Annotated in this window: 94 protein-coding genes, 4 tRNA genes and 1 pseudogene (1 of these 99 running past the window's edge); 51 read left to right on the forward strand and 48 right to left on the reverse strand. The window is 39.1% G+C overall.

The window, feature by feature from the left end:
- Nucleotides 1–17: 17 nt before the first annotated feature.
- From yegQ to abeS, 3 genes and pseudogenes are all read left to right on the forward strand, one after another.
- Nucleotides 18–1,292 (forward strand): annotated as a pseudogene (gene yegQ, locus RFX69_RS10795) (tRNA 5-hydroxyuridine modification protein YegQ); the annotation flags it as partial.
- A gap of 2 nt (nt 1,293–1,294) precedes the next feature.
- Nucleotides 1,295–1,558, forward strand: coding sequence for a YfhL family 4Fe-4S dicluster ferredoxin (locus tag RFX69_RS10800; protein WP_005131224.1), 264 nt, complete (start codon nt 1,295–1,297; stop codon nt 1,556–1,558).
- Nucleotides 1,559–1,794: 236 nt separating this feature from the next.
- Nucleotides 1,795–2,124, forward strand: coding sequence for a multidrug efflux SMR transporter AbeS (gene abeS / locus RFX69_RS10805; protein ID WP_000121131.1), 330 nt, complete (start codon nt 1,795–1,797; stop codon nt 2,122–2,124).
- A 71-nt stretch (nt 2,125–2,195) separates the two neighbouring features.
- Here the strand turns inward: abeS and RFX69_RS10810 are convergent, their stop codons facing one another.
- The 5 genes from RFX69_RS10810 to adeL all read right to left on the reverse strand — a co-directional run bounded on the left by RFX69_RS10810 (nt 2,196) and on the right by adeL (nt 6,464).
- Nucleotides 2,196–2,972, reverse strand: coding sequence for an ABC transporter ATP-binding protein (locus RFX69_RS10810; protein ID WP_000438618.1), 777 nt, complete (start codon nt 2,970–2,972; stop codon nt 2,196–2,198).
- A 9-nt stretch (nt 2,973–2,981) separates the two neighbouring features.
- Complete coding sequence (locus RFX69_RS10815; protein ID WP_032033322.1) at nt 2,982–3,695, reverse strand: ABC transporter permease; 714 nt, start codon at nt 3,693–3,695, stop codon at nt 2,982–2,984.
- The gene (locus tag RFX69_RS10820; RefSeq protein WP_000010368.1) at nt 3,692–4,381 is read right to left on the reverse strand and encodes an ABC transporter permease; all 690 of its coding nucleotides are present in this window, start codon (nt 4,379–4,381) and stop codon (nt 3,692–3,694) included. The genes RFX69_RS10815 and RFX69_RS10820 overlap by 4 nt, the downstream gene beginning before the upstream one ends.
- Before the next feature lie 91 nt (nt 4,382–4,472).
- Nucleotides 4,473–5,258 (reverse strand): ABC transporter substrate-binding protein, encoded by a 786-nt coding sequence (locus RFX69_RS10825; protein WP_271055790.1) that lies wholly within the window; start codon nt 5,256–5,258, stop codon nt 4,473–4,475.
- A 174-nt stretch (nt 5,259–5,432) separates the two neighbouring features.
- Nucleotides 5,433–6,464, reverse strand: a complete 1,032-nt coding sequence (gene adeL / locus RFX69_RS10830; RefSeq protein ID WP_002000718.1) for a multidrug efflux transcriptional repressor AdeL — start codon at nt 6,462–6,464, stop codon at nt 5,433–5,435.
- A gap of 197 nt (nt 6,465–6,661) precedes the next feature.
- On the opposite strand from adeL, the gene adeF reads away from it, so the two are divergent.
- Genes adeF through adeH form a run of 3 tightly spaced genes read left to right on the forward strand, consistent with a single transcriptional unit; the run spans nt 6,662 to nt 12,529 of the window.
- Nucleotides 6,662–7,882, forward strand: a complete 1,221-nt coding sequence (gene adeF / locus RFX69_RS10835; RefSeq protein ID WP_032050923.1) for a multidrug efflux RND transporter periplasmic adaptor subunit AdeF — start codon at nt 6,662–6,664, stop codon at nt 7,880–7,882.
- Between the two features lie 6 nt (nt 7,883–7,888).
- On the forward strand, nt 7,889–11,068 hold the full coding sequence (adeG, locus tag RFX69_RS10840) for a multidrug efflux RND transporter permease subunit AdeG (RefSeq protein WP_289332500.1): 3,180 nt from the start codon (nt 7,889–7,891) through the stop codon (nt 11,066–11,068).
- A 12-nt stretch (nt 11,069–11,080) separates the two neighbouring features.
- Nucleotides 11,081–12,529: a multidrug efflux RND transporter outer membrane subunit AdeH gene (gene adeH / locus RFX69_RS10845; protein ID WP_000633128.1), complete on the forward strand. Its 1,449-nt coding sequence runs from the start codon at nt 11,081–11,083 to the stop codon at nt 12,527–12,529.
- A gap of 39 nt (nt 12,530–12,568) precedes the next feature.
- On the opposite strand, the gene glyA is transcribed toward adeH, so the two are convergent.
- The gene (gene glyA, locus RFX69_RS10850; RefSeq protein WP_000457893.1) at nt 12,569–13,822 is read right to left on the reverse strand and encodes a serine hydroxymethyltransferase; all 1,254 of its coding nucleotides are present in this window, start codon (nt 13,820–13,822) and stop codon (nt 12,569–12,571) included.
- A 60-nt stretch (nt 13,823–13,882) separates the two neighbouring features.
- On the opposite strand from glyA, the gene RFX69_RS10855 reads away from it, so the two are divergent.
- A complete protein-coding gene (locus tag RFX69_RS10855) occupies nt 13,883–14,038 on the forward strand; it encodes a hypothetical protein (RefSeq protein ID WP_002010476.1) in 156 nt (51 codons plus the stop codon).
- Between the two features lie 29 nt (nt 14,039–14,067).
- Here RFX69_RS10855 and RFX69_RS10860 read toward each other — a convergent pair whose 3' ends face one another.
- The gene (locus RFX69_RS10860; protein WP_000782587.1) at nt 14,068–15,297 is read right to left on the reverse strand and encodes an alpha/beta fold hydrolase; all 1,230 of its coding nucleotides are present in this window, start codon (nt 15,295–15,297) and stop codon (nt 14,068–14,070) included.
- Nucleotides 15,298–15,546: 249 nt separating this feature from the next.
- On the opposite strand from RFX69_RS10860, the gene RFX69_RS10865 reads away from it, so the two are divergent.
- From RFX69_RS10865 to RFX69_RS10915, 11 genes are all read left to right on the forward strand, one after another.
- On the forward strand, nt 15,547–16,233 hold the full coding sequence (locus tag RFX69_RS10865; protein WP_001147935.1) for a putative quorum-sensing-regulated virulence factor: 687 nt from the start codon (nt 15,547–15,549) through the stop codon (nt 16,231–16,233).
- Between the two features lie 144 nt (nt 16,234–16,377).
- Nucleotides 16,378–17,013, forward strand: coding sequence for a hypothetical protein (locus RFX69_RS10870; protein WP_289332555.1), 636 nt, complete (start codon nt 16,378–16,380; stop codon nt 17,011–17,013).
- 99 nt (nt 17,014–17,112) lie between these two features.
- Nucleotides 17,113–17,189, forward strand: a tRNA-Arg gene (locus RFX69_RS10875).
- 117 nt (nt 17,190–17,306) lie between these two features.
- Nucleotides 17,307–18,242, forward strand: a complete 936-nt coding sequence (locus RFX69_RS10880) for an ABC transporter ATP-binding protein (RefSeq protein ID WP_000128669.1) — start codon at nt 17,307–17,309, stop codon at nt 18,240–18,242.
- On the forward strand, nt 18,239–19,012 hold the full coding sequence (locus RFX69_RS10885; protein ID WP_309169338.1) for an ABC transporter permease: 774 nt from the start codon (nt 18,239–18,241) through the stop codon (nt 19,010–19,012). Before RFX69_RS10880 ends, RFX69_RS10885 begins: the two co-directional genes overlap by 4 nt.
- A complete protein-coding gene (queF, locus tag RFX69_RS10890) occupies nt 19,009–19,821 on the forward strand; it encodes an NADPH-dependent 7-cyano-7-deazaguanine reductase QueF (protein ID WP_005128247.1) in 813 nt (270 codons plus the stop codon). Before RFX69_RS10885 ends, queF begins: the two co-directional genes overlap by 4 nt.
- 23 nt (nt 19,822–19,844) lie before the next feature.
- The gene (locus RFX69_RS10895) at nt 19,845–20,495 is read left to right on the forward strand and encodes a hypothetical protein (RefSeq protein WP_001115740.1); all 651 of its coding nucleotides are present in this window, start codon (nt 19,845–19,847) and stop codon (nt 20,493–20,495) included.
- 128 nt (nt 20,496–20,623) lie between these two features.
- Nucleotides 20,624–21,766, forward strand: a complete 1,143-nt coding sequence (gene rodA / locus RFX69_RS10900; RefSeq protein WP_000075224.1) for a rod shape-determining protein RodA — start codon at nt 20,624–20,626, stop codon at nt 21,764–21,766.
- 19 nt (nt 21,767–21,785) lie between these two features.
- On the forward strand, nt 21,786–22,787 hold the full coding sequence (gene mltB, locus RFX69_RS10905; protein WP_000951088.1) for a lytic murein transglycosylase B: 1,002 nt from the start codon (nt 21,786–21,788) through the stop codon (nt 22,785–22,787).
- A 290-nt stretch (nt 22,788–23,077) separates the two neighbouring features.
- Nucleotides 23,078–23,695, forward strand: coding sequence for a septal ring lytic transglycosylase RlpA family protein (locus RFX69_RS10910; protein ID WP_001177236.1), 618 nt, complete (start codon nt 23,078–23,080; stop codon nt 23,693–23,695).
- A gap of 555 nt (nt 23,696–24,250) precedes the next feature.
- Nucleotides 24,251–24,703: a DUF962 domain-containing protein gene (locus tag RFX69_RS10915; RefSeq protein WP_289332501.1), complete on the forward strand. Its 453-nt coding sequence runs from the start codon at nt 24,251–24,253 to the stop codon at nt 24,701–24,703.
- Nucleotides 24,704–24,743: 40 nt separating this feature from the next.
- On the opposite strand, the gene RFX69_RS10920 is transcribed toward RFX69_RS10915, so the two are convergent.
- The 6 genes from RFX69_RS10920 to rpsB all read right to left on the reverse strand — a co-directional run bounded on the left by RFX69_RS10920 (nt 24,744) and on the right by rpsB (nt 29,113).
- Entirely contained in the window at nt 24,744–25,061 is a 318-nt protein-coding gene (locus tag RFX69_RS10920) for an AzlD domain-containing protein (RefSeq protein WP_000118659.1), read from the reverse strand.
- Nucleotide 25,062: 1 nt separating this feature from the next.
- Nucleotides 25,063–25,779, reverse strand: a complete 717-nt coding sequence (locus tag RFX69_RS10925; RefSeq protein WP_079745773.1) for an AzlC family ABC transporter permease — start codon at nt 25,777–25,779, stop codon at nt 25,063–25,065.
- A 94-nt stretch (nt 25,780–25,873) separates the two neighbouring features.
- Complete coding sequence (locus RFX69_RS10930) at nt 25,874–26,698, reverse strand: AraC family transcriptional regulator (RefSeq protein WP_000554500.1); 825 nt, start codon at nt 26,696–26,698, stop codon at nt 25,874–25,876.
- 98 nt (nt 26,699–26,796) lie between these two features.
- Nucleotides 26,797–27,282 carry a DUF3465 domain-containing protein gene (locus RFX69_RS10935; protein WP_000182512.1) on the reverse strand — a complete coding sequence of 162 codons (486 nt, stop codon included), beginning with the start codon at nt 27,280–27,282 and terminating at the stop codon, nt 26,797–26,799.
- A 65-nt stretch (nt 27,283–27,347) separates the two neighbouring features.
- On the reverse strand, nt 27,348–28,223 hold the full coding sequence (gene tsf, locus RFX69_RS10940; RefSeq protein WP_289332502.1) for a translation elongation factor Ts: 876 nt from the start codon (nt 28,221–28,223) through the stop codon (nt 27,348–27,350).
- Between the two features lie 137 nt (nt 28,224–28,360).
- Entirely contained in the window at nt 28,361–29,113 is a 753-nt protein-coding gene (gene rpsB, locus RFX69_RS10945; protein ID WP_001982118.1) for a 30S ribosomal protein S2, read from the reverse strand.
- A gap of 210 nt (nt 29,114–29,323) precedes the next feature.
- Here rpsB and map point away from each other — a divergent pair, with 210 nt between their 5' ends.
- The 4 genes from map (at nt 29,324) to RFX69_RS10965 (ending at nt 34,619) form a co-directional block, all read left to right on the forward strand.
- Entirely contained in the window at nt 29,324–30,151 is an 828-nt protein-coding gene (gene map, locus RFX69_RS10950; RefSeq protein WP_001089491.1) for a type I methionyl aminopeptidase, read from the forward strand.
- A 204-nt stretch (nt 30,152–30,355) separates the two neighbouring features.
- Nucleotides 30,356–31,474, forward strand: coding sequence for an OmpW family protein (locus tag RFX69_RS10955; protein ID WP_000976525.1), 1,119 nt, complete (start codon nt 30,356–30,358; stop codon nt 31,472–31,474).
- Nucleotides 31,475–31,883: 409 nt separating this feature from the next.
- Complete coding sequence (locus tag RFX69_RS10960; RefSeq protein WP_000097618.1) at nt 31,884–33,230, forward strand: MFS transporter; 1,347 nt, start codon at nt 31,884–31,886, stop codon at nt 33,228–33,230.
- A gap of 174 nt (nt 33,231–33,404) precedes the next feature.
- Entirely contained in the window at nt 33,405–34,619 is a 1,215-nt protein-coding gene (locus RFX69_RS10965; protein ID WP_002045839.1) for an MFS transporter, read from the forward strand.
- A 243-nt stretch (nt 34,620–34,862) separates the two neighbouring features.
- On the opposite strand, the gene sthA is transcribed toward RFX69_RS10965, so the two are convergent.
- On the reverse strand, nt 34,863–36,275 hold the full coding sequence (sthA, locus tag RFX69_RS10970; RefSeq protein ID WP_001137505.1) for a Si-specific NAD(P)(+) transhydrogenase: 1,413 nt from the start codon (nt 36,273–36,275) through the stop codon (nt 34,863–34,865).
- Between the two features lie 196 nt (nt 36,276–36,471).
- Here sthA and lipA point away from each other — a divergent pair, with 196 nt between their 5' ends.
- From lipA to RFX69_RS10985, 3 genes are all read left to right on the forward strand, one after another.
- On the forward strand, nt 36,472–37,485 hold the full coding sequence (gene lipA, locus RFX69_RS10975) for a lipoyl synthase (RefSeq protein WP_001289259.1): 1,014 nt from the start codon (nt 36,472–36,474) through the stop codon (nt 37,483–37,485).
- A 283-nt stretch (nt 37,486–37,768) separates the two neighbouring features.
- A complete protein-coding gene (locus RFX69_RS10980) occupies nt 37,769–40,234 on the forward strand; it encodes an acyl-CoA dehydrogenase (RefSeq protein WP_289332503.1) in 2,466 nt (821 codons plus the stop codon).
- 103 nt (nt 40,235–40,337) lie between these two features.
- Nucleotides 40,338–40,721 carry a carboxymuconolactone decarboxylase family protein gene (locus RFX69_RS10985; RefSeq protein ID WP_289332504.1) on the forward strand — a complete coding sequence of 128 codons (384 nt, stop codon included), beginning with the start codon at nt 40,338–40,340 and terminating at the stop codon, nt 40,719–40,721.
- Nucleotides 40,722–40,759: 38 nt separating this feature from the next.
- Here the strand turns inward: RFX69_RS10985 and RFX69_RS10990 are convergent, their stop codons facing one another.
- The gene (locus RFX69_RS10990) at nt 40,760–41,296 is read right to left on the reverse strand and encodes a cysteine peptidase family C39 domain-containing protein (protein WP_289332505.1); all 537 of its coding nucleotides are present in this window, start codon (nt 41,294–41,296) and stop codon (nt 40,760–40,762) included.
- Between the two features lie 221 nt (nt 41,297–41,517).
- On the opposite strand from RFX69_RS10990, the gene ahcY reads away from it, so the two are divergent.
- The 6 genes from ahcY to RFX69_RS11020 all read left to right on the forward strand — a co-directional run bounded on the left by ahcY (nt 41,518) and on the right by RFX69_RS11020 (nt 51,370).
- Complete coding sequence (ahcY, locus tag RFX69_RS10995; RefSeq protein WP_000994845.1) at nt 41,518–42,900, forward strand: adenosylhomocysteinase; 1,383 nt, start codon at nt 41,518–41,520, stop codon at nt 42,898–42,900.
- A gap of 71 nt (nt 42,901–42,971) precedes the next feature.
- Entirely contained in the window at nt 42,972–43,808 is an 837-nt protein-coding gene (gene metF / locus RFX69_RS11000; RefSeq protein ID WP_000167014.1) for a methylenetetrahydrofolate reductase [NAD(P)H], read from the forward strand.
- 18 nt (nt 43,809–43,826) lie between these two features.
- Nucleotides 43,827–44,549 (forward strand): 16S rRNA (uracil(1498)-N(3))-methyltransferase, encoded by a 723-nt coding sequence (locus tag RFX69_RS11005; protein WP_001078577.1) that lies wholly within the window; start codon nt 43,827–43,829, stop codon nt 44,547–44,549.
- Between the two features lie 134 nt (nt 44,550–44,683).
- Nucleotides 44,684–47,533 carry a bifunctional diguanylate cyclase/phosphodiesterase gene (locus RFX69_RS11010; RefSeq protein ID WP_000016038.1) on the forward strand — a complete coding sequence of 950 codons (2,850 nt, stop codon included), beginning with the start codon at nt 44,684–44,686 and terminating at the stop codon, nt 47,531–47,533.
- A 236-nt stretch (nt 47,534–47,769) separates the two neighbouring features.
- Entirely contained in the window at nt 47,770–50,040 is a 2,271-nt protein-coding gene (locus RFX69_RS11015) for an NADP-dependent malic enzyme (RefSeq protein WP_000342684.1), read from the forward strand.
- A 91-nt stretch (nt 50,041–50,131) separates the two neighbouring features.
- Complete coding sequence (locus tag RFX69_RS11020; protein WP_001198539.1) at nt 50,132–51,370, forward strand: multifunctional CCA addition/repair protein; 1,239 nt, start codon at nt 50,132–50,134, stop codon at nt 51,368–51,370.
- A 49-nt stretch (nt 51,371–51,419) separates the two neighbouring features.
- Here RFX69_RS11020 and RFX69_RS11025 read toward each other — a convergent pair whose 3' ends face one another.
- The gene (locus RFX69_RS11025) at nt 51,420–52,595 is read right to left on the reverse strand and encodes a S1C family serine protease (protein WP_001254962.1); all 1,176 of its coding nucleotides are present in this window, start codon (nt 52,593–52,595) and stop codon (nt 51,420–51,422) included.
- A 193-nt stretch (nt 52,596–52,788) separates the two neighbouring features.
- On the opposite strand from RFX69_RS11025, the gene RFX69_RS11030 reads away from it, so the two are divergent.
- The 6 genes from RFX69_RS11030 (at nt 52,789) to RFX69_RS11055 (ending at nt 55,382) form a co-directional block, all read left to right on the forward strand.
- A complete protein-coding gene (locus RFX69_RS11030; RefSeq protein WP_023896409.1) occupies nt 52,789–53,547 on the forward strand; it encodes a Nif3-like dinuclear metal center hexameric protein in 759 nt (252 codons plus the stop codon).
- A 145-nt stretch (nt 53,548–53,692) separates the two neighbouring features.
- Nucleotides 53,693–54,319 (forward strand): superoxide dismutase, encoded by a 627-nt coding sequence (locus tag RFX69_RS11035; RefSeq protein WP_000208082.1) that lies wholly within the window; start codon nt 53,693–53,695, stop codon nt 54,317–54,319.
- Nucleotides 54,320–54,465: 146 nt separating this feature from the next.
- Nucleotides 54,466–54,541: transfer RNA gene (locus RFX69_RS11040), tRNA-Asn, on the forward strand.
- Between the two features lie 8 nt (nt 54,542–54,549).
- A tRNA-Asn gene (locus RFX69_RS11045) sits at nt 54,550–54,625 on the forward strand.
- A 181-nt stretch (nt 54,626–54,806) separates the two neighbouring features.
- Nucleotides 54,807–54,882, forward strand: a tRNA-Asn gene (locus RFX69_RS11050).
- Between the two features lie 56 nt (nt 54,883–54,938).
- Nucleotides 54,939–55,382 (forward strand): DUF2726 domain-containing protein, encoded by a 444-nt coding sequence (locus RFX69_RS11055; protein WP_000464149.1) that lies wholly within the window; start codon nt 54,939–54,941, stop codon nt 55,380–55,382.
- Nucleotides 55,383–55,391: 9 nt separating this feature from the next.
- Here the strand turns inward: RFX69_RS11055 and RFX69_RS11060 are convergent, their stop codons facing one another.
- The 5 genes from RFX69_RS11060 to glnA all read right to left on the reverse strand — a co-directional run bounded on the left by RFX69_RS11060 (nt 55,392) and on the right by glnA (nt 60,041).
- Complete coding sequence (locus RFX69_RS11060) at nt 55,392–55,592, reverse strand: hypothetical protein (protein ID WP_045543898.1); 201 nt, start codon at nt 55,590–55,592, stop codon at nt 55,392–55,394.
- A 105-nt stretch (nt 55,593–55,697) separates the two neighbouring features.
- Nucleotides 55,698–57,005: a lipase family protein gene (locus RFX69_RS11065; RefSeq protein ID WP_289332506.1), complete on the reverse strand. Its 1,308-nt coding sequence runs from the start codon at nt 57,003–57,005 to the stop codon at nt 55,698–55,700.
- 110 nt (nt 57,006–57,115) lie between these two features.
- A complete protein-coding gene (ubiA, locus tag RFX69_RS11070) occupies nt 57,116–57,994 on the reverse strand; it encodes a 4-hydroxybenzoate octaprenyltransferase (protein WP_000205472.1) in 879 nt (292 codons plus the stop codon).
- Complete coding sequence (locus RFX69_RS11075; RefSeq protein ID WP_001231792.1) at nt 57,991–58,500, reverse strand: chorismate lyase; 510 nt, start codon at nt 58,498–58,500, stop codon at nt 57,991–57,993. Before RFX69_RS11075 ends, ubiA begins: the two co-directional genes overlap by 4 nt.
- Nucleotides 58,501–58,625: 125 nt before the next feature.
- Nucleotides 58,626–60,041, reverse strand: a complete 1,416-nt coding sequence (glnA, locus tag RFX69_RS11080) for a type I glutamate--ammonia ligase (protein WP_000061267.1) — start codon at nt 60,039–60,041, stop codon at nt 58,626–58,628.
- 734 nt (nt 60,042–60,775) lie between these two features.
- Here glnA and RFX69_RS11085 point away from each other — a divergent pair.
- Together RFX69_RS11085 and RFX69_RS11090 are read left to right on the forward strand one after the other, a co-directional pair.
- A complete protein-coding gene (locus tag RFX69_RS11085) occupies nt 60,776–62,317 on the forward strand; it encodes a peptide MFS transporter (RefSeq protein ID WP_289332507.1) in 1,542 nt (513 codons plus the stop codon).
- Complete coding sequence (locus RFX69_RS11090) at nt 62,314–64,116, forward strand: aminopeptidase P family protein (protein ID WP_271055797.1); 1,803 nt, start codon at nt 62,314–62,316, stop codon at nt 64,114–64,116. Before RFX69_RS11085 ends, RFX69_RS11090 begins: the two co-directional genes overlap by 4 nt.
- Before the next feature lie 129 nt (nt 64,117–64,245).
- Here RFX69_RS11090 and RFX69_RS11095 read toward each other — a convergent pair whose 3' ends face one another.
- Nucleotides 64,246–64,728, reverse strand: a complete 483-nt coding sequence (locus tag RFX69_RS11095; RefSeq protein WP_228277499.1) for a hypothetical protein — start codon at nt 64,726–64,728, stop codon at nt 64,246–64,248.
- Nucleotides 64,729–65,058: 330 nt separating this feature from the next.
- Between RFX69_RS11095 and RFX69_RS11100 the strand changes: the two genes are divergently transcribed.
- Complete coding sequence (locus tag RFX69_RS11100) at nt 65,059–65,643, forward strand: aminodeoxychorismate/anthranilate synthase component II (RefSeq protein WP_000925673.1); 585 nt, start codon at nt 65,059–65,061, stop codon at nt 65,641–65,643.
- Between the two features lie 96 nt (nt 65,644–65,739).
- On the opposite strand, the gene RFX69_RS11105 is transcribed toward RFX69_RS11100, so the two are convergent.
- Nucleotides 65,740–68,511, reverse strand: coding sequence for a M1 family metallopeptidase (locus RFX69_RS11105; protein WP_289332508.1), 2,772 nt, complete (start codon nt 68,509–68,511; stop codon nt 65,740–65,742).
- Between the two features lie 7 nt (nt 68,512–68,518).
- Complete coding sequence (locus RFX69_RS11110) at nt 68,519–71,251, reverse strand: TonB-dependent siderophore receptor (RefSeq protein WP_250176361.1); 2,733 nt, start codon at nt 71,249–71,251, stop codon at nt 68,519–68,521.
- 355 nt (nt 71,252–71,606) lie between these two features.
- Between RFX69_RS11110 and trpD the strand changes: the two genes are divergently transcribed.
- From trpD to RFX69_RS11125, 3 genes are read left to right on the forward strand one after another with little or no spacing between them, the layout of a single operon-like run.
- Entirely contained in the window at nt 71,607–72,656 is a 1,050-nt protein-coding gene (gene trpD / locus RFX69_RS11115) for an anthranilate phosphoribosyltransferase (RefSeq protein WP_001982145.1), read from the forward strand.
- A 9-nt stretch (nt 72,657–72,665) separates the two neighbouring features.
- Nucleotides 72,666–73,472 (forward strand): indole-3-glycerol phosphate synthase TrpC, encoded by an 807-nt coding sequence (trpC, locus tag RFX69_RS11120; RefSeq protein ID WP_000608308.1) that lies wholly within the window; start codon nt 72,666–72,668, stop codon nt 73,470–73,472.
- Nucleotides 73,473–73,481: 9 nt separating this feature from the next.
- A complete protein-coding gene (locus tag RFX69_RS11125; RefSeq protein WP_000066132.1) occupies nt 73,482–74,177 on the forward strand; it encodes a Smr/MutS family protein in 696 nt (231 codons plus the stop codon).
- 10 nt (nt 74,178–74,187) lie between these two features.
- Here the strand turns inward: RFX69_RS11125 and xdhC are convergent, their stop codons facing one another.
- From xdhC to xdhA, 3 genes are read right to left on the reverse strand one after another with little or no spacing between them, the layout of a single operon-like run.
- Entirely contained in the window at nt 74,188–75,171 is a 984-nt protein-coding gene (xdhC, locus tag RFX69_RS11130; RefSeq protein WP_289332509.1) for a xanthine dehydrogenase accessory protein XdhC, read from the reverse strand.
- A 6-nt stretch (nt 75,172–75,177) separates the two neighbouring features.
- Nucleotides 75,178–77,553: a xanthine dehydrogenase molybdopterin binding subunit gene (gene xdhB, locus RFX69_RS11135; protein ID WP_289332510.1), complete on the reverse strand. Its 2,376-nt coding sequence runs from the start codon at nt 77,551–77,553 to the stop codon at nt 75,178–75,180.
- A gap of 1 nt (nt 77,554) precedes the next feature.
- Nucleotides 77,555–79,054 (reverse strand): xanthine dehydrogenase small subunit, encoded by a 1,500-nt coding sequence (gene xdhA / locus RFX69_RS11140; protein WP_289332511.1) that lies wholly within the window; start codon nt 79,052–79,054, stop codon nt 77,555–77,557.
- Nucleotides 79,055–79,316: 262 nt separating this feature from the next.
- On the opposite strand from xdhA, the gene folE reads away from it, so the two are divergent.
- Together folE and RFX69_RS11150 are read left to right on the forward strand one after the other, a co-directional pair.
- Nucleotides 79,317–79,865 (forward strand): GTP cyclohydrolase I FolE, encoded by a 549-nt coding sequence (gene folE, locus RFX69_RS11145; RefSeq protein ID WP_001187844.1) that lies wholly within the window; start codon nt 79,317–79,319, stop codon nt 79,863–79,865.
- 160 nt (nt 79,866–80,025) lie between these two features.
- Nucleotides 80,026–81,177, forward strand: coding sequence for an extended-spectrum class C beta-lactamase ADC-290 (locus RFX69_RS11150; RefSeq protein WP_268871846.1), 1,152 nt, complete (start codon nt 80,026–80,028; stop codon nt 81,175–81,177).
- A 67-nt stretch (nt 81,178–81,244) separates the two neighbouring features.
- Here RFX69_RS11150 and RFX69_RS11155 read toward each other — a convergent pair whose 3' ends face one another.
- From RFX69_RS11155 to hemE, 4 genes are all read right to left on the reverse strand, one after another.
- Nucleotides 81,245–83,137 (reverse strand): DUF4105 domain-containing protein, encoded by a 1,893-nt coding sequence (locus RFX69_RS11155; RefSeq protein ID WP_289332512.1) that lies wholly within the window; start codon nt 83,135–83,137, stop codon nt 81,245–81,247.
- A 61-nt stretch (nt 83,138–83,198) separates the two neighbouring features.
- On the reverse strand, nt 83,199–83,669 hold the full coding sequence (locus RFX69_RS11160; RefSeq protein ID WP_000914200.1) for a DUF3015 family protein: 471 nt from the start codon (nt 83,667–83,669) through the stop codon (nt 83,199–83,201).
- Between the two features lie 145 nt (nt 83,670–83,814).
- Nucleotides 83,815–84,609 (reverse strand): DUF817 family protein, encoded by a 795-nt coding sequence (locus RFX69_RS11165; protein ID WP_289332513.1) that lies wholly within the window; start codon nt 84,607–84,609, stop codon nt 83,815–83,817.
- Between the two features lie 6 nt (nt 84,610–84,615).
- Nucleotides 84,616–85,689 (reverse strand): uroporphyrinogen decarboxylase, encoded by a 1,074-nt coding sequence (hemE, locus tag RFX69_RS11170; protein ID WP_289332514.1) that lies wholly within the window; start codon nt 85,687–85,689, stop codon nt 84,616–84,618.
- Nucleotides 85,690–85,988: 299 nt separating this feature from the next.
- Here hemE and RFX69_RS11175 point away from each other — a divergent pair, with 299 nt between their 5' ends.
- Complete coding sequence (locus RFX69_RS11175) at nt 85,989–87,236, forward strand: L,D-transpeptidase (protein ID WP_000498089.1); 1,248 nt, start codon at nt 85,989–85,991, stop codon at nt 87,234–87,236.
- A 118-nt stretch (nt 87,237–87,354) separates the two neighbouring features.
- Here the strand turns inward: RFX69_RS11175 and basJ are convergent, their stop codons facing one another.
- The 9 genes from basJ to basE form a co-directional block, all read right to left on the reverse strand.
- Nucleotides 87,355–88,524, reverse strand: coding sequence for an acinetobactin biosynthesis isochorismate synthase BasJ (basJ, locus tag RFX69_RS11180; RefSeq protein ID WP_289332556.1), 1,170 nt, complete (start codon nt 88,522–88,524; stop codon nt 87,355–87,357).
- Between the two features lie 123 nt (nt 88,525–88,647).
- Nucleotides 88,648–89,403 carry an acinetobactin biosynthesis phosphopantetheinyl transferase BasI gene (basI, locus tag RFX69_RS11185; protein WP_289332515.1) on the reverse strand — a complete coding sequence of 252 codons (756 nt, stop codon included), beginning with the start codon at nt 89,401–89,403 and terminating at the stop codon, nt 88,648–88,650.
- A gap of 10 nt (nt 89,404–89,413) precedes the next feature.
- Nucleotides 89,414–90,148, reverse strand: a complete 735-nt coding sequence (basH, locus tag RFX69_RS11190; RefSeq protein ID WP_001032906.1) for an acinetobactin biosynthesis thioesterase BasH — start codon at nt 90,146–90,148, stop codon at nt 89,414–89,416.
- 71 nt (nt 90,149–90,219) lie between these two features.
- Nucleotides 90,220–91,815, reverse strand: a complete 1,596-nt coding sequence (gene barB, locus RFX69_RS11195) for an acinetobactin export ABC transporter permease/ATP-binding subunit BarB (protein WP_289332516.1) — start codon at nt 91,813–91,815, stop codon at nt 90,220–90,222.
- The gene (barA, locus tag RFX69_RS11200; protein ID WP_272351978.1) at nt 91,812–93,422 is read right to left on the reverse strand and encodes an acinetobactin export ABC transporter permease/ATP-binding subunit BarA; all 1,611 of its coding nucleotides are present in this window, start codon (nt 93,420–93,422) and stop codon (nt 91,812–91,814) included. Before barA ends, barB begins: the two co-directional genes overlap by 4 nt.
- Nucleotides 93,415–93,570, reverse strand: coding sequence for a hypothetical protein (locus RFX69_RS11205; RefSeq protein WP_001176134.1), 156 nt, complete (start codon nt 93,568–93,570; stop codon nt 93,415–93,417). The genes barA and RFX69_RS11205 overlap by 8 nt, the downstream gene beginning before the upstream one ends.
- A gap of 97 nt (nt 93,571–93,667) precedes the next feature.
- Nucleotides 93,668–94,819: an acinetobactin biosynthesis histidine decarboxylase BasG gene (basG, locus tag RFX69_RS11210; protein ID WP_000603882.1), complete on the reverse strand. Its 1,152-nt coding sequence runs from the start codon at nt 94,817–94,819 to the stop codon at nt 93,668–93,670.
- 117 nt (nt 94,820–94,936) lie between these two features.
- Nucleotides 94,937–95,806 (reverse strand): acinetobactin biosynthesis bifunctional isochorismatase/aryl carrier protein BasF, encoded by an 870-nt coding sequence (gene basF, locus RFX69_RS11215; RefSeq protein ID WP_001018273.1) that lies wholly within the window; start codon nt 95,804–95,806, stop codon nt 94,937–94,939.
- Nucleotides 95,807–95,823: 17 nt separating this feature from the next.
- On the reverse strand, nt 95,824–97,452 hold the full coding sequence (gene basE / locus RFX69_RS11220) for a (2,3-dihydroxybenzoyl)adenylate synthase BasE (RefSeq protein WP_000744374.1): 1,629 nt from the start codon (nt 97,450–97,452) through the stop codon (nt 95,824–95,826).
- A 161-nt stretch (nt 97,453–97,613) separates the two neighbouring features.
- Here basE and basD point away from each other — a divergent pair, with 161 nt between their 5' ends.
- Both basD and basC read left to right on the forward strand, forming a co-directional pair.
- Nucleotides 97,614–100,556, forward strand: coding sequence for an acinetobactin non-ribosomal peptide synthetase subunit BasD (gene basD, locus RFX69_RS11225; protein ID WP_289332517.1), 2,943 nt, complete (start codon nt 97,614–97,616; stop codon nt 100,554–100,556).
- A 47-nt stretch (nt 100,557–100,603) separates the two neighbouring features.
- The gene (basC, locus tag RFX69_RS11230; RefSeq protein WP_000717757.1) at nt 100,604–101,914 is read left to right on the forward strand and encodes a putative histamine N-monooxygenase; all 1,311 of its coding nucleotides are present in this window, start codon (nt 100,604–100,606) and stop codon (nt 101,912–101,914) included.
- Between the two features lie 69 nt (nt 101,915–101,983).
- Here basC and RFX69_RS11235 read toward each other — a convergent pair whose 3' ends face one another.
- The 6 genes from RFX69_RS11235 to RFX69_RS11260 form a co-directional block, all read right to left on the reverse strand.
- Nucleotides 101,984–104,311, reverse strand: coding sequence for a TonB-dependent siderophore receptor (locus RFX69_RS11235; RefSeq protein ID WP_289332518.1), 2,328 nt, complete (start codon nt 104,309–104,311; stop codon nt 101,984–101,986).
- Nucleotides 104,312–104,396: 85 nt separating this feature from the next.
- Complete coding sequence (gene bauB, locus RFX69_RS11240) at nt 104,397–105,365, reverse strand: siderophore-binding periplasmic lipoprotein BauB (RefSeq protein WP_001104131.1); 969 nt, start codon at nt 105,363–105,365, stop codon at nt 104,397–104,399.
- 6 nt (nt 105,366–105,371) lie between these two features.
- A complete protein-coding gene (gene bauE, locus RFX69_RS11245; protein WP_000582122.1) occupies nt 105,372–106,142 on the reverse strand; it encodes a ferric acinetobactin ABC transporter ATP-binding protein BauE in 771 nt (256 codons plus the stop codon).
- Nucleotides 106,139–107,086 carry a ferric acinetobactin ABC transporter permease subunit BauC gene (gene bauC / locus RFX69_RS11250; RefSeq protein ID WP_289332519.1) on the reverse strand — a complete coding sequence of 316 codons (948 nt, stop codon included), beginning with the start codon at nt 107,084–107,086 and terminating at the stop codon, nt 106,139–106,141. The genes bauE and bauC overlap by 4 nt, the downstream gene beginning before the upstream one ends.
- The gene (gene bauD, locus RFX69_RS11255; protein ID WP_289332520.1) at nt 107,086–108,027 is read right to left on the reverse strand and encodes a ferric acinetobactin ABC transporter permease subunit BauD; all 942 of its coding nucleotides are present in this window, start codon (nt 108,025–108,027) and stop codon (nt 107,086–107,088) included. The genes bauC and bauD overlap by 1 nt, the downstream gene beginning before the upstream one ends.
- The gene (locus RFX69_RS11260) at nt 108,027–108,158 is read right to left on the reverse strand and encodes a hypothetical protein (protein ID WP_001218004.1); all 132 of its coding nucleotides are present in this window, start codon (nt 108,156–108,158) and stop codon (nt 108,027–108,029) included. Before RFX69_RS11260 ends, bauD begins: the two co-directional genes overlap by 1 nt.
- 499 nt (nt 108,159–108,657) lie before the next feature.
- On the opposite strand from RFX69_RS11260, the gene basB reads away from it, so the two are divergent.
- Entirely contained in the window at nt 108,658–110,688 is a 2,031-nt protein-coding gene (gene basB / locus RFX69_RS11265; RefSeq protein WP_289332557.1) for an acinetobactin non-ribosomal peptide synthetase subunit BasB, read from the forward strand.
- Nucleotides 110,689–110,758: 70 nt separating this feature from the next.
- On the opposite strand, the gene basA is transcribed toward basB, so the two are convergent.
- Nucleotides 110,759–112,606, reverse strand: coding sequence for an acinetobactin non-ribosomal peptide synthetase subunit BasA (gene basA, locus RFX69_RS11270; protein ID WP_289332521.1), 1,848 nt, complete (start codon nt 112,604–112,606; stop codon nt 110,759–110,761).
- A gap of 391 nt (nt 112,607–112,997) precedes the next feature.
- Here basA and bauF point away from each other — a divergent pair, with 391 nt between their 5' ends.
- A complete protein-coding gene (gene bauF, locus RFX69_RS11275) occupies nt 112,998–113,858 on the forward strand; it encodes an acinetobactin utilization protein BauF (RefSeq protein WP_216116374.1) in 861 nt (286 codons plus the stop codon).
- Here the strand turns inward: bauF and RFX69_RS11280 are convergent.
- Entirely contained in the window at nt 113,855–114,478 is a 624-nt protein-coding gene (locus tag RFX69_RS11280) for a transcriptional regulator (protein ID WP_000528173.1), read from the reverse strand. The genes bauF and RFX69_RS11280 overlap by 4 nt on opposite strands.
- Before the next feature lie 253 nt (nt 114,479–114,731).
- Here RFX69_RS11280 and RFX69_RS11285 point away from each other — a divergent pair, with 253 nt between their 5' ends.
- Nucleotides 114,732–115,343: the 5' portion of a threo-3-hydroxy-L-aspartate ammonia-lyase gene (locus RFX69_RS11285; protein ID WP_086266815.1), read on the forward strand. 357 nt of this gene lie beyond the right edge of the window; the window shows 612 of its 969 coding nt (coding positions 1–612); it begins with the start codon at nt 114,732–114,734; its stop codon lies off the right edge, out of view.

The following is a 115,343-nucleotide window of genomic DNA, read 5'->3' on the forward strand; positions in this document are numbered from 1 at the left end:
ATAAAGTAGTTTGACTATATAGCTTACGTGTACGAAATAATGCTTTTGACCATGAAAATTTAAAAATCGGAATTGATGAAGCCCACGCTTTGGGTAAAAAGTTTTATGTTGTGGTGAATATCCAGCCACATAACAGCAAATTAAAAAACTTTATTCGTGATCTTGAACCGATTGTGGCTATGCAGCCAGATGCTTTGATTATGTCTGATCCCGGCTTAATTATGATGGTACGTGAGCATTTTCCAGAAATGCAAATTCATCTATCGGTTCAAGCCAACGCTATTAACTGGGCCACTGTTAAATTTTGGAAAGACTACGGCCTAAGCCGTGTGATTTTATCTCGTGAATTATCTTTAGAAGAAATAGAAGAAATCCAGCAACATGTGCCAGATATTGAACTCGAAGTTTTTGTAAATGGCGCTCTATGCATGGCCTACTCAGGCCGCTGTTTACTTTCTGGATATATGAACAAGCGTGATGCCAACCAAGGTGCTTGTACCAATGCTTGCCGTTGGGACTATAAACTGCATGAAGCCCAAGAAGATTTAAACGGCGATGTAATTCCAGTCACTCAGCTAAATACACCAGAAAAGTCTTGCTGCTCATCAGGACAATCAGAAACAACCTCGGTTCAAACTTTACTCGTACAACGTAATGATGAAGAAATGTTTGCTGCCGAAGAAGATGAACACGGCACCTATTTTATGAACTCCAAAGATTTACGTGCGGTACAGCATGTAGATCGTTTAACAAAAATGGGTATCGCCTCACTCAAGATTGAAGGCCGTACTAAATCCTATTTTTACTGTGCCCGTACTGCTCAAATTTATCGAAAAGCCATTGATGATGCATTAGCAGGTAAACCTTTCGACCCAAGCTTAATGACTCAACTCGAAGGGTTGGCAAATCGCGGTTATACCGAAGGCTTTTTAAGACGGCATGTGCATAGCGAATATCAAAACTATGCTGACGGATCATCACATTTCGACTACCAACAATTTTGTGGAGAGGTTGTAGAACGTCACGGCGATTATATTCGCATTGAGGTTAAAAACCGCTTTGTGGTTGGTGACTCACTTGAGCTGATGACGCCTCAAGGCAATATCCCCTTTAACTTAACCGAAATGCGCGATTTAAAAGGCAACACAATTACAGATGCTAAAGGTTCTGGGCATTTTGTTGAAATTCCGCTCTCACAAGATGTTGATATCAGTTATGCCGTACTCATACGCAATTTGCCGCATGCCAAGGAAAACATTACTGCTTCTACATTAGCTTACTCAGCGAGTTAAACATGGCACTTTTGATTACGAGTGACTGCATCAATTGTGATATGTGCTTACCAGAATGCCCCAATACGGCTATTTTTGAAGGCAACAAAGTTTATGAAATCGATCCACTTCGTTGTACAGAATGTGTAGGTTTTTATGATGCACCAACATGTAAGGAGGTTTGTCCAATCGATTGCATTAAACAAGACCCTGCGCATATTGAAAACAAAGAACAATTATTAGAGAAATTTAAAGGCCTGAATTTAATTGGCTCATTCTCTTTTTAAAACCATTTAGAGGATCAAGTTAAAATCGCTGATCCTCTTTTTATGACTATGCTGACCAGCTATTAAATAAACGAAGAAATGGTTTAGAGCATATTGCTAGTGATAAAATCAATTTATCAGTTTAGTTCCATTTACTGGTACTTTTGTACCAAAAAAATTGAACAATCGTTAAAACTGTTCAAACTATATCAACATCTCATGTAGATTGATTAAAACCCTTTCTGGCGCAGCTTCCCATGTCTTATCTTTATTTAGCAATTGCGATTGCTTGTGAAGTTATTGCAACTTCAGCATTAAAAGCATCTCAAGGTTTTACTGTTCCAATTCCGTCTATTATTACGGTTGTGGGTTATGCAGTTGCTTTTTATTTATTATCTCTTACGCTCAAAACAATTCCGATCGGGATTGCCTATGCCATTTGGTCAGGCGCAGGTATTATTTTAATTTCTGCAATTGGCTGGATATTTTACAAACAGCATTTAGACTTGGCTGCCTGTATTGGTTTAGCTTTAATGATCGCAGGTATTGTGATTATTAATGTGTTTTCTAAAAACACCCATCTATAAAATATAATAAAAAGCAACCGAGTATGCTGAGAAGCCTTTTAAAAAATTTCATCATACTCGGTATCAGCAGCTTATTTTAAACTGCCCGTCAAAAATTGCTTTAAACGTTCACTTTTCGGGTTATTGAGTACTTCATCAGGATGGCCCTGTTCCTCAATTTTCCCTTGATGCAAAAAAATCACCTGATTAGATACATGACGCGCGAAGCCCATTTCATGTGTCACTACAATCATGGTACGTCCTTCTTCAGCCAAACCCTGCATTACTTTTAGTACTTCACCTACCAACTCTGGGTCAAGCGCACTGGTAGGTTCGTCAAACAACATCACTTCCGGTTCCATAGCCAAAGCACGAGCAATCGCTACACGTTGTTGCTGACCACCAGATAAAAATGCCGGATATTTACTTTCAACGCTTTCAGGTAATCCCACTTTACGTAAATATTTGCGCGCACGTTCTTCCGCTTCAGAACGCTTTACTCCAAGTACATGGATTGGCCCTTCAATGACATTTTCCAGTACTGTCATGTGAGACCATAAATTAAAGTGCTGAAATACCATCATCAGCTGGGTACGCATTTTTTGTAGTTGCTTTGGTTCAACCACTTTTAAATTGCCTTTTTTATCAAAGACCGTGCGTAATTTTTCACCATTGAGCTTAATCGTGCCATTGCTCGGTTGTTCTAAAAAGTTGATACAACGCAGCAAGGTACTTTTACCTGAACCAGATGAACCAATAATACTAATTACATCACCGGCATTTGCATCAAGTGATATTCCTTTAAGTACCTCATGATCGCCGAATGTCTTATGTAAATCGCGAATCACTAGTTTTGCAACCTGTTCCATTTATGTCTCCTAATGATTCGATGGCTTTAAAAATGCCAACCAACGTTTTTCCAACTTACGAAATATCCAAATCAAAATAAAAGCCAACACCGCATACAACACCGCAGCAATTCCAAAAGCACTGAAAGTGTCATAGGTTGCCGCATTCACATCACGCGCAATTTTTAAAATGTCGGGAACTGTTGCTGTAAATGCAATGGTTGTGGCATGCAACATTAAAATGACTTCATTGCCGTAAAACGGCAAAGCACGGCGTAACATCGACGGAATGATAATACGTGTGTAGAGTTTCCATTTTGACATACCAAAAGCTTGGGCAGCTTCAATCTCACCATGTGGAATAGATCGAATTGCTCCAGCGAAGATTTCAGTGGTATATGCACCAGTATTGAGCGCGAATGCCAAAATGGTGCAATTTATGCCCTCTCGAAAAAATGCATCGAGTGTCTGATGCTCGTGGACATAATCAAAGCTATAAATACCCGAGTAAATAATCAGTAGTTGGATGTACAGTGGTGTGCCACGAAAAACATAGGTAAACAACCAAACTGGACCACGCAACCAGATATTTTCTGATACTCGTGCAAGTGATAAAGGCACAGCAAGCACAAACCCAATACCAATAGAAAGCACTAATAACCAAGCAGTCATCGCGACACCAGTCATTTGTAGGCCATCGGTCCAAAGGTATGACTGCCAATATTGTTGAAGGATTTCAATCATAATTGTCCCTTCCTCACACCAGCAGAATAATGACGTTCAAGCCATATTAAAATCAGGTTCGACACTGTGGTAATTGCCAAATAAATGGCAGCAGCGACTATGCTGAAAAAGAACAGTTGCATGGTACTTCTACCCGCATCTTGCGTAATTTTTACAATATCAGTCAAGCCAATAATGGAAACCAGTGCGGTCGCCTTAATCAAAACTTGCCAGTTGTTACCAATGCCGGGCAATGCAAAACGCATCATTTGAGGGAATAATACACGGTGAAAAACCTGCCACGGCGTCATCCCATAGGCCATTGCTGCTTCAATTTGTCCCCTTGGAACTGATTGAAATGCACCACGAAAGGTCTCGGTAAAATATGCACCATAAATGAACGCTAAAGTAATCACACCAGCTACAAATGGGTTGATATCAATTTGGTCCATTTGCAGTGCTTCAGTAATTTGGTTTAAGCCCAACTGCAAGCTATAAAATAACAACAGCATAATCACCAAGTCAGGCACACTACGGATGAGCGTGGTATAGGCGGTTGCAATATAACGTAAGGCTTTAATATTAGAGAGTTTTGAACTCGCACCAATTAAGCCAATAATGACAGAAAGCAAGAGTGATAACAGCGCAAGCTGTATGGTCATCCATGTTCCGCTAAGAAGGAGTGGCCCATAGCCAGAAAAAGACATGACTCATCTTCTCCTTAAAAACAATATCTAATATTGATGAGATGAGAATAGATTTAAAAATGTCGGCACTCAGCCGACATTTTTCACATCATTAGTAAATGCTAAAAGAGAAGTATTTTTTCTCGAGTTTCTTGTATGTGCCATCCGCAATGATTGCAGCGAGTGCCTTGTCAATATTCGCTTTCAAGTCTGCATCTTCTTTACGTAAACCGATAGCCGCACCTACACCCAATGTTTTGACATCAACCACATTGCCACCAGCAAAAGCGAAGTTTTTGCCTTTTGGTTGTTTTAAGAAAGCGCCATCAACCATGATTGCATCTTGTAAAGTTGCATCCAAACGACCAGACATCATGTCTTGGTAAATCAAATCTTGAGTTGGATAAGGGACAACACTTACACCTTTTGGAGCCCAATAAGTTTTAGCGTAAGTTTCTTGAATTGTGCCCTGCTGTACACCGACATGCTTACCTTTTAATGAAGTAGGTGTTGGTAATAACGGCGAACCTTTTTTTGCAACCATACGCGTTGGCGTGTTGTAGATTTTGCTACTAAATAAAATTTGTTTTGCACGTTCATCAGTAACAGTCATTGATGAAAGAATGCCATCAAATTTTTTCGCTTTAAGTGCGGGAATCATCCCGTCAAAAGAGTTTTCAACCCAAACACATTTGGCTTTGAGTTTTGCACAAATAGCATTACCCAAATCAACATCAAAACCAGTTAACTTGCCATCTGGTGTTTTATATTCAAACGGCGCATAAGACGACTCAGTACCAAAACGAATCACCTTCCAATCCTTTGCTTGGACATTCGTCGCAACAGCAGCCAGAACTAAGGTTGTTGAAACGAATATTTTTTTCATAAAGCTTGCCATCTTGAAGCTTCTCCTTAAAACACAAATAAGGTGATAAAAACTTGAGTATTTCGAACTTACTCATCTGCTGAAATAACAGCAATTTCTATACCATAAGTTAAGGATTTATGAAGATGTCTAAGCAATGATCTGTATTGACGGATTAAATGTTGAAAAATCAATCAAATTTTAAGATTAAGTTTTGAGCGTATAAGCTTCAGCAATATTATGCTGCTCGACCAAAGTACGAATTGTATATTCATGACCAGTTTCTTTATCACAGGCAAATTCACATTTCTGGTCGAAAGGTAAAGCTGTACCGCCAAGTAATGGACAGCCTGCGAAAAGTTCAGCGACCCAATCTACAAACACTTTTACTTTAAGCGATAAATGACGGTTTTGAAGATAAACTGCTGAAATCGGCATCGGCGCTGGCGTCCACTGAGGCAATACCTCTTTTAATAAACCTGATTCTAAATGATTGGTGAGCATATAACGTGGGCCTTGAATTATACCAAAACCTTGCAAAGCCAAGTCGATATAAGCATCACCGTCATTTACCGAAACACGTCCACGTACTGACACACTTTTAATTAAATCATCAACCACAAAGTCCCAATCGAAGTTGCGTCCGGTACGGCTTGAAAAGAAGTGAATCGCTTTATGATTTTTTTGCAAATCTTCAATTGAGGTAGGTTCGCCATATTTTTCTAAATAAATCGGTGAAGCAGCTGTTGCACACTGGAAAGTTCCGATACGACGCGCAATTAAGCTTGAATCTTTTAATTCACCCACCCGAATTGCACAATCAACCGCTTCTCCAACCAAGTCTACAGGTCGGTCGTTCAGACCAATCACTAAATCAATATCAGGATAGCGTGCATGAAAATCGCGGAGCCTTGGAATTAAAATTAAACGTCCAATCGATACAGGCACATCAATACGAAGCTGACCTCTTGGCCCCCGCTCTGCATCATGAAAAGAAGATTCAATATCGGCAACATCCGCTAAAATACGGGCTGTCCGATCATAATATACGGCGCCATCCGGTGTGAGACTAATTTTTCGTGTTGTCCGATTAAGCAATCGAACTTGTAAATGCTTCTCTAAAGCCTGAATGGTTGTAGTCACAGAAGCACGCGGTAAACCCAAACTATCAGCTGCTAAACTGAAACTATTTGTTTCAACAACTTTGTTGAATACTCTCATGGCATGAAATAGATCCACACGCACACTCCTATTAATGCATTTTCTAGTGCAAACACATCAATTGTTATAAAAATACGAATAGTGTTATCAAATTTAATATATTTATTCGTGATTGACAAACTTTTATGCTCCGTCCATTCCATAAACCCTGTTTCTCCCATACGGACCATAACTAAAAGTCTGAAAACAGGTATCCAAATAACTAGGAGCACCTCATGTCATTTTCCCGCAAACAGTTTGCACTGTCTGCCATCTTTGTCGCTATTTTAGCAACCGGTGGCAGTTTTATGTTGTTACATGAAAATGCCGATGCAAAAGCTGCACCAACCACTGCCCAACAAGCTGCTACTGTTGATGTAGCCCCAGTAGTAAGCAAAACCATTACCGATTGGCAAGAATATTCCGGTCGTTTAGAAGCAATTGATCAAGTTGATATTCGGCCTCAAGTTTCAGGAAAACTCATTGCCGTACATTTCAAAGATGGAAGCCTCGTTAAAAAAGGTGATTTACTTTTCACAATCGACCCTCGTCCTTTTGAAGCAGAACTGAACCGTGCAAAAGCCCAGCTTGCTTCAGCTGAAGCACAGGTAACATATACCGCAAGCAATCTTTCGCGTATTCAACGTCTCATTCAGAGTAATGCTGTTTCTCGCCAAGAACTGGATTTAGCCGAAAATGATGCACGTTCAGCGAATGCTAACCTACAAGCCGCTAGAGCTGCTGTCCAATCTGCACGTTTAAATCTAGAATACACCCGTATTACAGCACCTGTCAGCGGCCGGATTTCACGAGCTGAAGTGACCGTGGGTAATGTCGTCTCTGCAGGTAATGGCGCACAGGTTTTAACAAGTTTAGTGTCTGTATCACGCCTATACGCATCTTTCGATGTTGATGAACAAACTTACCTGAAATATATCAGTAATCAGCGTAATTCAGCACAAGTACCTGTCTATATGGGACTTGCCAATGAAACAGGCTTTACTCGCGAAGGTACAATCAACTCAATCGACAACAACCTGAATACAACCTCAGGTACGATCCGTGTTCGCGCAACTTTTGACAATCCAAACGGTGTTTTATTACCAGGCCTATATGCACGAATTCGTTTAGGTGGAGGCCAACCTCGCCCAGCGATTCTGATTAGTCCAACCGCGGTTGGTGTCGACCAAGATAAACGTTTTGTCGTAGTAGTGGATGCGAAAAATCAAACTGCTTACCGCGAAGTAAAACTCGGTGCCCAACAAGATGGCTTGCAAATCGTAAATAGTGGATTACAAGCGGGTGATCGTATTGTAGTGAATGGTTTACAACGGATTCGTCCGGGTGACCCTGTTACACCGCATCTCGTTCCTATGCCAAATTCACAAATCACTGCTAGCGCTACTCCTCCTCAACCTCAGCCAACAGATAAAACATCAACTCCGGCAAAAGGTTAATCACATATGAATATTTCTAAATTTTTTATTGATCGGCCGATCTTTGCTGGTGTGCTATCAGTCTTGATTTTACTCGCCGGTCTCCTTTCGGTATTTCAGTTACCGATTTCTGAATATCCCGAGGTTGTTCCACCATCTGTGGTGGTACGTGCCCAATATCCGGGTGCAAACCCAAAAGTGATTGCTGAAACGGTTGCTTCTCCGCTCGAAGAGTCAATCAACGGCGTCGAAGACATGCTGTATATGCAATCTCAAGCAAACAGCGACGGTAACCTAACCATTACGGTGAACTTTAAGCTCGGTATCGACCCAGACAAAGCCCAACAATTGGTTCAAAACCGTGTATCTCAGGCCATGCCTCGTTTACCGGAAGATGTACAGCGTTTAGGTGTAACCACACTAAAAAGCTCGCCTACTTTAACCATGGTGGTGCATCTAACCTCCCCAGATAATCGCTATGACATGACCTACTTACGTAACTATGCGGTGCTCAACGTAAAAGACCGTTTGGCACGTTTACAGGGTGTAGGTGAAGTCGGTTTATTTGGTTCTGGTGACTACGCAATGCGCGTATGGCTCGACCCGCAAAAAGTAGCGCAGCGTAACCTCACCGCGACCGAAATTGTGAATGCAATCCGTGAACAAAATATTCAGGTTGCAGCGGGTACAATCGGTGCCTCACCAAGTAATTCACCTTTACAGCTTTCAGTCAATGCTCAAGGCCGCTTAACGACTGAACAAGAATTTGCAGATATCATTTTAAAAACTGCCCCTGATGGCGCGGTTACCCGATTGGGTGATGTTGCACGTGTTGAACTTGCAGCCTCTCAATACGGCTTACGTTCATTACTTGATAATAAACAAGCTGTCGCAATTCCAATTTTCCAAGCTCCGGGTGCGAATGCTTTACAAGTTTCCGATCAAGTGCGTAGCACGATGAAGGAGCTTTCAAAAGATTTTCCATCTTCAATTAAATACGACATTGTTTATGACCCGACTCAATTCGTACGTGCCAGTATTAAAGCGGTCGTTCACACCTTACTTGAAGCAATTGCACTGGTTGTTGTGGTCGTTATTTTATTCTTACAAACATGGCGTGCCTCAATCATTCCATTGCTTGCCGTACCAGTTTCAATTATTGGTACATTCGCGCTCATGCTCGCTTTTGGTTACTCAATCAATGCGCTATCACTGTTCGGGATGGTGCTTGCCATCGGGATTGTGGTCGATGACGCGATTGTGGTCGTCGAAAATGTCGAGAGGAATATTGAAGCGGGCTTAAACCCAAGGGAGGCGACTTACCGTGCCATGCGAGAAGTCAGTGGACCGATTATTGCCATTGCTTTAACACTTGTTGCAGTATTCGTACCTCTTGCCTTTATGACAGGCTTAACTGGGCAATTCTATAAACAATTTGCCATGACCATTGCCATTTCAACGGTTATTTCGGCTTTTAACTCACTCACCCTATCTCCAGCTTTGACAGCGCTGTTACTTAAAGGACATGATGCTAAACCCGATGCCTTAACACGTATTATGAATCGTGTATTCGGTCGTTTCTTTGCACTGTTTAACCGTGTGTTTTCACGTGCTTCAGACCGTTATAGTCAAGGCGTCAGCCGTGTCATTTCCCATAAAGCTTCGGCAATGGGTGTCTATGCAGCACTTCTAGGTTTAACCGTTGGTATTTCCTATATTGTTCCGGGCGGTTTCGTTCCTGCTCAAGACAAACAATATTTGATTAGCTTTGCGCAGCTACCAAACGGCGCATCATTAGATCGTACCGAAGCAGTCATTCGTAAAATGAGTGATACTGCGCTTAAACAACCTGGTGTAGAAAGTGCGGTTGCCTTTCCTGGCCTATCAATTAACGGTTTCACCAATAGCTCGAGTGCCGGTATTGTCTTTGTGACTTTAAAGCCATTTGATGAACGTAAGGCAAAAGACTTATCTGCAAATGCAATTGCAGGTGCGCTCAACCAGAAATATTCAGCTATTCAAGATGCCTATATCGCGGTTTTCCCACCACCACCAGTGATGGGCTTAGGCACGATGGGCGGCTTTAAACTGCAACTTGAAGACCGAGGTGCCTTAGGCTATTCAGCCTTGAACGATGCTGCACAAAACTTTATGAAGGCAGCACAATCAGCCCCTGAACTTGGTCCAATGTTCTCAAGTTATCAAATTAACGTACCTCAACTAAATGTAGATCTGGACCGTGTAAAAGCTAAACAGCAAGGCGTTGCTGTGACAGATGTTTTCAACACTATGCAGATTTATTTAGGTTCTCAGTACGTTAACGACTTTAACCGTTTTGGACGTGTTTATCAGGTTCGTGCACAAGCCGATGCGCCTTTCCGTGCTAACCCTGAAGATATTTTGCAGCTTAAAACCCGTAATAGTGCCGGACAAATGGTGCCATTATCTTCATTGGTGAATGTAACTCAAACCTATGGTCCTGAAATGGTCGTTCGTTATAACGGTTACACATCAGCAGATATTAACGGCGGCCCTGCCCCAGGTTATTCATCTAGCCAAGCAGAAGCTGCGGTTGAACGTATTGCTGCACAAACTCTACCGCGTGGTATCAAGTTTGAATGGACAGATTTAACTTACCAAAAAATCTTGGCTGGTAATGCTGGACTTTGGGTATTCCCTATTAGCGTATTACTCGTGTTCTTAGTATTAGCTGCTCAGTATGAAAGCTTAACCCTACCATTAGCAGTTATCTTAATTGTACCAATGGGAATCTTAGCGGCTCTGACAGGTGTCTGGTTGACAGCTGGAGATAACAACATCTTTACTCAAATCGGTCTAATGGTACTGGTCGGGCTAGCCTGTAAAAATGCCATCTTAATTGTCGAATTTGCGAGGGAACTTGAAATGCAAGGCGCGACTGCCTTTAAAGCAGCCGTTGAAGCAAGTCGTCTACGTTTACGCCCAATTTTAATGACCTCTATTGCATTTATTATGGGTGTAGTACCACTGGTTACTTCAACTGGCGCAGGTTCTGAAATGCGACATGCGATGGGTGTTGCCGTATTCTTCGGCATGATCGGTGTAACATTCTTTGGTTTATTCCTCACCCCGGCCTTTTACGTTCTGATTCGTACCCTCAACAGCAAACATAAACTGCATTCTGCGGCAGTTCATGAAGCGCCGTTAGCTAGCCCACACGATCATTAAGGAGGACATTTGGTGATTACATCAAAACAAAACTGGTTGTTGTCCTCACTCATGGGAAGCCTGCTCCTTGCAGGCTGCTCATTGGCCCCAGAATATCAACCTGCAAAAGTTATAGTGCCAGTCAAATTCAAAGAATCTGACCCCAAACTTGAAGATAATAACTGGAAGATTGCCCAACCTGCTGATCAGCAAACTCGTGGTGAATGGTGGCGCATTTACAATGATGCTCAACTGAATGAACTTGAACAGCAAGCTATCGCAGGCAACCAGAACCTAAAAGCGGTGGCAGCAAATATTCAGGCTTCACGTGCACTACGTTCGGCAGCTCAAGCTGAACGCTTACCAAGTATTGATGCCGGATTTGGGCCAACCCGCCAAAAGCCGTCTCCGGCTTCACTCGGTTTAGATGACAATGCACATACTTCGGCTCAAACCTTATGGCGAGCTCAAGCCAATGTTTCATATGAGCTCGATTTATTTGGTCGTGTAGCAAGTAGTGTCAACGCAGCAACAGCGGATCTACAGCAACAAGAGGCACTATATCAGTCGGCACTTTTAGCTCTACAAGCGGATGTAGCTCAAGGTTATTTTCTGATACGTCAACTTGATACCGAACAAGCAATTTATAACCGTACAATCAAATTATTAGGTGAAACACGAGATTTAATGCAGCTTCGTTTTAAAAACGGACTGGTCAGTGAATTAGATGTTTCTCGTGCACAAACCGAACTTGCTACCGCACAAACCACTGCCCTAAATATTGCTCGTAACAGAGCCAGTGCAGAACATGCGCTTGCAGTCTTATTAGGAAAACCACCAGCAGACTTTAACTTGGCAGTTCAACCTTTAACTGCAAATAGTATCCGTCTCCCTGCCGGTTTGCCGTCAACTTTACTTGAAAGACGACCCGACATTGCGGCTGCAGAGCGTGCAATGGCAGCAGATAATGCGCGTATTGGAATTGCTCGTGCAGCATTTTTCCCAAAACTCAGTCTTACAGGAGCTTTAGGTTATGAATCTTCAAGTTTAAGCGAGTTGGGCAAATGGTCGAGTCGGACTTTTTTACTAGGACCTGTCGCCGGTACTATTTTGTCGTTACCTTTATTTGATGGTGGACAACGTAAAGCAGGCGTTGCTCAAGCAAGAGCGGCTTATGAGGAAAGCGTCGCCAACTATAGACAAACTGTACTAAATGCATTTCGCGAAGTTGAAAATGGTTTATCTGATCAAAGAATTCTCGATCAGCAAATTCAGGCTCAAAACCAAGCACTCTCCTCTTCTCGTCATGCCAATCAACTTTCTCATTTACGTTATCGAGAAGGTGCTATTAGCTATCTTGATGTAATTGATTCTGACCGCACTATTTTGCAACAAGAACAATTAGCAGCTCAGCTGAAAGGTAGCCAAATCATTGCAAGCATCAATTTAATCCGTGCTTTAGGGGGCGGTTGGAGTAGTTAATAAAAAAAGCGCCTTACGGCGCTTTTTTATATACACAAATTATTTTGCATATACAGGGAATTTTGCACAAACAGCTTCAACTTTTGCTTTTACATCAGCAATAACTTTTTCGTCACCTTTGCTATCAATCACGTCAGCGATCCAACCAGCAAGTTCACGAACTTCAGCTTCACCAAAACCACGAGTTGTTACTGCCGGAGTACCGATACGGATACCAGAAGTCACAAATGGAGAACGTGGATCATTTGGAACTGAGTTTTTGTTCACAGTAATGTGAGCAGCACCTAACCAAGCGTCTGCATCTTTACCAGTTACGTCTTGTTTGATTAAAGATAACAAGAATAAGTGGTTGTCTGTACCACCAGAAACAACATCATAACCACGTGCGATGAATACTTCAGCCATTGCTTGAGCATTTTTCACAACTTGTTGTTGGTAAGCTTTAAAGTCGTCAGACATTGCTTCTTTGAAGCAGATTGCTTTAGCAGCAATCGCATGCATTAATGGACCACCTTGGTTACCAGGGAATACAGCTGATTGAAGTTTTTTCTCGATTTCTTCATTCGCTTTTGCAAGGATTAAACCAGAACGTGGACCACGAAGTGTTTTGTGAGTCGTCGTTGTTGTTACGTCAGCAATTTGAACTGGGTTTGGATATACACCAGCAGCAACAAGACCAGCAACGTGAGCCATATCAACAAAAAGGTAAGCACCAACTTTGTCCGCGATGTCACGGAAACGTTGCCAATCCACAACACGGCTATAAGCAGAGAAACCAGCAACGATCATACGTGGCTTGTGTTCCAATGCTAAACGTTCAACTTCTTCGTAATCAATCTCACCAGTTTCAGCATTTAGACCATACTGAACCGCATTATAAGTTTTACCAGAGAAGCTTACTTTTGCACCGTGAGTCAAGTGACCACCGTGAGCCAAGCTCATACCTAAAACTGTATCGCCCGGGTTAAGAAGCGCTAAATAAACAGCAGAGTTAGCTTGTGAGCCAGCGTGTGGTTGAACGTTTGCGTAATCTGCACCAAAAAGTTCTTTAGCACGGTCAATCGCCATTTGCTCAATAACATCTACAAATTCGCAACCGCCATAATAGCGTTTGCCAGGATAACCTTCTGCGTATTTGTTCGTAAGTTTTGATCCTTGCGCTTCCATTACCGCAGGAGAGCAATAGTTTTCAGATGCAATTAACTCGATATGTGCTTCTTGACGCTCATCTTCAGAAGCAATTGCTTGAGCTAATTCTGGATCAAATTCAGAAATGGAAATATTGGCAAACATTAGCGGGGGTCCTATAAATTAGGGCTTTTAAGCCGTGCTAAGATTGCGGCATATTGTAGCATGAACTTTATAATTAAACAGAATGAAGTTAGCTCAGTTTTAAATAAAAATGGCTCAAGTTTTATAAAAAATGAGCCATTGTTTATAAATCAATTAAAAAGCTCGTTTAAAGCTTATATTTTAAATTTATCCATCGTTAATTTTAGCTTACAATAATATTAAAAAGTCTTTAAATATCAATAACTCTACTGAGCTGCCAGTAAAGACTGAACATTTCCAACAATATTATCTACATTACTACTCATCGCCGTCCCATGATCCCAGTTACCCGTCACATAACTATTAATTTTAGTACCTACGACAGTGGCATTAGATATCAAGATATCCGTTGCTACTTTAGGTACTGTCGAATCTGCTAAACCCTGATAGATAATGATTGGTGTCGTAACTTTTACTTGTAACGGCTGCGAATCTTTATCTAAAAATGTTTTAACTAACGGTACAGCCATAAAGTTAGGCTGTGTGCGGGTATAACCGTCAAGTGTTCCATTATGTTCTGTAACATACTGAGTCATACCCGCTCCAAAGGCCTGTCCTAATGGTCCAGAACAAATTGTTTCCGCTTGTTGGGCAATACTTGAAATTTGTGGAGTAAATACTTGTGGATAATCAAAAGTGGGTTGTGTGTTGCGAATACCAGCTGTGACTAAAGCTGTATAAGTGTCAAGTTGAGCATACATTGAGATCTTTTTATCTAGAGTTGCATTCGCAACAGACTGCTCGCCTGCTATTAAAATAAAACCTAAATTAGAAGCAGGCGCTACGGCTACTGTACCTTTATATTCTAGTTGTGCACGGCTCGCATACTGTGCAGCTCCTAATGCAGCATGCCCACCTTGAGAATGACCTACAGTGACCCATTTTTTCGAAGTTAATAAATTACGTTGAGATAAATAGTTACGCGCTGCAACCACTGCATCGGTAATTGAAAAAGCCTCACTTTTAACATTTAAGAAAGGATGTATACCTGGGGTACCCAAACCTTCATAATCAGGTGCCACAACAACATAACCTGCTGCTAATAATTTACTAATTAAATCTTTTGTACTGTCTGCTAAAGCTGCTTTACTTGGTGCACATACATCTGCCACACCCGTAGTGCCATGCGCCCAGACTACAATGGGCCAACCGCCGACTGGTGGTGGAGTGTTTGGTGTAAACACTAGACTTGTTGCCTGCACTTCTTGTCCACTTTGACCTAACATTTTATAAGTTAAAATACTACTTTCTGCGGCAACTGATCCTAAGTTAGTACTTGTATAGGCTTCAACTTTAACAACTGGATTTTGAATATTATTGGTTGGAGTTCCGGATGGATTAGTAGTAGCTGGACCATCATCACTACTTCCGCCTCCACAAGCGACTAAAAATAAACTCGTACTAAGAACGCTCGTCATTAACAGTTTCATTTTCATTGGTATATCTTCCCTTAAATTCCATTTTTGTTGTGCTTTAGTTTTTTAATCAACATTCTCTAATGTCTTAAAAACAATTACGCCTAATCTTAATTTTCCGCAAGTTCTATTCGACAAAATCAATCCCTGAAAAATTCTATTTTTGATATAAATTGTCGTTCTCACCACTTTCAGCCTCACTTCAGGTTTTAAAGTGCGAGGCCAACTGTTAACATTCTTGATTACTCGTAATTGTTTAAAGGGCCGGATATGCAAGCCATTATTTTAGATACAGAAACACATACACTAAATGGTTTGCCTATTGAAATTGCATATGCCCCAATTGAAATTAATGCAGGCAAGCTCACCTTAGATAAAAGCAAATTGTTTGATCAACTTTATCAAGTTGGGACCCCTATCTCTTACGCGGCTATGGCAGTACACCATATATTAGAATCGGATTTAGAAAATCAGCCCCACTATAAAACTTTTAAATTGCCAGACACTACAACTTATATTATTGGCCACAATATTGATTATGATATTGCCGCGATTGCACGTTGCGGTGTAGATGTTTCTCATATCAAACCGATTTGTACGCTAGCTTTAGCACGCAAAACCTGGCCTGATGCAGAAGCGCATAATATCTCAGCACTGATCTATATGATTTCTCAAGGCAGTAGTAAAGCTCGAGAATTACTCAAAGGCGCGCACCGTGCCGATGCGGATATTATTTTAACTGCCAATATCTTGATGCATATTGTCTATCATTTAAATATTCAAGACATTGAAGAGTTGTACCGAGTTTCTGAAGAAGCACGTATTCCCACAACAATTAACTTTGGCAAGCATAAAGGTACAGCTATTGCTGAACTCCCTAAAGACTATATTCAATGGCTATTGCGCCAAGACGAGCTGGATGTTTACCTACGTAAAGCATTAGAAAGTGCATTTTAACGGCCTAAATAGATGATATTCATAAATTCTTCATCATATTGTCATTTTTGAGTTTTATCGTTAGCCCCATTTATATTTTATTAAGAACAGTACTGTTTGATAGAAAAAATCAAACAGGCTGCTTCATTTTTATATTGGGGAAAAATGATGGCTGGTTTTTATCGAACCAATTTGGGAAGAGTCGCGCTTCAACAACGTAATATTGCTTTAAATGCCAAACAAAGACGTTTACTTCTATTAATTGATCATGAAGATTTTCAAAGTCTCAATACCGAGTTTAAAAAACGTATTGCTCCACCAGAACTCATTCAACAACTTATTGACTTAAAGCTTATTGCTCCTATTAGCGAAAACAATTCAGAATTTACTGAACAAATAGCTCTCTCAGAATCACCTACCACGGGTTTAGAAGTAAAAGTGCAACAAAAAAGCACTATAGATGTAAATGAAAGTACCGATCTGACTAGAGAAATTAAAGTTTCTCTAGAACCATCATGCCATTCTTCAAATATTGAAAATACTCAGCCACCAATTCCTGTTCAACAACTTACTTTTGAAGAAATACAACTATTAATGAAACAAAGCTTAAGCCAATACTGTGGACTTATGGCCAAACCACTTATTCAAAAAATAGAACAAATTAAAAATCTTCAAGAACTAAAAATGTGCCAAATGCAATGGATTACCAGTTTGCAAGAGTCAAGGATTCCCCCTCATGAGCTGGCGCATACGCTTCACTCTATTAATTATTCAATTCAGCTCATTCAGCAAAAGAACTAAAACATAACAAGCTGCTGTTTAATTAAGCATTAAATTCACTTGGTACGTATTTCGTGCTTTACCTGCAAGTGTTTTTTTCCTATGATGTGCCCCACACATGCGCTCGTAGCTCAGTTGGATAGAGTACAGGTTTCCGAAGCCTGGGGTCGTGGGTTCGATCCCCGCCGAGCGCACCATTTTATATATAATAACTTCATAAATTTATCTCAATTTTATAAAATTCCGACTATTTTACTTGGTTTATTAATCATTATCGCTCAAAATATACCCCTCTTTCATAATGTGAGAATTTCATGACTGATGCTTTGGTTTTAAGAGATTTGTCCAAAACATATCGTAATGGTTTTCAGGCGTTAAAAGGTATTAACCTCACTGTGCCTGAAGGTGAATTTTATGCGTTGTTAGGTCCAAATGGCGCCGGCAAATCAACAACCATTGGTATTATCAGCTCCCTCACGAAAAAGACCTCAGGAACAGTTGAGATTTTTGGACATAATCTCGATACTCATCCATCCTTGGCAAAACAGCAGCTTGGCGTTGTCCCTCAGGAATTTAACTTTGGGCAGTTTGAAAAAGCATTTGATATTTTAGTAACGCAAGCTGGTTATTACGGTATCCATAGAAAGATTGCAGAAAAGCGTGCAGAACATTATTTAGAAAAACTGGGCCTATGGGAAAAACGTAATATACAAGCACGTATGCTGTCAGGTGGTATGAAACGCCGTCTTATGATTGCCCGTGCCATGATGCATGAACCCAAACTTCTTATTTTAGATGAGCCTACTGCGGGTGTAGATATTGAGTTACGCCGCTCTATGTGGGATTTTCTGACCGAAATGAACGAAAACGGTACTTCTATTATTTTAACGACACATTATCTCGAAGAAGCAGAAATGTTGTGTCGTCAAATTGCCATCATTGACCGTGGTGTCATTAAAGAAGATACCAGCATGAAAAGTTTCTTAAACCAGCTGAGTGAAGAGTCTTTTATTTTTGATTTGGCTGAACCTATTGCCCCACTCCAGCTCAATATTATTGGTGTGAAGTTCAATTTAATTGATAGTAGTACTTTAGAAGTAACAATGGATAAAGCACATACATTAAATGATTTATTCCAACTTTTAGAGTCACAAGGTATTCGTGTTCGCAGCATGCGAAATAAATCGAATCGTCTTGAAGAGCTATTTGTCAAAATGGTCGAGAAAAATCTTGAAGGAGCGGCAAAATGAACTTTAACCAACTGCAAATTGCCCTCTGGACTCTAGTTCGTAAAGAAGTACGCCGATTTCTACGCATTTGGCCACAAACCTTATTACCACCTGCAATTACCATGAGTTTGTACTTTGTCATTTTCGGTAATTTAGTTGGCTCACGTATTGGTGACATGGGTGGCGTAAGTTACATGCAATTTATTGTACCTGGCCTCATCATGATGGCTGTCATTACCAACAGTTATGCCAATGTATCATCGAGTTTCTTTAGTGTGAAATTTCAAAAAAGCATTGAAGAGCTGATTATGAGCCCTGTACCTCTGCATATTATTTTGTGGGGCTATGTTATTGGTGGTATTTGTCGAGGTGTCTTGGTTGGTGCAATCGTTACCGCGATGAGTATGTTTTTTACTGATCTTTTTCTCCATAACTGGTTCGTAACTATATATACAGTATTAATTACATCCGTTTTATTTTCTTTAGGCGGTTTTATTAATGCAGTCTATGCAAAATCATTTGATGATATTTCTATTATTCCAACATTTGTACTTACTCCACTTACCTATTTAGGTGGTGTGTTTTATGCCATTAGTGCACTTGGTCCTTTTTGGCAAAAACTTTCTTTAATTAATCCTATTGTTTATATGGTAAATGCTTTCCGTTTCGGCATTTTAGGTCATAGTGACGTGAACGTTTCGTTCTCTTTAATCATTGTGACATTATGCTGTGCTGTACTTTACGGAATTGCTTATTATTTACTTGCTCGTGGTTCAGGAATGCGTGAATGAGTGTCGAACAGTCTTTATTGGGTAAAGAAACCCAATATCCAACTAGCTATCAACCCGATGTGTTATTTCCAATTGCACGTGCTCAATCTCGTGAAAAATATGCTCATATCGAAGGTATAACCCAAGGTAAAGATTGGTGGCACGTTTTCGAAATTTCTTGGTTGAATGCTCATGGTATTCCACAGGTTGCTATCGGCAGAATTACACTGCCAGCTTCTTCACCGAATTTGATTGAATCAAAGTCATTAAAACTTTATTTCAATAGTCTTAACTTCACTCAGTTTGACTCTACACAGTCATTCATTGAAACAGTTGAAAAAGATCTATCTGCTGCGGCAGGTGCAAAAGTTGAATTAACCCTATTTCAAGTAGATGATTTAGAGATTTCTAAACCTCAAGGGATCTGTATTGATAATCTTATGCCAGAGCGTTTAGAACAACATCCTGATGCTACTCTCTTAAAACTTGATGAGTCAGGTGAAGAAATCGAAGTTGAACTGTATTCTCATCTTTTGAGAAGTAACTGCCCAGTCACGGGCCAGCCGGATTGGGGGACAGTTTTTATTCGTTTTAAGGGCAAAAAACCTTGTTATCGTAGTCTTTTAGCCTATATTATTTCGTACCGTCAGCATAACGGTTTCCACGAACAATGTGTCGAACAAATCTTTGCCGATATTTGGCAAAATTTGCAACCTGAAAAGCTGATGGTTTATGCAACTTATACTCGCCGCGGTGGACTTGATATCAATCCTTGCCGAGTATCGGATCTTACATGGATGCCAAAACCGATTCGATTGGCACGACAATAAAACGAATAATTTGAGGATACACCATGCCGTTTTTTGGTTTTACCCCTTCTGAAGGCTTATTGAATGATATACAGACTGGAATTGCGAATAAAAATTCTAGTGAACCGTTATATCCACTTCGAGACAAAATCGCTTTACAACTCAATGAAGAAATTATTGAAAATGTACTTACTCAGTTAGTACAACATTTCCCAGCGAGTGAAAAAAGAGATACCGCCGAAAAACTAGCTGGTTATGTCAAATCAACAGTTGCCGTGCTTTTAAAGCAATTACTCAGCAAAGCGCCAAACGATGTGGTTAAACAGTCAGTTGAGTTTTCAGAGAAAAGCTTATTTAAAGATCCGCAAGGCCAATATAAAGTTGGCGTAGCTTTAGATGCTGGCCTAGTTACCAACTTGAAGCATAATTTTGCCGAGCTTCAAGCGGGTAATGATATTAATAAAGCAGCATTAGCAGAACTATATAAACAGTTCGGTGATGCTATGGTGAGACATTTTATGTCTGACTTTAATAAAACATTAGATTTAGGCATGATTAAGCGTAAAGCAGCCGATATTGGCGCTGCTGCTGTAACTAAAGCAGTTCATATTGCGATCGACAAACTCATTCCAAGTTTAAATCGCACTGAACTAAAAGCGATGGCTGAATATCATGATGGACTATTCTTTAACTAATAAAAAATAGTCTATCGGAAACCTGGTGAGAGCCAGGTTTTTTTATTGCAAAATATTGATATACATTGTCATAAATCAGGTTTATGTTAGCATGCGCCAAGCACTGATTGACCTTTAGTTAAAGCCGCATGTCTCCTAGTCCACAATATAAATTTTTACGCCAAGCTCCTCGAGATGGCCTTAGTACTGCCATGCAACCTTCGCGCTGGCAGCAGCTTCATATTGACCCTTGGTTATGCCTATTTTTATTCCTAAATGCATTGTTAGGTTTAACGGTACTTTATAGTGCATCTGCACAAGATGTGGGACTCGTCAGTAAACAGGCCATGAGCTTTGGTATCGGCTTTCTGGTCATGATTAGCCTAGCGCAAATTCCACCCAAGGTTTATCAAGCTTTTTCACCTTATTTTTATTTATTTGGCCTGTTTTCCTTAATTGGCGTTATGGTTTTTGGTGAAGTTCGCATGGGTGCGCAGCGCTGGATCGATATTCCGGGGTTCGGGAGTGTTCAACCCAGCGAATTTATGAAAATTGGCATGCCAATGATGGTTGCATGGTTTTTAGCTCGCAAACCTCTTCCTCCTAGCTTCTCGCAGGTTATTTTGTCTTTAATGTTAATTGGTGTTCCATTTTTACTTATTGCAGAACAGCCTGACCTAGGAACATCACTATTAGTATTAGCAAGTGGGATTTTTGTACTGTTCTTAAGTGGGTTATCTTGGCGCATGATCGGTGCAGCAGCAGCTTGTGCAGCTATTGTGATTCCAATTGCATGGGAATTCCTTTTACACGACTATCAACGTCAACGGGTATTAACATTGCTTGACCCGGAAGCGGATGCTTTAGGAACAGGCTGGAACATTATTCAGTCCAAAACAGCAATCGGTTCTGGTGGGTTCTCAGGGAAAGGTTTCCTCGAAGGTACTCAATCACATTTACACTTCTTACCAGAAGGCCATACTGACTTTATTATTGCTGCTTACTCAGAAGAATTCGGTTTAATTGGTGTACTTATATTAGTAATTCTTTATTCAGCCATTATTTTTAGAACATTTCAAATCGGTTTACAGAGCTTTCACAATTATGGCCGATTAGTGGCTGGCGCGTTTGGTTTGTCTTTTTTTGTTTATGTATTTGTAAACGCAGGAATGGTCAGTGGTATTTTACCTGTAGTAGGTGTTCCCTTACCTTTTATGAGTTATGGCGGTACCGCTATTATTACTTTAATGGCCACTTTTGGTTTAGTCATGTCTATTCATACACATCGATAATCTGGAATTTAAAAAAGATATGTTGTCTCAATTTGTTAATAAAACTTTAAAAGTGCTTGCCTTGTGTACTGGCCTTATTAGCACAAGTCATTTTGCTCAGGCCAATGATTTTGTAACTCATCCTAACTATTTAAATTTTAAACAAAAAGCCATGAGCACTTATGGCTTAAGCGGTGAACAGGTTGACGCTGCTATGAATGGTGCAAAAAATTTACCAAACATTATAAATATTATGACTCGCCCTGGTGAAAGTAAGCCTTGGTACGACTATCGCTCTATGTTTTTAGTCGAAGGTACTATTCAACGTGGTGTCCGCTTTAAAAACCAATATGCCGATGCTCTCAATCGTGCTGAACAACAATTTGGTGTCTCTCAAGCGGTTATTCTAGGCATTTTAGGTGTTGAAACAGGTTATGGAGCCAATAAAGGCTCGTTTATTACTCGTGATGCACTTGCAACGTTAGCTTTTGGCTATCCTCGCCGTGCTGAATATTTTGGTGATGAGTTAGCTGCTCTCATTGCATGGACTTACAAAGAAGGCTATCCAACCAATAGTATTGTAGGTTCTTATGCTGGTGCCATTGGCTTCCCGCAGTTTATGCCAAGCAACATTAGTAAGTACGGGGTCGACTTTGATGGTAATGGTCATATCGACCTACGAAACTCTGCAGAAGATGCGATTGGCTCAATCGCAAATTACTTAGCAAAACAAGGCTGGCAACGCGATCAACCTATCGGTTTTATGGCTCGTTACACAGGTTCAAATCCGGAAAGTATCATTGCTAAAGATTTGACCCAGCCCACTCCGTATGGTGCACTAAAAAATCAAGGGATTTCCCCTTTAAATCCGTTAGTCAAAATTGATGACTTAGATATGGTAAATGTTATTCAATTACAAGACTATAATGGTCCAATTTACTATTTAACCTATCCGAACTTTCAAGTAATTACGACTTATAACAAAAGCCGAATGTATGCGACTGCCGTATGGTTATTAGGTACAGAAGTAGCTAGCCGATAGGCTAGCTTTTTAATGAGTTTATGTAAAAGTCAATAAATATTTTTGTTAAATCGATCACAATACGAACATTTTAAATACCTTGTTACATATTTGGTTATTTTTTAACCTAAAACTGTAAGTTTTTGCCCTTTTTGTAACTATTTCTCGTTAAAGACTAGACACTCTCCGTAAGCGATGAATATTATCCACCCCAATCAAGCAATTGCAAAAGTGAATAATTAGGCATGTTCACTTCAATTTTTAGCTCTTTGGCTAAATGAAAAAGTGCATGTTCTCAGGAGTTTATATAAATGCAGTTATCGCTGAAATACATTCTTGCACTGACGGCTAGTTTAAGCATGGCCCCACTGCACGCTGAAATGATGCAATCATCATCATTAAATAGCGATGTAGATGGTCCAAATGCAAATTTAGCTGCTCGTGTGTTGAGTAAAGATACTCAAAACTTTAATTCTCGTTTCTCTAACATTAACAGTCTTTCAATCACTGAACGTTCTGGCGATCAAATCCGTCGTCAAGCTATCGCAGCTAAAATTGAAATCCCTGAAGATGAGCCTTCAGTGATTGAAAAACTTAACACAGTAGCTTCAAATACTGTTCGTAAGTTTAGCCAAACTGGCATGGCATCGTGGTATGGTCGTCAATTTCATGGCCGTAAAACTGCAAGTGGTGAAACATTCGATATGAATGCACTTACTGCTGCTCACCGTAGCTTACCGCTTAACTGTTATATCCGTGTCACCAACAAAGACAATGGCAAAAGCGTAGTGGTAAAAGTAAACGATCGTGGTCCTTTCCATGGTAATCGTGTGCTTGATTTATCATACGGTGCAGCTAAACGCCTTGGTATTACCAATGCTGGTACTGCTAAAGTAAGTATTGAGCGTGTAGACGGTCCTACTTCATAAGCGATTACTCCTCGAGTTCATGAAAAAGCCACAAGTTAAGTTGTGGCTTTTTTAATATAAAAAGAGCAAAAAAACCCTATAAAAATTTTGTGTCTAGACTCGTTTTTTCATTACAAAAATGATTATTTTTTAACCCAAAAACACACTGATTTATTCTTTATCGATTTTTGCGCATATTTTTCGATTACAGCCATTTTAAAATAATTCCGCTACCCTAGTACCACTTTAGTCTAAAAAGAGCTGTTTATTGCGTTTTAAGACAAGATGAGTTGAGTATTTTTCTATTATTTTCCCACTCTTCATGAAAATGAGATTTTTTTGAGGATTTGTCTCTATCAAAATCACAAATAAATAACCTGAAATTTTTGAGCTCAGCCCTACCTTTCTTCAGTACAGTTTTCATTTTTGCGCCGCAATGAATAAACTTTAAATTTTAGGCTTACTTGATTTTACAAACATGTCGATATACAACTTGTCTTGTCTCTCCCGATAACGAGAGGATAAAATATAAACAGAAAAAGAATGACTCAAAATTAGACAAGGAGAACAAGGTCTATGAAATCTATCGGTGAATGGTTTGATGAATATAGTGAAAGTCATCAAAACCCGATAAATAAAAAAATTCACTGGGTATGTGTTCCAGCTATTTTATTTTCGATTATTGGAATTATTGCTCACTTTAGTGCCCTACTCACCGCTTTACTCGTAGTACTGACCCTCATTTTTTATGCTCGGCTTGATCTTGTACTTGCAGTAGCAATGGCTGCTCTACTTGTTGTGATGGCATGGCTTATTTATGTTCTGCCAGTAGGTGTAGGATTTTATATTGCTCTTTTTGTGTTTGCCTGGATTGGACAATTTTATGGACATAAAGTTGAAGGCAAAAAACCTTCTTTCTTTAAAGATTTGCAATTTCTCTTGATTGGTCCGGCCTGGTATATGGATGCTTATCTTGCAAAGATATTACCTCATTGGAAAAGCCGTCAGAAGAAACTGATTGCTCAATAAATTTTTAAGAAGCTGAATCCTAAAATGATTCAGCTTTAACTTAATGATTTATTAGAAAATTTATAAAATAAAAAAATGCCAGGCTCAGCAGAACGCTCGGTAACACTTTTTTAAAATAGAAAGCCACGACAGTACAAAATATCGTTGCGTATAAGTAAGGATTATCTAAAAATCCTCTTAATTCATTATTTTCAAAAAAAATTACTGGAATACAAATAGCACTTAATAAACAAGGAGCTGAATAATTCAACATTTTATTCATAAGTACTGGTAATTTGACTTTTACGTTTGGTTCCAAAAAATAATAACGATTAAAAAATACGATAGCTGCCAGTCCTAAAATCATAAGCCATGACATTTTATTTTTCTCCCATTTTATTTTCGACTATTACCGCAATAAACATCCCCAATAAACCAGAGATTAGAATGGCTCCTTCTATATGAAAAAATTTAAGCACAAAACCACTGATACAAGTCATTAAAATACCTGCCATTACAGGCTTCCCTTTACACATAGGAACAATCATGGCAACAAAAATAGCAATAATGGAAAAATCCAAATGATAATTTAATAAATTAGGTAGCGCTGTTGCTAATAAAATACCCACTAAACTAAAAACCACCCAAAATAAATAAAAGCAAAGACCTGCTCCGAATAAGTATTGAGGATGTTTTTTCTCATTAGGAACACTTACTGCAAATAATTCGTCGGTAAGCAGAAACCCTAAAGTTAATCTTTTTGGAAGAGGCAAAATAGAAACATGATTTCTTAAAGTTAAAGCATAAATAAAATGTTGAGCAGTAAGAAAGAAAATAGTGACATAGATGGTTAATAACGATGCACCTTCCATCACCATGCTTAAACTTACTAATTGCGCAGCGCCAGCAAACACAATTCCTGACATCGCTAGTGCTTTATAAAATGATAAACCCGCATGAATTGCCATTGATCCAGCTAAAATAGCCCATGGTATAACCGAAATAGATAGTGGCAATATATCTATCGCTCCTCGTAAAAAAAGATGCGGTGGTCGGCTTTTAGAAAATCTAATAGATTGATTTAAATGAGTATTCATCCCTAGACATCTATAACAGTTATTATTTATAGATTTTCTGGTATTTAGCTCAGCTTCGCTTGAACAAAATTGCGGTTAGCACTGCAAATAAATTTTAAAGATTAAGACTCGCCACATATTGGGTTGGTGTAACACCCATCGCCTTTTTAAAATGACGATTAAAATGGCTTTGATCAGAAAAACCACATTGCTGTGCAACCATTACAATTTGAACGCCTTGTTTTAATAATTGTCTCGCTTTTTGCAAACGCGCCTGTACTAACCATGCATGAGGCGGTAAACCCACATGTTTTTTAAATTGTCTTAAAAAATGCCATGCACTTAACCCGACCATATCAGCCAATTCCTGCAAAGAAAAATTCTTTTCAGGCATATCAGCTAACAAATCTTTAACTTTTAATACTTTTGAATAAGCTTCTGGTAACTCGCAAAAGGTGTGTCTTGACTTACCATGACGTACCATTAAGCATGCTAATGTTGATAAATACATGGTTTCTTTAAGCAAAAAATTGTCTTTTTGTTCTAATAAATCAAATAATAAACAGAGTTGTTGAGATAATCCCAAGTCCTGAATTACAGCTTGCGGAAACCAAGGTGCCCCATGGCCTTGCTCAAAAAAATCTTGGCTTACTTCAGCAAGCATTTCGGGTGTAGGATAGATTGCACGGTAACGCCAGCCCGATTCAACAGCAGATGAGCCTGTGTGAATTTCATCTGCATTAACCAAAATAATGTCACCTTTAGGGGCTACATGTAGCTGACCCGTCCTAAAAAAAGACTGTGCACCCTCTTCAATGACACCAATACAATATCCTTCATGAGTATGCTTTGAAAATTGTGTTTGGTGATAATGTGCTTTTAATAATTCTAAACCGCCCAACTCTCGCAAATGCAAGTAGTCAGCCTGTTCCCGGTGCATATATACATCTCATCTATTTATCTACAAAAAAACATAGCATGTTTTAAAAAGATGCATAGAACAAAATTGCTGTTATGCGGAAATGGATATCCTATTTTCTATTGATAAATACGACCATTATGTTTCAGCCAACCATTTTCATGGCGATTCTGGGGATCATGATGCGTCCAATGTAATACTCCACCTTTTTCGTTATATTCATATTCCCCGTTAAATTCGACAATATCACCCTTTCTTAAATCTTCAATTTTTGGTGCTAAATCAATATTATGTGCTACTAAAATTGAAAGACCATTTTTTAATACCAAAATAAATTTCTGGTGTCTCGACCCATCATTATCTTCTCTTAAGATTGCTTTTACTCGACCACTACCCTGCACTTGAACGTTACTTTGTCTACGTTCATAAGCAGCCTTTATGGTATCTATTCCATCATTTGAAAACGTCGTTTCAGTACGCTGATTCGCAGGTATGCTTGATGATGGTGTCGGATTGTTTTTATGCCCAGATAAGTCCAGACCCAAATATGCAGCAATCAATAAAACAATTATGCCGCCAATACCTAGATTCTTTTTATTTGTCATCTTTAGATTCCGTTTTCAACAGAGATAAAAAAAGCCCCATAGGGGGCTTTTTTTGAAGATACGAATTACTTCGCAGCAGCTTGAGCAGCAGCAACTTCTTCAGCAAAGCTAAGTTCAGCTTTTTTCTCGATACCTTCACCAACTTCGAAACGTACGAAGTTAGCAACATTTGTACCAGTCACTTTTAATACGTCAGCAACTTTTTTCTCGTTGTCGATAACGTACATTTGACGGTCAAGAGCAACTTCGTTTAAGTATTTCTCAACAGAACCAGTTACCATTTTCTCAACGATGTTCGCTGGTTTACCAGATTCTAACGCTTTCGCTTCAGCAATTTCTTTCTCTTTAGCGATAAGGTCAGCTGGAACAGCTTCAGCATTTACTGCTACTGGGTTGAATGCAGCAACGTGCATTGCAATACCTTTACCAGTGTCAGCATCACCAGTATAAGAAACTACAACACCGATTTTTAAACCGTGTTTATAGATAGCCAATTGTTCGCCTTCAACGATTTTCGCACGACGAACTTGGATGTTTTCACCGATTTTTTGAACAAGCGCGATACGAGCTTCTTCAACTGATTGGCCATCAGCTAATTTTAATTCAGCAATTTTAGCAGCATCAGTTTCGCCAGCAGCTAATGCAGCAGCAGCAACTGTGTGTGCAAAGTTAGAGAAGTTTTCGTCTTTAGCAACGAAGTCAGTTTGACAGTTTACTTCAACTAAGATCGCTTTATTACCGTCTTGAACGATAGTGATTGCACCGTCAGCAGCAATGTTGCCAGCTTTTTTAGCAGCTTTAGCTTGACCAGATTTACGAAGGTTATCAATAGCAAGTTCGATGTCACCGTTCGCTTCTGTTAATGCTTTTTTGCATTCCATCATTGCAAGACCAGTACGGTCACGTAATTCTTTTACCATGCTTGCAGTAATTGCAGTCATGTTGATCTCCTAAAATCGGTAGAAAATAAATCTGTTCAACAAAAACGGCCCAAAGAAACTCTGGGCCGTTTGCACTCTCGACGCTTAATTTGCCACCATTACATGTCGCAAAAATGACAAGCCTGCGTCAAAACGCATTAAGCCTCAGAAGCGTCTTTCGCAGCGTCATCGCCTTTTGCTTGAGCGTTCGCTTGAGATTGAGCGTATTCTTTACCAGCAAGAATTGCATCAGCCATAGCTGAAGCATATAAAGTTACTGCACGGATCGCATCGTCGTTACCAGGAATAACGTAATCTACGTTGTCTGGGTTAGAGTTTGTATCAACGATACCGATAACAGGAATACCTAAGTTTTTCGCTTCTTTGATTGCAATCGCTTCGTGATCAACGTCGATTACAAATAATGCGTCAGGTAAACCACCCATGTTTTTAACGCCGCCTAAAGAGCGCTCAAGTTTTTCCATCTCACGAGTACGTTCTAAAGCTTCACGTTTAGTAAGCTTAGCAAAAGTACCGTCTTGAGATTGAGTTTGAAGATCTTTTAAACGGTTGATAGATTGGCGAAGTGTTTTCCAGTTCGTCAACATACCACCTAACCAACGGTGATCTACGTATGGTTGACCAGCACGTTGAGCTTGTTCACGGATGATGTTAGAAGCAGCACGTTTTGTACCAACGAACAAAACTTTGTTCTTTTTGCTTGCTAATTGGTTAGCGAAGTTCAAAGCATCATTTAACGCAGGAACAGTGTGCTCAAGGTTGATGATGTGAATTTTGTTGCGCGCGCCAAAAATGTATTGACGCATTTTTGGGTTCCAGAAACGAGTTTGGTGACCAAAGTGCGCACCTGCTTGAAGAAGGTCGCGCATGCTTACGTTGTAATCTGCCATTTTCTTTACCTTAAAAGTTGGGTTAGGCCTCCATATATCCGCATTCTCCACCCTTTTACAGGCACCCAGAGTAATGTGACGATATATGTGCGGATTTTTTACTCCATTTATCAAAATTCTTCGTAAAAGATATTCACGAAAAGCATTTGATAAAATGGGCGGCTATTTATACCATAGACACTTGTAAATTACCAAAAGTTTTTAGAGATCATGAACAGTACTTATACAGCTCCACGTCGATTAATCAAAACTCCAGATGAAATTGAAAAAATGCGCATTGCAGGACGACTGGCGGCTGAAGTTCTAGATATGATCAAGCCGCATATTAAAGCTGGTGTAAGTACACTCGAGCTTGATACGATTTGTCGTAATCATATTGAAAATGTACAGCACGCTATTCCGGCCTGTGTAGGTTACGGTGGTGCGCCAGGACGCCCTGCTTTTCAACACTCTATCTGTACTTCGGTTAACCATGTTGTATGTCATGGTATTCCTTCTGAAAATAAAATCTTAAAAAACGGCGATATCCTTAACATCGACGTGACCGTCATTAAAGATGGTTATCATGGCGATACCAACATGATGTATATCGTGGGTGGTGAAACCTCTATTCTGGCAAATCGTTTATGTAAAGTAGCTCAAGAAGCGATGTATCGCGGAATGGCAACAGTTAGAGATGGTTCGTATTTAGGCGATATTGGACATGCCATCCAAAAATATGTCGAATCAGAACGTTTTAGCGTAGTACGTGAATATTGTGGTCATGGCATTGGTACCGTTTTCCATGATGAACCTCAAGTGTTGCACTATGGCCAAGCTGGTACAGGCATGCGTTTAGAAGCTGGTATGACTTTCACTATTGAACCAATGGTCAATGCTGGTGTTTGGCAAACTAAACTGCTTGGTGACAAATGGACAGTTGTAACCAAAGACCATAAACTTTCAGCTCAATATGAACATACTATTTTAGTCACTAAAACAGGGATTGAAGTATTAACAGCTCGCCCAGAAGAAGATCTTTCACGCTTCAATCAATAATTTAATCAAAATTAATAAAAGGCTGCTTTATGTAGCCTTTTCTTTTTTATTTTGTACTTTTTATTAATAAACATTTCCAAATATAAACAAATATTTCAAAAAAATTACAATTATTAATTTTTAATACACAATTATTTCAATAAAACGCGTTATGGTGGGCTCAATAAAAATCAGTAAACAAATGCTCGGACATGGAGTCCTTTTATGATGAAAAAGTCATTATTTTGTATGACAGCTGCCTTATTTGCTCTGCCAACAGTCACTTCCGCCGCTTCCCCATATTTTAGTTTAAAAGATGGTGATGGTTTCAAACGTTTTTCAGTCTCAGCTGGTTGGCTCCATGCTATGCCTCAAGGCTCAGGAAACCCTGTCAATATCAATACTAGCGTTGCAGAAGGTACAAAATCTAAAGTTGGAGATGTATCTACAAAAGCCGTTTTAGACGCAATCGATCAAAGTAAACCTTCAGGACAATTTTGGCATAGCACTATTAGCCTTCTTGATAAGTTTACAGACACTCTTCCCTCATCACTTGCGGGTACAGCAGAAATTAATGGTCTTTCTCAATGGGAACAACAAGGTTCTGGCTTAGAAGCTGCTGATGTTGATACCGTTGGTCTTATGTTTAACTACAACTTTACGGATAATTTATCTTTAGAAATTAAAGGTGGTATTCCCCCTAAAGTAGATATTAATGGAAAAGGTAATATTTACGCTCCCCTCTCTGGAAAAGCGACTCCACTAAAAGATGGATCTGTGATTGGAGGAATCATCGGAGATGGTATTGCCAAAGCGGGTGGAGATATTCCTTTAAAGCAAGACATTCATATTACTGATCTTTCTCAGGGCGGTAAGGCTGCGACCGCACGTGCATGGTTACCAGCTGTTGAGCTACATTATCAATTTGGTAAAACAGGTGTAAATAAGTTCCGTCCTTATATCGGAGCTGGCGTGATGTATGCATACTTTAATGATTTAAAAATGAATTCCGGTATTGAAGCCGATTTAATTCAAGCGGGTCACATGATCCAGAATATCCATGATAATAAAGCAGGTGCAGCATTAGATCGTAAAACATCTTCTGCTAATCCTATTGTGAAACTAGAAGCGACAGATACATTTGCACCTATCGTTACCGTAGGAGCAACTTATGATTTTAATCCGAACTTGTTTGCTGTAGGCTCAGTTTCTTATTCGAAAATGAATAGCGAAGCAAAAATTTACGTGACTGATCAAAATACAGGTAAAGAATTAATTCAGGCAAATAGCAAAATTGATATTGACCCGCTTATTACTTATTTAGGTGTGGGTTACCGATTCTAAATCTCAAAAGCACACAAGCTATAAAAGCTTTACTTAAGCTTTTATAGCTTTTTTATCCCACTAAAATTGCTTCTTTTTAAACCAAAATGCCAAAAAAATGAGCATTTTTTAGAAACGTGTTTACTAAGCTCAACCTTCTTTATTTTTTATTATCACCTCTTCTTTTAATTCCTTTTCTCTAATCATTTTTATGTTAGACAACTAACCTAATAAAATTAAAAACTAAGATTTTCCTTTTAGTAAAAATTATCTTTTGGCACGCCCTTTGCTTTATTTATAACATGATGAATCAATGGCGATTCAATGGATAAACCAAGACGGCCAAAGATGTCCGCTCTGATCGGTATGCAAATAGACAATTCATTTTGTCGTGCAAATTAAAATTTCGTTCAGTTCAGGGGGACGGCGTATGTCTTCAAATATTAATTTAGATGCAAAAAAAGCGACTGAAATTAAATTATTCAGTTTTTCAACCCCAGCCATGCGTGCTTTCCACATGACTTGGCTCGCGTTCTTTGTCTGCTTCTTCGCATGGTTTGCTTGCGCTCCATTAATGCCCGTTATTAAAGGTGAGTTCGGCTTAACCAAAGATCAAATTGCCAATATTAATATTGCCGCCGTTGCAATTACAATTTTAGTGCGGCTTGCTGTCGGACCACTTTGTGATAAATATGGTCCGCGTATTACTTACACCACCCTTCTCTTACTTGGCAGTATTCCTGTATTTGGTGTTGCCGCTGCCAACAGCTATGAATCTTTTCTTTTCTTCCGTTTACTCATCGGTGCAATTGGCGCAAGCTTTGTCATTACGCAATATCATACCAGTATCATGTTTGCGCCAAATGTCGTAGGCACAGCAAATGCAGCTGCTGCGGGTTGGGGTAATGCTGGCGGTGGTGCAACACAAGCTCTAATGCCTTTATTACTCGGTGCAATTGTCATGTTCGGTGTCGAGCAAACTATGGGTTGGCGCGTTGCATTAATCGTACCAGGCGTAATGATGGTAATTGTTGGGGTTCTTTACTGGAAACTCACCCAAGACTGTCCTCAAGGAAACTTTAAAGAAGTTCGTGCACAAGGTATTGAGGTGGGTAGTGGTAAAAAAGGTGGCATGGCAATCTTAATGCAAGCGGCTCGTAACTACCGTGTCTGGATTTTATTCCTCGCTTATGGTGCTTGCTTTGGTATTGAAATTTTCATCCATAATGTTGCCGCAATGTACTATGTTGACCAATTCAAAATGGATTTAAAAACAGCAGGGTTAACCGCAGGTATATTTGGACTTCTTGCCTTATTTGCACGTGCATTGGGCGGTATTATTTCCGATAAAGTCGCACTCAAAAAAGGTTTAGACGGACGTACTAAAGTACTTGTACTGATGATTTTAGGCGAAGGTTTATTCTTAATACTCTTCTCTCAAATGAACGTTGTAGCTCTTGCAATTATTTCCATGACAATTTTTGCATTGTTTACCCATATGGCTTGCGGAGCAACATATGCACTGGTCCCTTTTATTGACCGAAATGCATTAGGCGGCGTCGCAGGCATTATTGGCGCAGGTGGAAATGTGGGCGCAGTGGCAGCTGGTTTCTTACTAAAAGGCGTACTCGATATTCAAACTTGTCTATTTATTTTAGGTGGACTGGTTATGGTTGCAGGCTGTAGTGTAATTTTGATTCGCTTCACAACTGAGCACAAAGAAAAAGAAAAAGTACTTTTTGAACAGGCTCTACTTGAACGTAATTCCGCAGCTTAATTTTAATAAGAAGCAGAAATCACAAATGATTTTTGCTTCTTCACCTTTTTCATACTAATCCGAAATCTCTTAGATACTTTTTAATTTTTCTTAAAATAATTTCATAGATATATCGATATTATTCGATATATCTTCTACAATGATTTATCACATTCTTATAATTTTCTACTCACAATGACTAAAACAAGCCATCAATTTTCTCAATCACTCATTTATATGCTCATTGGAAGTGCCATTATTTTGGCTTTGTCACTAGGTGTACGACATGGTTTTGGGCTTTATTTAGTCCCGATGAGTCATGAGTTCGGTTGGGGACAGCATGTTTTTAGTCTAGCAATTGCCATGCAAAATCTAATCTGGGGTGCAGTTCAGCCTTTTACTGGGGCAATTGCAGATAAATATGGCAGTAAAGTTGTGGTAACAGTCGGCGGATTACTTTATACCCTTGGCTTACTCTTAATGGCTTTTAGTTCAAGTGTACTCATTTTGAATTTAAGCTTAGGTCTTATTATTGGTTTAGCTTTATCAGCAACCTCTTTTACAGTTTTGCTTAGCGCAGTAGGCCGAGCTGCTCCGCCAGAAAAAAGAAGTATGGCAATGGGTATTGCTAGTGCAGCCGGTTCTTTTGGCCAATTTATTATGCTGCCTTCTACCCTTCTCTTACTTAAGACAGTGGGATGGTCATCAGCTTTAATGGTAAGTGCCCTGTTAATCGCTCTTATTATTCCTCTAGCATGGATGTTAAAAGGGCCAAGCAACCAAACCCCAAAAGCAATTGCCCAACCTCAGCTCACCTTTAAACAAGTACTTCACATTGCGAGAAAACATAAACCTTTTTGGTGGTTAGCTTTAGGCTTTTTAGTATGTGGCTTCCAAGTTGTCTTTTTGGGTGTTCACCTACCAGGTTATTTAATCGACCACGGCTTTGATGCCGCTACAGGTACGGTGTTTCTTGCTTTAGTCGGATTATTTAATATCGTAGGGACTTATGGCGCAGGCTGGTTAGGAGATCGTTTTTCGAAGCCTAAATTATTAATGGCACTTTATGGTAGCCGCGGCATCGCAATCATTGCTTTCTTATTATTACCTCTAAGCACTTATACAGTATATGCTTTCGGTATTATCATGGGGCTTCTATGGCTTTCTACGGTTCCGCTCACCAATGGTATCGTGGCAAATATGTTTGGTGTTAAATACCTTTCAATGTTAAGTGGTATTGTGTTTTTCACCCATCAAGTCGGGTCTTTCTTTGGTGGTTGGCTTGGCGGTGTTAACCATGATTTAACAGGTAATTACAATGCGATTTGGCTCTGTTCTATCGCATTGAGTATATTAGGGGTAATCGTACATTTCTTTGTAAATGAGGAGGCTGTTATTCATGACACATAATGCTGTACTTTTGAAAACAATTATGACTTTCCTCATCTTAGCTCTTCTGGTTTTATCTATTGTTTTATGGAAACAGACACCTGATTTGTTTGAATATTTTAATCAAGCATTTTGTGCACACTAGAAAGATGAGACGCTGAAATCACTCTGTACATTGTCATAAAAATATAAAAAACATATGGTCTAATAAAAATAAAAAAGCCCGCAAGTTTGCGGGCTTTTTTATGAAAAACTTGTTTAAAATCAAAATAAACGATTCATACCATTAAGTGCAGCTACACGGTATGCTTCAGCCATGGTTGGATAGTTAAATGTCGTTTCAACAAAATATTTCAAAGTATTGTTTGGGCTGTGCATAACTGCTTGTCCAATGTGGATAATTTCAGCAGCATTATTACCAAAACAGTGAATACCTAAAATTTCCAAAGTGTCACGATGGAAAAGAATCTTCAACTCACCTACTGTATCACCGGTAATTTGTGCACGAGCTAAATGACGGAAAGAAGCCTGACCGACTTCATACGGAATTTTCTCTTCCGTTAATTCCTGTTCATTCTTACCAATAGATGAGATTTCCGGAATGGTATAAATACCTGTAGGGATATCACGTACTGGCTTAGCATCTTCACCACTCATGTTTGCACCAGCACAGCGCCCTTGGTCATAGGCAGCCGAAGCAAGTGAAGGCCAACCAATCACGTCACCGGCAGCATAGATGTTTTCAACTTCAGTTTGATATTGATCATTTACAGAAAGTTGACCACGACTATTTGGTACCAACCCAACATTTTCAAGACCTAAACCTTCTGTGTTACCTGAACGGCCATTACACCAAAGAATCGCATCAGCTTTAATCTTTTTACCACTTTGTAAATGTAGAACAACGTGGTCATCAAATGTTTCAAGATGATCCATTTGTTCATTGTGACGAATCAACACGCCCTGTTCACGTAAGTGATAAGACAAAGCATCGGCGATTTCATCATCTAGATAACTTAAGAGTTTTTGTTGAGTATTGATCAAGTCAACTTTATGGTCTAAACCAATAAAAATTGAGGCATATTCACAGCCAATGACACCTGCGCCGTAAATAATGATTTTTTGAATTGAGTAATCAAGATCAAGAATTTTGTCCGAATCAAATACGCGCGGGTGGTCAAAATCAAGACCTTGCGGATGATAAGGACGACTACCTGTCGCGATCACGATTTGCTTACAGATAATTGTTTCTTTAATGCCTTCGTGGCTAAAAACTAAAACTGTATTTTTGTCTTGAATATATGCACGACCGTGGAAGACACCAATTTTGTTACGGTCATAAAAGCGTGTATGCGTATCAACCTGTTGTTGAATCACTTTGTGCGCATTACGCAACACCTGTTTCATAGTGAACTGTTTCCATTCACCTACTTTTTGAAACATTGGATCACGCTGATAGCGAATAATGCTAGAAACTGTTTGACGTAATGCTTTACTTGGAATGGTTCCTACGTGTGCACAGTTACCACCGAGTTGATCACGTACATCTACAATTGCAACACGCTTACCAGCTTTTGCAAGCTTCATTGCCGCGCCTTCACCTGCAGGTCCAGAACCGAGAACTACCGCATCGTACTTAACGAAATTCCCACTAACGACCTCTTTTTTACGTGGCATTGAAAGCTCCTTCCTCTGTTGAATGACCATATTTTATAATAAATTATGGCTAATATGCGGTGAATTTATGTATTTCTCAACCCTATATTTCTGAATAGCCACATTTATTATATGAATAGTTATTTTCCGCTATTACTTGTAGAAGTCCGCTATAATACAATGTCAATGTCTCTATAAACGAGTGGAAAAGTTAAATATGTCAGAACACCGTAAACCTGAACAGGGTGTAAAACTTCGTGGCGCAGAAAAAGTCGCAAGAATTCCTGTAAAAGTTGTACCTACGGTTGAAGTGCCGCGTAAACCTGACTGGATTCGTGTCAAGATGACGGCACCAGAAGAAGTTCAGCGTATTAAAACGACTTTACGTGCTCAAAAACTCCATACCGTTTGTGAAGAAGCAGCTTGTCCGAACCTTCCAGAATGCTTTGGCGGTGGTACAGCAACATTCATGATCATGGGTGATATTTGTACACGTCGTTGCCCTTTCTGTGACGTAGCGCATGGTCGTCCAAATGCATTGGACCCTGATGAACCACGCCACATGGCAGAGACAATTGCCAATCTTAAGCTCAAATATGCAGTAATCACTTCGGTTGACCGTGATGACTTGCTTGACGGCGGTGCACAACATTTTGTGGACTGTATTAAAGAAGCTCGCGCACTTAGCCCAAATACATTACTTGAAATTTTAGTACCAGACTTCCGTGGACGTATGGATATTGCTTTACGCATTATGACTGAATGTCCACCAGACGTATTTAACCACAATATTGAGACTGTACCTCGTCTATATAAAGCGATGCGTCCAGGTTCAGATTATCAGCACTCTTTAAACCTATTAAAAATGTTTAAAGAATACTGCCCAGACATCCCAACAAAATGTGGTTTGATGGTAGGTATTGGTGAAACTGAAGAAGAAGTTATTGCATTGCTTGATGACTTACGTGCTCACGATGTCGACTATGTCACTATTGGTCAATACTTGCAGCCTTCTAAACAGCATGCACCAATTGACCGTTTTGTAACACCAGAAGAATTTGAACGTTATGCAGAGCATGGCCGTAAACTTGGCTTTAGAAATATTTGGTCTGCACCAATGGTTCGTTCAAGCTATTTTGCTGATCGCCAATACTATGGTGAACCTGTTCCTGAAGTTCGTCGCAAGGTAGATCCTGCGAAAAAAATTGCGGTACAAGCAATCGAAGCTTAACACTTCATAAGTATTAAAAAGGCCTTCAGATTATGAGGGCTTTTTTATTTATACAAGAAAATCAATAACATTTCTTGACAAATCGATAAAACAAGCCATTACACTTTCATTCAAAAATATTTTATACCTAAAAGCACGATATATCCCTGCTCTAGCATATACATCAATTGCGACATAAAAAATCAAATTTAAACAGCATTAAAAAATTCGCTAGTTAAGCCTTAAATCTCTCCTCGCTTTTTTATTATTTCTAACTTGAGGGCTTATCTAGCAAGGAGCAAGTATGATTTTCCTACTCTTTGTTTTAAGTATTGTCATTCAGCTTGTTGCAATATGGGCAATTTTCTTTTTTAACCTAAATAGAGTCGCTGGTAGTGTTATTACGATTGCTGTAGCCATACTTACTGCTTTCATTTTAACGCCGTGGGCATTACTTTTAGGGATTCCCCTTATTGCACTTAGCATTATTATTTTGTTTAAACCTTTACGGTTTAACTTAATTACCCAACCTGCATATAAAACTCTGGCCAATTCAATGCCGAGCATCAGTACCACTGAGCAAGAAGCCTTAGAAGCAGGAACAAGCTGGTGGGAAAAAGAGTTATTTATGGGGGCTCCAGATTGGTCGCAATTTGAAAAATATCCCTATCCTACACTTTCACCAGAAGAACAAAGTTTTATCGATAATGAAGTTGAAGTGCTATGTAGCATGCTTGATGAATGGGAAATTCACCATCAATTAAAAGACCTTCCTCCTGAAGTTTGGCAGTTCATTAAAGATAAAGGCTTCTTGGGTCTTATTATTCCAAAATCCTTTGGCGGTAAAGAGTTCAGCTCATTTGCTCAAAGTCGCATTATGAGCAAAATTGCCTCGCGTTCATTAACTGCTGCGGTGAGTTGTATGGTTCCTAACTCATTAGGACCCGGTGAATTACTCATGCATTACGGTACAGATGCGCAAAAGCAGCAATATCTACCGGGACTTGCTAAAGGTGAAGAAATTCCATGCTTTGGTTTAACCAGTCCGGAAGCAGGTTCAGATGCAGGTGCAATTCCAGATTCAGGTGTAGTCTGCTATGGTGAATATGAAGGTGCTCAAGTTCTTGGGCTCCGCATGAATTTCTCTAAACGTTGGATTACGCTCGCTCCAATTGCCACAGTGGTCGGTCTAGCATTTAAACTTTATGACCCTGAAGGTTTACTTGGAGATAAGACTAAAACTGAGTACGGGATTACCTGTGCTTTAATTCCAGCCAATCATGCAGGCGTAAAAATAGGTGCACGACACTATCCAGGCTCTCCATTCATGAATGGGACAGTAGAGGGTGAAGATGTCTTCATTCCAATTGACTGGATTATTGGCGGACAAGAAAATGCTGGTAAAGGCTGGCGCATGCTGATGGAATGCTTAGGTGTTGGCCGAGGTATTTCACTGCCAGCATTGGCCACGGCCGCAGGTGAAATGAGCTATCTCACTGTCGGTGCTTTTGCAAGAATTCGTCAACAGTTCAATATTTCTGTCGGCAAATTTGAAGGTGTACAAGAAGCTAGCAGTGAAATTGCCAGCGATGCCTATATGCTTGAAGCATTTCGTTATTTAGTGACGTGTGGTCTAAACCAAGGTGGAACCCCTGCTGTAATGACTGCCATGGCAAAATACTATGCAACCGAAACAATGCGTAAAGTGGTTAATCACGGAATGGATATTGCTGGAGGACGCGCAATTCAACTTGGGCCACGCAATTTCCTTGCCCTTACCTATCAAGCGATTCCAATTGCCATTACGGTAGAAGGTGCAAACATTTTAACCCGCTCGTTGATGATTTTTGGTCAAGGCTCAATGCGTTGTCATCCTTATCTTTTTGAAGAATTGCAATTACTTCAGTCTGACGACAAAGCCAATGCCGTACAAAAATTCGATGATTTGTTGTTTAAACATTTAGCCTATACCTTTAACCGCGGTGCTAGATCATTTGCTTATGGTTGGACGGGTGGTTCGAATGATGCACCTCAATCAGCAGATCAATTCACTGCAAGTTACTATAAAACCATCAATCGTTTTAGCGCCAATTTTTCACTTGTTTCCGATATGGCACTTGGCTTACTCGCAGGAGACCTAAAGCGTAAAGAAATGCTATCAGGCCGCTTGGCAGATATTCACGCGCACTTGTTTATTGCCACTGCAATTTTAAAATATTATGAGGCTGGACAAAAAACTGAAGCTGAACAACTTCATGCCAAACTAGCACTGCAAAAAGCATTTTTGAATATTCAGGAAGCATTTTGGGGACTATTTGACAACTTCCCAGCCAAGCTTCCAGCAGCATTTGTCAAATGGATATGCTTCCCGTTAGGTCGTGTGATTTCAAAACCTGACGATGAGTTAAAACAACAAGTTGCTGAACTCATGATGGAAGAACATCCGTTTAGAGAGCAACTCAAACGCCATGTGTACTATTCAACTGAACCTAATGATGTCACTGGCCGTCTAGAGCACACGTTCCAAATGTTAAGAACCATTGAACCGCTTTGGGATAAGTTTAAGAAAGCTGAATCCAAAGGCAAGTTTACGGGTCTTACTTTTGAAGAGAATATTGCGCAAGCGATAAAAGAAGGCTTTATTTCTGAAAGCGAAGCTCAACAATTATTGCAGTACAACGCAATTCGATTCGATAGCATGCTTACCGATGTTTTTGATGAAAAGCTAAATAAAGTCCTGCCTTTATCAAATCCTCATCAAATAGTGTGACTGATGCCTCCACTAATTCACTATTGCAATCATTTTTGATTCGCATTAATTAATAAACAGCCATAAAAGCGTCAATCGACGCTTTTATTTTTAGGAGAAATTAATGTCTAAGCAAGATTACGAAAATGGATTAAAAGTACGCACAGAAGTGATGGGAGAGGCTTTTGTAAAACGTGCCCAAGAAAATACCGTGCCCTTTACCCAGCCTTTACAAGACTGGATTAATGAACATGCATGGGGATCGACTTGGCAACGTGAAGGTATGCTGCCACGTAAATATCGCTCATTAATTACTTTGGCAATGTTAACTGCACTCAAATCACCAACAGAACTCAAGGGCCATGTTCGTGGTGCACTCAACAATGGTTGTACAGTTGAAGAAATTCAGGAAACTTTATTGCATAGCCTGCCATATTGCGGTGCCCCTGCTACTCAGGAAGCTTTCCGGGCTGCGTTAGAAGTCATTCAAGAATATCAACAACAATAACTTCAGTATGAGCCAGCACTTTACTGGCTCATTTAAGTTTAATTCAATTTAGTCGAATGAATATTTAAATTACGGCCACCAATTACGACAGCCTGACGGCAAACACCTTCTGCTTTACGTTGATTCTCAAAAACTGCTGCCGACATCGGCTCAAAACTATCAAAAAAGCAGATTTCATTTTGATCTATAGAATAAATGAGTGACTGATTCCCTACCCCTTCTAAAGTGTCGTAGTACACAATCACCATTTTTCCATTTTGCGTCTCTATTTGAATATCTTGATAGCTCAGCGCTGGCCCAGTTGGTATTCTTAATACCTTTGCTTCTTTATAGCTCATGCGTTCGCTTGAGCTAATGTTAGGATCATGATCTGAGTGAAATGACACCTCAAAGCCCAACTTTTTTAAAGCAACGGCTAAAGCAATCGTATAAGTTCCTTCATCGTCATAGCGGCAAACTTTAATCAGCTCAGCAACATCAATTTGCACTCCATGATGTTGAAGTACCATCCAAACCGCAAAAAGGCCACAATTCGCTTCGAGGTTTGCCAAAGATTCGGGAATATTTAAGGCCATAATTTAAATCTAAAGTCGTAATTACGCAGATAATAAACAAAACTGGATTGGCACTAAAAGCTTTTCCAAGTACAATGTTTCGCTAGTCGAGGGATGCTGCGACAAATGATCGGCACTAAAGATCATTTTGCCAGGCTCGACGATCGGTTAAACAGTCGTTTTAACCAACAACGGCATCCGCGAACAGAATGATCAATACTATTTTTTCCTAGGAGATCCTGATGAACGCGGTTAATGCTTCATTTACAGATTACAAAGTTGCTGACATCTCACTTGCTGACTACGGTCGTAAAGAAATCAAACTTGCTGAAGCAGAAATGCCAGCTTTGATCGGCTTACGTAAACGCTATGCAGCGTCTAAACCACTTGCTGGTGCAAAAATTCTTGGTTGTATCCACATGACCATTCAAACAGCGGTTCTTATTGAAACGCTTGTTGAATTAGGTGCTGAAGTTCGTTGGACATCTTGTAATATCTTCTCGACTCAAGACCACGCTGCTGCTGCAATTGCTGCTCGCGGTATTCCAGTTTTTGCTTGGAAAGGTGAAACTGAAGAAGAATATGTATGGTGTCTTGAACAACAAATCAATGTAAATGGCCAACCTTGGGATGCCAACATGATCTTGGATGATGGCGGTGACTTAACTGCTCTTGTTCATGAAAAATATCCTGCACTTTTAGAGCGCATTCACGGTATTACCGAAGAAACCACAACAGGTGTTCAACGTCTTATCGAAATGTGGAAAGACGGCACTTTAAAAGTACCGGCAATCAACGTAAATGACTCTGTTACTAAGTCTAAAAACGACAACAAATATGGTTGCCGTCACTCATTAAATGACGCAATCAAACGTGCAACAGATATGCTTTTATCTGGCCGTCGTGCGCTTGTGATCGGTTACGGTGACGTAGGTAAAGGTTCTGCTCAATCTTTACGTCAAGAAGGCATGATCGTTCGTGTAACTGAAGTTGACCCAATTTGTGCAATGCAAGCATGTATGGATGGTTATGAAGTTGTATCTCCATACAAAAACGGCGTACAAACAGGTAAAAAAGAAGATATTAACCACGATCTTCTTGGCAACACTGACCTTGTTGTAACAACAACTGGTAACTACCACGTATGTGATGCAGCAATGTTAGACAGCTTAAAAGCTGGTGCAGTTGTATGTAACATCGGTCACTTCGATACAGAAATTGACACGGCTTATTTACGTGGTTACAAGTGGGTTGAAGTTAAGCCACAAGTTCACCAAGTTTATCGTTCAGAAGACGAAAACAACTATCTTATCCTTCTTTCTGAAGGCCGCCTTGTAAACTTAGGTAATGCAACTGGTCACCCATCACGTGTAATGGACGGTTCTTTTGCTAACCAAGTTTTAGGTCAAATTCACTTATTCCAAGAGAAATTTGCCGATCTACCTGCAAGTGAAAAAGCTGCAAAAATTCGCGTAGAAGTTCTTCCTAAGAAACTTGACGAAGAAGTTGCTGCTGCAATGGTTGCAGGTTTCGGTGGTGTACTCACTCAGTTAACTCAAGAGCAAGCTGATTATTTAGGCGTTGCTGTTGAGGGGCCATTCAAATCTGACGCTTACAAATACTAAGAACATAAGGGCAGACGGTGAACCGACTGCCCTTTTTTCTAAAAATGTTTCGCTGTTTACAAGGATTTGACATGACTAAACGTACACCTATTTCTTTTGAGTTTTTTCCGCCAAAAACTGATGCCGGTGCTGAAAAACTTCGTATTGTTCACCAAGAATTACAGCAATTAAATCCAGAGTTTTTCTCAATTACTTATGGTGCTGGTGGTTCTACTCGTGAACGCACACTTGCTGCTATTGAAGATTTCAATGGTAAAGGCACTCCTGTTGCCCCTCACCTTTCTTGTATTGGTGATGATAAGACGCGTATTGCTGAACTACTCGATTTATACAAAGCTCAAGGCATTGACCGTATTGTCGCTTTACGTGGTGACTTACCATCTGGACAGGTTGGTCTTGGCGAACTTCCTTATGCTCAAGATTTAGTACGTTTTATTCGTGAGCACTCAGGCGACCACTTTCATATTGAAGTTGCGGCTTATCCAGAAATGCATCCTCAAGCCGAAAGCCTTGACTCAGATATCCAACGTTTTATTGAAAAAGTACAAGCTGGTGCCAATGCGGGAATTACTCAATTCTTCTTTAATCCAGACTCATACTTTTATTTTATAGAGCGTTTGGAAAAAGCTGGAATTAACATTCCGGTCGCTCCTGGTATCATGCCTATTACCAATGCAAGCAATTTAATCCGCTTTGCAGATGGTACTGGTGCTGAAATTCCTCGCTGGATTCGTAAGCAATTACAAGCCTATGGCGATGACAGCGAAAGTATTAAAGCTTTTGGTCATGAAGTTGTTGTTAAGCTATGCGAACGCCTCATTGCAGGTGGCGCACCAAGTTTACACTTCTACTCAATGAACCAAGTCGAACCAACTCGTCAGCTTGTTGTTGACCTTGGTTTAAATTAATTTTGTAAGGCGTACCCAATGAATCGTTTTTTTATCGAAACTGAACTTACAGTTGGCTCAACAATTCAACTAACTGAATCAGTCTTCCATCATTGGGTACGTGTTTTACGCGCACAATTACAAGAACAAGCCATACTATTTAATGGCCAAGGTGGTGAGTATCTCGCGACATTGACCGAAATTAATAAAAAAAATGCGTTTGTCACTATTGAGAATTTTAATCCTGTAAACCGTAATGCTCCATTTAAAGCCATTCTTGGTCAGGTCATGAGTAAAGGTGACCGAATGGATTATGCCATTCAGAAAGCAACTGAACTTGGCGTCAGTAAGATTCAGCTCTTGACCAGTGAACGTTGTGAAATGCGTTTGAAATACGACCGCGATCAAAAAAAATTAGATCATTGGCAAGCTGTTGCAATTGCAGCATGTGAGCAATGTGGACTCAATTTAGTTCCAGAAGTTTTAGCACCTATTTCTCTTCATGAATGGTTAAACTCATCTGACCTTCCTGTATCTAAATTTGTTTTAGCTCCTGAAAAAGAACAAAAAGATGTATTGGCAGGGATACAACCTGAACTAGCCCTCTTAATTGGTCCTGAGGGTGGTTTAAGTGACAATGAAATTACGCAAGCCAATCAAGCTGGATTTATGAACTGGTGTATTGGGGACCGTGTATTACGTACTGAAACTGCACCTGTTGTAGCATTATCTATTTTAAATTATCGGTTTTTATCCATATAAACTTATTGAACATTGATTAAATCAACAATTAAAGTTAACTTACTTTCACGGTATGAATATTAATTTAAATTTTTTTCCACTGATAAATCAGATTCTTTCTGTATAAATGTAAAAAAATAGGATAGAAAAATCTTATGTCTGGCCTTCAGGAAGAATATTTACAGCATCAAACAAAAATTGAGCAGCTTCGCCTTTCAATTCAATATATCCGCTGGTATCTTGTTAGCCTAATTTTACTGTGCCTAATTTCAGCTATTATTTTCTTTTGTTACTTTACTTCTTACATTACAAACTTTATTTGGTCAATTGGCTTTACTATTTTGACGCTTACTTGTCTATTATTTGTCCCAAAGCTATTAACACATTATCGTGATATTCATTTCATTAAGAAAACAGATTTAGTGCTACAAGGCATTTGTTTGGCGTCTGGAATTTTAATGGGAATAAATATCATTGTTCTGCATTTTTCCCTTCCTGACACTTTAATATCTGTTTCTGATGTTCATATCCTCATAGCATTATTTATTACCTCAGCCCACATAATTGGTCTTACATTTTTAACTCAACAACCTCGATATTTTTATTTACTCTTTATTCCAAGTACAGTTCCACTCATTATTGGACAGTTTACTCATTCTCAAATCACCCAACTCCCCTTTTACTTTGCATATAATTTAGCTTTCGTCGCAACTTTACTTTGTGCTTATGCAACTCAGCGTAACTATCAAAAAATTTCTCAACTATTATTTAAAAATAAACAACTTGTTCAAGTAGCAGAACAGCATACTCAATGGGCTGAAGAGTTATGTGTACAGCTCCAACAAGAAGTAAATAAATCTAAAGATATTGAAGCACAGCTTCAATTTAATAATCATTTGCTCGAACAAAAGGTTCGGGAAAGGACATATGACCTCACTAAAATGAATGAGAGGCTTGAAAGCCATCATCATAATTTAGCATTTGCACATGAAACAGCAGGTATCCGACCGTGGGATTGGGATATTGAGAAACAAAAATTAGAAATAACGTTTTTTGATCAACAAAAACAAACTCAAAATACTCCTTTACACCTCAAGTCAATTTTAGAGCGCATTCATCCCAATGACCGAAAGTTATTTGATGAACGTTTAAAAGAACACTTGGAAGGAAAATCTGATCACTTCAATATTACTTTCCGCATTTTACGTCGTAATGGTTCTTGGCGTTGGATTCATGACGTAGGACGTGTCATTAGCCGTGATCCTAAAACCAATAAAGCTTTACGTATGGTTGGAATGACCAGAGATATTCATCAGGAAAAAAAAGATCAAGAACATTTGAGACTTTCTGCGATTGTGCTTGAGCAGGCAGCTGAAGGAATTTTTATTCTAGATGAAAAACTCAACTATATTGAAGTTAACCCCTATTATGAGAAATTAACTGGCTTTTCAAAATCTGAATTATTAAGTCAGCAGCTATTTAATATCACAATAAATCAGAAGCTACAGCAACAACAATTTCACGACTCCATTACTCAGCAACTTCTAAAAACTGGCGAATATATGGGCCAATTTGATGAAAAGTTTACATCGGGTAAAAGTGTCTATTTATGGCTTCATATTAATGCAGTTAAAGATGAGTACAACCAGATTATTAATTATATTGGTTTTGCACGTGATTTAACCGACCAAAAGCGACAAGAGCAGCATTTATCTTATTTAAAAAACTATGATAGTTTGACTCACCTTCCTAACCGCTTTTACTATTATAATCAATTACATCAATATCTTGTTAATCCATCTTATAGTTTTAAAAATTTGGCTTTAATACGTATTAATATCGATAGATTTAGAGCATTTAATGAGTTTCTAAATAATGATAGTGGGGATGAGTTACTTAAACAATTTGCACAGCGACTACGACTGACCAATATCAATGCAATTTTAGTGGCTTACTTAAACGGCGATGATTTTGCAATTATTTATGAAATATCACCTATTCATCCCAACATTGAGCAATATTGCCAAAATATATTACAAGCTTTAAATGCGCCTTTTTATATTGATGAACAAGAATATTTCATTACAGCTTCTATTGGGGTTGCTTGTTTCCCTGAGCATGGCCGGCAAATTGATCACCTCAACAATCATGCCGAACAAGCCTTGTCGGAAGCAAAACGTTTAGGTGGCAACACTATTAGCTATTATTGTAATAAAACTACAAACCCATATAAGACAGCAGACTTAGAACAAGAGTTGCGTAAAGCCATTCAAAATGATGAATTTGTGGTGTATTACCAACCAAAAATTAATTTAAATGACAAATCGATTAAAGGTTTTGAAGCACTCATTCGCTGGCAGCATCCTGAAAAAGGGTTAGTTATGCCGAATATGTTCATTCCTTTTGCTGAACGTAGTAGCCTTATTTCCGATATTGGTAAAGTTGTTTTAGATAAAGTTGGCAAACAGCTACAAGAATGGAAAAAAGCTGGCTATGCCGATGTCCGAGTTTCTGTAAATATTGTTGCTCAACAAATTCATCGAGGTCTTTTACTCAGTGATTTAGACGAAGTTTTAGACACATATCATCTTGATGGTTCAAATTTAGAACTAGAAATCACGGAATCTGCTTTATTAGATAATACTGACAATGTAAAAAAACTATTGCACTCCATTAAAGAACGTAATATTTCAATTGCACTAGATGATTTTGGCACTGGATATTCATCGCTAGCTTATTTAACAGAATACCCAATCGATGTTTTAAAAATTGACCGGGCCTTTGTTTCGAAAATCGGTGATCAAAAACAAGAAGCAATTGTGAATGCGATGATTGCGATGGGTAAAAGCATGGGATTAAAGCTAGTTGCAGAAGGTGTGGAAACCGAAGAACAAGTTATTTATCTACAAAAGCAGCAATGTGATTTTTTACAAGGCTTTTTCTTTAGCCGTCCACTTCATCCAAATCAGATTCTTCAATATCTACAAACAAATACGCATATTTGATAATTGTTTTAACAGTCTATTTTACATGCGCTGGTTTTTCCAAAAATGAGCGTTTTTGACTGTGAGAAATAGAGAAGTAGTGTTATATTCTTTAGCATTTAGCTCACCATGAGGCTATTGGCCATTCGTCTACCTATTATGTTACTTGATATAATTTTGTACATAGTAAGCAGATAAATTACCAACCTTTGTGAGCAACTTGACTAGTTTGCTTTTTTGTATCAATAGAGACTCAGATGGACGATCAATCTTTAAAACAGGCCGCTTTAAATTACCACGAATATCCAAATCCAGGGAAAATCAGCGTCACGCCAAGTAAGCAACTTGTCAACCAACGAGATTTGGCTCTAGCTTATTCACCAGGGGTTGCTGCTCCATGTTTAGAGATTGAACGTGATCCTTCAGCTGCTGCAAAATATACAGCGCGTGGTAACTTGGTTGCTGTTGTCAGTAACGGTACTGCGGTTCTTGGTTTAGGTAATATTGGTCCATTAGCTTCTAAACCGGTAATGGAAGGTAAAGGCGTTCTGTTCAAAAAGTTCGCTGGTGTCGATGTATTTGATATTGAAATTGCTGAAAACGATCCAGATAAAATCGTTGATATTGTTGCTTCATTAGAACCAACTTTCGGCGGTATTAACCTTGAAGATATCAAAGCGCCTGAATGTTTCTACATTGAAAAGAAACTTCGTGAACGCATGAAAATTCCTGTGTTCCATGATGACCAACACGGAACAAGTATTATTGTAGGTTCAGCATTATTAAATGCTCTACAAATCGTTAATAAGAAAATTGAAGAAATCAAAATCGTTGCTTCAGGTGCAGGTGCTGCTGCCCTTTCTTGTTTAGATTTACTTTGTGCTTTAGGCGTAAATAAAGAAAACATCATTGTTGCCGATTCTCGTGGTCTTCTTACAACTTCACGTGAAGGCTTGGATGAATCGAAAAAACGTTATGTACAAGACATTAAAGCGACTCAATTACATGAAGTAATGGCTGGCGCGGATATGTTCTTAGGTCTTTCAGCTGCTGGTATTCTCACCAAAGATATGGTGAAACAAATGGCTGAAAATCCGATTATTTTTGCATTAGCAAACCCAGATCCAGAAATTCTGCCTGAACATGCACATGAAGTACGTCCAGATGTAATCATGGCAACTGGTCGTTCGGACTACCCGAACCAAGTAAACAATGCTTTATGTTTCCCTTATATCTTCCGTGGTGCACTTGACGTAGGTGCTACAACAATTAACGAAGATATGAAAATTGCATGTGTACACGCAATTGCACGTATGGCTCACGTAGAAGCTGACGCAGCTACTTATGGTGAAAAATCTGCTTCATTTGGCCGTGACTACTTAATTCCACGCCCACTTGATCAACGTTTGATTTTAGAAATTGCGCCTGCTGTTGCTAAAGCAGCAATGGATTCAGGTGTTGCAACTCGTCCTATCGAAGATTTCTCTGCATATCGTCAAAAACTTTCTGAGTTTGTTTATAACTCAGCATTCTTGATGAAACCGATTTTTGCTCAAGCAAAAACAGATCCTAAACGTATTGCATACGCTGAAGGTGAAGATGAGCGCGTATTACGTGCTGTTCAAATTGCAGTTGATGAAGATTTAGCTAAACCAATCTTAGTTGGTCGTACAGCAGTCATTGAAGCAAACATCAAAAAATTAGGCTTACGTTTACAACACGGCGTAAATATCGAGATTGTAGATCAAGAACAAAATCCGTTATACGAAGAGTTCTGGAAAGACTACTATCAAACCATGCAACGCAAAGGCATCACTGTTGAATATGCTCAACGTGAAGCTCGCCGTCGTTCAACACTCATTGCTGCACTTCTAGTTAAGTTTGGCAAAGCAGATGGTATGTTATGTGGTACTTACAGTAGCTATAACATTCACCTTGACTTCGTACGCAATGTAATTGGTCTTAAAGAAGGCATGAACAACTTCTTCACGCTTAATGCATTAATGCTTGAAGATCGCAACTTGTTTATTGCTGATACTTATGTAAACACTAATCCGACTGCTGAACAACTTGCTGAAATGACTATTTTAGCGGCTGAAGAAGTACGTCGCTTTGGTATTACACCACGCGTCGCGCTACTTTCTCATTCAAGCTTCGGTAGTGACCAGACAGACTCAAGTGCTCAAAAAATGCGTGAAGTTTATCGTATTTTATCTGAGCAAGCTCCAGAGCTTGAAGTTGAAGGTGAAATGCATGGTGATGCAGCATTAGACGAAAATATTCGTCATTTTGCATTCCCTGGTTCTCGTTTCAAAGGTTCAGCGAACTTGTTGATTATGCCGAACCTAGATGCAGCAAATATTTCGTTCAACTTGTTAAAAGCAACTTCTGGTAACAACGTAACAATTGGTCCAATTTTGCTAGGTGCTGCTAAACCAGTTCATATTTTGACTCCGACAGCGACGACTCGCCGTCTTATCAATATGACTGCTTTAACAGTTGCTGAAATTCAACAGCAAGAAAAGTAATTTAGAAACCGCTTTTTACGAAAAGCCTTTCTAATGACTTGAGAAAACCTCTATTCTGTAGCATGATTGCTTGAAGAATAGAGGTTTTTTCATGCAAGTGTATTTAGTAGGCGGTGCTGTTCGAGATTATTTACTTGGGCATCCCTATCAAGAAAAAGACTATGTTGTGGTCGGTGCAACGCCGGAACACATGCTCGCCCAAGGTTTTCAACCTGTAGGCAAAGATTTCCCTGTGTTTCTTCATCCCGAAACCAAAGAAGAATACGCACTTGCACGAACCGAACGAAAGTCTGGGCAGGGATATCACGGGTTTCAATTCTTTACTGATACAACCGTAAGTTTAGAAGATGACTTAATTCGTCGAGACTTAACCATTAATGCGATTGCAATGGATCAAGACGGTAAAATATATGATCCATATGGTGGTCAAAACGACTTAGAAAATAAAATTCTGCGCCACGTTTCAGAAGCTTTTGCTGAAGACCCTTTACGGGTATTGCGAGTCGCGCGTTTTGCCGCCCGATATTTCCCATATGGTTTTCAAATTGCGCCAGAGACATTGCAACTTATGCAAACCATGGCAGATTCAGGTGAACTTGATGCACTAACACCAGAGCGCGTCTGGAAAGAAACTTCACGCGCTTTAATGGAAAATCATGCCGATATTTATTTCCAAACTTTGCGTGATTGTGGGGCTTTAAAACATCTTTTCCCTGAGATTGATGCTTTATTCGGTGTGCCTCAACGCCCCGAATATCATCCTGAAGTGGATTGTGGCATTCATACCTTAATGTCATTACAGCAAGCTTGTAAGTCGAACTACTCGCTTGATGTACGTTTCGCTGTTTTAGTGCATGATCTTGGTAAGGCCCTCACTCCAGCTGAAGAACTTCCTCGTCATATCATGCATGAAGAACGTGGAATTAAGCCAGTTACCCAATTATGTGAACGTTTAAGAGTTCCGACACAGACCAAACAATTGGCATTATCTGTTTGTAAAGAACATTTAAAATGTCATCAGATTATGTCCTTGAAACCTGGTACTTTATGGCGTCTATTGCAACGCTTAGATGTTTTACGTCGCCCAGAAAGAGTGGAAGCTTTTGTACAAGCCTGCGAGTGTGATGCAAAAGGCAGATTAGGACTAGAAGATCGTCCATATCCTCAAGCTCAATACATGCGTGAAGCCATGCAAATTGTTCGCTCCATTAAAGTTCAAGATTTACCAGAGAACATTAAGGGTGCTGAAATTGGTGAAATGCTTATTCAATATCGAATTGAAGCTTTAGCTGAATTTAAAAATCAGCATCAAAGTCTTAGTCACTCCTAATGAACAACAATAAAAAAAGCCTCAAAATGAGGCTTTTTTTATTTAGGTTTTAACGTCTTGGAAGCGGAATATACTGAGATTGTGTATTCTGTGCTTTTCGCTCACCTACCGTCACAACATAGTTTTGTTGTTTACCTTCTCTTTCAACCAGAACATTAATTTCGCTATTTGGTGCTTGCAAAGCGACATAATTAATTAAATGAGAAGCTGAAGTGATTGGCTCATTATTCACCTGAACAATTTTATCGCCAACTTTAATCCCTGCAGCATCTGCCGGACCATTTTTTAAGACATCAGCAACCACTACACCTACTTGCTGCTTAGGTGCCAATACATCGTCTTGTGTAGGTGGAAGTAAACTAATACCCAACCAACCACGAACAACACGACCATCTTTTAAAATCGAGTTTAATACTTGCTGACAAACCTTTGCCGGAATCGCGAAGCCAATACCTAAAGAGCCACCCGATTGTGAGAAAATCGCCGTATTTACACCAATCAAGTTACCAGCCACATCGATTAATGCGCCACCTGAGTTACCTGGGTTAATTGCAGCATCAGTTTGAATAAAGTCTTCATAGGTATTAATACCTAAATCAGAGCGACCGGTTGCTGAAATAATTCCTTGAGTTACAGTTTGCCCTACGCCAAATGGGTTACCAATTGCTAAAACAACATCACCAACTTCATTACCACTGAGCTTAAAAGGCAATACTGGCAATTTATCTAAATCGATTTTAATAACCGCCAAATCTGTATCAGGGTCGGTGCCAACAATTGTAGCTTCTGCTCGGCGTCCATCATGTAATGCCACCACAATCTGGTCAGCTTGAGCAATCACATGATTATTGGTGAGAATGTAACCATCGGCGCGAACAATAACCCCTGAACCTAAACTATTTTCATTTTGCTGTTGTTGCTCAGGAACCTGATTTCCAAAAAATTCACGGAATACCGGATCACTTAATAAAGGATGATTTTGTTTAACTTTCTGGGTCGTAAAAATATTAACTACTGCTGGTGCTGCAACTTTTACCGCAGCACTATAAGACACCACCCCGCCCGTTCGAGAAGTATCAACCAGTGGCTCAACTTTCTCAGCTGGCATTTGCACCCCATCAACTGCAACAGTTGGTTTCGGCTGATGGTATTTTTGCCATGCAATAAAACTGGCAATTACAATAATAAGTAACACCCAAGGTAACCATGTAAAGGTGCGGCGCACGTTCATATCCTCTACGCAAAGAAGTTTTTAATTAAATTAATATATTGAACAAAAAGAGTTTTCAGTTAAGCATTTTAAATTAAATATGTCGATATACATAAAAAAGTCAAAAAAGATTTGTCTAGCTTTAGTTACACAACAAAATATGTTTCTATAGCTTTAGCAACTTTTACTACTCAATTCAGGAAATATCATGGCAAATTTGCATGAAATTATTCAGTGGTGCGACCAAACCTTAAAAGCAGCAGAATTTAAAGATTACGCACCAAATGGCCTGCAAATTGAAGGTTCAACTGAAGTAAAACGTATTCTTTGTGCAGTGACTGCTTCTGAAGATGCGATTGATGCAGCAATTGCTCAGAATGCCGATCTATTACTCGTACACCACGGTTATTTTTGGAAAGGCGAACCGTACCCAATCACTGGTATGCGAGGTAACCGTATAAAAAAACTTATTCAAAATAATATCTCATTAGTCGCTTACCATCTGCCTTTAGATGCACATCCGAATTTGGGCAATAATATCGCTATTGCAGAAAAACTAAACTTACAAAATTTAGAGCCACTTGATCTAACTGAGAAACATCCAATTGGTAATATTGGTTATTTAGAGCAAGCGCTTTCTGTAGAGGAATTTAAAGCAAAACTACAAAACAGTTTTGATTTTAAAGTGATCCATTTACCGGCTGAAAAACAAAGTATTCAAAAAATAGGCTTCTGTACAGGCGGTGCTCAAGATTTTATTGCTAAAGCTGCTTTACAAAATTGCGATGCTTATATTTCAGGCGAAGTCAGTGAACGAACTTTTTATGAAGCAAAAGAATTAGGCGTTCATTATTTTGCCTGTGGTCACCATGCAACCGAACGTTATGGGGTTCAACGTTTAGCACAAGCAATTTCAAAGCAGTTTGCTATTGAAAGTGAATATTTTGAATTGAATAATCCGATTTAATTAAGTCTTTTTTTCAATCTGTGTTATGCGTATTAATTAGATCTTTATTGTGTATAGTTCTTTAAAAGGCTGCCCTATTGCATCCAGAATCATTTACAATAGAGCCACTTAATTGTATAACCCAGCAAATGCAAGGAATAGGAACATGACAACCATTACTTTACCTGCACTTCCATATGGCTATGATGATTTAGCGCCACATATCAGTAAAGAAACTTTAGAATACCATCACGACAAACATCACAATACCTATGTTGTTAACTTAAACAACTTAATCAAAGGTACTGACCTTGAAGGTAAAACTTTAGAAGAAATCATTAAAGCAACTGCTGGTGATGCATCTAAAGCTGGTATTTTCAACAATGCTGCTCAAGTTTGGAACCACACTTTCTACTGGAACAGCATGAAGCCAAACGGTGGTGGTAAGCCTACTGGCGCAATCGCTGCTAAAATTGACGAAGCTTTTGGTAGCTACGAAAAATTTGCAGAAGAATTTACTGCTGCTGCAACAACTCAATTCGGTTCAGGTTGGGCTTGGTTAGTTGCTGATGAAGTAAACGGTAAACTTTCTATTACTAAAACTTCTAATGCAGACACTCCACTTGCACATGGTCAAATTGCTGTATTAACAATTGACGTATGGGAACACGCTTACTACATCGATTTCCGCAACTTACGTCCTAAATACATCGCAACTTTCTTAGAAAACCTTGTGAACTGGGACTATGCAAATGCAAAACTTGCAGGCCAACCAGCTGGTGTAGAGAAATAATTTTATTTCTTTATAAAAAACCACCCTGTTTTGGGTGGTTTTTTTATTTTTAGTACAACAAAAGCATATTAATCAAGCAAACGATTCATTTTCTTTAATATTCTTATTGACGCTTTTAGATTTCATCCATAAAATGCGCATCAGATTCTCCAATAGCTCAGTCGGTAGAGCGACGGACTGTTAATCCGCAGGTCCCTGGTTCGAGCCCAGGTTGGAGAGCCATCTATTAATCTCCCATAGCTCAGTCGGTAGAGCGACGGACTGTTAATCCGCAGGTCCCTGGTTCGAGCCCAGGTGGGAGAGCCAAGATTCTAAAAGCCCACATTCATTGTGGGCTTTTTCTTTTCTAATCATTTAATATTTTTCTATTATTTTGAATAAAATCAATGTTTCGAATATTTTTAAACCAATCAGTTAGATATTCTCACTAATTCCATTATTAACCCTTGACCTCGCCCCCTTTCCTGCCTAAAATCCCTTTCCAGATTCTCCCATAGCTCAGTCGGTAGAGCGACGGACTGTTAATCCGCAGGTCCCTGGTTCGAGCCCAGGTGGGAGAGCCAAGATTCTTAAAAACCCACTCCTTATGAGTGGGTTTTTATTTGTATGATGTCTTCACATGTTCGAATCGAGTCACTTATTTTTTATTATTTTAGGTTGCTTAAGCACCTGTATTTTTCTTCTTGTTTGTTTACGCCCTTATTTATTTCCAAAACAAAAGTTCTTTGCCCGTCCTGTTATTACTAATTTTGAAACTCAAATGTTTATACGCTTAAAACAGAGTTTCCCAAGTTATCATGTTCTAGCACAAGTGGCTTTTAGCGCATTAATAACCAGTAATGATTATAAGGTTCGTAGTCAGTTCAACCGTAAAGTCACTGATTTTGTTTTGCTTGATGAAAACATGGAAGTAATAGCCATTATTGAGCTAGATGACCCTACTCACCTTGAGAAAGTCGAAGAAGATCGTCTTCGTGATCAAATGCTCATAGAGGCAGGTTATATCGTAAGACGCTATACAAACATCCCGAGTGTACGCCAGCTACAAAAAGATATTTATTAAAAACTACTGTTATTTCTTGTCAGAATTGGCAGCTTCTTTCTCAGCTATTCTTTTTTCCATTTCTAAACGCTGCTGTTCATATTGTTTCTTATTCTGAGCATCACTTTTTGCAGCCAAAAAAAGTATTCCAATAATCAGAAAAGGAATAAATAAACCTAATCCCATTAATAACCAAGGAACAGATTTTTTTTCAACAGATTGCTGGCTCATAAGTTCTTCAAACTCAAAGGTATCGATTTCAGAATGCGTAACAATATAACAAAAAAAGGGCCTTCTTTAAGACCCTTTTAATTTGAATATTTTAAATATAAAAAATTATTGTGCTATTCCAGTACATTCAACATTCTTACTAGCATCTATTACTGATGGATCAAGCACTATATTTGTTTTAGCTGGCATCTTAGATTGAACAAATTGATAAATTTCAGCATTTCTACATACAATCGCTTGAGTATGAGCAGCCCCTAAAACAGGTACAAATGTCACATCAGTTCCCATTTTTTTAAGTCCCTCTTGTAAGGTATTAGTAACAGGATATGGTACAGCCATATCCGCAGTACCCTGTACAATCATGACTGGTGAATTGATTTTTTTAGTAGCTGGCTGATTATCTGCCAAGAACTTTTTCACAGTCGGGTTTTCTTGGAAATTACCAGCTAAACCGGGATAATCTAAAACTGTTTTACCGGCATTAGTAGCCAGGAAATCTCGAATATCATCCGCAAATTTATTATGCAAATCGGTTAAACATACACCATTTTCACCTGTAGTCCCCTCTGCGAACTCAGCTATACTTTGAGAACGTTGTTGGAAAATTTCACGATAATTAAATTTAGGCTCATACGCAGTAATACCTACGGTAGTATATGCGGCATATGCAAGAAGCTCAGCATATACTTCTACAGCCGTACCAACAGGTACAGTACCAGCCTGCTCTTTTTTAAGAATATCTTGAATTGCTTGTGGTGCAACTATAGAAATAATATATCCGAGGCTTGAAGCTGGCGCTCCTGCAACCGCCCCTTTGTAATTAGCATCATTATTAGCAAATTCCGCTGTGCCTAATGAAGCATGTCCACCTTGAGACTGCCCAATCGACATCCATGCACCATTTAACTGATTACCATAATGATCTTTCGCTGCCTTAACAGCAGCTAATGCTGATTTAGCCTCACTTGATAGATTCAAATATGGATGCATTCCCCGGGTGCCCAATCCTTCATAATCTGGGGCAATCACGACATAACCAGCCGCCAACAATGTATCGGCTAAGATCTTAAACCGTGGATTAATTGTATTATTACTTGGTGCACAACTGTCCCCTACACCTACAGTTCCATGTTCCCACACTACTACTCGATAACCATCCTTAGGTTGAGTAACTTTAGGAAACATGACCAGTGCCGTTGCTTGAGCTGTTTTTCCTTGTACATTCTCCATGTTATAGGTCATCACTTTGATAGAGGCAGCACCACTTAAAGTATCTTGAGAATAGTTTTTTTCAGAGATGTACGTTTTATCAGGATTTACTCCAATGTAATCATCATCATCGTCATTACATGCTGTAAGAAATAATGCTGAAATTGATAATGTTATAGCTAAAGCAATTTTTGACCGTTTCATAGAATATCCTTTTTATGTGTTATTTATTCCGCATATTTTTCATGCACAAATATTAAGACATAAAAAAAGTGCTCTGCATAGAACACTTTTCAACCTCACGGTCATTTTTACTATATGAAATTTAAAAATATTCCTAGAAAAATGATTAGTCCAACCCAACGATTGTGACGGAATGCCCAAAAACATACCTGAGGGTTGCGGTCTTTGGTTTTAATTGTTTGATATATAAAATCAAATGCCACTACAACTAAAGCAATAATGGCCCAAGGAAATAAGATATTTTCTAAATATAGCGCTGTACCAATCAAAACAAGACTTATTGCTTGTAAAAGCGCAATAATCTGGATGTCATATCGACCAAAAAGAATAGCTGTAGATTTCACACCAATCTTTAAATCATATTCGCGATCTGTAATTGCATATTGAGTGTCATAAGCCACTGTCCAAGCCAAATTACCAAAATACAGCAACCAGCAAGTCAGATCCGGAGTTTTACCTACCGCAGTAAAGGCCATTGGAATTGACCATGAAAATGCTGCTCCTAAAAAAACTTGCGGTAAGTTGGTATAGCGTTTCATAAATGGATAAATGAAAGCTAAAAATAATGCTCCAAATGACCAGTAGAAAGTTTCTATGGGTAAAAAGAACAACAAACATGCACTTGCTAAAACAAGACCCAAGAATACATATACTGCTTCTCTGGCTCGAATAACCCCTGTTGCTAACGGACGTGTTTTTGTACGCTCTACATGACCATCTACTTTACGATCAGCAAAGTCATTAATGGCACATCCAGCAGCGCGCATAAAAATGACGCCTAAAATCATGACGAATAAAATACCTAAATTCGGTATTCCTTTTGATGCAACCCAAAGTGCCCACATGGTTGGCCAAAACACAAGTTCTGTACCAATTGGCTTATCAAATCGGCATAGATAATAATAAGCTTCTAAACGCTGACGCCATGTTGTACCTGTTGCAGTCGTCATAGTAATTCCTTGTCGTGCTGCTGATATAAAAAAGCTTCAAAAGCCGGTAAGAATGTTTCTTGAACAATAAATTTACATCCATGCCAAGTATAGCAACTTTGTCGCGTCCAGCCTTCTGGTAAACGAATAACCCGGCGATCACAAAGTGGTGTTGTTCTTTGAAATAAAAAAAGACCTATCGGCTTAGAACCAATATGCTGAAATATACGGGCTTTTTTTTGTAAACTTTGAATGGGAAAAATACTTTTTGCTTTCACCCACGGCTCTACATCACTGCCATATAAATAGGTTTCCCTTACCCAAGAAGTGTGGGTATAGGGCATGTTCATCCATTGACTGTCGGCAAAAGTTAAACGCTGGAAATGTTCTTTGAAAGGCTTTACGCTGAACTTCCCCCCACCCAGCTCAGTGAGTTGTTGTGTCAGAGAACCAGACGCATACAACCATGTTTTCAATTCAGGATTTAAAGTCTTTTCCTGCTTAAGTACTGGTTGTCGTTTACGCATAATCTGCTCACATGAAAACTCGCACCTAGTTTACCCCAATTTTTTGATAAAAAACTTAGAGAATTCAATCAACATTCCAAGCAATAAAAAAGCCTGCATAAGCAGGCTTTTTTATGAAGTATGTATTACAGGCTGTAGTACATATCGAATTCAACTGGGTGAGTAGTCGTATTAAGACGACGTACATCTTCAGTTTTAAGTTCGATGTATGCATCAAGCATTTCTTTAGTGAACACGCCGCCTTTTAACAAGAATTCGTGATCTGCTTGAAGTGCTTCAAGAGCCATATCTAGGCTATGAGCAACTGTTGGGATTTTTGCTTCTTCTTCTGGAGGAAGATCATACAAGTTCTTGTCAGCAGCTTCGCCCGGATGGATCTTGTTTTGGATACCGTCGATACCAGCCATTAACAACGCAGCGAAACCTAAGTACGGGTTCATCATTGGGTCTGGGAAACGAGCTTCGATACGCTTGCCTTTAGGGTTAGAAACGTAAGGAATACGGATAGACGCAGAACGGTTACGCGCTGAGTAAGCAAGCATAATTGGTGCTTCGAAGTGAGGAACCAAACGCTTGTATGAGTTTGTAGATGGATTTGTGATTGCATTCAATGCACGAGCGTGCTTGATGATACCACCGATGAAGTACAACGCCATTTCTGAAAGGCCTGCATATTCATCACCAGCAAACAAGTTCTTGCCATCTTTAGAGATAGACATGTGAACGTGCATACCAGAACCATTATCACCTACCATTGGTTTAGGCATAAACGTAGCTGTTTTTGCATATTGATGTGCAACGTTCCAAACAGCATATTTGAACTGTTGAACTTCGTCAGCTTTACGTACAAGCGTATTGAAGCTCACACCAATTTCTAATTGGCAAGAAGCAACTTCGTGGTGGTGTACTTCTACACGACCTGGGCCCATGATGTCTTCAATTTTTGCACACATTTCTGCACGCATATCTTGTGCAGAGTCAACTGGAGGAACTGGGAAGTAACCACCTTTAACACGTGGACGGTGACCTGAGTTACCAGACTCGTAATCTTTACCAGTAGACCAAGCAGCTTCTTCAGCGATTAATGTATGACGAGCGCCAGACATATCGATGTCCCATTTCACTTCGTCAAATACAAAGAATTCTGGCTCTGGACCAAAGAATGCAGTATCACCGATACCTGTAGATTTTAAGTATTCTTCTGCACGGCGAGCAATCGAACGTGGGTCACGTTCATAACCTTGACCAGTTGAAGGTTCAATAACGTCACAAGTCACAACTACTGTTGGCTCAGCAAAGAACGGGTCGATGAAACCAGTTTCTGCATCCGGACGTAAAATCATGTCAGATGCTTCAATACCTTTCCAACCAGCGATTGAAGAACCATCGAACATTTTACCGTCTTCAAAAGTATCTTCATCAATAGAATCAGCTGGGTAAGTTACGTGCTGTTCTTTACCCTTAGTATCAGTAAAGCGAAAATCGACCCATTTTGCGCCACTTTCTTGTATGAGTTGAAGGACCTTGTTCGCCATGCTCATTTTGCTCCAATGAAATTTTGTTGCACTTGTTGAGTGCGTGTTAGTTGCTGGTATTTATTAAGCAATTCTCATACCAACTTTATAAGACTTACCTAAAACATTGAATTACTTATAAGTATTCATGATTTAGGCCCCTTGTCTTGAACCCATTATACTGTTTGCTTGTGTAAATGCACCATATTCACACATTTTCAAATTATGGCATATTTAAATAGCTCATTATTGCCCTAATTTAGTGCAAAATTGTTGCACTGATATAACCCGCTGCATCAATTTCTAACAGTCGTCCATGATCATAATACTTTCTTATATATAATGCTGAGATTCTTATCGGATTACTTGAAAATAATCACTCCTTTGACATCGATCTTCCCCAATGAGTTCCTTTGGTTTATTTCAGCAACTTAAATTTATGACTTAAACCATCAGTTAAATGCCTTCTGCTTTAGTTAAAATCTAATAATTATTTTTCATTTTTATGAATTTCTCTAAATAAACGCACTATTTAGTCGCTATCTAAGCAGTTAATAAGACCACATATAGTAGATCTCACATTACTCGACAAAAAATAAATTTTACTATTCATGTTCTTTTTCATTCACTTTTTTTATACAGGCCAAACTTGCTTTTATTATTAAAAAAAACTAAAAACTATATGCATAAATTTTTGTTATAAATAAACAAACCAAAAGTTATGTTTATAAAAAACTTAAAAGCATTCAAGGATTTGAATAATGAAATATGACTTTGAACAATCGGATAAAGCTTTTTTCGGCCATCCTAAACCATTACGAACGCTATTTTTTACAGAGCTTTGGGAAAGATTTTCTTATTATGGAATCCGACCCTTACTCGTTCTTTATATGATTGCGATGGTCAATGACGGTGGTCTAGCACTTGATCGACCAACTGCCGCAGCGATTGTTGGATTATTTGCAGGCTCCATGTATTTAATGACCGTTTTTGGGGGGTGGGTTGCTGATAACTGGTTAGGCCAAGCACGTGCTGTCTGGTACGGTTCAATTATTATTGCCTTAGGTCACTTATCAATTGCCCTTACATCTGTATTTGATCAATCTTTCTTTTTCTTAGGTTTAGTACTGATTGTTTTAGGTACCGGATTATTTAAAACATGTATTTCCGTGATCGTGGGAACACTATATAAAGCCAATGATGCAAGACGTGATGCAGGTTTTTCCATTTTCTATATGGGAATTAACATGGGGTCATTTATTGCCCCACTTATTACAGGGCTTTTGGCGAAAGACCATGGCTGGCATTTAGGCTTTGGTATTGGTGGCATTGGGATGTTAATTGCTTTATTAATTTTCCGTTTTATGGCAATGCCTCAGCTCCAAACATTTAATGAGCTACGCCAAGAAGCCAATAGCTGTAGCAAACCTGTTGTAGAAAATAAAAATGCGCCTAAAATTGTATTTAGCTTTTTATTCGCAGTTGCAGTCGTTATTGCGCTAACCTTCCTTGGTATCATTCACATCAATCCCGTGGCTGTCGCGACCTATTTAACCGTAGGTATTAGCATTGGGATTATTGCTTATTTTGCATATTTACTACTTTTCCTGAATTTAGAACAACATGAAAAATTTAAAATAATTATTTGCTTCGTTTTATTAGCAGCCTCTGCCCTATTCTGGTCAGCTTTCGAACAAAAACCCACAACTTTTACCTTATTTGCGCAAGATTATACGGACCGTATTGTTTTCGGATTTGAGATTCCCACTGTATGGTTTGAATCAATCAATGCTCTTTTTATTATTATCTTTGCTCCAGTTGCAGCTTGGCTATGGGCTAAGCTAGGTAAAGCGAATAAAGATCCAAGCTATATCAGCAAATTTATTATTGCGTTGTTATTCGCCGCAGGTGGCTTTTTACTTATGTCTCTAGCCAGTCATTTTGCTATTCATGGCGGAGTAGTTTCACCATTTTGGTTAGTCGGTACTTTATTTCTTCTTACCATAGGTGAACTTTGCTTAAGCCCAATTGGCTTATCAACCATGACCAAACTTGCACCTGATGTCATACGTAGTCAAATTATGGGTTTATGGTTTACAGGTACAGCTCTTGGCAACCTTATGGCAGGTTTAATTGGCGGGCAAGTCTCGGCAGATGGTATTAATCATTTACCTAGCCTATTTATGCGCTGTGTATTAGCCTTGGTTATTGGCGCAATCGTGTTATTTTTATTAAAGAAACCAATGAATAAATTAATGGACAAAAGTACCAACAAAGTTCAACCTGATTTGGAAACGATATGAACGACTTAACTGTTCCAGAAAAACTAGCGAAACTTCGTGAACTCATGACCAATCAAAGTATTGATGCTTTGGTTGTCATGAGTGCAGACCCCCATATGTCTGAATATTTACCAGACTATTGGAAAGCAAGGCAGTGGTTAAGCGGTTTTAGTGGCTCTGTTGGCACTTTAGTTGTGACCCAAAACTTTGCAGGACTCTGGGCCGATGGGCGCTATTGGGTACAAGCCGAACAACAACTCGCTGGAACTGGCTTTCAGTTACAAAAACTGACCAGTGATGAATCTTCTACCCATCTCGCATGGATTGAGAAAAATCTACCGGCGGGTTCGGTTATTTCAGTAAATGGGCAAACACTTTCAATCCAACAATTTAAAGCGTTGGAAAATACAGCAAAGCAACGTGGCTTTAAGCTTGAAACACAGCAAGATTTAATTGGTTTGATCTGGTTAAACCGCCCTGAACTTCCTTTAGAGCAGATTCATTTAATGCCTGAAGGATTAAATGCCCTATCTCGTAAAGAAAAAATTCAGGCAATACGCGAAACGTTAAAAACTAAAGCGATTGAAGGACATTTCATTTCATCTTTAGATGATATTGCTTGGGTCTTAAATGCACGTGGACAAGATGTAGAATACAACCCTGTATTCCTTTCTCATTTATATATCAGTGCTCAACAGGCTGTTTTATTCATTGATAGCAACAAAGTCGATTCAACCACTCAACAGGCTTTCAAAGCTGATGGCATTGAGATTCGTGACTATCAAGATTCAGCTCAGTTTTTAGCAAATATTTCTAATGCATCTGTGCTGTTAGATCCCGCCAAAGTCTCGATTTTTCATGAGCAAGCTATCGCAAAAGATATTCAGGTTGTCTACGACATCAACCCAAGTACACTTTTTAAATCGCGTAAGCATGAAAGTGAAATAGCTCATATCCGTCATGCCATGGTGAAAGATGGTGTTGCCCTTTGCCATTTCTTCAACTGGTTAGAAAAAGCACTTCATCAAGGTCAACGCATTTCAGAACTCACCATTGATGAAAAGATTACGGCTTTCCGTGCTCAACAAGAGGGTTTTATAGGCCCAAGCTTTTCAACGATTGCCGGCTTTAATGCCAATGGTGCTCTACCTCACTACCGTGCAACTGAAGAGCACTATTCATTTATCGAAGGCGATGGTTTATTGCTGATTGATTCTGGTGGACAATACGTAGACGGCACTACCGACATTACCCGTGTTGTTTCTGTAGGAACACCAACAGAGCAACAAAAACGTGACTATACTCTGGTTTTAAAATGTCATATTGCTTTGGCAAAAACGATTTATCCAGAAGGTTTAGCTGCCCCACTACTCGATTCAATTTGTCGCCATACGTTATGGCAATATGGTTTAGATTATCGTCACGGTACAGGTCATGGCGTAGGCTTTGCGCTTAACGTGCATGAAGGACCACAAGTGCTTTCTTATTACGCGCCTATTCATGCCTATAGTAAGTTGCGTGAAGGTATGATTCTTTCCAACGAGCCAGGCTTATACCATGAGGGACAATACGGTATTCGTATTGAGAATCTGGTTGCAAACAGACTTCACTCAGGGTTTGAGAAAACCTACGGCGATTTCTTAGAGTTTGAAACGCTGACCCTTTGCCCGATTCATTTAGATTGTATCGTCGTTGACATGCTAACGGATGAAGAGAAAGACTGGTTAAATGGTTATCATCAAACTGTTCAAGAAAGACTGGCTGAACATTTATCTGGCGATGTTTTAGATTGGCTAATTTATAACACTAGGGCGATTTAAATATTTAATAGCATTAAACCAAATCAAAGCCTTGAAAGAGTCAAGGCTTTGATTTAAATCCTATAAGGTATGTAAAAAAATCAAAAACCATACTAAATGCTTATTCTAATCCGTTTATTATTTTTTTATTTAATTACAGTTTCTGTCTAATAGGCTTTTAGGAATTTTTTTCTTATAGATCTCAAACTTTTTTGTAATTTGTCTATCTTTATCTCCAACAAATGACTTATTGGCTATTAATTCCATAGTGTCTTTATCTTTTTTTTTACTATCATCGGCAATAAGGTCATCTAAGTCATTATTAGGTTCTATTAAACCATTTCTATATCTATATTTTAGGTAATTTGTATTAATCAAATTATCCTTCTTAAAATTGAATTTATATTTTTCTTGTCCTGATTCTCCATAAAGACTCAGTATAAGAGAACAATAATTTTTTACTTTTTGCAATTCAATTCCACCACCTTCAGGACTAATTCCTTGATCGGTTAAATCTAGCTCATAGATTTTCTTTGAAGGTGGGTTAGTTTTAGCAGATAAATTACATCCAGTTAAGAGTATAACAAAGCTAATAATAAGTTTTGTCATCGTGCCTTGTTTATTTAACATCATATACTACCTTTAATGGATCACCGTCTCATTTGATCTATATTTACAGTTTTGTCAGACAGATCAAGGGACTGCTTTACATAATGAAAATCCACTTTTATCTTCATCCATATTTCACTGCTCCGTCATCTAAGTTAGAAGTATGTATTTTGGTATATCTCATATGTAAAAGATAAAATCGAAGAATATAAAAATTCTGATATAGTAGCCCATTAGAAAGCGGCTTCTTATTTTTCAAACCTAAAAAGTCTTTTCTAAACAGTGAGTATGAATGTGAGTAATATTCTAACTACTCATTAAATATATTTTAATTATCATGAGGTTAAGTTCATCATGCTTCTAATGATCGACAATTACGACTCTTTTACCTACAACATCGTTCAATACTTTGGCGAGTTGAATCAGGAAGTAAAAGTAGTTCGCAATGATCAAGTCACATTAGAGGATATTGAACGATGGCAACCAAAATATCTGGTGATTGGTCCTGGCCCTTGCTCTCCAAGCGAGGCAGGTATTTCAATTCCTGCAATTAATCATTTTGCCGGAAAAATTCCTTTGCTTGGGGTGTGTTTAGGCCATCAAAGTATTGGGCAAGCTTTTGGCGGAAAAATTGTAAGAGCCAAAACGGTGATGCACGGACGTTTATCTGACATGTACCACAGCAATAAAGGTATTTTCAGTAATCTTCCTAGCCCATTCTCAGCAACTCGTTATCACTCATTAGTGATTGATCAGGAAACGCTACCTGACTGCCTTGAAGTAACATGCTGGACCAATGAAGCAGATGGCTCAATGGAAGAAATTATGGGCGTTAAACATAAGACACTTCCTGTTGAAGGCGTGCAATTCCATCCGGAATCTATTTTGAGCCAACATGGCCATCAAATCTTTAAAAACTTTTTAGACATCTACGCATAAGTCAGCCGTCAATAGATTGTTTTAAAAGTAATTTGATAAGAACCTTTAATAAAAAAGCCAACTACGATCAGTTGGCTTTTTTTATGGCTGAATCAATCACAACTTTAACTGTTGCACAATTGACCCATCTTGTTTTGCTACCAGCGATTCGCAGAGTTGAATACGCTCTTTAGTCTGTTTCAATCCTCTTTCTACCCCAACCAATTCTTTAGTTCGTGGTGCAAAAAAGTCATTTAACTGTGCCGCTTGTTGTTGGGTACATGCTGCCCCACTAAACATTGCAGGGAAACGCCCAGCTGAAGATTTACCTAAACGATCAAACACAGCGTCATGATTTACCTTAAACCAAGACCATAAGCCACCTTGTTCATCTCCATAATTATTGATTGAGTTGACCACGGTACGAACTTCACCAACTTTAACACGCGGGTTTAAAATCAACTGACGGGCTTGTTGGCGCGTTGCTTCTTGATTTGCTGAACCCAAGGCTGTAAGTATTGCAAGACGTTGTGTCGGTTGAGTCACGCGTTGTAACTCTCCAGACAATCGGTCAAAAGCTGGTTGACCTTTTTCTTGTACACGTACAGCTAAAATGGTTGGCAATAATTCAGGTGTTACTTGCGCAAAATTAAGCTGCTTTTGAGCAAATAGAGCATCTGACTGTTTTAACAGTTGGGTACGAACTTCAGGAACTTGAATATCTAAAGCAAGAAACTTAACCAACTCACTACGCCATAAACTGTCTTCAGCTGATTCACCTGTTTTGCTGACATAACCCAACTGATTTAATTTTGGTAAATATAAATTAGCTAAGACTTTTCTAAAATGTTCACGTTCAGCTTCTGTTTTTAATACATGACGATGAATTGTACTTAACTGGGAAAACAGCGCTGTACTAATTTGTCGGCTATTTGAATTGGCAAATTTCTTCGCAACATCTACGACAGCCAACAAATTAATATCACCATGGTTAAATGCCGCTGAAATTGCATAGGCATAGGCCAACTGTTCAGTGTTAGAAAGCTTTTCTGTAGCAGCAGTCAGACGAGTAAATTCTTTCTGTGGCAAACTAAATTGGTAGTATCCCGCCGCATCTGCATTTGGTATATACCAACTGCCAAGGCTGGCGCCTTTGAGTTCAATTTTGGCTTCTGCTTGGTCTACCAATTCACATTGCACTTTACTACCTGCATTTGGAACTTCATAACGTACACATAATGGTACACCCCAGAGGCTTCTTGCATCACCTTTTGAGCCCACAGGTAAATAACGGCTTTGCTTCACATTTAAAAAGACTTTATTGCCTTCTTGCTGTAGTGAAGTATTGAGTAAAGGTACACCCGGTTGATCAAGGAAACTTTTCATCGCTCTAGTAAAGCGCTCACCTTGTCCAGACTGCTCTGCTAAAGCACTAATTAAATCATTAGCTGTCGCATTACCATATTGGTGCTTATTAATATAATTGCGCACCCCTTGTTTGAATTTTTCTTCACCCAAATAGCTTTCAAACATATTTAAAACAGCCGCACCTTTTTGATACGTGATACCATCAAAAGCAGTTTGAATATCGGCATTACTTAAAATAGGCTGGCGAATACGGCGCACACTCACTAAGCTGTCACTTTTCATCGCATCTGCAGTATCTGCAATACGTTCTAGGTCAGCATTAAATTCCGGATGTAATTTTTGAGTAATTTTACTTTGCATCCATGTGGCAAAGGATTCATTGAGCCACAAATCATCCCACCACGGCATCGTGACGACATCACCAAACCATTGATGTGCCAGCTCATGTGCATTGACATTAAATGAATTCTGTACAAAAGATACTGGTGAGTCCTTATCTAACAACATTAGATAGTCCCTAAAAGTAATTAGCCCTGGGTTTTCCATTGCCCCAGCAGCAAAGTCTGGTGCTGCCAGTAAATCTAGCTTGTCAAATGGATAGCCAAAGGCAAAATAATCTTCTAAAGTTTTTAAAATGGCTGGCGTTTCAGATAAGGCTTGCTGCATTTTTTCAGCTTTAGCATCGGGTGCAATACCACGTAACTGGATCGGCTGCTTACGCCATGAAGTTGCTCCAATATCAGGTCCTTTTTGTAATTGCCACGGCCCGACAGCCAATGCAAGTAAATATGTTGGTAGTGGTTTGGTTTGTGCAAAACTGAGTGTTTTCCACCCTGACTTCTCTATTTGCTCAGATGTTTGTTGGGTATTGGCAAAACCTGAATATTTGCTTGGAATCGTCAAACGAATATTAAACGGCGTTTTAAAACGTGGCTCATCAAATGACGGAAATGACTGGCGTGCACTAATTGCTTCCATTTGAGTCATCACATAAGGTTTTCCCTCAAACTCAATTTTATAAATACCATCGAGCTGCTGGTCATACGCTGCATTAAAATCTAGAACAAGTTGATACTGTCCTGCGGGCAAAGTCTTAGCAAATTTAATTTTACTCACCCCATCGACCTCGGAGGCTTGCTCATATTTTGCCTTGGTTTTAGTACCCTCTGCCGATGTGATATTCACATCTTTAACCGTCAAAGATTTACCATGAATCCAGATGTGATCTGTGGCTTGAGCCAGCTTTAAATGAATAGTAGTTTTACCGGTATAGCCTTTTTGTGCGGGATCAATCTTAAAATCTAAATCATAAGATTCGGGTACGACCCACTCAGGTAATTTACCAATCGGGATTTGTTCACTGTTATTAGATGCAAAAATCTGTGTAGCCGATAAAGATAATAATGTTGTAAGTAGCAATCTTTTTTTAAATGAAGGCTTGACCAGCATAAGGGGTTTTATCCTCTGTAGTTTTAAATAAAAAGATGCAGCAAATGCTGTACCACTTCGCTGCATCCCCACATCATTCTTAGAATTTATAGTTAAACTCCAACCAACCTTGACGGCCGAATGGTGAATATGATCCTACTGGATAATAGGGCCAACCGCCTGTGTCATCTCGTTTCACTTTGTCAAACAAGTTATTGATAATGATTGAAGCAGAAGCTTTTGGAGAGATTTGATAAGTACCACTCCAATTCACCAAATACGTTGGACTTAGGTAAGCAGTTTGGTCGCCGTTTGGAATTTTGCCATAACGATTAACTAATACTGTTGATGCCCAATCACCAAAGCTCCAGCTGAGACTAGTATTAAAACGGTCACGCCAATCCGGAATACTTAAATCTTTTAAATAGTCATCTTTCTCGCCATCTTTTGATTGTTGATATTCATGTTCTAGTACACGGCTATAATTGATCGTCCAGAGAAAGTTACCAAAGCTGTCTGTTTTCCAGCGCCATCTGCTAGTGAAATCAATCCCGCGGGTATGGTCGGATGCAGCATTAATCGGAACGATATTTATATTCTTAATCACATTTGGGTCGACAACTGCATTTGCAGGGTTACGCTCCACACGTGCTAATGCATCAATACAGGCTGCAGAGTTAATATCTTGGTTGCCTAAACGACAATCTGCTTCCAAACGTAGAATTTTGTCCGCACTTAAGTTGGTCACAAGATTATCAATTTTGATATCCCAGTAATCGACGCTGATATCAAATTTATTGGTTGGCGACCAAACAAACCCTGCACCATAAGATTTACCCTCTTCAGGTTTCAGCTCTTTGTTTCCGGTTAAAGTGTAGTTCGCCCCAGGTGCGTAATCTTTAAAGCTACATTTATCTAAAGGTTGTCCCGTTTGGCTACAACGTAAATAGTCAGTCGTACTTGCGAAATAACCTTTTTGCTTATTTAAGAACAGATAGTTCATATCTGGTGCACGAAAACTAGTTGCGTAGTTACCGCGCACCAATAAAGTCGGATGTGGCCTAAACTCAAGGCCTGAACCGAAAGTTAGCTTATCAATACTGTTATCTGACAAAGCATAACGGTCATAACGTCCGGACAAGGTTAAATTTAATGGCTTTGCTAAAGGTAAGAATAATTCTGCACCAAGTGCTTGGCGTGTACGGGTACCACTATATTCTCCACTAGAACTCGTATTATAAAACTCACCATTTTCAACTGCCTGATCTGGCTTAATCGAAAAACCTTGACGCCCAATTTCGGCCACAGTCGCAAGTTTGGCAGTTCCTGCAGGTAGCTTAAATACGTCACCATTCGCACTTAGGGTCAAACTTTGCGCCCACGACTTATCTTTTTCTTTTGTTGTCCCCGAAATACTTTCAAATTCACTTGCTGTTAATGGTCGACTTAAACGATCTAAGTGAGGTGAATAAATAGGAATACCATCTGCATCTGTACCAAGTTGCTGACCTAAGAAATATTCATCAACATTCGAACGTAATAAGCCTTGGCGGCGTAGCTGACTAGTATAAATGGAACCATTATAGGCTGCTTCATAACTCCAGCTCGTTTCTCCAATATCCCCTCGAATTCCGAAGTTTAAGTTCGAAGAAAGTTCTTTCCACTTTTTATTTATTCGTTCTACCCCACCTAATTCTTCAGGTGCAAAACGGCGATTCCAAATTTCATAATTTCCCGAATCTTGATTTAGGAAATAACCACTCGTTGCAGCTAAAGAAGTCCATATCGGACTACGGGTATTATTTTCAATTTGGTTTGCCCCAATCAAAAAATCTGCAAATAATTGAGTTTTATCATTTAACTCATAATCTAAACCGAGATAACCATTTTGGCTGCGGTTTTGGGTCTGAACCGTCCAATAAGTTGGCCGTGCCAAACCACTGGCACAATTGTCCGCCCCTGCTTGTCCAATATTATTGACTGATCCGTTAAATAAACCATTAAAGGCCTGACATCCACCAATAGAAAGGTATTTACCAGTATCAGCATTTTTACGGCCCACAATCGTGTCTGGTTTTTCTCCCAAACGAGTTCGGCTCTTCATAAAATCCCGATCGGCTGCCCATATCGGTTCACGGCCACTAAGCTCGACCCCATAAACGAGGCTAAGCTTGTCTAAAGTTTTACTACCACTCAGTTGTAAACGTAAATTTTCACCGCCTTCTTTGGTTCCGCCTGCCTTGATATTAAATTGTGTGCCGTCTGTTTTCTTTTTCAGAATAATGTTCACCACACCTGCAATTGCATCTGAACCATAAATTGCAGAAGCGCCACCGTTTAATATTTCAATACGGTCAATAATGGCAGTGGGAATATTGGCTAAGTTCACGAAATTGACAGAACCATCGTACGGTACAGGATAGTCTGCAACCCGATGTCCATTAATTAAAGTCAAAGTATGATTCGGACCTAAACCTCGCAAACTAATGGCGTTCGCTGCAGGTGTAAAAGTATTTCCATAATCGGCACCTTGCACAAAACCAGTGTTCTGCGTCAGGTTATTGAGTGCGTCAAATGCATTACTAAAACCTTGTTTTTCAATATCAGCTGCGGTAATGACGGTCACACTGGTCGGGCCATCTTTTTGTGCTTTTGAAATCCGAGAACCTGTCACCGCAACACGAACTACTTTATCTGGTTTAGCTTGGTTTTGTGTTTGCTCTACGGTTTCTTGCGCATAGCTTTCTAACGGATGAAACAGTGCAACAAATACAAAAATAAATGAGCGCTTATTTTTTAAAGCCCCTACATATTTCAAGTTATTTAAATACATATTTATTAATAGACAAAATAAAGATCGCCTTACTATATCCACTTTTATTTGGTTGATTTATACACATTTTTTCTAGATATATTGATGTTTAATATATACCAAATGGTTAATTATTTATCATAAAAACTCACAATAAACTAAAACCTTTTTCAATAAATGAATTCTGTTTATGACTCAACCCCATACCCTAACTGAGCAAAATTTTTAAAACTCTTATCGAACAGCAAAAATCTTTGGTTATTTTCTGCTAACATAGCCCCCTAGCTAGTGAATCATGGAACGCAATAGGCCGAACCTCCCACACTCGATCAACTTCACCTAAAAATTTTAATCATTAATGCTGTAAATCATGACTATGAATATCCAACAGGCGCTCAACCACATTACCAAGAACATTCATTTGACTCAGCCTCAAATGGAAGAAATTATGCGCAGCATCATGCAAGGTGAGGCAACCGAAGCACAAATTGGTGCTTTAATGATGGGCCTACGCATGAAAGGTGAAAGCATTGACGAAATGACAGCTGCTGCACGTGTCATGCGTGAATTTGCGATCAAGATCGATGTGAGTGATATCAAACATTTAGTAGATATTGTGGGAACTGGCGGTGATGGACAAAATTTATTTAACGTCTCCACAGCATCTAGCTTTGTGATTGCTGCAGCAGGTGCGACCATTGCAAAACATGGTAACCGTGGCGTTTCAAGTAAATCAGGTTCATCAGACCTACTTGAGCAAGCAGGTATTCATCTTGATTTAGATATGCAACAAACCGAACGCTGCATCCGCGAAATGGGTGTGGGTTTCTTGTTTGCTCCAAACCATCATAAAGCCATGAAATACGCTGCTGGTCCACGTCGTGAACTTGGTATTCGAAGTATTTTTAATTTACTCGGTCCACTGACCAATCCAGCTGGTGTAAAACGCTTTGTGATTGGTGTGTTTTCAGATGAACTTTGTCGCCCGATTGCCGAAGTGATGAAACAACTTGGTGCCGAACATGTCATGGTTGTCCATTCAAAAGATGGTCTTGATGAAATCAGTCTTGCAGCTCCGACAACTATTGCTGAGCTTAAAGACGGTGAAATTACTGAATGGACCCTTAATCCTGAAGATGTCGGGATTGAGTCACAAACATTAAATGGTTTGGTTGTCGCAGATGCAACGGCGAGTCTAAAGCTCATTAAAGATGCTTTAAGCAAAAATAAATCTGATATTGGTGAAAAAGCTGCAAACATGATTGCGCTTAATGCAGGCGCAGGCATTTATGTAGCAGGCATTACCAAGACTTATGCTCAGGCTGTTGCATTCGCTCAAGATATTATTTACGGCGGGCAAGCATTAGAGAAAATGAGTGTTTTAGCTGAATTTACTAAAACATTAAAACAATCTCAGGCAGATTAAGGACTTCTCATGATTAATATTCAAAATACCATTTTAGGTAAAATTGTTGACCGTAAACATGAGGAACTTGCTGCGCGTTTAAAACAACGTAATTTGCAAGATGTAGAAGAGCTTGCAAAAGCAGCGACTCCGGTACGTGGCTTTGCAAATGCTTTACAACATAAACGTCCGGGCGTGATTGCTGAAATTAAAAAAGCATCTCCATCAAAAGGAATCATTCGCGCAGACTTTAATCCTGCCGAAATTGCTCAGCAATATGAACAAGCTGGAGCAGCATGTTTATCGGTATTGACCGATGTTGATTTCTTTCAGGGTGCAGATGAAAATATTGCGATTGCCCGTAATCATTGTGCCCTACCTGCTTTACGTAAAGACTTTTTGGTCGACCCATACAATGTAGTTGAAGCACGTGCTTTGCATGCTGACTGTATTTTATTAATTGTTGCTTGTTTGTCTGACCAGCAACTCGAAGAAATGTCTAAAACTGCGTTTGAGCATCAACTTGATGTATTGGTTGAAGTTCATGACGAAGAAGAGTTAGAGCGTGCCTTAAAGCTTTCTGAGCAATGTCTATTAGGCGTGAATAACCGCAATTTAAAAACCTTTGATGTAGATTTAAATACTACTATTCGGTTGAAAAAATTACTTCCGGCCTCACGTTTATTGATCACTGAAAGTGGTATTGCGACACCAGATGATGTACGTATGATGCAAGAGCATGATATTCACAGTTTCTTGGTTGGCGAAAGTTTTATGAAACAACCACGTCCAGATCAAGCTTTTACTGCCCTTTTTGGGCAACCTCAAACGGTTTAATGAAGATATATGAGTAATAAAGATTCATCGCTTTCTAAAGAGCAACAAAAGTTATTGAAGCAATTTAAAAAGCAAATCTCCAATCCTCATTCAAGCAAAATCGCAAATCAGCCTGAGTCTAAAAAATCTCAGGCTGAGTCTGAAGAATTGGAAGACACACATCTATTTAAGCAGGCTGTTGCAGGCGTTAAACCCATCAACAATAGTAATATTGCCGATGTAAAAACCCCACGTACCAAAAAAGTTGATGCACAAACTCTGGCGAAACGTGCAGCTGCCGAAGGTGGTCGTGATACCGAACATGCCGAGCTATCAGATACACAAGCTGCTTTAAATCCGGTCGCAAGCCAAGCAACGTTAAGCTATCGCATTGCGACTCTTCAACATAAGGTTTTTGAAGACTTAAAAGCAGGCAAGATGCGTTGGTTTGAAGCTGTAGATTTACACGGCTGTACCATTGAACAAGCGCGTGACGCAGTTTTACAAATCATCCAGATGGCAAAAGATGAAAATCAAAATGTCATTAAAATTGTGCATGGTAAAGGCCCAGAAGCGGTCTTAAAAACCTATGTCAATGGATGGCTACGCCAACATCGTGATGTTTTGGCATTTGTAAGTGCCCCTGAAAACCAAGGTGGCACAGGTGCTGTTCTCGTACTGCTTAAACGTGCAGAAAAAAATCCAAAATTTGAACAAAAAAAATGATCCTTTGGGATCATTTTTTTACATCAAATACCTGTAATAATTGAGCAACTACTGCAATGGCAATCATTGCAGGTTGTTTTGATGAAATCCCGTCTATCCCAATCGGGCAAACCAAACGTTGCAAAGTTTCCGAAGTATAACCTCGCACCTGCATACGTTTTTCAAAAATAGCCCTTTTACTTTTTGAGCCAATCATCCCAACATAAGCAAATGGTTTTGCCATAGGTTTTAAGGCTGTAAAACACAGTTGCAAATCTAATTGATGATCATGAGTTAAAATTAAAATTGCACCTGAACGGTCAAAATGCTCAATCTCAGCTTCTAAGGTATCAGTCGTTAAACATTGCACCTGTTCCAGTAAATCGGATGGGAAAATATCATCACGCGGATCAATCCATTTCACCCTCACACCAATAGGCAATAAACAACGGACAATTGCTTCACCCACATGCCCCGCGCCACAAATCAGCACTTGCATGGTATTTGGTTGAATCTGCTGACCAAATTGCCATTCTTCACTGCTGCCAGAATGAAACTCGAAACTTGGTTGTTGTTCCATATCCATAGTCTGCCAAGTGGATGCATATTGATATGAGACGTTACGCCATATATGCTTTCCAGCTCGCCATGCTTGCAAACTCCCAGATAAATCCGACGCAATTTCAGCGGGTAATATTTTTTCAAACAATAACCACATCACTCCGCCACAACACTGCCCCAACCGGGCACTGAGGTTAAAGCGTTCAATACGCCTCACACAAGTTTCCGATTCTTTTAACATTGCTTTAACAATATCAATCGCCTGAAACTCTAAATGCCCACCACCGATCGTATCTGACTGCTGCCATTGATGTTGCAAATTAAACCGCAATAACATCGTTGCACCAACCTCTCGTGGCGTAGAACCATCAGCACGGACCACTGTGACCAATACCATAGGCAGAGCATCGACTTGCCACGCTACAAAATCAGTCCACCATTGTAAATGTTGCATAATCTTCTACATTTTAGCCCGTGGGCGAGCAGCCAAAGCTTGTCCCCGTCCAATAGCAATTGCACGTAAAATTTCCTCGGCAGTTGCCGGAGCATTGAGTACGAGCGGTGCATTTTCTGGAATAGCTGCCTGTACTGCCTGACGAATTGCAGAGAAAACCGATAATGCCAACATAAATGGCGGTTCACCTACCGCTTTAGAGCGATAGATAGTGTCTGCCTGGTTTTGATTATTAAACAGTTTGACATTAAAAATATGAGGAATGTCCACACTGGTCGGGATTTTGTAAGTTGAAGGTGCATGGGTAAACAAACGGCCTGCGTGTGGCCCCTGCGGCTGCCAATACAACTCTTCTGTCGTGAGCCATCCCATCCCTTGCACAAACCCGCCTTCAATTTGTCCAATATCAATTGCAGGGTTAATTGACCGCCCGACGTCATGCAAAATGTCGGCACGTAATACTTTCATTTCCCCAGTTAAGGTATCTATTGCGACCTCACTAACCGCTGCACCATAGGCATAATAGAAAAATGGACGCCCCAAATGGTTGACCTGATCATAATAAATTTCTGGTGTTTTATAAAAACCACTGTCCCATAGTTGTACACGTGCCATATATGCCCGTTGAACCAAGTCAGGAAATGTCCATGAATGACCATTCGCTGTTGAAACCATACTATCTTCAAACTGGACTTGGTCAGCTTCACTTTGACTTATTTCGGCTGCAAGTTTTGCCAGACGCTCACGAATTTTAATACAGGCATTTTGAACAGCTTTACCGTTTAGATCTGCGCCACTCGATGCTGCAGTTGCCGAAGTATTTGGCACACGAGAAGTATCGGTTGCAATTAAACGAACGCTATCGATTGGTAAACCCAACTCATGTGCAGCAACCTGCCGTACTTTGGTATATAGCCCCTGTCCCATTTCTGTACCACCGTGTGTAATCGCGACAGTGCCATCCATGTACACATAGACCAGTGCACCTGCCTGATTGTAATGCACGGCGTTAAATGAAATACCGAACATTAATGGTGTTAACGCAATACCACGCTTAATGATGTCATTGTTCTGATTAAAGGCATGAATAGTCTGTCTACGCTTCGCGTAATCACTACTTTGCAATAGTTCGGCTACCAATTTTGGCGCAACATTATCACGGACTTCTGCCCCATAGTGCATACGGTCACGTCCACCACCGGGCTGCTCGGCAAAGAAATTGCGCTGACGAATTTCAACCGGATCGCAACCTAAATAACGCGCAATGTCATCAATAATATTTTCAATGACAAACATACCTTGCGGTCCACCAAAACCACGATATGCCGTATTGGAAACAGTATTAGTTTTACAACGCAAGTTACGTAGCTCAACTGCATTTAGATAATAGGCATTGCCAATATGGCAAATCGCACGTTCATTCACTGGCCCAGAAAGATCAGCCGAAAAACCACAGTTTGAAGCCAGTTGTACCTTTAAGCCTTGCAAAACACCACTGTCATCAAAAGCCACAGACCACTCATAAGCAAAACCGTGACGTTTGCCTGTAGCACTCATGTCATCATCACGATCCAAGCGTAATTTACACGGACGGCCCGTTTTTTGTGCTGCCAAAGATGCAATGCATGCCCACTGCGCTGACTGTGACTCTTTACCACCAAAACCACCACCCATACGGCGGCTTTCCACACTCACCTGATGCATATTCATGCCTAGTGCATGACAAATCAGTAACTGCATTTCGGTTGGATGTTGTGTCGAGCAATAGACTTTTAAACTCTGATTTTCTTGTGGAATCGCATAGGAAATTTGCCCTTCAAGATAAAAATGCTCTTGCCCGCCTAGCTCAATAGCACCTGAAAGTTGATGGGCTACATTTTGAAATGCCTGTTCAACTTCACCATGGCTAAATTCAACAGGCGGCAACACCCATGATTCTTTTTCAATCGCATCTTGAATCGTTAAAATTGGAGTTTCGGGCACATACTCAATTTTTGCTAAGCGAACTGCCTGACGGGCTTGCTGATAACTCTCGGCAACGACCACAAATAAGGCTTGTCCATAAAATTCGACCTGCTCTTCGGCAAAAATTGGGTCATCTTTAACAATTGGCCCCCAATTATTTTCAACCTCAATATCTTTTGCCGAAAAAACTGCATAAACACCTTCAGCTTGACGTACTGCATCCAAATCAAACTTACTGATTTTGCCTTTGGCACAATTTGAAAATCCAACTGCCAAATGCAGTGTATTTTCAAGCTCGGGTAAATCATCAATATAAGTTGCCTGCCCGGTTACATGTAAATGTGCACTTTCGTGTGGAATCGAGTCGCCTGCTTTAGCTGATTTTTTAGAAATATTTAAGTCAATGGTTTGATTCATATTAGATCTCCACCATAGCAATCAGGTCATTCACACGAGTGAGTGTTTGAGAAAGGATTTTTTCTACATAAAAACGCTTTAAACAGTTTTTCGCGACGTGTAAACGATACGCTGAGCTAGCACGTCCATCATCTAAAGGCTGATAGTCTTGCGACAATGCCTGCTGCGCCTGAATCATCAATTCTGCTGTAATTTGCTGGTCTTCTAATATGGCTTCTGTATATTTTGCACGTTTGGGAATAGCCGCCATACCACCAAAAGCAATTCTTACATTGTGAGCGACATCATCATTATCTAACTCACAAAAAATGGCTGCACATACCGCAGAAATATCTTGCTCAAATCGTTTGGCAATTTTATAGCTGGCAAATTTAAAACGTGTCTGCCCTTCGCGAAGCGGAATAACAATCGCTTCAACAAACTCACCAAGTCGTAATGCTATTTTTTGATAGTCTAAATAAAAGTCTTCCAAAGCAATTTCACGAGTCTGCTCACCTACACGCAAAATCAATCGTGTACCTAGCGTAATTAATGCCGGCATTGAATCACCAATAGGCGAACCATTAGCAATATTTCCACCTAGTGTTCCTGCATTTTTAATCGGCATGGAAGCAAAACGGCGCTGTAACTCTTGAAAGTCGGGATAAAAATCTGAAATTTTAATGAGTGCATCGCTCAAACTTACATTTGCTCCAATCGTTAAAGCATGGTCTGTGACTACAACCTTTTTCAGCTCTTCAACTTGACCGATATAAAGCATATCGCCCAAATCACGGCCCTGCTTTGTTACCCACAAACCTACATCTGTGCTACCTGCAACAATACGTGCTTGCGGCAACTGTAAACGTAAAGTAGCAAAATCCTGCAAAGTCTTGGGTGCAAAAAATTGCTGCTTTTGATCATTCAAATACAATGCAGGTAATGTTCTGATCTCTTTTAATACATCAATTACTTTTTGACGTTCTAATACCACACGTGGATAGTCATAAGCTTTTTGTGCTGCATCTAAAATAGGGCGATAGCCTGTACAGCGACATAAGTTTCCAGAAAGATAATCACTGATTTTATCTTTGCTTAGAGACTGTTGTTCATTTTCATACATTGACCATAACGACATGATAAAACCGGGTGTACAAAAACCGCATTGTGAACCATGCATATCGACCATCGCCTGTTGTACCGGATGAAGTGTGCCATCTGGTACTGGCAATAAGCTATGAAGGTCTTCTACTGTAAATAGGGCCTTACCATCTAAAGTTGGTAAAAACTGAATACACGCATTCACACTACGTAATTGCAGGTTGTCATTGACCAATTCACCAATCACTACTGTACATGCACCACAATCGCCCTCAGCACATCCCTCTTTTGTACCAGTCTGCCTAGTCTTACCAGTTTGAGTATATTCTCGCAGAAATTGTAAAACCGTCATTGTGGGTACTATATTTTCTACTCGCTGCTGACCACCACGGAAAAAGAAGGTGATTGGACGTTCTAACATGTTTTATCCTTATGCTTTATAATAATGCTTCTGTGCAAATATGATGCCATTAGGCGATCATTTAGAACTTATCAATATTAAGCGCACATTTCATGTCCAAACACTTGACTATTAACGATAAAAAACATGAAATTTATTCATCTTTTATCAAGCGTACGGAAAAACCAAAATAAATATAGTGCGAGGATTTATGAACATCAGGTCATGTTTCTGATACAATGCCGAGCTTGTCTAATAGAGTAAATTTATACGTCTTATGTCAATGCAGCAATCGTACGCAAATATTCTGACTGCCGTCGGTGAAGACCTTAATCGTCCCGGCCTTAAAGATACGCCTGTGCGTGCGGCTAAAGCTTTTTCATATTTAACTTCTGGCTATAGTAAAACTTTAGAAGAAGTCACCAATAATGCTGTTTTCCCATCAGATAACCATGAAATGGTATTGGTGAAGAATATTGAATTTTATTCGCTCTGCGAACACCATCTTCTCCCATTCTATGGCCGTGTTCATGTTGCCTATTTACCAGAAGGCAAAGTTCTTGGCTTATCTAAATTTGCACGTATTACCGAGATGTTTGCTCGTCGTTTGCAAATTCAGGAAAACCTTACTCAGCAAATCGCTGAAGCTGTTGCAGAAGTCACTGGCGCTCGTGGCGTTGCTGTAGTCATCGATTCAGCACATATGTGTATGATGATGCGTGGTGTAGGTAAACAGGAATCTACAACCCGTACAGTTTCATTTGTCGGAGATTTTAAAACCGATAAAGAAGCACGCCGTGAATTCTTAAGTGCAGTACCAGAAAGCTACTAATATAGTTTTTACTGTCTAAATAAAAGCCCGACAATGTTGGGCTTTTTTATAGCTGAACGCGATAAACTTCAATCCAATTCTATAAAACATAACAATTAAATTAGGTGATTTTTGTTATAAAAGTAGGCATCTTTCTTTTTAAATAATTTATGAGCTAATCATGCGATTTAAAAAAATTTCTTGTCTACTTTTATCCCCGCTTTTTATTTTTAGTACCTCAATTTATGCGGGCAATACACCAAAAGACCAAGAAATTAAAAAACTGGTAGATCAAAATTTTAAACCGTTATTAGAAAAATATGATGTGCCAGGTATGGCTGTGGGTGTTATTCAAAATAATAAAAAGTATGAAATGTATTATGGTCTTCAATCTGTTCAAGATAAAAAAGCCGTAAATAGCAGTACCATTTTTGAGCTAGGTTCTGTCAGTAAATTATTTACCGCGACAGCAGGTGCTTATGCAAAAAATAAAGGAAAAATCTCTTTTGACGATACGCCTGGTAAATATTGGAAAGAGCTAAAAAATACACCGATTGACCAAGTTAACTTACTTCAACTCGCGACGTATACAAGTGGTAACCTTGCCTTGCAGTTCCCAGATGAAGTAAAAACAGACCAACAAGTTTTAACTTTTTTCAAAGACTGGAAACCTAAAAACCCAATCGGTGAATACAGACAATATTCAAATCCAAGTATTGGCCTATTTGGAAAGGTTGTAGCTTTGTCTATGAATAAACCTTTCGACCAAGTCTTAGAAAAAACAATTTTTCCGGCCCTTGGCTTAAAACATAGCTATGTAAATGTACCTAAGACCCAAATGCAAAACTATGCTTTTGGCTATAACCAAGAAAATCAGCCGATTCGAGTTAACCCCGGCCCACTCGATGCCCCAGCATATGGTGTCAAATCGACACTACCCGACATGCTGAGTTTTATTCATGCCAACCTCAACCCACAGAAATATCCGGCTGATATTCAACGGGCAATTAATGAAACACATCAAGGTCGCTATCAAGTAAATACCATGTACCAGGCACTCGGTTGGGAAGAGTTTTCTTATCCGGCCACGTTACAAACTTTATTAGACAGTAATTCAGAACAGATTGTGATGAAACCTAATAAAGTGACTGCTATTTCAAAGGAACCTTCAGTTAAGATGTACCATAAAACTGGCTCAACTAACGGTTTCGGAACGTATGTGGTCTTTATTCCTAAAGAAAATATTGGCTTAGTCATGTTAACCAATAAACGTATTCCAAATGAAGAGCGTATTAAGGCAGCGTATGCAGTTTTAAATGCAATAAAGAAATAATTTTTCCCTAAAATAAAAAGAGAGAAATAGTCATCATCTATTTCTCTATTTTTTATAGGTATATGGTTTAAAAGAACCAAACATATCCTAAGCTTGATTTCATCCAGTCCAGATGATTTTGTTTTTCATAATCCCAATTAAAGCGAATGGCATTATTACTATTAATGGCATATTGCCACTGTGTATTTAGCCGTAAGTTCCATTGGTTTTGGTCTTCCCAATATGGCAGCTCAACTTGTACCACAGTGTTAAATTTTTCAAACCACTGATTCATACATCCTAATGTCGGCCCTACTCCCACACGCCAGCCTTTATCTAAATTTGTACCCGCTTGGACATAAGTTTGTACCTGCCCATAGCAAATATGTTTACGCTCATAATCTGCAAGACTGTAACCAACCTGAGCATTAAAACTCGCGACGCCATGCTGCTTTTCATCACTATAAACGCCGTCATGAACCGCTTCCTGACGCCAGCCTAAGTTAAATCCCCAAGTCAGCGGAGTTTTAAATGGTTGAATCGGGTTATAAGAGTTCACTTCTAACAGATCAAGATGTTCTAGTTTTAAATGATCATCTCGCCACTGTGCATTACCATTTAAAAATAATAATTGAGTACCGGCACGGTATCCGCCCTGCGGATCTATTAAATCATGATAAGCCTGTCTATGACCTATCTCGATAAACTTGTCACCTTGCACTTCGCCCAGTTTTAACGAAACATTACGTGCATTATGGCCTTGAGTCGGCTCGGTTGATGGTCTTTTAGGTTCTTGGCGCTGTTTGTCTAAATCAATCTGACTTCGTAGTGCTAAAAGCTGTCTAAGCTGTGGCTGAGCAAAGCTTTCTTCAACTTTGCGGCCAATAAACTGTAGATATAAATCATCATAAGCCATCTCAAGAATTTTGGCCTGATCTGATGGGCTAAATGATTTAAGTGTTTCCGAAGACTCTTTAATTGGCTTCATTGCTAACTGATGAGCAACTTTAGCTAAAGATGCGCCATGCTGGTGAGCTTGGGCCAATAATTGAGTTTCTAAAGCAGGTCGATACACAGGAGCTTTGGTGAGTCCTTGTTGTTGCATCGCTTTAATGGTTTCCATTGGAATAGAAGCGTAGTTAAACTTTTCTTGTAGATGAGATTCAGGTTTAACTAAATCGACTAAGCCCAATAACCGATATGCACAGTTATCACTCACAAAGTAATAAGGAAAGCTTACATGTTGCATTTCCCAAATATGACTCACCAAAAACCGCGTTTCTTCTGGAGATAGATTTAACTCATATTCCCACAAATCACGGCTCTCAAAATCACCATATTCTTTTACCTTACGATAGTAAGGCATAAGTGAGTATTCACCCGGATACTGCCCTGTTAAGCCTTTCCATGCATATGACCAGTTGTCATTGCCTGCCACTGTTGCTGCATAGTTTACGGCATAAGAAACGAGGTTTAACTGCTGTTGATCTTTAGGATCTAGACGCAATAAGGTATGCCCAAACATTGAGCTTGGATTGCCCATAAAATCTGTGGCGTAAATTAGGGTCGCTTTATAAGGCTTAATCTGCCCAATCCAGTTTTCAAATTCTGAACATTTTACTTGCGGCAACTCATTTTCTTGAATGCCTAATTGCTGTATAAGCCACTGACTGCGTGCCGGAAATTTACAGCGAATTGACTGGTTATCTTGCGTAGGTATAAATAATGCCGAGATGTCTGCTTTCAGTTCTTCTTTTAAATTATTTTTTCCATTTTCTGATAGAAAATAGCCAGCATAAGTGACCTCACTTTTCTGGTTTTTATTGGCATACATGAGCCTTTGCCATGTAATGTCTTGGTCTAATTTTTTTTGTTCTGCAATGGACCAGTAGTTTTGAATAGATGGATTTGTTTCTGCTGAATACGCAATATTCACTGCCAAAGAGGCAAAAATTAAAACAACCGATTTCATTAAGCTCATCAATTTTAATCATTAAATATAAGAAAAACCCTGCCAAATGACAGGGTTTTCAATTTCAAACTTATACGTAAGCTTTTAAAACTTCGTCTTTAGCCATTACGTTTTGTAATGATGCTAATACTTGAAGTGTGTTTTGGTTGTTTGTTGAATAGATTTCACCAAAGTTTGCTTTTGAAACTTTGAAGAAACGGTCTTTATCTTGTGGTTTGATTTGCATTAACTCAGCAAGTACATTCAGGCTTTCACCTTGGCCTACAGCCATGTCACGCGCTAAAGCTTCTGCATTTTCATTTGTGAAAGTAACAACTTGTGCTGTAACTGTTCCACCCTGACGGCAACCTAAAGTACCGAAAGTAATACCTAATAATTGGTTAGTAAAAATACCGTTTGTTGTTGCAGCAAGAATTTTAGGCACCACTCCTTTTTGGCCAGCCCATACTTGCGTACCCACACCACAACCTACATCGTTATCAGCCATAGCAACACTTGAACCAGCTGCTAACAAAGCAGCTAAAGCTAATTTTTTTAACATAGATGTATATCTCCAAAAATCATTATTGATTGTTTCTTATGTATTGTTATGTGTAATTCTTATTACACGATATTAAAGATAGCGATAAGCCAATCATTTAGCAATTAAAAAATAAATAATATGATAAAAAGTGTAAAAGAAAAATTTATCTTAAATTCCAATTACCTTGATTATCTCGATGACCTAATATTTTAAGTACTAACACTAAACTCAAAAGCAATAATAAATACCATGATCCAAGTTTACCCCACCCCACCATATGCCAAGCCTCTACCTGACTTGGATAAAGCCAAATTTTATAAAAGGTACTAATATTTTCAGCAATCCAGATCAGAAAAGCGAGTGTAAACAATACAGGCAACATCGGGATTTTAAATTTATGCTCATTTAAGTGGAAATAAAGTTTTGTTTTCCAAAAAATAAAAACACTGATGGCAAATAAAATATAGCGAATATCGGGTACAAAAAATTTACTCATAAAGTTTATATATGAGAAAAATGCCAGTAAAAGCATACTTCCAAAACTCGGAAGTTTTTCAAATGAAACTTGCAGCAGGCGTATTGAGCGTGCAAAAAAACTACCTACGGCAGAGTACATAAAGCCTGCAAATAAAGGCACAGTTAAAATTTTAAATACCGCAGGCTGCGGATATTGCCATGACGCAATCGCAGGGTGTGTTAAGAATATTTCCATGGCCATCGCCATGACGTGAAATAAAGCAATAACTTTGGCTTCTGCCCATGATTCAAGTTTTAAATATAAAAGACAGATCTGAATCAGCACTGCATAGATGAGTAAATAGTCATAACGATAAAAACCCATATATTCATGGCTTCCCATCGACGCAGTTAGGGCAAAAGCGATGAGAAGCAAAATACCAAACAAGGCTGCCGAAACAGCCTTGCCAATAAATTGAAGAGGTAAAAACAGATATTGCACAAAAAACTATCCTAGATATTTAGCACTATATTCATGTACCGTATCTACAAAGATTTTTGGCTGTGCCGGATCTACCCATTGGGTAATACCGTGCCCTAAGTTAGCAACGTAACCAGTCTTCTCACCGTTTGCATAAGCATCGTCTAACATTGCCATTACAGCTTTTTCAATTGAAGCAGCCGAACCATATAAAACAGCCGGGTCAAGGTTCCCTTGTAAGGCAACACGACTTGCTACCGTGGTTCGAGCCGTATTTAATGGTGTCGTCCAGTCCAGACCTAATGCATCGGCACCTGTCGTGATCATTGGTTCTAACCATTGACCGCCACCTTTAGTGAACACAATCACTGGAATACGGCGTCCATCTTTTTCACGGTGTAAGCCCGCGATAATCTTCTTCATATAGTTAAGAGAGAACTCTACATATTCACGGTGTGCTAAAGCCCCACCCCAACTATCAAAGATTTGAATTGCCTGAGCGCCTGCATCAATTTGCGCATTTAAGTAGTCAATGACTGAATCTGCTAAATGGTCGAGCAACGCATGCAAAACTTCCGGCTGCGCATACATCATTTGCTTGGTAAAACGGAACTCTTTGCTTGAACCGCCTTCAACCATATAAGTCGCCAGTGTCCAAGGACTACCCGAAAAACCAATCAGTGGAACTTGTCCACCTAAAGCAGAACGAATCGTACTTACTGCGTTCATCACATAATCAAGATCGGCTTTAGCATTAAGCTTAGGTAAGTTAGCCACATCTTGTTCAGTACGTACCGTTTTATGAAACTTCGGACCTTCTCCAGTTTCAAAATACAGTCCAAGTCCTAATGCGTCTGGAATAGTTAAAATATCTGAAAATAAAATTGCTGCGTCTAAATCGTAGCGACGCAAAGGCTGTAAAGTCACTTCACAAGCAAACTCTGTATTTTTGCATAAAGATAGAAAGTCACCAGCTTTTGAGCGTGTTTCCCGATATTCAGGCAAATAACGTCCTGCTTGGCGCATCATCCATATTGGAGTGGTATCTACAGGCTCACGTAATAAAGCACGTAAGAAACGATCATTTTTAAGTGTCGTCATTGCCGATCTCTATCTTTTTCATGTGGCAGCATCATAACAAAAGGTGAGTGTTTTTATAATTTCAATTTCACACAAAAAACTTGCCAATCTACTAAAAAATGCATATTTACACAAAAGTCTACTGCAAGAAGAAACGTTTTCTGCAATACTTGCAGCATGTTACATCGGGTTTATTTATATCCCTTCGAGTCTCAAATAAGCCAATATTAAATTCATAAGAATGAATGATTGGTGAGTTTATGGCCTAAAGGATCTGATTTTCCCTATTGCTTATATGAAAATTCTTAAGGTTGAATTACATGTTTGTTCGCTCATTACTCGCTATGAGTTTAAGTTGTATTATTGCTAATGTTGCTTTGGCTGCGTCAACAACTGAGCAACCACTGAACCCTAATAAAGTATCTGCTCCTGTAGAAGATCCGATTGATCCGCTTGCTGTAGATGCTGCTTCAACTGTAAAAGCTCAAGCTCAGACTCAGATTACTGCACAAGAACAAAATGACCTAAATAGAGCGTCAACAACATTACAAAATTTACAAAAAGCTGAAGACCAAAATGCTGATTCAGGTATTGCCGCTTCAACACCAGTAGCTACGGCTAAAACCACAACAGCTACTGCGTCTACAGCAACTTCTGCGCCAGCGGTTACATGGACATTAGATAGCTTAAACAACGCTGAGTGGTATGAAAATATTGGCAAAGGCCAACTTCCAGTTTATGCACGCGCTCACGTTATGCTTAATAATGCACATGCTTCACCGGGTGCTATCGATGGCATGAGCGGTAAAAATACCTTAAAAGCAATTGCATCTTTCCAGCAAATGAATGGTTTATCTCCTACTGGCGAGTTAACTAAAGAGACTTGGGATGCGCTTGTTGCTAAACAAAACAAACCAGCATTTATTGAATACACCATTACCGATGCCGATTTAAAAGGTCCTTACGCACAATCAATTCCTTCTGACTATGCTTTACAAGCAAAAATGAAAGGTTTGTACTACACACGCGTAAGTGAAATGTTGGGCGAGAAGTTTCATATTGATGAAGCCTTCTTAAAGAAAATTAACCCGACTGCGACATTCAAAAAAGTTGGTGAAAAAATCATTGTTCCAAATGTACGCAATGACTTACCAGAAGATATTCACTTGATTATTGCGCATAAAGGTGCAAAACAGTTGTATCTGTTTAACAGCCGTAACCAAATGATTGCGTCATTTCCTGCAACAATTGGCAGTACTGATACGCCATCTCCGACCGGTACTTACAAGGTAGTAGGTGTAGCACGTAACCCTTGGTACAGCTATTCTCCTTCTAACTTTGTACAAGGCAATAACTTAAAACCGCTGTCATTACCACCAGGTCCAAATGCTCCTGTAGGTAATATCTGGATTGGTTTAAGCAAAAAATCATTTGGTATTCACGGTACACCAAACCCGTCTTTAATTTCTAAAACTGCATCACACGGTTGTATCCGTTTAACGAACTGGGATGCTAACGATTTAGGTAATAAAGTACGTTCAGGCGTAACTGTTAAATTCTTAGAATAATCCTCGTAATTAAAAGAGCCTGCTTTATGCAGGCTTTTTTATTAAATTTTTTAGCATAGGCCGTGGAATATTAATTATTGTTTTGGCTATAAAAATAAAACCAGTCTAGGGTTTCTAATTACACAGCAATTTTTGTATTTAGAATATTTAACATGGTTTGCATCTTAGCTTCTGTTTCTAGCCATTCAGCTTCAGCATCTGACCCTTCAACAATCCCCGCGCCTGCATACAAGCGCATTTTATTTTCACTGAGCAGACCACAGCGAATCGTTACTACCCATTCTCCATTACCCTCGGCATCCATCCAGCCGACTAACCCCGTGTAATAATGTCGATCATAACCTTCATGATCTAAAATAAATTGCTTAGCAACATGAGTTGGTGAGCCACAGACTGCTGGGGTTGGATGTAATTCTAATGCAAGATTTAAAGCATTCGGAGCTTGTTGCTTAAGCACACCTTGGAATTCTGATGATAAATGCAACATCGTTGATGTTTCTAAAATATCTGGAAATTCAGAAACCTTAAGCTCTACACAATGAGTAGCTAAATTTCTAATAATATTTTCAACCACAATTCGATGTTCATGTTGGTCTTTCTCAGAATGATTTAATTCTTGTTGGCTGACGAAATTTTTTTCAGAAATTTGAGATTTAGGACGAGAGCCAGCCAAAGGATTACTGGTTACAATACGCCCTTGTTTTGATAAAAGCAGTTCAGGACTTGCGCCTAGAATATAATTATTATGTTCGACTGGAATCACAAAATTATAAGCATTTGGATTTTGCTTTAATAAAGCAGCCAATAAATTTTCTGGCTCTTGATGACGGTTAAACTCATATTCAACAGCCTGAGACAGAACAACTTTTTCTACCTTCTTTTTCTCAAAAGCATCTAAAGCTAGCTGTACTGTACCTTCAAATTTTTGTCGTTGAATGAGTAATGATTTATTAATTATCTCAATGTTATTACGATTTTTTAATGAGTTAATCGTAGAAGATACTTGTGTTATTTTTTTATGATCAGCATAAAAATTTAAGCTACTTTTCTTTGTAATATCAAAAGGTATAGCACCAATTAAAACTGGATTTTGATGGCCTTGCTTTTTAATTTCTTCAAAGCATTTTGCAATCTCTTCATTCAATAGTGTGGTATTTGCTGCAGGTGTATTTAACGTTTTAATAAATTCGCTCACCTCAAGATAATAATTCTTCGTAGAAAAACATGAAAATTTCTTTTGACCGATATGATCTAAATTTTGCTCTACTGATATTTGAGTCTGCATCATCTGTATATCACCTCTCACATTGATTTTTTTCAAGCAAATTCTGTAGTACTTCTTTTTAAATATAAGGATATAAAAATACTGAAACACACATTAATGCAAATGATTATTATTATCAATAAAAATTTAGTTTTCAATGCAAGAAATTGTAATTATCTCGTTATTTGTATGAAAAAAATAAACTTTAACCTCTAGAGTTATCTCGCTTAAACTTTCTTGTCTAAGGTAAAAATAAAGAAACGCACCATCTAGCGCTTTAAATTTTATATTCTTAAAATCAATAATTTGCTTATATTTTAAATAAAATGCCTTAATGATACTTTCTTTAGCGGAGAATATTAGCAAATATAAATATGCTTGATTTCTTAGTAGCTTTTCAATTTCTGCTTGCTCGTTTTTGTTGAGAAAAACATCATAAAATTCATCTTTCTTTTGAAAAAAAATATAATGTTTTTGAGACTCTATATCGATTCCAAATATTTTTTCTTTAGGTGTGTTATTTCTAGCATATGCGATGGCATAACATGATTTTTTTGATCCAACATGACTAATCCCCCCCATCACTCCTTCGGGCCATAGGGGTTCCCCATGTCTACCTTGATAGACAATAGAATCTTGTAAGTTAAAGCTTTGTAATGCATATTTTGCTGCTAAGCGCCCCGTCAAGAACTCTAATTGACGAATGAAGCGTGAGCTTTTTATATTCGGTGGAAGAAATATATTCAGCTCCTGATAGATATGATCAAGCTGAGGTATTTCTTTGATTTGGCTGAGCTGGACCTTATGTATATCTATCCCGAAAGCTGTTAGCTTTTCATATTGAATATTTATTTCATCCAGACATGAATTAGCCCCTCTACTTAGCTGCTTCTTCGTATTCATAGCATGGACTTTATTCAATATTCACGGTCAATGTTTCAACGATGGCAGCAATGTTTTCAAGCATCTTCACTCGAGTTTCGGGATTGAGAAAGTAGAAATGATCCCCTTCAAACTCAATGCTTCCTAACCAATTTTCTGTGTGTTGTTGCCATGCATCCATCATTCTTTTGTTAGGAATATCAGGGTCCTGTTTGCCATAAAATGCAACGATCGGAACCTCAGTCTTATGAATCTTCTCGCTAAGTAATTGATCACTAAGATAGAAATCGTTACGAATGATTTTGAGAAAGAATGTGAGTGCTTCCTGATTATTTAAAATTTCGTCAGGAAAATTATTGTATCGCTTTAATTCATCAATAATTTTTTCATCAGTTAGCTCATGCTTGTACCGCATATGTTGAATATAGTGGTGCTCAGGTCGGCTACTTATAACAATTAATCTCAACTGATCAATTATGGGTTTTTCATTCAAATAATTGAGTACTTTCCAAATCAAGCCACCTCCTACACTATGTCCAAATAAAATAAATGGTGTGTCTGAGTAAGCTTGTATTTCATTGGCAATTTGCATAGCCAATAGATCAGGATCATCAATCAATGGTTCATTTATTTTTATACCATGACCCGAATATTCAATAGGAATAATACGAATATTGTCAGAGATCTGCTTTTTCCATGGATGATAAATACTCGCGCTACTCCCCGCAGGCGGTAAACAGAACATATTATATTGATGTTTATTCACTTAAGAATTCTCCAAATATTAAGCATTTTTCTTTTATAAAAAATGCTTAAATCAGGTTTCTGCTCTATTTTTTAAACAGAAGTTGAAGCTAAATTGATAGTTTGAGTCGGTTGCCAAATGGCTGAGTCACGATGCGTCACAAAAATAACCGTAGAAGAAAGAGCACGTATCGTTGTAACAATTTCCTGCTCAGTCTCTTCATCCAAGGCAGAGGTTGCTTCATCAAGTATTAAAATCGGCGCATTTTTGAGTAATGCTCGGGCAATTGCGACCCGCTGACGTTCACCACCAGACAATGCAGTGCCTTGTTTACCCACCGATTGATTAATTCCTTCTGAACTACGGTCAATCATTGCCCCTAATACGGCATCTCTTGCAGCCTTTTCTATTTCATCATCAGTTGCATCAGGTTTACCTAAACGGATATTTTCAGCCAGTGTACCTGTGAACAAAATAGGTTCTTGTGTGACATAAGCGATATTCGAGACCAAATCTTCATATTTCATTTGATCAAGAGCTATGCCACCAAGGGTAATTTTTCCTCTTTGTGGATCATCAAACCGTGTAAGCAATTCAAGTAAAGTACTCTTACCACTACCACTTGGTCCGGTAACCCATACTCTGCTCCCCAATGCGATATCGAGAGATATATTTTCAAGTGCTGGCGCATAGCTAATGCCTTGTACCGAAATATGATGGCCAGTAGGAATTTGAGGGTGTAATGGCTCAGGCAACTCAGGTGGATGGGTGATCTGATTAAAGTTGCGTAGTGCAGCAAATAAATCATTGATATGCAACCCTGCGGTAGCAAGTTCACCTAACGGCGCTGCTGCACGTCCAATTAAGACGAGTAATGCCAATACCAAAGCAGCATGATTGACTCCAGCGATCACCAGATATGTTGCCATCCCAGCAATCGGTAAAACACTTGCCAAGGTTGCAACAAAACTTGCAAATGCAGCAGCACGGTTGATCCGTACTAATGTCTCTTCTTGCTCTTCCCAACGATGTTCCAGCCTTTGAACCGCACGTTCTGGTCCCGCGGCTGTGCGTAATAACTCAACATGATCAACCAATTCCAACGTTGCTTGTGAAGCAGCTAAATCGGCAGTATTACGTTTTTTATCAATATGCATGAGTGCACGTTGTGCTAGGAATTGAGCAAATAAAGAGAGTAAAAGTAAGCCTAAAGCGACAAATGCTACGCCTGCTCCGGCAAGCATGCCTATTCCTATTGTTAGAAATAAAGGCATAAAAGGCGCATGTAAAAAGGTTTGCAATTGATGAGCAGGAATACTCATAAACCCAGGAATTCCCTGTCCAGCAATTGTCTTAATCTGAGCACGCTGTTCATTGGTAAACCAAGAGAGCTTGGCACGAGCTAAAGATTTGCCTAACTCAGCAAATAGGTCTCCTGCTAAACGCACACCAGTAAGGAAGCCAGCACGAGTGACTATAACTGTCACTAATATTGCTGCAATTGCACTGATGAGAACCCAGCTTGGTGACCATTGATTGACAATTGCAAATGCCAATACGGTATATGCGATTGCTTCAATTGCTGCAACAATGATCCATCCAATACCAACAATAATTAATTTTTGTTTGGCCGCACGAGGAAGCATCGAAAAAATCTGATCTTTATTTAATTTAGCAGCAGTATTCATAAAGATTTCCCTGAGTCAGTTGGGCCGTTAAGCACTAACCTGTTGTCGGCATGAGCAGCTAAGGCAAGATCATGAGTGACCATGACGATGGTTTTATTCTGGTTTTTAGCTAAGTCGCTTAACTCCAATATTATTTTTGTCGCATTGGTCTGGTCGAGTGCGCTCGTTGGCTCGTCTAATAAAATAATAGGAGCTGAGGATAAAAACGCACGCGCTATTCCTATGCGCTGTTTTTCACCGCCTGAAAGTAAAGTTGCATCTGCATTTAAATCTACTTTTAGTTGGGCCTTGAGTAATGCCTGCTCAAGTTGTGCATCATTTGCATTAACGGCAGATAAGGACAAGTTTTCTCTTACTGTGGTCGGTAATACATCTCCACCTTGTGGAATAAACAAAACCTTTTCATGTCTTAGTTTTTCATGTAATTGCAAAATATCTGTTTTTGCTAATTGAACAACACCTTCTTGCAATACAGCTAATCCAGCAAGTGCTCGCAGTAAGGTGGTTTTGCCAACTCCACTCGGTCCCGTAATTGCAGTTATTGAATTTTTTGGAAATGAATAACTTAATCGATCCAATACTTTTTGATTTTCAATTACAAAGCTTGCATTCACTATTTCGAGTGTTACATCTCCCTCAATCTGTTGTAGATTGCCCGATGAAATTACTGGCTCTTTTAAGAAAGCAGATAAACGAGTAGCTGCAGCTCGCCCAGCAGCAACATAATCAAGACCATGCCCTAAACGTAGCGAAGGTGTCACGATGGCCAAGCTAAAGAAAAGTGTTGCAGCCAAGGTCATGCTGTCGTATTGATAAGCCACGAGATAGGCTATGGCAAAGGTTGCAACAGCTTGTAGTAAGGCAGTGGCAACAGCAGCGAGTGTTGCGACTTTACTCACCCAAGACACCATATTTTGAGTGAAATTTTGTGCTGATTGAGTATAGGCTGTTAAAGCGCCTGATTGTTGCCCATATATTCGATTATCACGAATGCCGCGCGCATAATCATCAGCAGAACCAATAATATCTAACATGACCTGCATACGCGCAGCGCCATCCCGTTTTGATACATGAGGAACAATAATTAAATAATAGAGTGAAGCAATTGCCCCAGGTAATAATACCCAAAGTGCCATCGGGCCAACCAACACAACTAATAAAGCAATAGAAACTAAAGGGATTACAGCAAAAATCGCAATTTCCGACGGTAAATGTGCCACCATATGGTGTAAGGTTGCGATATCGTCTGAAACCAGTCGTTTTAAGTTTTGGTCACCCTGTTTTGATAGGGTTGTGTTAGGTAACCGAATTAAATGATGAGCAATTTGACGACGTAATCGTGCCGAAAATCCAGCCTCTGCATCATGCACTAACCATGAAGCTAGTGCTGCCAATGCCGCCCCGACTATCCAAAAAACCGCTGAAAAGATCACCCAATAAGAAGATAAATAACCAATCAACTGAATCATGCCCCACAAGGCAGTTAAGATGGCCAAACCTGAAAATACGGCAGCAAGCGTTCCTGCAAATAATTTAGGAAATGCTGGCTTGAGTGCAGGTGCCAAGGAAGAGTCTGTCATCAGATGAGATAACTTTAAATCAGACATGCTTATCTCTCTTTATATTCATAGAAAAAGCGGTACTTAAAATAAAATCTCGCTTCAATTGACCAGCAAGAATTGCCTTTTTCGGCTTTAAAAAAGCATGAATAAGAAAATCATATAAAAAGTATTTTTTTAAAAACTTTAATTGCATCAAAAACTTCCTAACCACCCTATCAAAATATTTTTAGATCATTTTCTAGACTGTAAAAATTAATATGGATTTGTCTAAATCATCTTGGTTGATATGACTAAAAACCAACTGTACGTTTAGAGGCACCTTGTAAATCAAAAATAACGTCGTCAATTAAGCTATCAATCTGACGTGTATCTCGGTGATGTGCCGTAGTAATTAAATGAGCCATATTTCCAGAGGTTGCCAGATAATGCTTTTTCCAGATGTGCTCAGAAGGACACGGAAATACCACAGTGATTGAATTCGGATTTCGCCAAGCAGGAATCCCAACTGCCTGAAAGCGATCAACCGCGTACTGGGCCATTTTTAGACAATGTTGAATTCTCTGTCGTCTTTGTAAATTGGTTTGGCTACGTATTGCTGCCCACATCAACAAGACGGTATGACCATTACGAGAACCACTAATGGTTTGATCACGTGTAGAGATATAGTCAACATCTACCGATATACGCTCTACATTTTGGCGCTTGGCCACAACAATGCCACACGGAATCGGTGAGCCAATCATTTTATGACCAGACACACAGATTGAGTCGATACCATGAGCAAAGGTAAATGCTTGAGGATGATCAACAAAAGGTAAAATCATGCCACTTAAGGCAGCGTCGGCATGAATATAATAATCTCGGCGCATGATTCCGATTTGCGCTAAGCGCTCTTGAATCATTTCAATATCATCAATTGCACCGGTCATGGTCGTACCAATATTTGCAAAAATAATGGGGTGACTTTCTTTATTGGTTTTTATTTTATGGATTAAATCATCATAGTCGATTTCACCATTATCCAATGATTCGATCACACAAGATTTCATCTGCAATAATTTGGCGATTTTTCCCACCGAATAATGCGTATCTTTTGAGTAATATAATGTGGAATCAGAAAATAGCTCACGCGCCAGATAGCAGCCAAACATATTACCTTCTGTGCCACCATTGGTTACGTATCCCCAGCTTTCTTCAAAGGGAATTTGAAAAATTTCAGCAAAATACGCCATCACATCTTTCTCAAAATCAAAAGAATTCAATGCGTAATTACTATAGTCTTTCCAATCACCACAATTATTAATAGAGAATTTGAAAAAACGGAATAAAGCGGAATAATCAAAATCTGCAGATTCAGGATATCCAATATTGAAGTATTGATGTTTTAAACAGTAATTCCAGAATGTCTCTATTCTCTCTTGATCAGCAGGCGATAAAATCATTTTTTGCTCCGTTAATATGACGATTACAAGTCGTCTAAGGAGTCGCTATCAAAGATATAAATTTTATGTATAAATTTAGCGACCAGGATTTGTCGTATGCCTTATGATGGCAACCCTCTACCCTGCAATCCTTTGCCGTGCATCAACCAATGACCACCAATTTGATAAAGTGGGTGTGCGTCCTAATTCTTCAAAACTAATATTGATTCCCTGTGCTTTGAGTTCCGAAGAAAACTGCATAATTCGTAATGAGTCCAATCCATAAAGAATCAGGTTTTCTTCGGGATCTAATTCATCTTCTTCAATCAGTTGCTGGACCTTTTGCTCTAGCCAAGGTCGTGTAATGCCTGTTGCCACCTGCCCCACTACAGATTCGGTATCCACGACTTGACCACAACGTGAAGACACATATTTCAAAGCTAAGCGATGTTCTTCTTCTGAAAAATCGGCAACTGCATCCCCAACCAGAAAGGGTTGTATGTCACTCATAAAGGCTTCGATTGCCGTAACCATACACCCGATATGGGCATAGACACCGCCAATAATGAGCTGATCACGATTCCAGTTTTGCATTCTTTCAAGCAAATCCGAACGTTTAAACGCGCTATAACGCCATTTCGTTAAGACAATGTCATGTTCAGCAGGAGAAAGTTGATCAATAATTTTTTGCTGATCGATTGTTGAGGCTGGTAAACCCGGCCCCCACATGGCATTCAGTAATGCACGATCTGCCGCTGGCTGTTCATAAGGCTGTGCTGTATAGACAACAGGAACATTGTTCTGATGTGCCCAAGTTCTTAGTTGAACTAAATGATTAACAACCGTTTTAATTAATTCACTTTCAGCATCGTAAAAATTTAAAAAGTAACGCTGCATATCATGAATTAATAAAACTGCTCGAGAAGGATCTAATTGCCAGTCTGTTTTATTATTTGGATAACTCTCTCGTTTGGGCATGAGATAAGTAGAAATTTTTGAAATAGCCATATGCTGCTCAATATTTATTAAGATGTTGTAGATGTATTTAAAATGCTGCGAAGTTGTTTTTTGTCCACCTTACCGACTGCAGTCAGTGGCAAACTTTCGATTAATTTGATCTGGTCTGGAAGTTTGTATTGTGCAATACCTAACTCCATGAGATGGCGTCTGAGCACAACAGCTTTAAGTTCAGGATTCCGAGAAACAATAAAGGCACAACTTTTTTCACCGAATTGTTCATCAACAATTGCGACCAAAGCTGCGTGCATAACTTCTGGATGCAAAAGAATAAGTTTTTCTATTTCTTCCGAAGCAATCTTTTCACCACCACGGTTAATCTGGTCTTTAATTCTTCCTACTACACGTAAATTACCATCCGAAGTACGCTGCACGAGATCGCCTGAATAGTAATAGTTGTCCTTATCAAAGACCTGTGAATTATGTTCAGGGCTTTGGTAATAACCGCAAAAGGTATAAGGTCCCCGAGTCGCAAGCATCCCTATTTCACCTTCTGGAACCTCTTTATACTGTTCATCCACAATTTTGATTTCATCATCAGAACTGATAGGACGCCCTTGTGTCGTAAATATTTGCTCATCGGAGTCATCTAGTCTGGTGTAATTGACCAAGCCTTCAGCCATTCCAAATACTTGTTGTAATTTACAATTGAGAACTTCAGGAACTTGACGGGCTAAAGATTCAGGGAAACTTGCTCCACCTACTTGAAGCAACTCTAAAGACTGAGTTTGATCTTTATATTGCGCGGCTTTTTCTAGCCACATAATGACAGCACTCGGCACTAAAGATGCCATATTGACTTGATGTCTTTGAATAATAGAAAAACAATTGAGCGGTTCAGGATTTGGTGCCATAACAACACATCCACCTGCATGTAAAACACCTAATGCACCAGGTGAGCTCAACATAAAGTTATGCGGAGCTGGCAGAGCACATAATAACCGGGTATTTGAGTTTAAACCGCAAATCTCGGCACTGGCTCGCACACTATAGTCATAGTCATTATGCGTGCGTGGAATAAGTTTTGGTGTTCCCGTACTTCCACCTGACAACTGAAAGAAAGCAACTTCATCAGCAGGTGTAGATGAAAAATCGACAAAGGTCTCTGCTGGTGTTTCAATCCAGTCTAATAGTCCGAAATCGGTAGCTTGATGATTGAGCATCAAAATAATTTCAGGACTTAAATTTACATCATGAAGTGAATCAATAAATTGATTATTGCTAAATACTTCATGCTGACGCGAACCAATTAAAAGCTTAGGTTGAATCTGTTTAATAAAGGCATTTAGTTCATATTGGCGATGGCTATATAGCGCATTGAGCACAACCACGCCTGCTTTAAGCAAGGCAAAAAAGACAATATAAAACTCCGCAACATTGGGAAGTTGTACTAAAGCAGTATCACCCTTGCCCAAGCCTTTTTCAGCTAGTCGAGAAGCTAAATTTGTTGATAGCCGGTCCAGCTCGATATAACTCAACTGACGCTCACCACAAATAATTGCCGGCGAATGCGGATGCGATTGAACCCCTACCGTTAAAATGCGCGTCAAAGGTTGGTCAATCCAATAACCTTTATTTCGATAGTGTTGCGCTCTTTCTGGAGACCAGCGAACAAACTCAATCAACTGTTTTTTCATGACATTCTAAATATTCAATTTAATTTAATGGTTATCAAGCTATTGATTCTTGGTAAATTTTCTTACATATCGGCATAAATATTTAATTTGAATACCGACAAAAGAAAACTCTTAAGACGGACAAGCTATATATTCACAGCAAAATTGGAAATGATTAACAAATGCAACTGGTAATCATTTTCATTTGTTTGTATGATGCTGAAACAAGATTAATTTGTCAACCGAGTTATCGTTCAATGTGTGAATTAACTTCGATGCAAGCGGCCTGCTGGTTTGGTCGCTCTGGCAACGCAACTTTAGGTGGGGTTGCTGCCCATCTCTATGCAGAATTTGACGGTCAATTTATTGATCTACAAAAATTACATTTAGCACTTCAACGACTTTATAAAGAACACCCTATTTTGAGATTAAGTTTGAGTGCCGATGGCATCGCAAACATCATGGCTGAGAAGGCTCAACAGATATTAGAAGTCGATGATTTTTCAAAGCTTAGCGATCATGAAATTGAGCAAATGCTCATGCAAAAACGGGAGCAATGGACCCATCAAAAACTTGATTTAAGTCAGGGCCAAACTGCAAGATTTTCTGTAAGTGTTCTTAAAAATAATATTTTTCGTTTTCATGTAGATACGGACATGATTGCTATAGATCCATCCAGCTTCTTGAATTTAATGGAAGATCTTTCTTTGTTTTATGAAGACCCAGAAATATCATTCTCCCGTCCGCCTAATTTTTTTGACTGGTATCAGAAAATACGGACGGACCCTGACCTAAAAAAATTAAACCAACGAGACCGCTTATGGTGGAAACAACGTCTGCCTCATATTAGTCCTGCTCCGTCTCTACCTTTCATTCATCAAGAATTCAAAACAGCAAAAAGTGATCGTTTAAGTACGTGGTTATCGCCAAAAAAACGAAAAGCATTACAACAACTTGCTAGAGAACAACGCATTACTGTGACCAATCTGATATTAGGTCTATTTGCCTATACGCTTGGTCATGCAACCAAAGATCATAGCTTCCGATTAAATATTCCTACTTTTTGGCGTGAGCCGGTTTTAAAAAATGTCGAAGGCGCTATTGGTGATTTTGCTAATTTAGTCATCCTTGATGTCGATATGAAAGGAATAACAACCTTAGCTGCATTCTGCAAACAAATAGCAAATCAAATGCTTGAGTTATTAGAGCATTCACATTATTCGGGTGTGAATGTTCTACGTGACCTGTCCCGTTATCATGGTAGTGCACAGATTGCTCCAGTGGTATTTACAGCGGCACTCGACTTAGAAAACGATAATTTGCTTTCCGAACGTGTCCGCCGTGTTTTTGGCTCAATGAATTGGGTCATTTCACAAGGGCCGCAAGTTGCACTTGATGCTCAAGTTGCTCATGTAGATGACGGTATTTTAGTTAATTGGGATATCCGTTTAGATGCTCTACCCAAAGAATGGACCACAAATTTATTTGAATCTTTCATTCATTTACTTAAAAATCTTGCCGCACATCCTGATCAACTGAATACACAAATTATAAACTCAGCACAAAATACCTCGTCAGATCGTACGTCTCAAAAACCATTAAATGCATTACAGCAAGCTTATCTATTAGGTCGAACTCAAGCCCTTCCTTTAGGTGGTGTTGCCATGCAAGAGTTTAGGCAGTATCACGGCAAAATGGATATTGTTTTATTAAGACAACGATTGGCAGAAATGGTACGGCGGCATGACAGCTTACGAACCTATATTGATAAAAATAGGTTAATACAATATGTAAGCGATCAAGTGAGTGTCAATTTAAAAGAAATAGACCTAACTACATGGGAACCTGAACGTGCTTCTCACCACATCGAATCCTATAAAAATAGTTATACGCATGAGCTATTTGATTTAAATCAGTCGCCTTGGAATATCACCGTATTTTTATTAAAAAATAATCTATTAACGATTTTTGTCCGCTTTGATGCATTGATTTTAGATGGCCGATCTATAGCTTCACTTATGTTAGAGCTATTTGATGGACAACAACATGATATCCAAACTCAAATAGAAAAAAATGAAGTTGAAAATAGCTTATCTGTTCATCAGGCAGATATGGCTTACTGGGAAAGAAAATTTTCTAAATTATCGGCTATTCCTGCGCTTCCGTGGAAAACGCCCTTACAGCATTTACCGACTTCACGTTACCAACGTAATAGTCTGGTTATAGAAAAAGATCAATTTAAACAGTTGTCTAAAATTGGCGCAAAACATTCACTGTTTAAAAACTCAGTCATCATGGCGCTTATTTTGGAAGTGCTATCTCATTGGAACACTGAAAAATCTCTATGCGTTGCTGTTCCTACACTTCCCCTCTATGCCGGACCATTTTCCAATAGCTCTACGTTTATTGCTGTTGAGTGGAAAACTTCAGATCAATTTGCTGAACAAGCAAACCGTTTGCAAACTGAAGTTTTAGAGGGTTTACAGCATCTTTCATTTTCAGGCGTTGATCTCGCTCGACTACTATTTGAAAAAGTTGGCACTGCTCCAGTATTGCCAATTGTAATTACAAATGGTTTATCATGGCCGGTATTATCTGAATCTCATCCTATTCAGCAACTAGATGGCCTTACTCAAACACCTCAAGTCGCAATTGATATTCGCTTTAGCACAAGAAATGACGGCGCTTTGATTTTCGATATTGATTATGCCCAAGAAGCATTTCCACCCAACATGATTGACGATTTCTTGGATGCACTGCAATTAGCAATCAAGCAAATTATTGGTTCAGAAATATTCAGTTTTGATCTCAGCAATTTTTTCAGTGAGCTTCAAAATAAACGACCATATTTTAAAAATAATGAGTCCGATCATTCATCTATACCACTTGAAAATAATGCTAAACAGCAAAATCAACTACTCGACATTTACTTAGAAGTGATAGGCCACACACCAAATAAGGAAGTGGACAACTCAACTCATTTTACTCATCTCGGGCTACGTCCACATCATTTAAAGGTCGTTTCAAAACGTATTAATGAAACATACGCGATTCAGCTCTCACCTGTTCAACTTATTCAATGTCGCAATATTGCTGATGTAGAGAAACTACTAACAGAACATTAATTCGTATTTTGAACTTTCATCATTTTGGAAACAGATAAAGTATAAACATGAAAAAAATAGATATTACCGGAATTGGTATTGGGCCATTCAACTTAGGTTTAGCTGCTCTTTTGTCTCATCATCCCGAAATCAAAAGCGTATTTTTAGAACGTAAACCAGAATTTCGATGGCATGAAGGGTTGCTATTGCAAGGTACGACATTACAAGTTCCTTTCTTTGCCGACTTGGTTACTATGGCCAATCCTTGCCATCCCTTAGGCTATATTAATTATTTACATCAACATGATCGCTTGCATCAGTTTTATTATTACGACAGTTTTTTAATTCCACGCCGTGAATATGACCATTATTGCCGTTGGGCTTCAAAACAATTACCCGATTGTCGATTTGGAGAAAACGTAAGCCATGTGGAATATGACGCCAAGCTGGATAAATTTATTATAGAAAGTGAATCAGCCTCAGGCGAAAAACAAAAATATATAAGCCAAAATCTGGCGATTGGTATTGGAACTAAACCTCGAATTCCTAAATGGCTGGAAACATGCAAACACCCTTTGGTAAAACATTCAGCGGAGTTTGCAAAAATTCAGGAACAACTCAAGCAATGTAAACAGGTCACGGTTATTGGCTCGGGCCAGAGTGCAGCAGAATGTGTGCTTGCTTTATTTAATTCACTTACACCAGAACAAGTAAAAGCAGGCGCATCTATTCGTTGGATCACACGTTCTGCCGGCTTTCACCCAATGGAATATTCTAAACTTGGGCAAGAATGTTTTACCCCTGCATATATGCAATATTTCCAAAGCCTGCCTAGAGATAAACGTCGTGACATTGCTGCTAGTCAGGGCCTGATCTATAAAGGGATTAGCTTCTCAACCATTGGCGATATATATGATGTGCTTTATGAGCGTTCAGTGGCTGGTGAGAAATCCGGTTTAAGCCTATACACAAGCTGCGAAGTTGAATCGGTTGAAGAACTTGAATCGGGTTCTCTGCGTTTAACCTGTTTGCATACCCAACTCGATCAACGTTGCGAATTAGAAACTGATGCCCTTGTCGCAGCTACAGGCTATGTTCATGATTGGCCTGAATGGTTCCAAAATATGAAAGGTTCTATTTTAGCGGTTGATGATAAAAATGATTGTATTGTTCAGGAAGACTTTACGGCTTTACGTTGTGATCAGGGACAAGGTCGAATTTTCATTCAGAATGCCGAGATTTTTCAGCAAGGCGTTGGTTCTCCTGACTTAGGGATTGGAGCAACTCGAAACTCAGTCATTATTAATCAATTACTGGGGCGTAATGCTTATCGAATTCCTAAACAGTCTTCTTTCCAGCATTATGGTTTACCAAAATAAAAAAACGCTTAATAAAAAAACTGCCAAATCAAATTTGGCAGTTTTTTTATATGTTCTTTTTAGATCAAATTAAAAATCAATTGTGGCAGATAATAAATAAGTACGTGGTGCACCAAGCATTAAACTTGTAAATTGAGGCATTGACCAATATGACTTATTGGTGAGGTTATCAATATTCCCGCGAATAGTGACAGGAAATTGAGCTATTTTCGTATTATAACGTGCGCCAATTCCGTACACTTCACGTCCAGGCACTGAGGTTGAATTATCATTATAAATATATTGTTTAGACGCAGCTGTCGCATTGGCAGTCAAAGTTAAGCCAGGGATATACGACACATCACCTTCAATACCAAGCTTAGCTTGCACTTTTGGAACACCGGCAACAACATTTCCAAACTCGCTTGCAATTCTGGTTTTTGTAATTTTAGGATCAATATAAGTTAATCCTCCCATTACACGAATACTGTCAACAGGTGAACCATAAAAGCCCCATTCAACTCCGCGATTACGTTGTTCTCCATCAGCGCCATAAATAGATTTGATTTTTTCATCGGTACTTTTAATTACATACGAATTTCTAGATTTGATCTGAAATACACTAAACGTATTGGTGAAGTTACCGCTGTCAATTTTAATTCCGGTTTCCATCTGTTTAGTTTTAAAAGGAGAAAATATTTGCCCCTCATTTTCGTAGTTTTGTCCGGTAGGTACGGTTCCCCCTGAGCTTAATCCTTCAATATAGTTTGCATATAATGAAACATGATCATTTGCTTTTACCAAAATTGCAGCTGCAGGTGTAATAGCGTTCTTATCATAACGACCGTTAATATTTCGGACGCCCTGCCCATTTAAACTTTCGGTGACAATATTTTGATAACGCAGTCCTAAGGTTAATTGGACTTGATCTTGGAGAACCGACATCGTATCGGCTAAGCCAACACTTGTTAAATTTTCTTTATTACTAAAAATAGGTGCAATAGGAACGCGGTTCGGTTTACTGCCCCAATTCGGATTATAAATATTAGTTACACGATCTCCCTCAGGAAATCCTTGTCTAATACCAGCTTCGTCATCCGTTTCGCGGTAATGTGTTGCATTTAATGCCAGAGCATGTTTTACAGCACCTGTATCAAATTTACCACGTAAACCCACTTCAGCAGATTTACGTTCATATTTGAAACCTAAATGTGCAATATTAAACTTTATATCTCCCGCTTCATTTTGTATTTCAGTTTTAGCAGCACCTAAAGTGTTATATTCTGTTTTACTCATACCTGCCGTTGCATACGCCATCCACTTATCATTTAAGTCATACTCGCCTCGGATCATACCTCCCGTATCACGCGTGTTATAGACCGTCCACGTTGGGTTCAATAAAGTATCGGGATTTGGCGCTTTGGGTAAATTGACACCCGGTAAAATGGTTAAACCACGATTTATACCGTCAGCATGGTCACGGCTAGTATATAAATCGGCTGAAAGTCGTGCATTGTCGCCTCTCCAATCTAAACCAAGTGAAAATAGATGAGTGGTTTTTTCCTGCTCTTTAATCGGTCCTTCACCATCTCGATATACGCTATTGAACCGCACACCAAACTCTTTGTTTTCACCAAAACGACGCCCAATATCCAGATGGCCTCCGAATTGTGAATCTGACATATACGTCGTTGTAAAACGAGTTAAGGGATCATCTCCTGCACGTTTCGGAACCAAGTTAACTGTTCCCCCTAAAGTTGAACCTGGAGGCATTCCGTTTAGCATTGCTGAAGGGCCTTTTAACACGTCAATACGTTCAAACATTTCCGGTGAAGCGCGGTATAAAGGAGCAATACCATATAATCCGCCCATAGAAGTATCGCGGCCAGCAGCCACAGAACTTGATCTAAATCCACGAATAGCATAACTTTCTGCAATTACGCCGTAAGCGCCAGTTGAAAAAATAGATGGATCCGTTTTTGCAATCACATCGGTGATATCTTTCGCTTGCTGATCTGCAATATATTTTTCTGTATACGCAATGGTATTAAACGGGGTTTCCATAGCGGTTTTATTACCTAAAAAGCCAACTGAGCTTTTCGACGAAACCTGTCCTCCCGCATAAGTATCATCTTGTTCAGCTTTTACGGTAATTGCGGGTAAAGCTGCGACATTTGTTTGAGCAGCCTGTTGTTGTTCTAGAGTTTTTGTTGAATTATCAATAACAGCAGCATAGGTATTTGATGCACATAGAACAAATACAGTGCCTAATGCATAGCCTAATCGAAGGGCCATTTGTGCAGATGCAATACCATTTAATACAAAAGAACGGTGATTAATTCTTTGATCATTCCCAGTTTTAAAATTACGGTTATCGCTAACGTTGTTCATTGAAAGACCTTTAATGTTGTGATTCATTTTTTATTAACTATCTGCTTAAAATTCATAGCAAAATAGTGAAAATTTATGCTGTAAAACTTAACTAAGTGATGTGCCCAAAAATTTATTGATAGCCTTTTTTCACATCTTCCATCACTATTTTGAGTGAGGTTGGGCTTGCAGCCGTGGTGTACCACGCATCGGCATCGACAAAAATGACACGACCGTTTTTCCATGCTTTGGTTTGACGTAATAATGGATTTTCAACACTGGCAGCATTAATGTTTGAGCGATGTTCCATCACAGCAGTTCGGTCCACGATATAAAGAATATCGGGATCCGCTTTTTTGATGAATTCACTCGAAATAGGTTGTCCATGTAGACTTGTATCCACCACTCCACTTGCAGGCTTTACCCCAAAGGCATTAAAAATAAAGCCATAGCGTGACTGAATACCAAAATTACTAAATGCCCCATTGTTATGAAGAACGACTAATGCTCTTTCTGGGCGATTGGCCGTTACGGCTTGTACTTGCTTCACCTGTTCATCAAGTTCAGAAACTTTCTGGCGAGCTAAGTCTTCTTTATTAAATATTTTTCCTAAGGTCATCATATGGTCTTTAACCAGACCAATATGATTACTCTCGCTGTTGTTGAAGTTAATATCGTAGTGAATGGTCGGGGCAATTTTTGACAGTTCCTGATATTGATTAACGTGTAATGGCGTCATCAAAATCAGGTCTGGTTTTAATGCATATATCCGCTCCATATTGGGCTGTACAATTGCACCCAAATCCTGAATTTGTGCATCTTTTTTATATTTTTCCAAAAAGTGTGGAACATAATCTTTTGGCATTCCCATAATCGGGACATTGAGTTGATCTAGAAAGTCAGCTTCATTCATATCAAGTACAGCAACGCGTTGCGGTAAATGGTCTATCACCGTAGTTCCAAGCGCATGTTTTACCGTAATCGGTTCTGCTAGCTTCTGAGAAGCTTGAGTGGTATCTGCAACTTTTTGATCACATGCTTGTAGAGTGACAGCTGCCGCTATGATTAGGGCTACTCCCCCATACTTTTTCTTCCAGTTCATATGTATTCAAGCTCCAGATGAGTTGAAGTAATTACACATACAGCCACGCTCACTGTATGTAATTTCAAAATCAAGCTCGTACAGATCATTTAATTGCGCCTCTGTAATCACTTGTTCCGTTAACCCACTGAAATGAAGCTTGCCGTTCTTGAGCGCGACAATATGGTCCGAGTAATTCGTGGCAAAATTGATGTCATGAATGACTAAAATCACAGTGCGCCCTTGTTCATCACATAAGCGTCTGAGTGCACGCATAATTTGAACGGCATGTTTCATATCAAGGTTATTTAAGGGTTCATCTAATAAAAGTACGTCTGTTTGCTGGGCGATCGTCATCGCCAAAAAGGCCATTTGCCTTTGACCACCACTAATTTCATCTATGTAAGATTTGCGCAGTGGTTCTAAAGAAAGAAACTCAATAGCTTCATCAACCACCTGACGATCTTGCTCGGTTAAAACACCACGGCTATAAGGAAAGCGTCCAAATGAAACCAGCTCTTCTACGGTTAAGCGCAAATTAAAGCCGGGTGCTTGACGTAAAGTCGCGACATGCTTGGCGTAAACAGCGGTTTTAATACCCGCAATATTTTGATGATTAAGAAAAATCTCGCCTTTATCCGGCTCAATTAAACGTGCCATCATCATGAGCAAAGTCGATTTTCCGGCTCCATTTGGGCCAATGAGTGACGTCACCTGACCTGTAGGAAATTCAACATTTACGTCAGTCAGTATTGGCTTATTTCCATATGACTTATTGATATTCTTGACATGAATCATGCAACACCTCGGGTACGAACCGTCAGCGCAAGGAAGTAAATGCCACATACCAGATTGACCAAAATGCTGACGGTCGTTTTGTAATTAAAAACGTGCTCAACTAAAATTTGAGCAGCAATAAATATGGCAATCGTGATGGCACAGCCCATGGGCAGCGTTAATTTATGCTTATAACTTCTTGTTAGCGCATAAGTAATGTTGGCAATGAATACGCCCATAAATACTGTCGGGCCAATCAGGCTGGTAGATACCGCAACCAAAATAGCGATCAGGGCTAAATAGAAACTGACATAGCGGTGATGATGAATGCCTAATGAAATCGCTTGCTCACGCCCTAAAATCAGAACATCCAGAACAGGGAGCGCTTTCCTACCGAGAAATAGAACAATGACTACGGCTAAGCTGGCATACAATAAAGTTTCTGGTTGAGAGCGATTAAATGAAGCATAGCTAAGGCCTTGGAAAACAGAAAATTCACCAGGATTAATTTTGAGTTGAATAAATTGAGTAATCGTCCCAACGACCATCGTAAGGACTAACCCTAAAAGCAACAGGAGAAAGACATCATTTCTGCCATATGGCAATAACCACTTATGGATTACCCACGAATAAAGCAGCATTAAAACGATAGAGATAAAGAAATTACCATTTACCCCTAACTGACTTAATCCATGTGTCCCCCAAAAGAACAACAACAAAACTTGCCATAAGAGATAAATCGCTTCATAGCCCATAATGGAAGGGGTCAAAATACGATTACCGACCAATGTTTGAAAAACAATCGAGGAAAAAGCAACGCAAATACCGGCTATCACAATCGTGGCAAGACGCAGAAGTCGGTTAGGAATGACATAATCAAAATCTAACCCTGAGTTTAAAAATAAAAAACATACTGCTAGACAGACGACAATCAGATAAATCATCCATAGCTTTGTAATACGCATTATCTGAACTCCCTCAAAATGAGGATGAGGAAAATAATTCCCCCCACACCACCTGCGGTAAGTCCGATCGGCACTTCAAATGGATAAATAATCGAGCGGCCAAGAATGTCACAAATCAGTAATAGAGACGCCCCACCTAAAGCCACAATGGGCAAGGTTTTAGCTAAGTTTTCTCCGTATTTCAGTGCGACTAAATTAGGGACCACGAGCCCGACAAAAGGAATAGCACCAACCGTAATTACTGTGGTCGAAACTGTAATGGCAACCAGTATCAAACCAATGGCGGCTATAGCTGCATAACTGAGTCCCAAACTAGATGCCATCTCTTCCCCCATACCAATTACGGTAAAGCGGTGTGCGAAAAGATAAGTCAGGACAACAATCGGAAAAATAATGTAAATAACTTCATAGTGACCTTGGACAATTTTTGAAAAATCTCCTAAAAGCCACCCTTGCATACTTTGTAAAATATTAAAGCGATATGCATAAAACTCAGCTAAGGCACTCAGTACACTGCCGTACATCAAGCCAATAACCGGTACTAAAACCGTATTTCTAAAACGGATCCGGCGAATAATTGCGATATAAATTAAGCTGGCAATAAAACAAAAAATGATCGCAAATATCATCTTGCTCAGCGTGCTGGTTACCGGAACTAAAGTTAATGACACTAAAATTCCCAGTTTGGCAGCATCTAAACCACCCGATGTTTCCGGTTCAACAAACTTGTTACGCACAATATGCTGCAAGATGACGCCACATACCGCCAACCCGATACCGGTAAGCACAATAGTAATTAAACGAGGAATACGGCTGGCTGTAAGAGTGAGCCAACTCTCCTGAGAAAAAGAAAATATGGTAGACCACTGTATTTGCTCAGCCCCGAGCAATAACGAGCAAATACATAAAATGATAAAAATACAGAATAAGCCAAATCGCATCAGTGGCGTGCCCCACTTGAGCGTAATAAAGCCGATGCAAATTGCAAATTTAATCCCATCAAACCAAAGCGAGGGAAAATTTGTTCAACATTTGATGGGCTTATTAGCCTTTCATGATTGAATATTCTCATGAAAATTCCTCAATTTTATCGAGACAACAGACTCAGTTCCTTTTGAATAGGCAAAATCACAGTCCTATTCCGAGGAGCATTTTTTCATCTTTAAATTATTTTTGCCCAACCAATTTCGAATTAAATAAATATTAATCAATCACTTATTATTTATTTTCTATTTTAAAAATTCGTCATTCTCAATTGGTACCATCTACTTGCAAATAATAATCTTGATGTAAATGAGAATCAATTATAGTATGTTTAAAGGTAAAATGTAACCCTACTGTTACATCAGTACAGTTCATGTGGACATCAGCTCATTAGAAAAAGGTCAATTTTTGCAAACAAGCAAATCTATAACATTATGAATTATATGAAATTTAATCTAATGTAAAAAATTTGCGAAATAAAAATTGATGAAAATAGCCATTTGATAAATCAGGATTCATTTATGTTGGAACAATTTTCCAAATCGCCCTCTCTCCTTTCGGTTACTGATTACGAAGAACATATCTGGATGTTGCAATTACAACAGCCTGAACAAGTTAACCGACGTTTTAATCTGTGGAAACTTAATCAAGATTTAGACATTCAACTGCTCACTAAAGCAATTCAAGACATCATTAAAACTACACCTGACTTAAATGTTCGCTATACATTTAGTGACGAAGGTGATTTATACAAGTATCCATTTGATGACCATTCAGCTTGCCTAGAAGTTAAAAAGAGCAATGCAGAACAAGTATTTGAGCAGGTCGCTACCTTAAAAGCGCAATCATGGAATGCAGAATTTCATCCCCCTTTTTTTACAAGTCTCGTAGAAACTGAACAAGACTATTTCCTTATTTTAGCGCTCCACCCGATTCTCGATGAAAGCTATCAAAAGTCAGATTTCATTCAGGCCATACAAAATCGTTATCAACAAAACTCACCACATAATATGCCATTGGTGCTGACAGAAATTGATATCTCAAATCAACTAGATGTAAGTTCTACAAAAGCGCCAGAACAAGCTAACCAAAACTATGTGTCAGAAATTATTTTAGAAGAGTTCCGAAGTACGCTCGCTGAACCAGAAATGAGCCAACATGATGACTTTTTTGATTTTGGCGGCCATTCACTATTAGCAACGCGAATTATTGGAAACCTACTCAATAAACATGGAATTGAGATTCAATTTAATGATTTCTTTAAATCTCCATCTGCTGCCGATTTAGCTCAATACGCTTTCGTTAAAACTGCAAAAACTGAAAAAACTACCTTACAAAGTGTCGATCAAGCCCCGCTTACTTTAGCTCAAGATTTCCTGTGGCAAGCTTATTCTGCATTCGATTTTAGCCCAATTTATAACTTACCATTTGCCGTAGAATTCCTTGAAGAAATTAATGAAGATGTTTTCTTACAAGCCTTTACAGATATTGTTGAGCGCCATGCAGGTTTACGCACAATTTTTAATAGCGCCAATGGTCAAACCTATCAGCAGGTTGTTCCTACGTCTGAACTTCAACAATTCAAATGGTTTTGGAACAGTGCCGAAAGTCACGATGCAACGCTTGCCAGTGAAGCTTCATATAAATTTGATTTAACCCGTGAACTTCCCTTAAGAATTCGTTTAATTCGAAATGCCAAAGGTCGCCAAACTCTATCGTTTTTAGTCCACCACATGGTGATTGATGAATGGTCTTTAAATACCATTATGGCTGACCTTGCGCATGCTTATCTTGCTCGCTCAAATGCTCAAGCCCCAAACTGGAAAGCACCCGCCCAATCCATTCTTGATTTTTCTTTACTCCAGCAAAAACAAGGTATTAACCAAGACCATCTAAATTATTGGACTAACCTGTTAAGAGGAGCAACCAAAGGACTAAACCTTCCTGTTTCGGAACATGAATTAAATGCTGAAAAGGAAAAACCTCCAGTCCAATGGCTCGAACTTAAATTTGCACCAGAAATGCATGAAAAGCTTCTCGCATTTTCGAGACAACACAGCTCTTCTATTTTCACGGTTCTCTATACTGCTATCGCCCATGCATTACAGCAACAAGGTAATTTAAAAGATATTGTGATTGGTACTTCTGCCTCTGGACGAACTGATCCTGAGTTTTTTGATACGGTGGGTTACTTTACAACCATGGTGGCGCATCGCACACAGTTTAGCCCTTCAGATTCATTCCAATCATTGCTCCACAATATCAGCACAATGATTAATACCTCGATGGCCTATGCAGATATTCCAATCAACCATATTCAAAATGCATTAGGAATGCGTGCCGATGAAGGACTGTTATTTGATGTGTTTATTCATATCCATTCAAATAATGCTTTAAACGGCGCGCTTAAAACACCTCAGGGACAAGACCTTCCTTATCGTCAGATCTTGCCGGAACGTGATGAATCGATGTTCGGGTTACATTTTGAAATTATGGAAAATGTGATTGATGAACAGCATCAGTTAAGCATGATTATTACGTATCAGGCTCACCGCTTCCCGACTACAACAGTGGAAAGTATTTGCGAAAAAATTAAGGCAACCTTAGCTCAAATCTAGTTGCCCTAAAACCAACCATGTGCTTAAAAGCAAACAACTCAACTCCGCTTTTAAGCACATTTCAATTTTTCTATTTTATTTGCTGCTCTACTTTATTCACCACATCCTGAATTGTTTTGCAGCTAACTAGCGTATAAAAATCAATTTCTGTATTGAGCTTTTGAGAAAGTTTCTGAGCAATACTCATGAGTTGTTTCGGACGAATCCCTATATCTAATATTTCACTTCTATAAAAAATATCCATTTTTTCAGCTTGGCTGTCAGCTATGCATTCACGGAAAACCGATAAAACCGAATCCCCCACTTCAGCTACTGATGACGATGCTTTAGAAGAGTTTGCAGACAACGTAGAAGATACATAAATTTTCCCCTGAGCGATTTCTTGCACAGCTTTACGATCAATTTTTCCATTTCGGGTCAAAGGTATGGTTTCGACGGCCAAATATTTCGAAGGAATATGTGAACTCGGCAAATGTATTTTTAAGAAGTTCTTTAATTCAGGGCTATTTAGGCGAGTAGTTTTATATTTATTTTCTAGGGTATAAACGGCGACTAACTCTTGAGTTTCAGTTGTTGGATGTACACAACTGATCACCACACAGTTATGGATATACGGGTTCTTCATCAAAGCATTTTCAACCTCGGCCGCAGAGATTCTCACACCTTTTATTTTTAAATAACCTTCTTCACGTCCAGCAAAAATAATATTTCCATCTTCCCTAAAATACCCTTGGTCACTCATACGAAAAGCAGTTTGAGTTTCATTTTCGCTCACTTGAATATCAATGAAATCTTTATAATTAATTTCCCCATCAAGTAAATAACCATTCGATAAATTCAGGCCAGTCATATACATGGTACCGACCTCGCCCATTTGGCAAGGCTTCAGATTTTCATCCAAAATAAAATAACGGTTATTTTCTAAAGCTTTCCCATACGGAATAATTTCCTGATCTTGCTCATTTATTTCATGCCATATACTCCAAATTGTGGTCTCGGTAGGCCCACCTAATGAAAATAAACGAGCGTTAGGCAATTGTTGTCTTAACTTCGCTATAAGTGAGGGCTTGATATAGTCGCCGCCTTGGGCAATTAAACGCAAAGACTGTAGTTGTTCTTTTTGAGCTACACTGAACAGCATATCGACAATGGCAGGCACACTGCTCCAAATTGTAACCTTGCAACGATCTACTAAATTGGCCCAGACAACGGCATTTTTACTTTGCTCAAAAGATGGAACCACCAAAGTTGCACCCACTGCCATTGCAGCAAATATATCAAATACCGACATATCATGATGAAACGGTGTTACCGCCATAATTACATCGTCAGCAGTAATTTCCCATTCCGAGATCGTCTGTTGTAGCGTGTTTTCTGTCGCTTGGTTATTTAAGACCACACACTTCGGAGTTCCTGTACTTCCCGAAGTATATAAATAATATGCCGGAAGTCGGTTAATTTCGGCATTAAAGCTCGGTTTGTACTCAGTTGTAGCCGATAAAATCTCGTTAATATTTAGTATTTGTACACCTGCAATAAATGAGTCACTCACCACAACATCTGCCCGACTATTCGTCAATAAATAGTTCAGTCGCGATGGCGGAGAATCCATATCTACAGGTAGCCAAATGATGCCAGTGAGCGCACATGCTAAAGCTGTATAAATATGCTCAGGACTTTTTCTCAGGCAAATTGCCACCACCGACCCTGTCGCCAAGTCTTGCTTTCTTAGCGCATACATAACTTTGGCGACCTGAGTCCCTACCTCAGCATAACTAATGCTATGGTCTTCAAAAATGAGTGCTGTTCGATTGGAATTTTGCTCAAAAATATTTTCATAAATTCGCTTTAAGAAATTTTCTACGTTGTTATTTTTATCATTCGTTTGCCCTAAATTTTGACTCAAATCTTTTAACATTTATCTTGGTCCTCACCCTATTCTTTATGCAATACCACCCAACCTAATATTCAAAACAAAGTTATAAAAATGTCGTTTTCATCGCTGTTTGTTTGAATAATAGATACCCCAGCACAATAATATAAATGATAATCATTTACAATTACTATTAAGAGAAATATCAATTTCTTTCTTTTAAAAGACATTAATAAAAAATGATAAATATCAAAATAATAAAATAATTTTTCTATTCGGTTTAGTCGTTTAGTGAACTAATTCTATCGTCTAAAACCCACAATTAATAATGATTATTATTTACATTAAGAGCTAACTTGGTTATCGTAGCCATAGAGAGGTTACATCTATATCAATTATCGCGCTCTATAGTAATCATTAAGCTTGGGTTATATATATGACAAAAATTGCAGAAAAATCGAAACAAGAATATGGCGACTTACTAAAAGAAAAAGACCATTTACAAGATATGGAACAGCTTGAGATGACTATTGTCTCGATCCAGACGCCGTATCCTTCTATTGTAAGAATTCAAGGAAAAATCAACACATTACAACCAGAGCTTTGGCAAGCTCCCAATTTGGCAATTCGTTTAATTGTGAACAATCCGCCAGAGGGACAACCCATTTCACGCGTCTATACGGTCCGTTCATTTAACCCTGTAAATGCTCAAATCGAAATTGATTTTGTTAAACATGAAGATTTAAGCCCAGCAATGGAATGGCTTAATTCGGCTCAAGTGGGTACAAAAATCGGGCTTATTGGTCCCCGCCCCCATTTCATTCCCAATTTCACAGCCAAAAAGCATGTGGTCATGTTTGCCGACGATACGGCTGTACCCGCGTTATATTCAATACTCAAGCAATGGGAACTCGGCATAAGTGCGGATATTTTCATTGAAAGTTTTGAAAAAGATATTGCTAGTCAATTACCCGAAATTGAACATGTCAAAATTCATTCGTTCTATAAAGAACATCACACGTCACAGAAAGGCCTTCTTTTAAAAGCAGCATTTGCGCTAGAAAATTATGAAAATATTACGATTTGGGCAGCTTGCGAACGCAACGAAGCAAGAGCCTTACGTCAATTTTTTCTAGAAGACCAACAGTTAAATAAAAATGACGTGCGCATTGCTGGCTATTGGAGAGATGGCATATCAAGTTCAGAGTTAGACAAATTGCGTGCTCAACATTATCAGGAACATATTCAGCAAGGTAAGACCTTGAACGAATATGATGACCTCGATTTGGCAAATTAAGTTTCTTTTACATACAAATAGGCACTGGCTCTGGATATACCTAAATGTTGGGCAACCGTTTCCACAGCCTTTTTAATTTCTAATAAACCATTATTCTTGAGTTCTTGTATTAATTGCTTTCTCTCATTGAGTTTTAGCATACGCGGTGTAGTGGCATGTTTTGAAGCAAACTGATCGATATATCTTCGAATTGCTTCCGTGCCATTCGGTTCCAAGTTTTCAATAATGTTGTCAGTTTCAATTTTAGTGAAATGCTCTAAAGCGCTTTGCATCCCTCTAAATAAGGTTAAATCAATATTCATACATAAAGCGGCTACGTACTGGCCCTCTTCATCTTTAATGCCGATCGAGGTGCTTTTTGCAGGGCGACCATCTGCAAACTGGTTAGCATAGTTTGTAATAAGGTTTGGAAACTCCGGAGACATAATTCTTGCCAGCCCCAACTCAGTTGCCGGATCTCCAACTTTTCGGCCTGATAAATTATTGTGTATTGAAAGTATGGCATGCTCAGGATTGGTTAAGTCATGGACAACCACTTCACAAAAAGGCGCTAGTGTTTCACTTAACCCTTTCGCGATAGTATCAAGTTGAGTGAGTAAATGTTTATCACGATTGCCCAATGTATTTCTCCTAATGACTTAATTACTGTTTCAAACCCTAGAGTGAAGTACACAAACAGTAATTTAGACTTTTTATCTAATTTTAAACTTAATGTAAATCAAAATCTTATATCTCATTGTTATCAAATTAAAAAATAAATTAGACATTTTATCTAAATATATATATTTTATCTAAACAAGGTCAATAGATTGTGCTTTCCTTGGCAATACGAAATCTTGCATCCGAAAACATTGAATAGAATCAGGTTTAATTATGAAAAATTTAACCCTTCCCACTTATGAAGATGTCGCAGCCGCTGCTGAACGTATAAAAGATTTTATAAATAAAACTCCTGTTTTAACTTCACGTACGGTGAACAATGAATTTGAAGCAGAAGTGTTCTTTAAATGTGAGAATTTTCAGCGTGTAGGCGCTTTCAAATTTCGTGGTGCCATGAATGCACTTTTGCAATTTAATGAGACTCAAAAGAAAGCAGGTGTAGTTGCTTTTTCTTCGGGAAATCATGCACAAGCCATTGCGCTTTCATCAAAAATTCTTGGTATTCCAGCAACCATTATCATGCCTAAAGATGCACCTGCTGCAAAAATGGCAGCAACGCGAGAATACGGCGGCAATATTGTTGAATTTGACCGTTATACGGAAGATCGGGAAAAAATTGGAAAAGAGATTGCCGAAAAAAATGGTCTGACATTAATTCCGTCTTATGACCATCCGCATGTGATTGCAGGTCAAGGTACGGCTGCTAAAGAGTTATTTGAAGAAGTCGGTGATTTAGATTACCTGTTTGTATGTTTAGGTGGCGGCGGTTTGTTGGCAGGTTCTGCCCTGTCTGCTCGCCAGCTTTCTCCGAACTGTAAAATATAT

The organism is Acinetobacter sp. 148, from assembly GCF_031196675.1.
In the GTDB taxonomy this organism is placed as follows: Bacteria; Pseudomonadota; Gammaproteobacteria; order Pseudomonadales; family Moraxellaceae; genus Acinetobacter; species Acinetobacter baumannii.

What these genes read in the sequence shown, in the direction of transcription:
- RFX69_RS11020 (WP_001198539.1), top strand. Translation starts at nt 50,132, where the DNA reads ATGCAAGTGTATTTAGTAGGCGGTGCTGTTCGAGATTATTTACTTGGG.
- metF (WP_000167014.1), top strand. Translation starts at nt 42,972, where the DNA reads ATGACTAAACGTACACCTATTTCTTTTGAGTTTTTTCCGCCAAAAACT.
- folE (WP_001187844.1), top strand. Translation starts at nt 79,317, where the DNA reads ATGCAGCAATCGTACGCAAATATTCTGACTGCCGTCGGTGAAGACCTT.
- RFX69_RS10920 (WP_000118659.1), bottom strand. Translation starts at nt 25,061, where the DNA reads ATGTCATGGCTTATGATTTTAGGACTGGCAGCTATCGTATTTTTTAAT.
- basD (WP_289332517.1), top strand. Translation starts at nt 97,614, where the DNA reads ATGCAACTGGTAATCATTTTCATTTGTTTGTATGATGCTGAAACAAGA.
- RFX69_RS11235 (WP_289332518.1), bottom strand. Translation starts at nt 104,311, where the DNA reads ATGAATCACAACATTAAAGGTCTTTCAATGAACAACGTTAGCGATAAC.
- RFX69_RS11175 (WP_000498089.1), top strand. Translation starts at nt 85,989, where the DNA reads ATGTTTGTTCGCTCATTACTCGCTATGAGTTTAAGTTGTATTATTGCT.
- basA (WP_289332521.1), bottom strand. Translation starts at nt 112,606, where the DNA reads ATGTTAAAAGATTTGAGTCAAAATTTAGGGCAAACGAATGATAAAAAT.
- basC (WP_000717757.1), top strand. Translation starts at nt 100,604, where the DNA reads ATGAAAAAAATAGATATTACCGGAATTGGTATTGGGCCATTCAACTTA.
- RFX69_RS11015 (WP_000342684.1), top strand. Translation starts at nt 47,770, where the DNA reads ATGGACGATCAATCTTTAAAACAGGCCGCTTTAAATTACCACGAATAT.
- bauB (WP_001104131.1), bottom strand. Translation starts at nt 105,365, where the DNA reads ATGAACTGGAAGAAAAAGTATGGGGGAGTAGCCCTAATCATAGCGGCA.
- sthA (WP_001137505.1), bottom strand. Translation starts at nt 36,275, where the DNA reads ATGCCACGTAAAAAAGAGGTCGTTAGTGGGAATTTCGTTAAGTACGAT.
- basG (WP_000603882.1), bottom strand. Translation starts at nt 94,819, where the DNA reads ATGATTTTATCGCCTGCTGATCAAGAGAGAATAGAGACATTCTGGAAT.
- xdhB (WP_289332510.1), bottom strand. Translation starts at nt 77,553, where the DNA reads ATGAATCAAACCATTGACTTAAATATTTCTAAAAAATCAGCTAAAGCA.
- basI (WP_289332515.1), bottom strand. Translation starts at nt 89,403, where the DNA reads ATGAATACGAAGAAGCAGCTAAGTAGAGGGGCTAATTCATGTCTGGAT.
- map (WP_001089491.1), top strand. Translation starts at nt 29,324, where the DNA reads ATGAACAGTACTTATACAGCTCCACGTCGATTAATCAAAACTCCAGAT.
- RFX69_RS11035 (WP_000208082.1), top strand. Translation starts at nt 53,693, where the DNA reads ATGACAACCATTACTTTACCTGCACTTCCATATGGCTATGATGATTTA.
- RFX69_RS11085 (WP_289332507.1), top strand. Translation starts at nt 60,776, where the DNA reads ATGAAATATGACTTTGAACAATCGGATAAAGCTTTTTTCGGCCATCCT.
- RFX69_RS11075 (WP_001231792.1), bottom strand. Translation starts at nt 58,500, where the DNA reads ATGCGTAAACGACAACCAGTACTTAAGCAGGAAAAGACTTTAAATCCT.
- adeF (WP_032050923.1), top strand. Translation starts at nt 6,662, where the DNA reads ATGTCATTTTCCCGCAAACAGTTTGCACTGTCTGCCATCTTTGTCGCT.
- lipA (WP_001289259.1), top strand. Translation starts at nt 36,472, where the DNA reads ATGTCAGAACACCGTAAACCTGAACAGGGTGTAAAACTTCGTGGCGCA.
- mltB (WP_000951088.1), top strand. Translation starts at nt 21,786, where the DNA reads ATGTTGTCTCAATTTGTTAATAAAACTTTAAAAGTGCTTGCCTTGTGT.
- ubiA (WP_000205472.1), bottom strand. Translation starts at nt 57,994, where the DNA reads ATGACGACTGCAACAGGTACAACATGGCGTCAGCGTTTAGAAGCTTAT.
- rpsB (WP_001982118.1), bottom strand. Translation starts at nt 29,113, where the DNA reads ATGGCAGATTACAACGTAAGCATGCGCGACCTTCTTCAAGCAGGTGCG.
- tsf (WP_289332502.1), bottom strand. Translation starts at nt 28,223, where the DNA reads ATGACTGCAATTACTGCAAGCATGGTAAAAGAATTACGTGACCGTACT.
- bauE (WP_000582122.1), bottom strand. Translation starts at nt 106,142, where the DNA reads ATGATTCATGTCAAGAATATCAATAAGTCATATGGAAATAAGCCAATA.
- barB (WP_289332516.1), bottom strand. Translation starts at nt 91,815, where the DNA reads ATGAATACTGCTGCTAAATTAAATAAAGATCAGATTTTTTCGATGCTT.
- barA (WP_272351978.1), bottom strand. Translation starts at nt 93,422, where the DNA reads ATGTCTGATTTAAAGTTATCTCATCTGATGACAGACTCTTCCTTGGCA.
- queF (WP_005128247.1), top strand. Translation starts at nt 19,009, where the DNA reads ATGAGTGTCGAACAGTCTTTATTGGGTAAAGAAACCCAATATCCAACT.
- RFX69_RS10815 (WP_032033322.1), bottom strand. Translation starts at nt 3,695, where the DNA reads ATGATTGAAATCCTTCAACAATATTGGCAGTCATACCTTTGGACCGAT.
- trpD (WP_001982145.1), top strand. Translation starts at nt 71,607, where the DNA reads ATGAATATCCAACAGGCGCTCAACCACATTACCAAGAACATTCATTTG.
- xdhA (WP_289332511.1), bottom strand. Translation starts at nt 79,054, where the DNA reads ATGTTAGAACGTCCAATCACCTTCTTTTTCCGTGGTGGTCAGCAGCGA.
- RFX69_RS10915 (WP_289332501.1), top strand. Translation starts at nt 24,251, where the DNA reads ATGAAATCTATCGGTGAATGGTTTGATGAATATAGTGAAAGTCATCAA.
- RFX69_RS11090 (WP_271055797.1), top strand. Translation starts at nt 62,314, where the DNA reads ATGAACGACTTAACTGTTCCAGAAAAACTAGCGAAACTTCGTGAACTC.
- adeG (WP_289332500.1), top strand. Translation starts at nt 7,889, where the DNA reads ATGAATATTTCTAAATTTTTTATTGATCGGCCGATCTTTGCTGGTGTG.
- RFX69_RS11030 (WP_023896409.1), top strand. Translation starts at nt 52,789, where the DNA reads ATGGCAAATTTGCATGAAATTATTCAGTGGTGCGACCAAACCTTAAAA.
- RFX69_RS11110 (WP_250176361.1), bottom strand. Translation starts at nt 71,251, where the DNA reads ATGTATTTAAATAACTTGAAATATGTAGGGGCTTTAAAAAATAAGCGC.
- RFX69_RS10860 (WP_000782587.1), bottom strand. Translation starts at nt 15,297, where the DNA reads ATGAAAATGAAACTGTTAATGACGAGCGTTCTTAGTACGAGTTTATTT.
- ahcY (WP_000994845.1), top strand. Translation starts at nt 41,518, where the DNA reads ATGAACGCGGTTAATGCTTCATTTACAGATTACAAAGTTGCTGACATC.
- RFX69_RS10820 (WP_000010368.1), bottom strand. Translation starts at nt 4,381, where the DNA reads ATGTCTTTTTCTGGCTATGGGCCACTCCTTCTTAGCGGAACATGGATG.
- RFX69_RS10965 (WP_002045839.1), top strand. Translation starts at nt 33,405, where the DNA reads ATGACTAAAACAAGCCATCAATTTTCTCAATCACTCATTTATATGCTC.
- bauF (WP_216116374.1), top strand. Translation starts at nt 112,998, where the DNA reads ATGACAAAAATTGCAGAAAAATCGAAACAAGAATATGGCGACTTACTA.
- RFX69_RS11065 (WP_289332506.1), bottom strand. Translation starts at nt 57,005, where the DNA reads ATGAAACGGTCAAAAATTGCTTTAGCTATAACATTATCAATTTCAGCA.
- trpC (WP_000608308.1), top strand. Translation starts at nt 72,666, where the DNA reads ATGATTAATATTCAAAATACCATTTTAGGTAAAATTGTTGACCGTAAA.
- bauC (WP_289332519.1), bottom strand. Translation starts at nt 107,086, where the DNA reads ATGCGTATTACAAAGCTATGGATGATTTATCTGATTGTCGTCTGTCTA.
- RFX69_RS11125 (WP_000066132.1), top strand. Translation starts at nt 73,482, where the DNA reads ATGAGTAATAAAGATTCATCGCTTTCTAAAGAGCAACAAAAGTTATTG.
- RFX69_RS11150 (WP_268871846.1), top strand. Translation starts at nt 80,026, where the DNA reads ATGCGATTTAAAAAAATTTCTTGTCTACTTTTATCCCCGCTTTTTATT.
- hemE (WP_289332514.1), bottom strand. Translation starts at nt 85,689, where the DNA reads ATGACGACACTTAAAAATGATCGTTTCTTACGTGCTTTATTACGTGAG.
- RFX69_RS10885 (WP_309169338.1), top strand. Translation starts at nt 18,239, where the DNA reads ATGAACTTTAACCAACTGCAAATTGCCCTCTGGACTCTAGTTCGTAAA.
- RFX69_RS11060 (WP_045543898.1), bottom strand. Translation starts at nt 55,592, where the DNA reads ATGAGCCAGCAATCTGTTGAAAAAAAATCTGTTCCTTGGTTATTAATG.
- RFX69_RS10810 (WP_000438618.1), bottom strand. Translation starts at nt 2,972, where the DNA reads ATGGAACAGGTTGCAAAACTAGTGATTCGCGATTTACATAAGACATTC.
- RFX69_RS10990 (WP_289332505.1), bottom strand. Translation starts at nt 41,296, where the DNA reads ATGGCCTTAAATATTCCCGAATCTTTGGCAAACCTCGAAGCGAATTGT.
- glyA (WP_000457893.1), bottom strand. Translation starts at nt 13,822, where the DNA reads ATGTTTGCCAATATTTCCATTTCTGAATTTGATCCAGAATTAGCTCAA.
- RFX69_RS10980 (WP_289332503.1), top strand. Translation starts at nt 37,769, where the DNA reads ATGATTTTCCTACTCTTTGTTTTAAGTATTGTCATTCAGCTTGTTGCA.
- RFX69_RS11010 (WP_000016038.1), top strand. Translation starts at nt 44,684, where the DNA reads ATGTCTGGCCTTCAGGAAGAATATTTACAGCATCAAACAAAAATTGAG.
- RFX69_RS11005 (WP_001078577.1), top strand. Translation starts at nt 43,827, where the DNA reads ATGAATCGTTTTTTTATCGAAACTGAACTTACAGTTGGCTCAACAATT.
- RFX69_RS10960 (WP_000097618.1), top strand. Translation starts at nt 31,884, where the DNA reads ATGTCTTCAAATATTAATTTAGATGCAAAAAAAGCGACTGAAATTAAA.
- basF (WP_001018273.1), bottom strand. Translation starts at nt 95,806, where the DNA reads ATGGCTATTTCAAAAATTTCTACTTATCTCATGCCCAAACGAGAGAGT.
- RFX69_RS10925 (WP_079745773.1), bottom strand. Translation starts at nt 25,779, where the DNA reads ATGAATACTCATTTAAATCAATCTATTAGATTTTCTAAAAGCCGACCA.
- xdhC (WP_289332509.1), bottom strand. Translation starts at nt 75,171, where the DNA reads ATGCAACATTTACAATGGTGGACTGATTTTGTAGCGTGGCAAGTCGAT.
- RFX69_RS10870 (WP_289332555.1), top strand. Translation starts at nt 16,378, where the DNA reads ATGATGGCTGGTTTTTATCGAACCAATTTGGGAAGAGTCGCGCTTCAA.
- abeS (WP_000121131.1), top strand. Translation starts at nt 1,795, where the DNA reads ATGTCTTATCTTTATTTAGCAATTGCGATTGCTTGTGAAGTTATTGCA.
- RFX69_RS10855 (WP_002010476.1), top strand. Translation starts at nt 13,883, where the DNA reads ATGAACTTTATAATTAAACAGAATGAAGTTAGCTCAGTTTTAAATAAA.
- rodA (WP_000075224.1), top strand. Translation starts at nt 20,624, where the DNA reads ATGTCTCCTAGTCCACAATATAAATTTTTACGCCAAGCTCCTCGAGAT.
- RFX69_RS10910 (WP_001177236.1), top strand. Translation starts at nt 23,078, where the DNA reads ATGCAGTTATCGCTGAAATACATTCTTGCACTGACGGCTAGTTTAAGC.
- RFX69_RS11260 (WP_001218004.1), bottom strand. Translation starts at nt 108,158, where the DNA reads ATGAGAATATTCAATCATGAAAGGCTAATAAGCCCATCAAATGTTGAA.
- basB (WP_289332557.1), top strand. Translation starts at nt 108,658, where the DNA reads ATGTTGCAATTACAACAGCCTGAACAAGTTAACCGACGTTTTAATCTG.
- RFX69_RS10955 (WP_000976525.1), top strand. Translation starts at nt 30,356, where the DNA reads ATGATGAAAAAGTCATTATTTTGTATGACAGCTGCCTTATTTGCTCTG.
- RFX69_RS11100 (WP_000925673.1), top strand. Translation starts at nt 65,059, where the DNA reads ATGCTTCTAATGATCGACAATTACGACTCTTTTACCTACAACATCGTT.
- RFX69_RS10800 (WP_005131224.1), top strand. Translation starts at nt 1,295, where the DNA reads ATGGCACTTTTGATTACGAGTGACTGCATCAATTGTGATATGTGCTTA.
- glnA (WP_000061267.1), bottom strand. Translation starts at nt 60,041, where the DNA reads ATGAGCATGGCGAACAAGGTCCTTCAACTCATACAAGAAAGTGGCGCA.
- RFX69_RS10895 (WP_001115740.1), top strand. Translation starts at nt 19,845, where the DNA reads ATGCCGTTTTTTGGTTTTACCCCTTCTGAAGGCTTATTGAATGATATA.
- RFX69_RS11095 (WP_228277499.1), bottom strand. Translation starts at nt 64,728, where the DNA reads ATGATGTTAAATAAACAAGGCACGATGACAAAACTTATTATTAGCTTT.
- RFX69_RS10880 (WP_000128669.1), top strand. Translation starts at nt 17,307, where the DNA reads ATGACTGATGCTTTGGTTTTAAGAGATTTGTCCAAAACATATCGTAAT.
- RFX69_RS10865 (WP_001147935.1), top strand. Translation starts at nt 15,547, where the DNA reads ATGCAAGCCATTATTTTAGATACAGAAACACATACACTAAATGGTTTG.
- RFX69_RS11155 (WP_289332512.1), bottom strand. Translation starts at nt 83,137, where the DNA reads ATGAGCTTAATGAAATCGGTTGTTTTAATTTTTGCCTCTTTGGCAGTG.
- RFX69_RS10930 (WP_000554500.1), bottom strand. Translation starts at nt 26,698, where the DNA reads ATGCACCGGGAACAGGCTGACTACTTGCATTTGCGAGAGTTGGGCGGT.
- RFX69_RS10935 (WP_000182512.1), bottom strand. Translation starts at nt 27,282, where the DNA reads ATGACAAATAAAAAGAATCTAGGTATTGGCGGCATAATTGTTTTATTG.
- RFX69_RS10985 (WP_289332504.1), top strand. Translation starts at nt 40,338, where the DNA reads ATGTCTAAGCAAGATTACGAAAATGGATTAAAAGTACGCACAGAAGTG.
- RFX69_RS11055 (WP_000464149.1), top strand. Translation starts at nt 54,939, where the DNA reads ATGTTCGAATCGAGTCACTTATTTTTTATTATTTTAGGTTGCTTAAGC.
- RFX69_RS11160 (WP_000914200.1), bottom strand. Translation starts at nt 83,669, where the DNA reads ATGTTAAAAAAATTAGCTTTAGCTGCTTTGTTAGCAGCTGGTTCAAGT.
- basE (WP_000744374.1), bottom strand. Translation starts at nt 97,452, where the DNA reads ATGAAAAAACAGTTGATTGAGTTTGTTCGCTGGTCTCCAGAAAGAGCG.
- basJ (WP_289332556.1), bottom strand. Translation starts at nt 88,524, where the DNA reads ATGATGCAGACTCAAATATCAGTAGAGCAAAATTTAGATCATATCGGT.
- RFX69_RS11205 (WP_001176134.1), bottom strand. Translation starts at nt 93,570, where the DNA reads ATGCAATTAAAGTTTTTAAAAAAATACTTTTTATATGATTTTCTTATT.
- RFX69_RS10825 (WP_271055790.1), bottom strand. Translation starts at nt 5,258, where the DNA reads ATGGCAAGCTTTATGAAAAAAATATTCGTTTCAACAACCTTAGTTCTG.
- bauD (WP_289332520.1), bottom strand. Translation starts at nt 108,027, where the DNA reads ATGCGATTTGGCTTATTCTGTATTTTTATCATTTTATGTATTTGCTCG.